This window comes from Pseudomonas sp. PDM04 (assembly GCF_014851765.1).
Taxonomy (GTDB): Bacteria; Pseudomonadota; Gammaproteobacteria; order Pseudomonadales; family Pseudomonadaceae; genus Aquipseudomonas.
In genome coordinates this window covers 286,116-400,986 of record NZ_JACVAI010000006.1, presented here as the reverse complement: position 1 = coordinate 400,986, position 114,871 = coordinate 286,116, and the positions used below count along the sequence as shown (strand labels likewise).

100 protein-coding genes, 1 tRNA gene, 1 pseudogene and 2 riboswitches (2 of these 104 only partly in view) are annotated in these 114,871 nt (G+C 62.5%); of the genes and pseudogenes, 58 read left to right on the top strand and 44 right to left on the bottom strand.

The genetic code is table 11. The annotated features are described in order from the left end of the window. The 3 genes and pseudogenes from IB249_RS30025 to IB249_RS30270 form a co-directional block, all read right to left on the bottom strand. A protein-coding gene (locus tag IB249_RS30025; RefSeq protein WP_192308188.1) for an amino acid ABC transporter permease/ATP-binding protein crosses the window boundary here: on the bottom strand, window positions 1-1,058 show its 5' portion. The gene continues 451 nt to the left of window position 1, outside the view; the window shows 1,058 of its 1,509 coding nt (coding positions 1-1,058); the start codon lies at window positions 1,056-1,058; its stop codon lies off the left edge, out of view. A gap of 83 nt (window positions 1,059-1,141) precedes the next feature. Next, the gene (locus tag IB249_RS23820; protein ID WP_192308187.1) at window positions 1,142-1,990 is read right to left on the bottom strand and encodes an ABC transporter substrate-binding protein; all 849 of its coding nucleotides are present in this window, start codon (window positions 1,988-1,990) and stop codon (window positions 1,142-1,144) included. Window positions 1,991-2,129: 139 nt separating this feature from the next. After that, a pseudogene (locus IB249_RS30270) lies at window positions 2,130-2,331 on the bottom strand (DUF3077 domain-containing protein); the annotation flags it as partial. A gap of 49 nt (window positions 2,332-2,380) precedes the next feature. On the opposite strand from IB249_RS30270, the gene IB249_RS23815 reads away from it, so the two are divergent. After that, complete coding sequence (locus IB249_RS23815; RefSeq protein WP_192308186.1) at window positions 2,381-2,842, top strand: anti-virulence regulator CigR family protein; 462 nt, start codon at window positions 2,381-2,383, stop codon at window positions 2,840-2,842. Here the strand turns inward: IB249_RS23815 and IB249_RS23810 are convergent. Together IB249_RS23810 and IB249_RS23805 are read right to left on the bottom strand one after the other, a co-directional pair. Further along, complete coding sequence (locus IB249_RS23810; protein WP_225607182.1) at window positions 2,839-3,012, bottom strand: Atu4866 domain-containing protein; 174 nt, start codon at window positions 3,010-3,012, stop codon at window positions 2,839-2,841. The two genes, IB249_RS23815 and IB249_RS23810, sit on opposite strands and share 4 nt — an antisense overlap. Further along, a complete protein-coding gene (locus tag IB249_RS23805) occupies window positions 3,009-3,773 on the bottom strand; it encodes an SDR family NAD(P)-dependent oxidoreductase (RefSeq protein ID WP_192308184.1) in 765 nt (254 codons plus the stop codon). The genes IB249_RS23810 and IB249_RS23805 overlap by 4 nt, the downstream gene beginning before the upstream one ends. A 293-nt stretch (window positions 3,774-4,066) precedes the next feature. Between IB249_RS23805 and IB249_RS23800 the strand changes: the two genes are divergently transcribed. Beyond that, entirely contained in the window at window positions 4,067-5,020 is a 954-nt protein-coding gene (locus tag IB249_RS23800) for a helix-turn-helix domain-containing protein (RefSeq protein WP_225607160.1), read from the top strand. Window positions 5,021-5,065: 45 nt separating this feature from the next. On the opposite strand, the gene IB249_RS23795 is transcribed toward IB249_RS23800, so the two are convergent. Then, window positions 5,066-5,392 (bottom strand): DUF2388 domain-containing protein, encoded by a 327-nt coding sequence (locus IB249_RS23795; RefSeq protein ID WP_192308183.1) that lies wholly within the window; start codon window positions 5,390-5,392, stop codon window positions 5,066-5,068. Window positions 5,393-5,542: 150 nt separating this feature from the next. Then, window positions 5,543-5,630, bottom strand: a tRNA-Ser gene (locus IB249_RS23790). Between the two features lie 123 nt (window positions 5,631-5,753). Here IB249_RS23790 and IB249_RS23785 point away from each other — a divergent pair. After that, window positions 5,754-6,425, top strand: a complete 672-nt coding sequence (locus IB249_RS23785; protein ID WP_192308182.1) for a Bax inhibitor-1/YccA family protein — start codon at window positions 5,754-5,756, stop codon at window positions 6,423-6,425. A 64-nt stretch (window positions 6,426-6,489) separates the two neighbouring features. Here IB249_RS23785 and IB249_RS23780 read toward each other — a convergent pair whose 3' ends face one another. Continuing rightward, a complete protein-coding gene (locus IB249_RS23780; RefSeq protein WP_192308181.1) occupies window positions 6,490-6,927 on the bottom strand; it encodes an Lrp/AsnC family transcriptional regulator in 438 nt (145 codons plus the stop codon). A gap of 135 nt (window positions 6,928-7,062) precedes the next feature. Between IB249_RS23780 and IB249_RS23775 the strand changes: the two genes are divergently transcribed. Then, window positions 7,063-7,956 carry a DMT family transporter gene (locus tag IB249_RS23775; RefSeq protein ID WP_192308180.1) on the top strand — a complete coding sequence of 298 codons (894 nt, stop codon included), beginning with the start codon at window positions 7,063-7,065 and terminating at the stop codon, window positions 7,954-7,956. Here the strand turns inward: IB249_RS23775 and IB249_RS23770 are convergent, their stop codons facing one another. Continuing rightward, a complete protein-coding gene (locus IB249_RS23770) occupies window positions 7,957-8,976 on the bottom strand; it encodes an FUSC family protein (RefSeq protein WP_192308314.1) in 1,020 nt (339 codons plus the stop codon). Between the two features lie 68 nt (window positions 8,977-9,044). After that, a complete protein-coding gene (locus IB249_RS23765; protein ID WP_192308179.1) occupies window positions 9,045-10,670 on the bottom strand; it encodes an NADP-dependent glyceraldehyde-3-phosphate dehydrogenase in 1,626 nt (541 codons plus the stop codon). Between the two features lie 185 nt (window positions 10,671-10,855). On the opposite strand from IB249_RS23765, the gene IB249_RS23760 reads away from it, so the two are divergent. From IB249_RS23760 to IB249_RS23690, 15 genes are all read left to right on the top strand, one after another. Beyond that, window positions 10,856-11,743 (top strand): Dyp-type peroxidase, encoded by an 888-nt coding sequence (locus IB249_RS23760; RefSeq protein WP_192308178.1) that lies wholly within the window; start codon window positions 10,856-10,858, stop codon window positions 11,741-11,743. A 205-nt stretch (window positions 11,744-11,948) separates the two neighbouring features. Further along, window positions 11,949-12,701, top strand: a complete 753-nt coding sequence (locus tag IB249_RS23755) for a GntR family transcriptional regulator (RefSeq protein WP_192308177.1) — start codon at window positions 11,949-11,951, stop codon at window positions 12,699-12,701. Continuing rightward, window positions 12,698-14,425, top strand: coding sequence for a fumarate reductase/succinate dehydrogenase flavoprotein subunit (locus IB249_RS23750; RefSeq protein ID WP_192308176.1), 1,728 nt, complete (start codon window positions 12,698-12,700; stop codon window positions 14,423-14,425). Before IB249_RS23755 ends, IB249_RS23750 begins: the two co-directional genes overlap by 4 nt. A gap of 24 nt (window positions 14,426-14,449) precedes the next feature. Further along, window positions 14,450-14,695, top strand: a complete 246-nt coding sequence (locus IB249_RS23745) for a ferredoxin family protein (protein WP_008060065.1) — start codon at window positions 14,450-14,452, stop codon at window positions 14,693-14,695. A gap of 163 nt (window positions 14,696-14,858) precedes the next feature. Further along, window positions 14,859-16,265, top strand: coding sequence for an ABC transporter substrate-binding protein (locus IB249_RS23740; RefSeq protein ID WP_192308175.1), 1,407 nt, complete (start codon window positions 14,859-14,861; stop codon window positions 16,263-16,265). A gap of 138 nt (window positions 16,266-16,403) precedes the next feature. Next, entirely contained in the window at window positions 16,404-17,186 is a 783-nt protein-coding gene (locus IB249_RS23735; RefSeq protein WP_192308174.1) for an ABC transporter permease, read from the top strand. After that, window positions 17,186-18,034: an ABC transporter ATP-binding protein gene (locus IB249_RS23730; RefSeq protein WP_192308173.1), complete on the top strand. Its 849-nt coding sequence runs from the start codon at window positions 17,186-17,188 to the stop codon at window positions 18,032-18,034. The genes IB249_RS23735 and IB249_RS23730 overlap by 1 nt, the downstream gene beginning before the upstream one ends. Beyond that, a complete protein-coding gene (locus tag IB249_RS23725) occupies window positions 18,031-18,993 on the top strand; it encodes a HEAT repeat domain-containing protein (RefSeq protein WP_192308172.1) in 963 nt (320 codons plus the stop codon). The genes IB249_RS23730 and IB249_RS23725 overlap by 4 nt, the downstream gene beginning before the upstream one ends. Then, entirely contained in the window at window positions 18,990-19,277 is a 288-nt protein-coding gene (locus IB249_RS23720) for a DUF971 domain-containing protein (RefSeq protein WP_192308171.1), read from the top strand. The genes IB249_RS23725 and IB249_RS23720 overlap by 4 nt, the downstream gene beginning before the upstream one ends. A gap of 220 nt (window positions 19,278-19,497) precedes the next feature. Next, window positions 19,498-20,115 (top strand): transcriptional repressor LexA, encoded by a 618-nt coding sequence (lexA, locus tag IB249_RS23715; RefSeq protein ID WP_192308170.1) that lies wholly within the window; start codon window positions 19,498-19,500, stop codon window positions 20,113-20,115. Next, a complete protein-coding gene (gene imuA, locus IB249_RS23710) occupies window positions 20,115-20,732 on the top strand; it encodes a translesion DNA synthesis-associated protein ImuA (protein ID WP_192308169.1) in 618 nt (205 codons plus the stop codon). The genes lexA and imuA overlap by 1 nt, the downstream gene beginning before the upstream one ends. Before the next feature lie 7 nt (window positions 20,733-20,739). Further along, the gene (locus IB249_RS23705; RefSeq protein WP_192308168.1) at window positions 20,740-22,155 is read left to right on the top strand and encodes a Y-family DNA polymerase; all 1,416 of its coding nucleotides are present in this window, start codon (window positions 20,740-20,742) and stop codon (window positions 22,153-22,155) included. Continuing rightward, the gene (locus IB249_RS23700) at window positions 22,131-25,229 is read left to right on the top strand and encodes an error-prone DNA polymerase (protein WP_318653510.1); all 3,099 of its coding nucleotides are present in this window, start codon (window positions 22,131-22,133) and stop codon (window positions 25,227-25,229) included. The genes IB249_RS23705 and IB249_RS23700 overlap by 25 nt, the downstream gene beginning before the upstream one ends. Before the next feature lie 235 nt (window positions 25,230-25,464). After that, the gene (locus IB249_RS23695; protein ID WP_192308166.1) at window positions 25,465-27,576 is read left to right on the top strand and encodes a PAS domain-containing sensor histidine kinase; all 2,112 of its coding nucleotides are present in this window, start codon (window positions 25,465-25,467) and stop codon (window positions 27,574-27,576) included. A gap of 62 nt (window positions 27,577-27,638) precedes the next feature. Further along, window positions 27,639-30,269, top strand: coding sequence for an excinuclease ABC subunit UvrA (locus IB249_RS23690; RefSeq protein ID WP_192308165.1), 2,631 nt, complete (start codon window positions 27,639-27,641; stop codon window positions 30,267-30,269). A gap of 93 nt (window positions 30,270-30,362) precedes the next feature. Here the strand turns inward: IB249_RS23690 and IB249_RS23685 are convergent, their stop codons facing one another. From IB249_RS23685 to IB249_RS23660, 6 genes are read right to left on the bottom strand one after another with little or no spacing between them, the layout of a single operon-like run. Then, complete coding sequence (locus IB249_RS23685; protein ID WP_192308164.1) at window positions 30,363-32,309, bottom strand: response regulator; 1,947 nt, start codon at window positions 32,307-32,309, stop codon at window positions 30,363-30,365. Continuing rightward, window positions 32,299-33,174 carry a sensor histidine kinase gene (locus tag IB249_RS23680; protein ID WP_192308163.1) on the bottom strand — a complete coding sequence of 292 codons (876 nt, stop codon included), beginning with the start codon at window positions 33,172-33,174 and terminating at the stop codon, window positions 32,299-32,301. The genes IB249_RS23685 and IB249_RS23680 overlap by 11 nt, the downstream gene beginning before the upstream one ends. Beyond that, window positions 33,167-34,171 (bottom strand): ATP-binding protein, encoded by a 1,005-nt coding sequence (locus tag IB249_RS23675; protein ID WP_192308313.1) that lies wholly within the window; start codon window positions 34,169-34,171, stop codon window positions 33,167-33,169. Before IB249_RS23675 ends, IB249_RS23680 begins: the two co-directional genes overlap by 8 nt. Continuing rightward, window positions 34,168-34,572, bottom strand: coding sequence for an ATP-binding protein (locus IB249_RS23670; RefSeq protein WP_192308162.1), 405 nt, complete (start codon window positions 34,570-34,572; stop codon window positions 34,168-34,170). The genes IB249_RS23675 and IB249_RS23670 overlap by 4 nt, the downstream gene beginning before the upstream one ends. Continuing rightward, window positions 34,569-34,931, bottom strand: a complete 363-nt coding sequence (locus IB249_RS23665; protein ID WP_192308161.1) for an STAS domain-containing protein — start codon at window positions 34,929-34,931, stop codon at window positions 34,569-34,571. Before IB249_RS23665 ends, IB249_RS23670 begins: the two co-directional genes overlap by 4 nt. A gap of 4 nt (window positions 34,932-34,935) precedes the next feature. After that, window positions 34,936-35,787 (bottom strand): STAS domain-containing protein, encoded by an 852-nt coding sequence (locus IB249_RS23660; protein ID WP_192308160.1) that lies wholly within the window; start codon window positions 35,785-35,787, stop codon window positions 34,936-34,938. 247 nt (window positions 35,788-36,034) lie between these two features. Between IB249_RS23660 and IB249_RS23655 the strand changes: the two genes are divergently transcribed. After that, on the top strand, window positions 36,035-36,223 hold the full coding sequence (locus tag IB249_RS23655) for a hypothetical protein (protein ID WP_192308159.1): 189 nt from the start codon (window positions 36,035-36,037) through the stop codon (window positions 36,221-36,223). Between the two features lie 84 nt (window positions 36,224-36,307). On the opposite strand, the gene IB249_RS23650 is transcribed toward IB249_RS23655, so the two are convergent. Further along, the gene (locus tag IB249_RS23650) at window positions 36,308-36,829 is read right to left on the bottom strand and encodes a DUF4142 domain-containing protein (RefSeq protein WP_192308158.1); all 522 of its coding nucleotides are present in this window, start codon (window positions 36,827-36,829) and stop codon (window positions 36,308-36,310) included. Between the two features lie 215 nt (window positions 36,830-37,044). On the opposite strand from IB249_RS23650, the gene IB249_RS23645 reads away from it, so the two are divergent. Next, on the top strand, window positions 37,045-37,287 hold the full coding sequence (locus IB249_RS23645; protein WP_192308157.1) for a YdcH family protein: 243 nt from the start codon (window positions 37,045-37,047) through the stop codon (window positions 37,285-37,287). 108 nt (window positions 37,288-37,395) lie between these two features. Then, window positions 37,396-37,638: a hypothetical protein gene (locus IB249_RS23640; protein WP_192308156.1), complete on the top strand. Its 243-nt coding sequence runs from the start codon at window positions 37,396-37,398 to the stop codon at window positions 37,636-37,638. Between the two features lie 58 nt (window positions 37,639-37,696). Here the strand turns inward: IB249_RS23640 and IB249_RS23635 are convergent, their stop codons facing one another. The 5 genes from IB249_RS23635 to IB249_RS23615 all read right to left on the bottom strand — a co-directional run bounded on the left by IB249_RS23635 (window position 37,697) and on the right by IB249_RS23615 (window position 42,235). Then, entirely contained in the window at window positions 37,697-38,788 is a 1,092-nt protein-coding gene (locus IB249_RS23635; protein ID WP_192308155.1) for an SMP-30/gluconolactonase/LRE family protein, read from the bottom strand. Continuing rightward, window positions 38,785-39,930, bottom strand: coding sequence for a sterol desaturase/SRPBCC family protein (locus IB249_RS23630; RefSeq protein ID WP_192308154.1), 1,146 nt, complete (start codon window positions 39,928-39,930; stop codon window positions 38,785-38,787). Before IB249_RS23630 ends, IB249_RS23635 begins: the two co-directional genes overlap by 4 nt. 105 nt (window positions 39,931-40,035) lie before the next feature. Beyond that, window positions 40,036-40,899 (bottom strand): LysR family transcriptional regulator, encoded by an 864-nt coding sequence (locus IB249_RS23625; protein WP_192308153.1) that lies wholly within the window; start codon window positions 40,897-40,899, stop codon window positions 40,036-40,038. 260 nt (window positions 40,900-41,159) lie between these two features. Then, window positions 41,160-41,474, bottom strand: coding sequence for an SCP2 sterol-binding domain-containing protein (locus tag IB249_RS23620; protein ID WP_192308152.1), 315 nt, complete (start codon window positions 41,472-41,474; stop codon window positions 41,160-41,162). A 50-nt stretch (window positions 41,475-41,524) separates the two neighbouring features. Continuing rightward, window positions 41,525-42,235 carry a histidine phosphatase family protein gene (locus tag IB249_RS23615; RefSeq protein WP_192308151.1) on the bottom strand — a complete coding sequence of 237 codons (711 nt, stop codon included), beginning with the start codon at window positions 42,233-42,235 and terminating at the stop codon, window positions 41,525-41,527. A gap of 201 nt (window positions 42,236-42,436) precedes the next feature. Here IB249_RS23615 and sohB point away from each other — a divergent pair, with 201 nt between their 5' ends. After that, complete coding sequence (gene sohB, locus IB249_RS23610) at window positions 42,437-43,459, top strand: protease SohB (RefSeq protein WP_192308150.1); 1,023 nt, start codon at window positions 42,437-42,439, stop codon at window positions 43,457-43,459. Between the two features lie 198 nt (window positions 43,460-43,657). Beyond that, on the top strand, window positions 43,658-47,608 hold the full coding sequence (locus IB249_RS23605) for a dermonecrotic toxin domain-containing protein (RefSeq protein WP_192308149.1): 3,951 nt from the start codon (window positions 43,658-43,660) through the stop codon (window positions 47,606-47,608). A gap of 59 nt (window positions 47,609-47,667) precedes the next feature. On the opposite strand, the gene IB249_RS23600 is transcribed toward IB249_RS23605, so the two are convergent. Together IB249_RS23600 and IB249_RS23595 are read right to left on the bottom strand one after the other, a co-directional pair. Continuing rightward, window positions 47,668-48,162 (bottom strand): DUF934 domain-containing protein, encoded by a 495-nt coding sequence (locus IB249_RS23600; protein ID WP_192308148.1) that lies wholly within the window; start codon window positions 48,160-48,162, stop codon window positions 47,668-47,670. After that, entirely contained in the window at window positions 48,146-49,804 is a 1,659-nt protein-coding gene (locus tag IB249_RS23595) for a nitrite/sulfite reductase (RefSeq protein WP_192308147.1), read from the bottom strand. Before IB249_RS23595 ends, IB249_RS23600 begins: the two co-directional genes overlap by 17 nt. Window positions 49,805-50,327: 523 nt before the next feature. Between IB249_RS23595 and IB249_RS23590 the strand changes: the two genes are divergently transcribed. Then, window positions 50,328-51,401 carry an ABC transporter substrate-binding protein gene (locus IB249_RS23590; protein WP_192308146.1) on the top strand — a complete coding sequence of 358 codons (1,074 nt, stop codon included), beginning with the start codon at window positions 50,328-50,330 and terminating at the stop codon, window positions 51,399-51,401. Here the strand turns inward: IB249_RS23590 and IB249_RS23585 are convergent. Continuing rightward, window positions 51,398-51,616 carry a DUF2970 domain-containing protein gene (locus tag IB249_RS23585; protein ID WP_192308145.1) on the bottom strand — a complete coding sequence of 73 codons (219 nt, stop codon included), beginning with the start codon at window positions 51,614-51,616 and terminating at the stop codon, window positions 51,398-51,400. The two genes, IB249_RS23590 and IB249_RS23585, sit on opposite strands and share 4 nt — an antisense overlap. 235 nt (window positions 51,617-51,851) lie before the next feature. Further along, a complete protein-coding gene (gene metH, locus IB249_RS23580; RefSeq protein ID WP_192308144.1) occupies window positions 51,852-55,562 on the bottom strand; it encodes a methionine synthase in 3,711 nt (1,236 codons plus the stop codon). Between the two features lie 156 nt (window positions 55,563-55,718). On the opposite strand from metH, the gene IB249_RS23575 reads away from it, so the two are divergent. The 3 genes from IB249_RS23575 to nfuA all read left to right on the top strand — a co-directional run bounded on the left by IB249_RS23575 (window position 55,719) and on the right by nfuA (window position 59,860). Then, a complete protein-coding gene (locus tag IB249_RS23575) occupies window positions 55,719-58,016 on the top strand; it encodes a fatty acid cis/trans isomerase (RefSeq protein WP_192308143.1) in 2,298 nt (765 codons plus the stop codon). A gap of 167 nt (window positions 58,017-58,183) precedes the next feature. Further along, entirely contained in the window at window positions 58,184-59,218 is a 1,035-nt protein-coding gene (locus IB249_RS23570; protein WP_192308142.1) for an acyltransferase family protein, read from the top strand. Window positions 59,219-59,275: 57 nt separating this feature from the next. Continuing rightward, window positions 59,276-59,860: a Fe-S biogenesis protein NfuA gene (nfuA, locus tag IB249_RS23565; RefSeq protein WP_003225494.1), complete on the top strand. Its 585-nt coding sequence runs from the start codon at window positions 59,276-59,278 to the stop codon at window positions 59,858-59,860. Window positions 59,861-59,938: 78 nt separating this feature from the next. Here nfuA and cobM read toward each other — a convergent pair whose 3' ends face one another. The 4 genes from cobM to IB249_RS23545 all read right to left on the bottom strand — a co-directional run bounded on the left by cobM (window position 59,939) and on the right by IB249_RS23545 (window position 62,089). Next, a complete protein-coding gene (gene cobM, locus IB249_RS23560; protein ID WP_192308141.1) occupies window positions 59,939-60,685 on the bottom strand; it encodes a precorrin-4 C(11)-methyltransferase in 747 nt (248 codons plus the stop codon). Window positions 60,686-60,765: 80 nt separating this feature from the next. Next, on the bottom strand, window positions 60,766-61,179 hold the full coding sequence (locus IB249_RS23555; protein ID WP_192308140.1) for a cobalamin biosynthesis protein: 414 nt from the start codon (window positions 61,177-61,179) through the stop codon (window positions 60,766-60,768). Continuing rightward, window positions 61,176-61,880: a CbtA family protein gene (locus tag IB249_RS23550; protein WP_192308139.1), complete on the bottom strand. Its 705-nt coding sequence runs from the start codon at window positions 61,878-61,880 to the stop codon at window positions 61,176-61,178. The genes IB249_RS23555 and IB249_RS23550 overlap by 4 nt, the downstream gene beginning before the upstream one ends. An 11-nt stretch (window positions 61,881-61,891) precedes the next feature. After that, window positions 61,892-62,089, bottom strand: coding sequence for a CbtB domain-containing protein (locus IB249_RS23545; protein WP_192308138.1), 198 nt, complete (start codon window positions 62,087-62,089; stop codon window positions 61,892-61,894). A gap of 119 nt (window positions 62,090-62,208) precedes the next feature. Beyond that, window positions 62,209-62,437: riboswitch (cobalamin riboswitch) on the bottom strand. 183 nt (window positions 62,438-62,620) lie between these two features. Further along, a riboswitch (cobalamin riboswitch) is annotated at window positions 62,621-62,834 on the top strand. Window positions 62,835-62,932: 98 nt separating this feature from the next. Between IB249_RS23545 and cobW the strand changes: the two genes are divergently transcribed. The 4 genes from cobW to IB249_RS23525 all read left to right on the top strand — a co-directional run bounded on the left by cobW (window position 62,933) and on the right by IB249_RS23525 (window position 69,572). Then, complete coding sequence (gene cobW / locus IB249_RS23540; protein ID WP_192308137.1) at window positions 62,933-63,994, top strand: cobalamin biosynthesis protein CobW; 1,062 nt, start codon at window positions 62,933-62,935, stop codon at window positions 63,992-63,994. Window positions 63,995-63,997: 3 nt separating this feature from the next. Then, window positions 63,998-67,843, top strand: coding sequence for a cobaltochelatase subunit CobN (gene cobN / locus IB249_RS23535; protein ID WP_192308136.1), 3,846 nt, complete (start codon window positions 63,998-64,000; stop codon window positions 67,841-67,843). Window positions 67,844-67,905: 62 nt separating this feature from the next. Beyond that, the gene (locus IB249_RS23530; protein ID WP_192308135.1) at window positions 67,906-68,907 is read left to right on the top strand and encodes an ATP-binding protein; all 1,002 of its coding nucleotides are present in this window, start codon (window positions 67,906-67,908) and stop codon (window positions 68,905-68,907) included. Between the two features lie 53 nt (window positions 68,908-68,960). After that, on the top strand, window positions 68,961-69,572 hold the full coding sequence (locus tag IB249_RS23525) for a VWA domain-containing protein (protein ID WP_192308312.1): 612 nt from the start codon (window positions 68,961-68,963) through the stop codon (window positions 69,570-69,572). 70 nt (window positions 69,573-69,642) lie between these two features. On the opposite strand, the gene poxB is transcribed toward IB249_RS23525, so the two are convergent. Both poxB and IB249_RS23515 read right to left on the bottom strand, forming a co-directional pair. Beyond that, a complete protein-coding gene (gene poxB / locus IB249_RS23520; protein WP_192308134.1) occupies window positions 69,643-71,367 on the bottom strand; it encodes a ubiquinone-dependent pyruvate dehydrogenase in 1,725 nt (574 codons plus the stop codon). Window positions 71,368-71,471: 104 nt separating this feature from the next. Further along, window positions 71,472-73,028 (bottom strand): MFS transporter, encoded by a 1,557-nt coding sequence (locus IB249_RS23515; protein ID WP_192308133.1) that lies wholly within the window; start codon window positions 73,026-73,028, stop codon window positions 71,472-71,474. Window positions 73,029-73,193: 165 nt separating this feature from the next. Here IB249_RS23515 and IB249_RS23510 point away from each other — a divergent pair, with 165 nt between their 5' ends. From IB249_RS23510 to IB249_RS23465, 10 genes are all read left to right on the top strand, one after another. Then, window positions 73,194-74,060, top strand: coding sequence for a LysR family transcriptional regulator (locus IB249_RS23510; RefSeq protein ID WP_192308132.1), 867 nt, complete (start codon window positions 73,194-73,196; stop codon window positions 74,058-74,060). A 333-nt stretch (window positions 74,061-74,393) separates the two neighbouring features. After that, window positions 74,394-75,953, top strand: coding sequence for a TerC family protein (locus IB249_RS23505; RefSeq protein ID WP_192308131.1), 1,560 nt, complete (start codon window positions 74,394-74,396; stop codon window positions 75,951-75,953). 373 nt (window positions 75,954-76,326) lie between these two features. Continuing rightward, window positions 76,327-77,175, top strand: a complete 849-nt coding sequence (locus tag IB249_RS23500) for a transporter substrate-binding domain-containing protein (protein ID WP_192308130.1) — start codon at window positions 76,327-76,329, stop codon at window positions 77,173-77,175. Window positions 77,176-77,373: 198 nt separating this feature from the next. Further along, window positions 77,374-78,036: an amino acid ABC transporter permease gene (locus tag IB249_RS23495; protein WP_192308129.1), complete on the top strand. Its 663-nt coding sequence runs from the start codon at window positions 77,374-77,376 to the stop codon at window positions 78,034-78,036. Window positions 78,037-78,044: 8 nt separating this feature from the next. Continuing rightward, window positions 78,045-78,707 carry an amino acid ABC transporter permease gene (locus IB249_RS23490; RefSeq protein WP_192308128.1) on the top strand — a complete coding sequence of 221 codons (663 nt, stop codon included), beginning with the start codon at window positions 78,045-78,047 and terminating at the stop codon, window positions 78,705-78,707. Then, on the top strand, window positions 78,704-79,498 hold the full coding sequence (locus IB249_RS23485) for an amino acid ABC transporter ATP-binding protein (RefSeq protein ID WP_192308127.1): 795 nt from the start codon (window positions 78,704-78,706) through the stop codon (window positions 79,496-79,498). The genes IB249_RS23490 and IB249_RS23485 overlap by 4 nt, the downstream gene beginning before the upstream one ends. A gap of 40 nt (window positions 79,499-79,538) precedes the next feature. Next, a complete protein-coding gene (locus IB249_RS23480; protein WP_192308126.1) occupies window positions 79,539-79,928 on the top strand; it encodes a RidA family protein in 390 nt (129 codons plus the stop codon). An 87-nt stretch (window positions 79,929-80,015) separates the two neighbouring features. Continuing rightward, window positions 80,016-80,780 (top strand): IclR family transcriptional regulator, encoded by a 765-nt coding sequence (locus IB249_RS23475; RefSeq protein ID WP_192308125.1) that lies wholly within the window; start codon window positions 80,016-80,018, stop codon window positions 80,778-80,780. Between the two features lie 39 nt (window positions 80,781-80,819). Continuing rightward, window positions 80,820-82,037 carry an amino acid deaminase gene (locus tag IB249_RS23470; protein ID WP_192308124.1) on the top strand — a complete coding sequence of 406 codons (1,218 nt, stop codon included), beginning with the start codon at window positions 80,820-80,822 and terminating at the stop codon, window positions 82,035-82,037. 143 nt (window positions 82,038-82,180) lie between these two features. Then, window positions 82,181-83,137: a sugar kinase gene (locus IB249_RS23465; RefSeq protein ID WP_192308123.1), complete on the top strand. Its 957-nt coding sequence runs from the start codon at window positions 82,181-82,183 to the stop codon at window positions 83,135-83,137. Here the strand turns inward: IB249_RS23465 and IB249_RS23460 are convergent. Both IB249_RS23460 and IB249_RS23455 read right to left on the bottom strand, forming a co-directional pair. Beyond that, complete coding sequence (locus IB249_RS23460) at window positions 83,125-83,400, bottom strand: peptidylprolyl isomerase (RefSeq protein WP_192308122.1); 276 nt, start codon at window positions 83,398-83,400, stop codon at window positions 83,125-83,127. The genes IB249_RS23465 and IB249_RS23460 overlap by 13 nt on opposite strands. Before the next feature lie 74 nt (window positions 83,401-83,474). Then, the gene (locus IB249_RS23455; RefSeq protein ID WP_192308121.1) at window positions 83,475-86,003 is read right to left on the bottom strand and encodes a PAS domain-containing protein; all 2,529 of its coding nucleotides are present in this window, start codon (window positions 86,001-86,003) and stop codon (window positions 83,475-83,477) included. Between the two features lie 119 nt (window positions 86,004-86,122). Between IB249_RS23455 and IB249_RS23450 the strand changes: the two genes are divergently transcribed. From IB249_RS23450 to IB249_RS23435, 4 genes are all read left to right on the top strand, one after another. After that, window positions 86,123-87,232 (top strand): PilT/PilU family type 4a pilus ATPase, encoded by a 1,110-nt coding sequence (locus tag IB249_RS23450; RefSeq protein WP_192308120.1) that lies wholly within the window; start codon window positions 86,123-86,125, stop codon window positions 87,230-87,232. Between the two features lie 183 nt (window positions 87,233-87,415). Further along, window positions 87,416-89,551 carry an FUSC family protein gene (locus IB249_RS23445; RefSeq protein ID WP_192308119.1) on the top strand — a complete coding sequence of 712 codons (2,136 nt, stop codon included), beginning with the start codon at window positions 87,416-87,418 and terminating at the stop codon, window positions 89,549-89,551. Next, window positions 89,541-89,741, top strand: coding sequence for a DUF1656 domain-containing protein (locus tag IB249_RS23440; RefSeq protein WP_192308118.1), 201 nt, complete (start codon window positions 89,541-89,543; stop codon window positions 89,739-89,741). The genes IB249_RS23445 and IB249_RS23440 overlap by 11 nt, the downstream gene beginning before the upstream one ends. Before the next feature lie 4 nt (window positions 89,742-89,745). Next, complete coding sequence (locus IB249_RS23435; protein WP_192308117.1) at window positions 89,746-90,705, top strand: HlyD family secretion protein; 960 nt, start codon at window positions 89,746-89,748, stop codon at window positions 90,703-90,705. A gap of 215 nt (window positions 90,706-90,920) precedes the next feature. On the opposite strand, the gene IB249_RS23430 is transcribed toward IB249_RS23435, so the two are convergent. The 3 genes from IB249_RS23430 to mexE are packed head-to-tail and all read right to left on the bottom strand — an operon-like array spanning window position 90,921 to window position 96,787. After that, complete coding sequence (locus tag IB249_RS23430) at window positions 90,921-92,342, bottom strand: efflux transporter outer membrane subunit (RefSeq protein WP_192308116.1); 1,422 nt, start codon at window positions 92,340-92,342, stop codon at window positions 90,921-90,923. Next, a complete protein-coding gene (locus IB249_RS23425; RefSeq protein ID WP_192308115.1) occupies window positions 92,339-95,518 on the bottom strand; it encodes an efflux RND transporter permease subunit in 3,180 nt (1,059 codons plus the stop codon). Before IB249_RS23425 ends, IB249_RS23430 begins: the two co-directional genes overlap by 4 nt. A gap of 15 nt (window positions 95,519-95,533) precedes the next feature. After that, window positions 95,534-96,787 carry a multidrug efflux RND transporter periplasmic adaptor subunit MexE gene (gene mexE, locus IB249_RS23420; RefSeq protein ID WP_192308114.1) on the bottom strand — a complete coding sequence of 418 codons (1,254 nt, stop codon included), beginning with the start codon at window positions 96,785-96,787 and terminating at the stop codon, window positions 95,534-95,536. A 398-nt stretch (window positions 96,788-97,185) separates the two neighbouring features. On the opposite strand from mexE, the gene IB249_RS23415 reads away from it, so the two are divergent. Next, window positions 97,186-98,172, top strand: coding sequence for a hypothetical protein (locus IB249_RS23415; protein ID WP_192308113.1), 987 nt, complete (start codon window positions 97,186-97,188; stop codon window positions 98,170-98,172). A 122-nt stretch (window positions 98,173-98,294) separates the two neighbouring features. Here IB249_RS23415 and IB249_RS23410 read toward each other — a convergent pair whose 3' ends face one another. Then, entirely contained in the window at window positions 98,295-99,791 is a 1,497-nt protein-coding gene (locus IB249_RS23410; protein WP_192308112.1) for a PLP-dependent aminotransferase family protein, read from the bottom strand. A 118-nt stretch (window positions 99,792-99,909) separates the two neighbouring features. On the opposite strand from IB249_RS23410, the gene IB249_RS23405 reads away from it, so the two are divergent. The 3 genes from IB249_RS23405 to IB249_RS23395 all read left to right on the top strand — a co-directional run bounded on the left by IB249_RS23405 (window position 99,910) and on the right by IB249_RS23395 (window position 102,024). Next, window positions 99,910-100,365: a GNAT family N-acetyltransferase gene (locus IB249_RS23405; protein WP_192308111.1), complete on the top strand. Its 456-nt coding sequence runs from the start codon at window positions 99,910-99,912 to the stop codon at window positions 100,363-100,365. Further along, window positions 100,362-100,982, top strand: coding sequence for an FMN-dependent NADH-azoreductase (locus IB249_RS23400; protein WP_192308110.1), 621 nt, complete (start codon window positions 100,362-100,364; stop codon window positions 100,980-100,982). Before IB249_RS23405 ends, IB249_RS23400 begins: the two co-directional genes overlap by 4 nt. Before the next feature lie 109 nt (window positions 100,983-101,091). Next, window positions 101,092-102,024, top strand: a complete 933-nt coding sequence (locus IB249_RS23395; protein WP_192308109.1) for a S66 peptidase family protein — start codon at window positions 101,092-101,094, stop codon at window positions 102,022-102,024. On the opposite strand, the gene IB249_RS23390 is transcribed toward IB249_RS23395, so the two are convergent. Both IB249_RS23390 and IB249_RS23385 read right to left on the bottom strand, forming a co-directional pair. Further along, on the bottom strand, window positions 102,021-103,595 hold the full coding sequence (locus IB249_RS23390; protein WP_192308108.1) for a sensor domain-containing diguanylate cyclase: 1,575 nt from the start codon (window positions 103,593-103,595) through the stop codon (window positions 102,021-102,023). The genes IB249_RS23395 and IB249_RS23390 overlap by 4 nt on opposite strands. A gap of 215 nt (window positions 103,596-103,810) precedes the next feature. After that, window positions 103,811-104,716, bottom strand: coding sequence for a LysR substrate-binding domain-containing protein (locus IB249_RS23385; RefSeq protein ID WP_192308107.1), 906 nt, complete (start codon window positions 104,714-104,716; stop codon window positions 103,811-103,813). A gap of 167 nt (window positions 104,717-104,883) precedes the next feature. Between IB249_RS23385 and IB249_RS23380 the strand changes: the two genes are divergently transcribed. The 6 genes from IB249_RS23380 to IB249_RS23355 all read left to right on the top strand — a co-directional run bounded on the left by IB249_RS23380 (window position 104,884) and on the right by IB249_RS23355 (window position 109,514). Beyond that, window positions 104,884-106,008 carry an NAD(P)/FAD-dependent oxidoreductase gene (locus tag IB249_RS23380; RefSeq protein ID WP_192308106.1) on the top strand — a complete coding sequence of 375 codons (1,125 nt, stop codon included), beginning with the start codon at window positions 104,884-104,886 and terminating at the stop codon, window positions 106,006-106,008. Next, complete coding sequence (locus IB249_RS23375) at window positions 105,998-106,330, top strand: (2Fe-2S)-binding protein (RefSeq protein WP_192308105.1); 333 nt, start codon at window positions 105,998-106,000, stop codon at window positions 106,328-106,330. The genes IB249_RS23380 and IB249_RS23375 overlap by 11 nt, the downstream gene beginning before the upstream one ends. Further along, window positions 106,323-107,723 (top strand): FAD/NAD(P)-binding oxidoreductase, encoded by a 1,401-nt coding sequence (locus IB249_RS23370; RefSeq protein ID WP_263864730.1) that lies wholly within the window; start codon window positions 106,323-106,325, stop codon window positions 107,721-107,723. The genes IB249_RS23375 and IB249_RS23370 overlap by 8 nt, the downstream gene beginning before the upstream one ends. Next, entirely contained in the window at window positions 107,720-108,073 is a 354-nt protein-coding gene (locus IB249_RS23365; protein WP_192308103.1) for a RidA family protein, read from the top strand. The genes IB249_RS23370 and IB249_RS23365 overlap by 4 nt, the downstream gene beginning before the upstream one ends. A 158-nt stretch (window positions 108,074-108,231) precedes the next feature. Beyond that, the gene (locus IB249_RS23360; protein ID WP_192308102.1) at window positions 108,232-109,014 is read left to right on the top strand and encodes an ABC transporter substrate-binding protein; all 783 of its coding nucleotides are present in this window, start codon (window positions 108,232-108,234) and stop codon (window positions 109,012-109,014) included. A 65-nt stretch (window positions 109,015-109,079) separates the two neighbouring features. Continuing rightward, window positions 109,080-109,514: a heme-binding protein gene (locus tag IB249_RS23355; protein ID WP_192308101.1), complete on the top strand. Its 435-nt coding sequence runs from the start codon at window positions 109,080-109,082 to the stop codon at window positions 109,512-109,514. Between the two features lie 22 nt (window positions 109,515-109,536). Here IB249_RS23355 and IB249_RS23350 read toward each other — a convergent pair whose 3' ends face one another. Further along, window positions 109,537-110,511, bottom strand: a complete 975-nt coding sequence (locus IB249_RS23350; protein WP_192308100.1) for a GlxA family transcriptional regulator — start codon at window positions 110,509-110,511, stop codon at window positions 109,537-109,539. A gap of 105 nt (window positions 110,512-110,616) precedes the next feature. Here IB249_RS23350 and IB249_RS23345 point away from each other — a divergent pair, with 105 nt between their 5' ends. Next, window positions 110,617-111,462, top strand: a complete 846-nt coding sequence (locus IB249_RS23345) for an alpha/beta fold hydrolase (RefSeq protein WP_192308099.1) — start codon at window positions 110,617-110,619, stop codon at window positions 111,460-111,462. A 41-nt stretch (window positions 111,463-111,503) separates the two neighbouring features. After that, on the top strand, window positions 111,504-112,517 hold the full coding sequence (locus IB249_RS23340; protein ID WP_192308098.1) for a zinc-binding alcohol dehydrogenase family protein: 1,014 nt from the start codon (window positions 111,504-111,506) through the stop codon (window positions 112,515-112,517). A 76-nt stretch (window positions 112,518-112,593) separates the two neighbouring features. Here IB249_RS23340 and IB249_RS23335 read toward each other — a convergent pair whose 3' ends face one another. The 3 genes from IB249_RS23335 to IB249_RS23325 form a co-directional block, all read right to left on the bottom strand. Then, window positions 112,594-113,229, bottom strand: coding sequence for a LysE family translocator (locus IB249_RS23335; RefSeq protein ID WP_192308097.1), 636 nt, complete (start codon window positions 113,227-113,229; stop codon window positions 112,594-112,596). Between the two features lie 535 nt (window positions 113,230-113,764). Next, entirely contained in the window at window positions 113,765-114,802 is a 1,038-nt protein-coding gene (locus tag IB249_RS23330; RefSeq protein WP_192308096.1) for an AraC family transcriptional regulator, read from the bottom strand. A gap of 9 nt (window positions 114,803-114,811) precedes the next feature. Beyond that, window positions 114,812-114,871: the 3' portion of a GGDEF domain-containing protein gene (locus IB249_RS23325; protein ID WP_192308095.1), read on the bottom strand. The gene runs 855 nt beyond the window's last position; 60 of the gene's 915 nt are visible here — the last part of the coding sequence; its start codon lies beyond the right edge, outside the window; its stop codon occupies window positions 114,812-114,814.

Here is a 114,871-nt window from a genome sequence, read left to right as displayed (position 1 = left end):
TTGTGCGGGAACAGATTGAAGCCCTGGAAGACCATCCCGACGTGCACGATGCCCTGCATATGCACCTTGTTGCCCAACGCACCCTCTGGCGATTTCGTGCCGCGCAGGAACGGTTGGCCTTGCAGGGTGATTTCGCCGTGATCCAGGCTTTCCAGGCCATTCATGGTGCGGATCAGCGTGGTTTTGCCCGAGCCCGATGGACCGATGATCGACACAACTTCGCCCCAGCGGACATTCAGCTCGACACCCTTGAGCACTTCCAGCTCGCCGTAGGCCTTGCGCACGCCCCGCGCCTGCAGGGCAAACTCGCCCGGCTCGGATTGGCCGGCGGCACGACGGGTCGCTACCTGTCCGAGTTCGACCGGGGCGACGCGCTTCGGTTGGCGCCGGGTCACGTCCAGGTGGTTTTCCAGCAGGCGCAACAGGCGGCTGAACACGGTGACGATAAACACATAATAGAAGGCCACCGCGAACATGGTCTCCATGACCAGGAAGTTCTGGGTGTAGAGCTGCTGGCCGACCAGGAGGATTTCCGACAGCGAGATCACCGAGACCAGCGAGGTCAGTTTGACGATGGTGATGTACTCGTTGGCCAGCGTCGGCAGGGCCACCCGCAGCGCCTGGGGCACCACGATCAACCGCTGCGCGCCGCGATAGCGGATGCCCAGGGCCTTGCCCGCTTCCAGTTGACCCTTGGCCACCGCCAGCAGGCCGCCGCGATGAATCTCGGCGATGTACGCCGCTTCACTGAGCACCAGGGCAATCAGGCCGGCCGAATAGGGATTGGACAGCAGCGTACTGGTCGACGGAAACACCTGGGGCAGGTTGTAGACGAAGATCAGCAGCACCAGCAGCGGCAGGCTACGGAAAAACCAGATATAGAGGCCGGCCGCATCCCGCAGCAAACGCCGCTGCGACTGTCGCGCCAGGGCCAGGAAAAAGCCCAGGACGATGCCCAGCAGCCAGGTTTCCAGGCTCAGTTCGACCACGGTTGCCACGGCCCGCCAGAAATCGCCGTTCCACAACAGGCCCAGGGTGTAATACCAATCGAATTGCATGTACTTACTCCGCGTTGCTGTGATTTTTCCGCACGCCGGAAAGAATCGGTAAATCCGCTACTGGATGCGCTCGGCGCCGGTATTCAGGGGGTGGTGGTGCCCAGCGCCGCATTGATTTCCCCGGCATTGGGCTCGTCCAGGTTGTAGCGGGCCAGCAGTTCGCCATAGCTGCCGTCCTGTTTGATCTGCGCAAGCGCCGAGTTCAGTTCATCCAGCAGCGCCTGGTTGCCCTTGCGCACCGCCAGCCCGATGACCACCGGGTAGATCAACTCGCTGGAGCTGATCACGGTTTTGCCCTGCAGTTTTTCCACGATGATCTTGGCGACGGCGGGGTCTTCCATCTGCACATCCACGGCCTTGGCCAGCAGCGCTTGAGCGGCCTCGGGGGAAGTCGGGAACTCGCGGGACTGGATCGCCGGCTTGCCGGAGGCAACGCAATACTCGGCGGAAACCTTGTTGAGCTTGGGCACCCAGGAAGCGCCCTTGATCGAGCCCACGCGCTTGCCGCAAAGGTCTTCCGGGCGCTGCGGGCGGAAGTCGCTGGCGCTGAGCACCATCAGCGAGGAGCCGGTCTTCAGGTAACTGATGAAATCCACCTGCTTGGCGCGCTCCGGGGTGACATACAGCGCCGAGGCGACCACGTCGAAGCGCTGGGCATTGACGCCCAGGATCAGGTTGGCAAAGCGGGTGTCGAGGAAGCGCGGCTCCAGCCCCAATTGCTTGCCCATCAACTGCATGAACTCGGGATCAAAGCCGCTGGGCTGCTTTTGCTCCAGATAGGTGTAGGGCGGATAGGTCAGGTCGGAACCGATCGACAGCTCTCCGGGCTTGAGCGTGCCCTTGCTCTCTGCCGCCGACAGCAGCGGCGCCACGCAAGACAGGGCGATTGCCAATGCGAAACGGGTATTTTTGCCCATCAGACCTTTTTGCATGTTCGTATCCTCGGTTTCTCAACGCAGTTGAAGTGAGCATGATTGTTCAACAATCCTGTATTTGTAGTTAACCTAAAATCGTGCCAACTATTGGTTTTGGCGCTCGATTGATGGTTTTTTGTTGTGGTAATGCGGTTTTTCAGGCGTCGAGTGCACTGAAGGGGCGCGATTCGTTACCGAATGCCACAGGGTGGGGCGCAGGGGCGGCTTTTGTTAGGGCCGGTGATGGCTCCAATACCTTCACGACGTCATCAACCAGGGGCTTTGCTCAATTGCGTCAGTTAGTGCGCGGCCCAGGCGTGTCGGTCGAAGTCTCGGGCGTAGGCCGCACCCTGGGTCAGCAATAACGTCTACATTGCAGGAAGCACTCCCTTTTCAAGAGGACGTTCAATGTCTAGCGCTCGCTTTCTCGTAGTCTCTGTTACCTGTCTGGCAGTCGCCTTGGGCTTTGTGACGGCATGGGCCGATCCGGGCAATGGCAAAGGGCAAGGAAACGGCAAGGGCGGTGCCCAGAACAGTCAGGCGCACGGCAATCAGGGTGGCAAAGGCAAGGGCGCCAACGCGGGCGATTGGGACCGTGCGCCGGTCATCGATCGGGGTGGCGTCCTGGGTGTGCTCAATGGCTATAAGGATTACTGGAGCCCCGGTCCTTCGCTGCCACCCGGAATACAGAAGAACCTTGCCCGAGGAAAGCCGCTGCCGCCGGGGATTGCCAAGAAGCTGGATGGCCGGTTGCTGGGCAGGCTTCCTCATTACGACGGCTACGAATGGCAGCAAGCGGGCACCGATTTGATCCTGGTCGCAATTGCTACCGGCCTCATTTACGAAGTGCTCAACGGTGCCTTTGATTAAGGCGCGAATGCTTCAGTGAGCTTGTCACGCCGGTCGGCATTCGGAATCATGCCGGCGCGATAGAGCGCATCGTCATGAAAGTGCCCATCGGCGGTGAAGCTGCTGTCGCCCCAGTACTGGATGTAGTTGCCCATCCGTTCATAGCGGGCAGATCTGCCTGTGCTGCTCAGCCCGCCGTGACGGTCATGCCGCCGTCGGCCATGACGACTGAACCCACCAGGAAACTGGCCCGATCCGAGGCGATGAAGGCGACCACTTCGGCGATTTCCTCCGGTTGCGCTGCGCGGCCGATAGGCGCGGCTTCGCCGTGTTTGGCCAGAAATGCAGGGCCATCATCGACCACGTCATTGAGGATGTTGGTGACCACATCCCCCACGCCGACGGCATTGACACGAATGCCATGGGCGATGACTTCGAGCGCCAGGGTGCGCGTCAGTTGGGCAAGCGCACCCTTGGAGGCGGTGTAGGCTGCGATGGTAGGAAAGGCGAAGTAGGAGGCGTAGGACGCGATGTTGACGATCGAGCCGGATTTGTTCGGCATCATCGCCTTGATCGCTTCGCGGCTGTGCAGGAAAGCCGCCGTGGCATTGACCGCTTGTATGCGCTCCCAGTCCTCGCGGATCATGTCGATGACCAGCTTGTTAATGATGATGCCGGCGTTATTGACCAGGATGTCCAGTCGACCGAACTGCTCCACGGCCAACGCGACCGCGCGCTCCGCGGCACCGTCCTGGGTGATGTCGGCGACCAGTGGCACCAGGCCTGGGCGAGCCAGTTCCTCGACCGCAGGGTTCAGATCTTCGGCGACGACCTTGGCGCCGCGGGCGTGCAGCAAAAGCGCGATCGCCCTGCCAATGCCACTGGCTGCGCCCGTGACCAGGGCGACTTTACCGGCGACTTCGTTTGGCGTGCTGTTCTTGATATCGGTCATGATGTTCTCCAGTGTTGGATCCCGTCAGGGATAGGCCGGCCGGCGCCCGCAAGGCGCTGTTGCCGGCGACAGGTTGACTGTCTCGCAACACGGGGGAGGTGGCTTTCGGAGGCTTGCCTGAACTGTCGGAGTTTTGCGTCGCATGTGGCAGGAGGAGTGTTTGACGCTTCGTTCAACGACGAGAAAAGCCCGATATCATCCATCCAACCATTTCGCACAAGCGTCGCCCGGGCGCCTGGAGACGTTGAAGCCTGTCTGGCTTTGCACAACCGAATACGGAAAAGGATACGTTCATGGCAAGTAACAGGTTCAAGCCTTTGGAGCGAGTTTCGACCTCCTGTGCAGGCTTGCGCATCACCGCCGAGTCGATGGGTGAGTACCTGCCAGGCGAGCCGCAGGCTGTACCGCCGCATCCGGAACTCAAGGACATCGTGATTCAGCTGTTTACCCATCGCAGCGTCATTGATCCGATCCTGGTACCTGCAGTGGTGGAGCCGCTGCTCGTACTGGTCCTGGCAGGGGCGGCGAAAGTCGAGGAGCGCGCTCTGGGTGGGGAATGGGAAGCGGCAGATGTCATGGCAGGCGACTTCTTCCTGACCAGTACCGATGAGCCCTATGAAATGCGCTGGCAGACTCAGGGGGGCGAGACCTTCGACGTCATGCACCTTTACCTGGGCTTGCCACTGATCGAGCAGGCGTCGAGGGAACTGCTGGGGCATCACGCCGGGGCAGTGCATTTGCGCGATGTCTCAGGTGCTCGGGATGAGCGAGTCGCGTTTGTCATGGAGCAGTTGCGCGTGGAATGGGTTGAAGAACGCTCACCCAGCAGCCTTTTCGCCCGATCGCTGGCACAGGCGCTGGCCGTGCATCTCGTGCGCACCTATCTGGCGGACATTCAAGCAGGGCGCCGGGTCAACGCGTTACAGGCGTACAAGCTGCGCAAGGTCATCGATGCAATGAGCGCGGAGCTGGGCGATGAGTTCAGCCTGGCCAGGCTGGCAGGGCTTGCCGAACTCAGCGAGTACCATTTCAGCCGTATGTTCAAGCGCGCGACGGGGCTGTCGCCGTCCCAGTATTTCATCCGCCTGCGCATGGCGCGCGCACGGCAACTGTTGCTCGAAACCGGCCGCAGCGTCATCGAAGTCGGGTTGGAGGTCGGCTATTCGAGTCCCAGTCATTTCTCCCAGGTGTTTCGTCGCGAAGTGGGCGTAACACCCAGCGAGTTTCGCGGCGCTCGAAGTCGGTGACGTCCCGAGCGGCAAGCTGCCGTGGCAGAGTAAAGGCCCGAAGGCTCAGCGCGAAGTGGCGATCGCCAGGGCCAGTTGATGATCTGACATCAGGGGCGGGCGATAGGTCGCGCGGTAGTACCGGGAGGCCTGCTCGAACTCCGCTCCACGGATCTCGCCCTCTGAGCCGATGAATGCCAGGGCATCGCTTTTGGCGGACTTGAGTTTGTCTGGAATTTCCGAGGTGAGCGCCGTGGCACCCGATACGATCACCGACGGTACAATGGTGGTGATCATCAACGCGGCCTCGAAAGGGTTGTTATTTTCGGCTGCCACGGCCTGATGGGTTATCGATGCCAGAAGGGCCATCACTAGCGAGTTCCGCACTTCCATTTTCTTTGCTTCCTTGCGCCTGAATGGTCGCCACCCTAGCAGAGCAACACAGAACGGCACGAGTGGAATGCCATGCATTGAGCGGGTCGACACACTCCAAACCCCAGAAACGACAAAGCCCTGAATAATCAGGGCTTTGTCGTATAAAGATGGCGGAGGCGATGGGATTCGAACTCATGGACCTGTTACAGTCGACGGTTTTCAAGACCGTTGCCTTAAACCACTCGGCCACACCTCCGTTTGCGTTGCGGGCGCCATAATACCTGAATGAAACACACTGTCAAACTCTCCCCATAGCTTGTTACAGAGCGTCTGTTATGATCTTTGCGACTGAACGTTTCAAACCAACAGGAGTGTCGCCATGCGCGAACAGGATTACGCAGTGAATAACAGCGTGCAGGCTGAGCAGCTAGAGGTTAGCCGCGTCCTGCGCAACACGTACGGCCTACTGGCGCTGACCCTCGCATTCAGCGGCGTGATGGCGTTTGTCGCCCAGCAGATGCGTGTCGGCTACCCGAACATTTTCGTGGTGCTGATCGGTTTCTACGGCCTTTTCTTCCTGACCAACAAACTCCGTGATTCCGCGTGGGGCCTGGTGTCGGCGTTTGCCCTGACCGGCTTCATGGGTTTCATTCTCGGCCCGATCCTCAACCGTTACCTGGGCATGCAGGGCGGTGCTGAAGTCGTCAGTTCGGCGTTCGCGATGACGGCGCTGGTGTTCGGTGGCCTGTCGGCCTACGTGCTGATCAGCCGCAAGGACATGAGTTTCCTCAGTGGCTTCATCACTGCAGGCTTCTTCGTGTTGCTGGCTGCGGTGGTGGCGGGCTTCTTCTTCCAGATCAGCGGCCTGCAACTGGCGATCAGCGCAGGTTTCGTGCTGTTCTCCTCGGCCTGCATCCTGTTCCAGACCAGCGCCATCATTCACGGCGGCGAACGTAACTACATCATGGCGACCATCAGCCTGTATGTATCGATCTACAACCTGTTCATCAGCCTGTTGCAGATCTTCGGCATCATGGGCCGCGACGACTGATCTCAGCCTTCAATGAAAAACCCGCTTCGGCGGGTTTTTTATTGCCCGGGATTTGTGCAAGGGCTCAGGCCATGGGGGGCAGGCGACGTTTGACCGGGGTTTTCTTGACGATGGCGGTGTTGGTTTCGGCGTGGCTGTTGAGGCGGTCGAGCAGGGTGTCCAGCTGTTCCATTGAGCGCACATGCAGGCGGGCGATGAAGCAGTCATCGCCGGTGACCTTGTCGCATTCGGTGAACTCGGGAATCGCCTGGATCTGCCGCTCCACTTCATGCAACTGCCCCGGCAGCGGGCGGATCCGCACGATGGCCTGGAGTTGATAGCCAAAGCACTTGGGGTCGATTTCGACGGTGTAGCCCTTGAGCACGCCACGCTCTTCGAGGCGGCGCAAACGCTCGGCGACGCTGGGTGAAGAAAGGCCACTGAGGTTCGCCAGGGCCTTGAGCGAGCGTCGTGAGTCCTCCATCAGCGCGGTAATCAGCACTTGGTCGATATCGTCGGTCATGGCGGAACCCCCGTTAGGCAATTTGGCGAAACTGCCTTGATAAAAAAGGCAGATGCCAATTTTAGCCTGCTTTTTGCGCTGGAGAAGCCCTGGCACGGATTGTCATAATTTGCGCTCAAACACAGGAGTCTGATGATGGACAAAACCCTACGTCGCGGATCATTTGAAATGACCGCCGCCATGCTGATTTCCGGGACCATCGGCTGGTTCGTGCTGGTGTCCGGTCAACCGGTGCTGGATGTGGTGTTCTGGCGCTGCGTGTTCGGCGCCGGCACGTTGTTGCTGATCTGCGCGGCGTTCGGTTTCCTGCGCCCGGGCATTCTGACCCGCACCACCTTCCTGCTGGCAGTGCTCAGCGGCGTGGCGATTGTCGGTAACTGGGTGCTGTTGTTCGCCTCCTACTCGCGCGCCTCGATTGCCATCGGCACGGCGGTGTACAACGTCCAGCCGTTCATGCTGGTCGGCTTGGCGGCGCTGTTTCTCAACGAAAAAATCACCCTGCAGAAACTGTTCTGGTTGGGCATTTCGTTTCTCGGGATGCTGGCGATCGTCAGTGCCCACGGCGAGCAGGGCGAAGCCGGCAATGACTATCTGCTGGGCATCTTGCTGGCGCTGGGCGCGGCGTTCCTGTATGCGATTGCGGCGCTGATCATCAAACGGCTGACCGGCACGCCGCCGCACCTGATCGCGCTGATCCAGGTCAGCACCGGCGTGTTGCTGCTCGCACCCTTTGCGCATTTTTCAACGTTGCCGCAAGCGCCGGGTGCCTGGGCCAGCCTGGTGACCCTGGGCATCGTTCACACCGGTGTGATGTATGTGTTGCTGTACGGCGCGATTCAGAAATTGCCGACCGCGCTGACCGGTGCGTTGTCGTTCATCTACCCGATTGCGGCGATTTTCGTCGACTGGTTTGCCTTCGGCCATCGCCTGGAGGTGCTGCAATGGGTGGGGGTCGCGGCGATTCTGCTGGCCGCCGCCGGCATGCAGCAAGGTTGGAGCCTGAAGTTCCGGCGGACCGTCGCACCCTGATCAAATGCTCCAGCGCGGCGCAGTCTTGGCCAGGCGCTGGCGCATCTCGCCGATGTTATTGGCCAACTGCCGGATCAATAATCGATAGCCGTCGAGCGGGTGATAGACCGGTTCATCCAGGCTCGATTCCACGGGCGGTTCAATGGACCGGGTCAGGCGCTGGAACGCCCCGGACTTCAGCGCCCGCGCCATGCCCACCAGTTGCACGCGGATCAACCGGTGCTCGGCTTTCAAGGCCGATTGCAGGTGAGCCATGGCGTCGGGATCGTTGGCATCGGGTCGGGTGTTGGCAAGGATCTCCAGGGTGCTCACGCACATGCGCAAATGACGCTGGATCGCGTCGAGTTCGGTCATGGAGATCTTCACTTCCTTGGACACCGAGGGCATCAGCGAGCGCAATTGCACCATCACCACGTTCAGGCGATTGATCAGCTTCACGTGCTCGTCGTCGGTGACCGGTTGGCCACTGATGATCCGCCCGTAAATGGCCGCGCAATCACGCAGCGCATCGGCCAGGTTGTAACGCCAGGAATAAACCGCATACAGGGGCAGGGCGAAGGAGAAAGCCAACGCCAGCCCAATCCCGATCAGGATGTCCACACCGCGCCACAACCCGTCCGAGACCGGGTTGTCACCGTGCCCGGCGACGATGAAGACAGTGATGCCGGCCAGCAGTGCGGTGTATCCGCCTTTGCCTATGGCGTGGTAGGAGAAGAACCCGCAGATCACGGCCATCGCGAAATAGGTCAGCCACGGCAGGCCGAGCCAGGCCTGTTGCACCACCAGCAGCAGACCGATCGAAGCGCCGAGCAAGGTGCCGATGGCGCGCTCGGCGGCTTTCTTGCCGATGTTGCCGTGATGTTGCAAACCGCCGATCACCACCAGCATCGTCACCGACGCCCACTCGCCGTGGGGCAGGTTGATGCCGGTGGTCAGCAGGATGGTCGCCAGCAACCCCAGCGACACGCGCACCGCGTGGATCAATTTGGCATGACGGTAGCGTCGGTACGGGTCCAGCAAGGGACGCAGTACGCGACGCACCAGGGATGGCAGTCGTTGGCTTTTGAACGTACTCAGACGGGTGCTCCTCAGAAAATGTAATCGGTGGTCAGGAAGCTCGAGTTGCGCCCGCTGATGATCTCGCTGATCAGTTCCTTGTTGTTCTCCTGGAACTTGGTCGCGACCAGCGTACGGATCGAAAACACCCGCAGCGCATCATGCACCGACAACGTACCTTCGGCCGAGTTCTTGCGGCCGTTGAACGGGTAGGTGTCCGGCCCGCGCTGGCACTGGGCGTTGAGGTTGATCCGCCCGACCTGATTGGCGAAGGTGTCCACCAGCCGGCCGACCGCCACCGGGTTGGTGCCGAAGATACTCAATTGCTGGCCGAAGTCCGATTCCAGGACGTAGTCGATCACCGTGTCCAGATGCTTGTACGGCACGATCGGCACCACCGGGCCGAACTGCTCCTCCTGGTAGACGCGCATTTGCGGGGTCACCGGGTACAGCACCGCCGGATAGAAGAACGAAGCGCGGGCTTCACCGCCGTTGGGGTTTACCACGCGGGCGCCTTTGGCGACGGCATCGGCGACCAGCGAATGCAGGTAGTCGACCTTGCCCGACTCCGGCAACGGTGTCAGGGCCACGCCGTTTTCCCAGGGCATGCCGGGCTTGAGGGTCGCGAGCTTGGCGTTGAACTTGTCGATGAAGGCTTCGACCACGTCCTCGTGAACGAAGAGGATTTTCAGCGCGGTGCAGCGTTGGCCATTGAACGACAACGAACCGGTGACGGCCTCGTTCACCGCATTGTCCAGGTCCACCTCGGGCAGAACGATGCCGGGATTCTTCGCATCCAGCCCCAGCGCGGCGCGCAGGCGGTGCGGCTTGGGGTGGAGTTTTTTCAGGTCGCTGGCGGCCTTGTTGGTGCCGATGAACGCGAAGATGTCGATCTTGCCGCTGGCCATCAGTGCACTGACGGTCTCGCGGCCGCTGCCGTAGATCACGTTGATCACCCCGGCCGGGAAGCTGTCGCGGAACGCTTCCAGCAGCGGGCGAATCAGCAGTACGCCCAGCTTGGCCGGTTTGAACACCACCGTGTTGCCCATGATCAGCGCCGGAATGAGTGTGGTGAAGGTTTCGTTCAGCGGGTAATTGTAGGGGCCCATGCACAACGCCACGCCCAGCGGCACGCGACGGATCTGGCCCAGCGTGTCCTGCTCCAGTTCGAAGCGGCTGGAGCGGCGATCGAGCTCCTTGAGCGCGTTGATGGTGTCGACGATGTAATCGCAGGTACGGTCGAATTCCTTTTCCGAGTCCTTGAGGTTCTTGCCGATTTCCCACATCAGCAACTTGACCACGGCCTCACGCTGTTCACGCATGCGGGCGAGGAAGCTCTCGACATGCTGGATGCGCTCGGCCACGCGCATGGTCGGCCACAGGCCCTGGCCACGGTCATAGGCGCGCACGGCGGCGTCGAGGGCGGTCAGTGCGGTGTCGGCATCGAGCAGCGGGGTGCTGCCGAGAATCACTTGTTCATCGCCGTTTTCGCCCGTCAGGTACACCGGGCTGCGGACCTGGGCGAGGGCGCCCGACCAGGTTTTCAACTGGCCATCGACCAGGTATTCGCGCTGCTCGGTCGGGCCATCGAGGCGATACTTTTCCGGGATGTCGCTGGAGTCTGGAAACAGAGTGCCAAGGATATGTGCTGTGGTCATGTTGCTACTCCATGTGAGCCCAGTCATGTGCTGGCGGCTTGCCGTTCAAATTCACTTCAGAGGTTATACGCCTTATTGGTCCGACTTTTTAAGCGCCGATTTCATGTTCCCTCGATCTTTTGCCTTGATCGCCCACAACCGCCAACGCTGCGGGTAAACTTCGCGCTCTTTCTTAAGGAGTTGATATGAGCTACTACCAGCCGGGCATTCTCGCCACCCCCGTGCCACTTCAGGCCCGTCACATGTTCTTTGCGCTGGCGTCGGTCGATGCACTGCCGGCCGCGCTCGACAGGCTGATGGGACTGGTGGACGGCAAGTCGGCAGTGGTCGGTTTCGGTGAGTCCCTGGTCAAGGCGCTGAGCGGGCAGATCGAAGGCCTGCGGCCTTTTCCGGCGCTGACCGGCGTTGGCGTCGACAACCCCTCGACCCAGCATGCGCTGTGGTGCTGGTTGCACGGTGTCGACCGTGGCGAGCTGCTCAACCGCAGCAGCGCCATCGAAGCCGCGCTGGCGCCCGCGCTGCGCCTGGTGCAGATGAACGAAACCTTCCGCCACCTGACCGGCCACGACCTGACCGGCTACGAAGATGGCACTGAAAACCCCCACGACGAAGCGGCGGTGGCTGCGGCGCTGGCGAATGAGGGCGGTGAAGGTCTGGTCGGTGGCAGCTTTGCCGCCATCCAGCAGTGGCAGCACGACCTCAAGGGCTTCCATGCCCTGGCGGCCAATGAAAAGGACGACATCATGGGCCGTCGCCTGATCGATAACGAAGAGATTGACGACGCGCCAATTTCCGCCCACGTCAAGCGCACCGCCCAGGAAAGCTTCGCCCCCGAAGCCTTTATCGTACGCCGCTCGATGCCATGGATCGAAGGCGATCGTGCGGGCCTGATGTTCCTGGCGTTCGGCTTTTCCCTCGATGCCTTCGAAGCGCAACTGCGGCGCATGAGCGGCCTGGAAGACGGCATCACCGACGGCTTGTATCGCATCAGCCGGCCGATCACCGGTGGCTACTACTGGTGCCCGCCGCTCAAGGACGGTCACCTCGACCTGCGTGCGTTGCGCATCAATTGATGCACGGCCAGCACCTGTAGGCGCGAGCCTGCTCGCGATGACGCGGAGCGCCTGACACCCATCGGCGCTCGTATGTCCATCGCGAGCAGGCTCGCGCCCGCAGGATGTGCGCGGCGGCTCTAACCTTATTCTCAAACAGTATTTCTCAACGCTTCGGTTAGAACTCTAAGATCACGTCATAACTCGTTATAACAAGTGATCAGCCATGTCCGATAACGTTCTATCCCTGAGCAGCGTCCCGCTGCACACCCAACTGCGGGACGTGCTGCGCGCACGCATCCTCGATGGCGAATACCCGCAGGACAGCCAGATGCCGTCCGAAAGCGAGCTTGGCGCCTTGTTCAAGGTCAGCCGCATCACCGTGCGCCAGGCGTTGGGTGACCTGCAAAAAGAAGGGCTGATCTTCAAGATCCACGGCAAGGGCACGTTCGTCGCCAAGCCGAAAACCTTCCAGAACGTCAGCACCCTGCAAGGCCTCGCCGAGTCCATGACCGGTCGTGGCTACGAGGTGATCAACCGCCTGCGCAGTTTCAAGTTCATCGCCGCCGACAAGCTGGTGGCCGAGCGCCTGCAGGTGGCCGAAGGCGAGACCGTGGCGCAGATCAAGCGGGTGCGGTTGATCAACCGTGAGCCGATCTCGCTGGAAATCACCTACCTGCCCAAAGCCATTGGCGAGCGGCTGGAGAAGGCCGACCTGGTCACCCGCGACATCTTCCTGATTCTGGAAAACGACTGCGGCCTGGCCCTCGGTCATGCCGACCTGGCAATCGATGCCGTGCTGGCCGACAGCGACCTGACCCAGGCGCTAAGCGTCGAGGCGGGCTCGCCGATCATGCGCATCGAGCGTCTGACCCATGACGCCAGCGGCCAGCCCCTGGACTTCGAACACCTTTACTACCGTGGCGATGCGTTCCAGTACCGCCTGCGCATCGACCGACAGAAAGGGGATCAGGCATGAGACAAAACCTGGAACAGGAATACGACATCGTTGTGATCGGCGGTGGCACCGCCGGCCCCATGGCGGCGATCAAGGCCAAGGAGCGCAACCGCGATTTGCGCGTGCTGTTGATCGACAAGGCCAACGTCAAGCGCAGCGGCGCGATCAGCATGGGCATGGACGGCCTGAACAACGCGATCATTCCCGGCCACTCGACGCCTGAGCAGTACACCAAGGAAATCACCATCGCCAACGACGGCATCGTCAATCAGGCAGCGGTGTACGCCTATGCGAGCCACAGTTTCGAGACGATCGAGCAACTGGACCGCTGGGGGGTGAAGTTCGAGAAGGACGAGACCGGCGACTACGCCGTGAAGAAGGTCCACCACATGGGCGCCTATGTGTTGCCGATGCCGGAGGGGCACGACATCAAGAAAGTCCTGTACCGCCAGTTGAAACGGGCGCGGGTCAGTATCACCAACCGCGTGGTCTGCACCCGTCTGCTCAAGGACGAGGAGGGCACGGTCAATGGCGTGATGGGCTTCGATTGCCGCACCGCCGATTTCCACGTGATCAAAGCCAAGGCGGTGATTCTCGCCTGTGGCGCCGCCGGGCGCCTGGGCCTGCCGTCCTCGGGCTACCTGATGGGCACCTACGAAAACCCGACCAACGCCGGCGACGGCTACGCCATGGCCTATCACGCCGGAGCGGAACTGGCGAACCTGGAATGCTTCCAGATCAACCCGCTGATCAAGGATTACAACGGCCCGGCCTGCGCCTACGTCACCGGTCCGCTGGGTGGCTACACGGCCAACAACAAGGGTGAGCGTTTCATCGAATGTGACTACTGGAGCGGCCAGATGATGTGGGAGTTCCACCAGGAACTCGAAAGCGGCAACGGCCCGGTGTTCCTCAAGCTCGATCACCTGGCCGAGGAAACCATCCAGAACATCGAGGAGATCCTGCACAGCAACGAACGCCCGAGTCGCGGCCAGTTCCACGCCAATCGCGGCACCGATTACCGCACGCAGATGGTCGAGATGCACATTTCCGAAATCGGCTTTTGCAGCGGGCATTCGGCGTCCGGGGTGTGGGTCAACGAGAAGGCGGAAACCTCGGTCAAGGGGTTGTACTCGGCGGGGGACATGGCCGCCGTGCCGCACAACTACATGCTGGGGGCGTTCACCTACGGCTGGTTTGCCGGCAGCAACGCTGCGGACTTCGTGGCCGGGCGTGAGTTTTCTGCGGTGGATGCCGGGCAGGTCGAGGCGGAAAAGCAAAGGGTCTATGCCCCGCTGGATCGTGAGCATGGCTTGCCGCCGGCCCAGGTCGAATACAAGTTGCGCCGCTTCGTGAACGACTATCTGCAACCGCCGAAAGTGACCAAAAAGATGCAGATCGGCCTGCAACGCTTCAGCGATATCCAGCGCGACCTCGACCAGATCAAGGCGCACAACCCCCACGAACTGATGCGCGCCATGGAAGTCAGCATGATCCGCGACTGCGCGGAAATGGCTGCCCGCGCCTCGTTGTTCCGCGCTGAGAGTCGCTGGGGGCTTTACCACTATCGGGTCGATCACCCGCAGCGCAACGACAGCGACTGGTTCTGTCATTGCCATCTGAAAAAGGATGAAAACGGCCAGATGAGCAGTTTCAAGAAAGCCGTCGAGCCCTACATCATTCCGCTGGATGCCGAGGAAATGCAGGCCTATGACCGGCTGCGCGTCGGTGCCTTTGCGGCCTGAGCCCCTAACAAGAGAGACCGTACAATGGCCTATCAACCGCAGGAAATCTTCTTTCGCTCCAACGCGCCGGTGACGGTCGATGAAGACCTGTGCATCGCCCACAAGGGCTGCACGGTGTGCGTCGACGTCTGCCCGATGGATCTTCTGGCGATCAATCCGGCCACGCAGAAGGCCTACATGGCGTTCGATGAGTGCTGGTATTGCATGCCGTGTGAAAAGGACTGCCCGACGGGGGCGGTGAAAGTCGACATTCCTTATTTACTGCGGTGACCGTACCGGCTTTATCGCGAGCAGGCTCGCTCCGAGTACCGCACAAACACCCCAAAACGCCATCCGGTCACCCCGGACGCTTGCTTCAAGACACCCCTCGTTTCCCACCACGCCCTGATCGTGGCGGAGACGAACACCTAAAATGATTCGAGGGGACACACCCATGTTATTGCGTGCAGCATTCGCCGGTCTGGTACTGGCTTCGTTCACCCTGTCGGCTTCGGCCGAAACCATCCGCATTGCCATCGGCACCCAGGACACGACGATCAACTGCGCCGCCGGCGGTCTGTTGATCCGCGAACTCGGCCTGCTGGACAAATACCTGCCCCATGACGGCCAGTACAAGGACGCCAAGTACGAGGTGGAGTGGAAGAACTTCACCAGTGGTGCGCCGCTGACCAACGAGATGGTCGCCGGCAAACTCGACTTTGGTGCCATGGCCGACTTCCCCGGCTCCTTCAATGGCGTCGCCTTCGAGACGGCGGGCAAGCACAGCCTGTTCATCAACGTGCTGTCGGGCAGTATCAAGGGCAGTGGCAACGGTATCGTGGTGCCGGGCGCTTCGAGCGTGCAGTCCCTGGCCGAGTTGAAAGGCAAGACCATTTCCGTGCCGTTCGCCTCGACGGCCCACGGCATGTTGTTGCGCGCCGTGGCCGACCAGGGCTGGGACCCGCTCAAGGACGTGAACATCATTGCCCAGGCGCCGGAAGTCGCCGGTTCGGCGTTGCAGGCCGGCAAGATCGACGCCCACGCCGATTTCGTCCCCTTCGCCGAACTCTTCACCAGCCGTGGTTTTGCCCGCAAGATCTTCGACGGTTCCCAGGCCAACGCGCCGACGTTCCATGGTGCGCTGGTGGATCAGGCGTACGCGAAAAAGTACCCGGAAATCGTCGTCGCCTACCTGCGTGCCAGCATCGAAGCCAACCAGCTGCTGGCCGATGAACCGGAGAAATACAGCGAGTTGATCGCCAAGGTCACCGGCGTCGATGCCGAGGTCAACTACCTGTTCCACGGCCCGCTCGGCGTGCAGACCCGCGACCTGAGCTGGAAGCCGGAATACCGCCAGGCGGTCGGCACCGCGATCGACACCCTGAAGCTGTTGAAGAAGGCCGACCGGGGCCTGGACCTGAATACCTTCATCGACGACCAATATATCCGCGCCGCGTTCAAGGCTTCGAACCTCGATTACACCGCGCAATTGGCCAACTACGCCCAGACCCCGCTCAAGGCAGTGGATGCCGCAAGCGGCCAACCCATCACCGACTTCAAGCATGTGGCCGAAATCTGGGTGCGTGGCGAGCCGAAAGTCCGTCAGTACGCGTCGGCGGAATCGGCGTTCAACGCCTTGGCCAGCCTCAAGCAGGAAGGCAGGAACATCCGTGCGGTGTATGCCCAGGCCAGCGACAGCGGGATCAAGCTGCTGGCGGATCAGGCGTGGTTTGCCAGTGATGCGAAAGGGCGCTTGAGCGCGTTCCTGCTCAAGGGCCAGGCCCAGCAGTACGCCACGGCCCAGGGCGGCAAGGTGTTCGACTTCACCGATGCCACCACCCAGGCGGTGGCTGTTCGCTAACTGCCAAACGCCACGGCCACCCACCTCTGTGGGAGTGTGCCTGCTCGCGATGGAGTGTCAGCCAGACAGGTGTCGCCTGACCCACCATCGCGAGCAGGATCGCTCCCACAGGATGTGGCTACGTTGAGAGGAACAATCGTGTCCCGATCCTGTTTACGCTGGCTCCCCCGAGCCGCCTCACTGTTGCTGTGCGTACTGTTCTGGCAGCTCGCCGCCAGTCACCATTGGAACCTCGGCCTGGTCACCTTTGCCAATGTGCCCACGCCCGGGTCGGTCATCGAGGCGGCGCTGGGCCTGGGCGACTCGGGCAAACTGGTCCAGCACCTGGGCAGCAGCCTCAGCCGGGTGTTCGCCGGTTACCTCGCGGCGCTGGTCATTGGCATCGGCCTGGGCCTGGCCATCGGCCGTTCGAAATGGGCGGAGGACCTGTTGCTGCCACCGCTCGAAGTGTTGCGTCCGATCCCGGCCGTGGCCTGGATTCCGCTGGCGATCCTGATGTTCCCCTCGTCGGAACTGTCGATGGTGTTCATCACCTTCACCGGCGCCTTGTTCCCGATCCTGCTCAACACCGTGCACGGCGTCGAAGGCGTCGACCCGCGCCTGATCGCTTCGGCCAAAAGCCTCGGGGCAGGGCGCCGGGCGATGTTGCTGGAGGTGATCGTGCCGGGCGCTGCGCCGAGCATCATCACCGGGCTGGCCATCGGCATGGGCACGTCGTGGTTCTGCCTGGTGACGGCGGAAATGATCTCCGGCCAGTTCGGCATCGGTTATTACACCTGGGAGTCCTACACCATTCAGAACTACCCCGACATCGTGGTCGGCATGTTGCTGATCGGCGTACTGGGGATGGGCAGCAGTCTGCTGATCAAACGCCTTGGTGGGCTGTTCACGCCTTGGCATCGACCACGAGGAAAAGCCTGATGAGCATCTTTCAACCACCTGAGGGGCGTATCGACATTCGCGGTCTGTCGATCAGCCTGGGCGAAGGGCCTGCGGCATTCGAAGCGCTGCAGGGCCTTGATTGCCAGATCGAACCGGGGCAGTTCGTGTGCATCCTCGGGCCGTCCGGCTGCGGCAAATCCACCTTGCTCGGCGCGTTGGCCGGTCACCTGCAACCCCGTGCCGGCAGCCTCAAGGTCGATGGCGCCGACGTGTCGACCCCTTCACCGCAGCGCGGCATGGTGTTCCAGCAGCACACGTTGTTTCCCTGGCGCACGGTGCGTGACAACGTGGCGTTCGGCCTGAAGATGCGCGGCATCGGCAAGGCCGAGCGGCACCGGGCGGCGGATGAAATCCTCGCGCTGGTCGGCCTTGAAGGCTTCGCCGAGCGCTGGCCGGATCAGCTTTCCGGTGGCATGCAGCAACGGGTGGAGATTGCCCGGGTGCTGATCAACCGGCCGCGCCTGCTCCTGATGGATGAGCCCTTTGGTGCCCTCGATGCCCTGACCCGATTGAACATGCAGGCGTTGCTGCTGGACATCTGGACGCGGATTCGCACCACCGTGGTCTTCGTCACCCACGACATCGACGAGGCGCTGTTTCTCGCCGACCGGCTGCTGGTGATGAGTTCGCGCCCCGGTCGGATCATCGAGGACCTGCGCCTGGACTTTCCCCGGCCGCGCACCACCGAACTGGTGACCAGCCACGCGTTTTCCCGCTTGAAGCGCCATTGCCTCGAGTTGCTGCATCACCAGGAGGGTCGGCAATTACCGCGCCTGAACCCTCTCGGACTTCCCCCTGAAACCAGACTGCCGCGATTTGCCCTATGACCTCTCTATTCGATGTAACCGATAACGACGACATCCTTGCCCTGCAACCGCGCCTGACCGATGAAGACCCCGGTGTGCGGCGCATTGCCCTGATCGAACTGGCCGACCTCGAAGAGCCGGATGGCTTGCTGTGGCTGGTCGATCGACTGACCGAGGACCCGACCGAAGAAGTGCGCGCCGAAGCGGCGCGTTTGCTGGAAGCCTGGGAGGATGAGCCGGTCGTTGCGGCGCTGTGCCAGGCCCTGACCGATCCAGCGCTGGCGGTGCAGGCCGCTGCCGCGCAGAGCTTGAGCCTGCTCAAGAGTGAAGCGGCGGGGCGGGTGATCCTGCCGTGGACCGGGCATGCCGATATCAGCGTGCGCATCGCTGCGTTCCGCGCCTTGCGTGAATTGCGCTTTGCCGAGGCGGCGCCGGCGGCACTGCGGGCCTTGAACGACCAGGACGCCAATGTCCGGCGTGAAGCGGTCGGTGTGCTGGGCTGGCTCAAGCAGCTCGACGCATTGCCGGCGTTGGCGCGACTGGCCAGCGATGATCCGGACACCGAAGTGCGGCGCGCCGCCACCGGGGCGCTGGGCCTGGCCTCGGATGCCCAGGTCCTGCCGGCGCTGCGCCAAGCCTTGCAGGACCAGGCCTGGCAGGTGCGTGAGGAAGCCGCAACCACCCTGGGCAAGGTCGGACACAGCGATGCCGGCCCGGCCTTGATTGCCGCCTTGGCCGACGATTACTGGCAAGTGCGCCTGCGCGCGACCCGCAGCCTTGGCCGCTTGCGCTACGCCCCGGCGCTGGAGCCGTTGATCGAAACCCTCGCCCATCGCATCAGCAACCTGCGCAAGGAAGCCGCGCTGGCTCTGGGTGAACTCAACGAAAAAGGGGCCATCGCCGCCTTGCTGGCCGCGCAGGACGACGGCGACCCGGAAGTGCGCAAGGCCGTGCGCATTGCCTTGAGTCAGTTGCAATGAACCCGCTGGCGATCGGCAATTCGCGCAGCCGGCAGCAACTGCGCCTGAACTGGCCGGACGGGCGTGAGCAGGTGTTGACCCACGCCGATTTGCGCCGCCAGTGCCCATGCTCGCAATGCCGGGCATTTCGGTTGCAGGGAATGACGGTGAAGGTCGATCCGCGTATCCGCGTGGTCGAACTCAACGCCCAGGGCTATGGCCTGCAACTGGTCTTCAGCGACGGCCATGAACGTGGCATCTACCCATGGAGCTACCTGGAAAACCTGACGTCGGCAACGTCTTGATTCATCTGGGGAACGGTTGTGCCGGACTGAAACACCGCCATCGCGAGCAGGCTCGCTCCCAGCATCGACGGATGTAAACACAGGCTTTGTGTCCACTGCCGATCCTCTGTGGGAGCGAGCCTGCTCGCGATGGACGTCAACGATGATGTTGGCCACCTGAACACCGGCGTCCTACATCTCGTCTGTAAATCCTTGTCAGAAAAATCCCATAAGAGTACAAATGTACTCCATGACCAATCTGACTCCCCGCCGTACCGCCATCCTGACCTTCATCCGCGAGCGCATCGCCGAGCACGGTCAGTCCCCGAGCCTCGCTGAAATCAGCGAGGCCTTTGGTTTCGCCTCGCGCAGCGTGGCGCGCAAGCATGTGCTGGCGCTGACCGAAGCCGGTTTTATCGAGGTCAACCCGCATCAGGCCCGGGGCATTCGCCTGCTCGGGCAGCCAGCGCGCCCCGAACTGCTGGACATTCCGGTTCTGGGCCGGGTGGCCGCCGGTGCGCCGATGGGTGCCGATGCCGATGTCCATGGGCGGTTGCTGCTCGACCCATCGATTTTCTCCAAGACCCCGGACTATATGTTGCGGGTTCGCGGCGACTCGATGATCGAGGACGGCATTCTCGATGGCGATCTGGTGGGCGTGCACCGCAGCCCCGAGGCGATCAACGGCCAGATCGTCGTCGCGCGCCTGGAAGGCGAAGTGACCATCAAGCGTTTCGAGCGGGTGGGCGACAGGGTACGCCTGTTGCCGCGCAACCCGGCTTATCAGCCGATCATCGTTGAAGCCGGTCAGGACCTCGCGATCGAAGGGGTATTCTGCGGTCTGGTGAGGCAAGGCTGATGGGTGCCGTCGTTGCGTTGGACACGCTGTTCAATGGCGGCCAGGTCTGGAAGGGCCGACCGGCGCCGCCGAGCGTCAGCCCGCAACCCACCGGGCATGCCGCGCTGGACGCAGCGTTGCCCAGCGGCGGCTGGCCGGAAGCGGCGCTGAGCGAAATCCTCCTGGCCGGGCAGGGCATCGGCGAGTTGCAACTGGTGTGGCCGACACTGGCCCGGCTGTCGGCGGCGGGCGAGCGCATCGTGCTGGTGGCGCCGCCTTTCGTGCCGTACCCCCAGGCCTGGGAAAACGCCGGGATCGACCTGCGCCAGCTGTCGATCATCCAGGCCAGCGAGCGCGATGCCCTGTGGGCGGCGGAACAATGCCTGCGCTCGGGCAGTTGCGGCGCGGTGCTGTGCTGGCCGCTCAAGGCCGATGACCGGGCGTTGCGCCGCTTGCAGGTGGCGGCGGAAACCGGTTCGACCCTGGCGTTTGCCTACCGCTCGATCCAGGAAGCGATCAACCCTTCGCCTGCGGCCCTGCGCATCGCCATCGATGCCCGGCCTGCGCAATTGCGCGTGCTCAAGTGCCGGGGCGGGCTGGCCCGGTCGGCACCGATTGCCTTTACCGTGGGGCATTGAGGTTGCCATGCGTTGGGTGTGCATTGTTTTCCCGCAATTGGCGCTGGACGCGGTACTGCGCCAGCGTACCGACCCTGATGAGCCGCTGGCGCTGCTGACCGGTCCGGCGCAGCGTCGGGTATTGCAGGCGGTCAATGCGTCGGCACGAGCCCTGGGCCTGCGCCCGGGCCAGTCGATGACCGCCGCCCAGGCGTTGAGCAAAGGTTTCGTCACGGCGGAATACGACGTCGCCGGGATCGAACACTGGCAACAGTTCCTGGCCGCCTGGGCCTATCGCTTCAGCGCCCAGGTCAGTGTGCATTACCCGCGGGCAGTGGTGTTTGAAATCGAGTCCAGCCTGGGCTTGTTCGGCAACTGGGCGCAACTGGAAGCGCGCTTGCGCGGCGAACTCGACGAACTGGGGTTTCGCCATCGAATCGTCGCCGCGCCCAACCCGGTGGCGGCGCGGATTCTGGCCAACGCCCATGACGGCCTGGTGGTACCCGACGATCAAGCCCTGCAGCATCACCTGGGGCCATTGCCCGTCGACCGCATCGGGCTCGAGGCCAGCGTCGCCACGGCGTTGTCGCGCATGGGGCTGCGTACCTTGAGCCAGGTGCAGGCGTTGCCCCGGCAGACCCTGGCCCGGCGTTTCGAGGCCCAGGTGCTCAAGCATCTGGACGCCTTGTTCGGCAGGCGGCGACTGGCGCTGGCGTTCTACTTGCCACCGGACCGTTTCGATGTGCGCATCGAACTCAACTTCGACGTGCAATCCCATCAGGCGCTACTGTTTCCGCTGCGCCGTCTGACCAGTGACCTGTCAGCGTTCCTCTGCGGGCGTGACAGTGGCGTGCAGCGGTTCGACCTGCATCTGGAGCACGCCGGCTTGCCGGACAGTGTGATCAAGGTGGGCCTGCTCAGCGCCGAGCGCGATCCGGCGATGCTCTTTGAACTGGCCCGTGGACGACTGGAACAGGTACAGGTCGAGGCCCCGGTGCGCGGTTTCCGTCTGCGCGCCGAAGACTTGCCGGCCTTCGTGCCGCAGGCTCAGGCGCTGTTCGACGACCGCCCACAGCAATCGTTGCCCTGGGAGCAATTGCGCGAACGCCTGCGCGCCCGACTGGGCGACGACGCGGTGCATGGCTTGCGGTTCCAGGCCGATCACCGGCCGGAGTGTGCGTGGCAGGCCCGTGACGATAACCAACGTTGCCCGGGCCTGCCGGGTGTGCAGCGTCCGGGCTGGCTGCTGACTGAACCGCAGGCGGTCCATGAAGCTTCGACGCGCATCCTCATGGGGCCCGAACGCATCGAGTCCGGCTGGTGGGACGGCGACGACGTGCGCCGCGATTACTACCTGATCGAGACCCGCACCGGCCAACATGGCTGGGCCTATCGCGCGGTCGGTGAGGACGGCCCGTTGTGGTTGCAGGGCTGGTTCGCATGAGCCTCGACTATGCCGAACTGCATTGCCTGTCGAACTTCAGTTTCCAGCGCGGTGCTTCCAGCGCCCTGGAACTGTTCCAGCGGGCGAAAAAACACGGTTATCAAGCCCTGGCGATCACCGACGAATGCACGCTGGCGGGGATTGTCCGCGCCTGGCAAGCGGCCAGATCGGTGGAGCTGCCGCTGATCATCGGCAGCGAAGTGCGGATCGAGGACGGTCCGAAGCTGGTGCTGCTGGTGGAGAACCTTGAAGGCTATCAGCACCTGTGCCGGCTGATCACCCGGGCGCGAAGGCGGACGCAGAAAGGCCAGTATCAGGTATTGCGTGAGGATTTCAGCGAACCGTTGCCGGGGTTGCTGGTGTTGTGGGTGCCGGATTCGGTCGATGACCTGGAACAGGGCCGCTGGCTCAGGCAGCTGTTTGCCGAGCGCCTGTGGCTGGCGGTGCAGTTGCATCGCGGCCAGGACGACCAGCGACGGCTGAATCAGTTGCTGGCGTTGGCAGGGGCGCTGGACATCCCCGCCGTGGCCAGCGGCGATGTGCACATGCACTGCCGTGGTCGGCGAGCCCTGCAGGACACCATGACCGCGATCCGTCATCACCTGCCGGTGGCCGACGCCGGGTTGCGCCTGCACCCCAACGGCGAACGGCATCTGCGCAGCCCCGAGCTGTTGCGCGAGCTGTACCCGGCCGCGTTGTTACAGGCGTCGGTGAACCTGGCCCGGCGCTGCACGTTTGACCTGGGGCAGTTGCGTTATCAATACCCCAGGGAGCTGGTGCCCGAGGGATACACCGCCAGTGCGTGGCTGCGGCAACTGACCAGGCAGGGGATCGCCTGGCGCTGGAAAAAAGGTGCCCCGATCAAAGTGCTGAGGCAAATCAACAAGGAACTGAAGCTGATTGCCGAGCTTGGCTATGAGAGCTATTTCCTCACCGTCCACGACGTGGTGCGTTTCGCCCGTGAGCAGCACATCCTCTGTCAGGGGCGCGGTTCGGCGGCCAACTCGGCGGTCTGCTACGCCCTGGGCATCACCGAGATCGACCCGGATCGCACCACGCTGCTGTTCGAGCGTTTCATGTCCAAAGAGCGCAACGAGCCGCCAGACATCGACGTGGATTTCGAACACGAGCGCCGCGAGGAAGTCCTGCAATACGTCTTCCGTCGTTATGGCCGGGGTCGCGCCGCGTTGACGGCCGTTGTCAGCACCTACCATGCCGCCGGTGCGGTGCGCGATGTGGCCAAGGCCCTGGGCCTGCCGCCGGATCAGATCAATGCGCTGGCTGACTGTTGTGGCCACTGGAGCGATGAAACCCCTCCGCTGGAACGCTTGCTCGAAGGCGGCTTCGACCCTGAAAGCCCGGTGCTGCGCCGCGTATTGAGCCTGACCGGGCAACTGATCGGCTTTCCCCGGCACCTGTCGCAGCATCCCGGCGGCTTCGTGATTTCCGAACAGCCACTGGACACCCTGGTGCCGGTGGAAAACGCCGCCATGGCGGACCGTACGATCATTCAGTGGGACAAGGACGACCTCGACGCGGTCGGTCTGCTCAAGGTCGACATCCTCGCGTTGGGCATGCTCAGTGCGATCCGCCGCTGTTTCGACCTGCTGCGCCGGCATCGCGACCTGGACCTGAGCCTGGCCACGATCCCGCCCGAAGACCGGCCGACCTATGAAATGATCAGTCGTGCCGACACCATTGGCGTGTTCCAGATCGAGTCTCGGGCGCAGATGTCGATGCTGCCCCGGCTCAAGCCGAAAACCTTCTACGATCTGGTGATCGAAGTGGCCATCGTCCGGCCGGGGCCGATTCAGGGCGGCATGGTGCACCCGTACCTGCGGCGGCGTAACAAGGAAGAGCCCGAGACGTACCCGTCGCCAGCGCTGGAGGTCGTGCTCAAGCGCACCCTCGGCGTACCGCTGTTCCAGGAGCAGGTGATGCAGATCGCCATTGTCGCCGCCGACTACGGCCCCGGCGAGGCCGACCAGCTGCGCCGCTCCATGGCCGCGTGGAAACGTCACGGCGGGCTCGAACCGCACAAGGAGCGCCTGGCTGCCGGCATGAAGAAAAACGGCTACACCGCCGAGTTCGCCGCGCAGATCTTCGAACAGATCAAAGGTTTCGGCAGCTACGGTTTTCCCGAGTCCCACGCCGCCAGTTTTGCCTTGCTGACCTACGCCAGTTGCTGGTTGAAATGCCATGAACCGGCGGCCTTCGCCTGTGCGCTGATCAACAGCTGGCCCATGGGGTTCTACAGCCCGGACCAGATTCTGCAGGATGCGCGCCGGCATCACCTGCAGGTTCGTCCGGTGGATGTGCGCGCCAGTGACTGGGATTGCAGCCTCGAGCCGGTCAGCGGCGCACAACCGGCGATTCGCCTGGGCCTGCGCATGATCAAGGGGTTTCGCGAGGACGATGCCCGTCGTATCGAAGCCGCGAGGTCGAAGGGGGCGTTTATCGACATCGCCGACCTGGGCGAGCGGGCGCGCCTGGAGGCCCGGGCGCAGGAACAACTGGCCGATGCCGGCGCCTTGCGCGGTTTGGCGGGCGATCGTCATCGAGCGCGCTGGGAAGTGGCGGGTGTGCAGAAGCAATTGGGGTTGTTCGCCGGTTTACCGAGCCAGGAAGAACCAGTGGTGTCACTGCCAAAACCCACGGTGGGCGAGAACCTGCTGGCCGACTACAACAGCCTCGGTACCACACTGGGCCCACACCCGCTGGCCCTGTTGCGCGGCGAATTGAAAGCCCGGCGCTGCCGCAGTTCCAGGGAGTTGCTGGCGCTCGAACATGGCCGCCCGGTCAGCGTCGCCGGGCTGGTGACCGGGCGACAGCGCCCGGGCACCGCCAGTGGCGTGACGTTCGTGACGCTGGAGGACGAGTTCGGCAACGTCAACGTGGTGGTCTGGCGCGACCTTGCCGAACGCCAGCGCAAGGTTCTGGTCGGGTCGCAGTTGCTCAAGGTCGATGGCCGCTGGGAGAGGGAAGGCGAAGTGCGCCACCTGATTGCCGGACGCTTGAGCGACCTGAGCCCGTTGCTGGACGGCATCAGCGTGCGCAGCCGGGATTTCCACTGATCCGCAGAGCCCATGTGGGAGCGAGCCTGCTCGCGATGGTCGTAAAAACGCCAAGGAGTGTCAGTTTTTCAGCGTCATCATTGACGACCATCGCGAGCAGGCTCGCTCCCACAGGGAAACGCGAGCATATCCGGAAATTCGCAAGCCGCTTAAATCAGCTATATCTCTATGAAACCATTGGCGTGCACGATGCTCGAAACAAACGGGCGTCAATTACAGGACTCAAAACCAGTCGATGCAATTTCTAGACGATAGCCACGGGTGTGCCGGATGGCGCGGCGAAATGGCCGGTCGAATCCGTACGTTCGACTGGAGTCATACCGAGTTGGGGGCGCTCGACACCTGGCCCGCCAGCCTGTGCAGCGCGGTGCAGATGTTGCTGGCTTCGCCGGTGCCGATCGTGATGCTGTGGGGGCGCCTGGGGTACATGATCTACAACGACGCCTATTCGGTATTTGCCGGTGGCCGTCATCCTTACCTGCTGGGGGCGCCGGTCGAGCTGGGCTGGCCGGAAGTCGCCGAGTTCAACCGCAACGTGCTCGACACCTGCCTGGCCGGCGGCACCTTGTCCTATCACAACAAGGCGCTGGTGCTGTTGCGCGATGGCGTTCCCGAAGACGTGTGGATGGACCTCTATTACAGCCCGGTGGCCGATGACCAGGGAACACCCGCCGGGGTCATGGCGATCGTGGTCGAGACCACTGATCATGTGATTTCCGAGCGCCGGCGCCAGGAAGCCGAGGCCGCCTACCGCGCCGACAATGAACGGGTACGCCTGGCGTTGAACGCCGGCGCCTTGCTCGGCTCGTTCGTCTGGGACCTCAAGGCTGACCGGCTCTCGGGCGATGAACGTTTTGCCCGGACCTTTTCCTATCCGCTCGGCCAGAACCTCGGTGACTTGCCGACGGACCATGCCGAATCACGGATTCATCCCGACGACGTTGGTTGGGTCAATGAACAGGTCAATCGCAGTGTCGCCACGGGTGAGCCTTTCAACGCCGAATACCGGGTCATGCGTGCCGACGACAGTTATCTGTGGGTACAAGCCAGCGGTTGTTGCGAGTTTGACGAACAGGGCAAGCCGTTTCGCTTTCCCGGCGTGTTGATCGACATCCACGAGCGCAAGACCGCCGAAGAGTCGCTGTTGAAATTCACCCGAAACCTCGAACAGCGTGTCGCCGACGAAGTGGGGGCGCGGCTGGCAGCGGAAGAGCAGTTGCGCCAATCGCAGAAACTCGAAGCCATCGGTGGCCTGACGGGCGGCGTGGCCCATGACTTCAACAACCTGCTGCAAGTGATTGCCGGCAACCTGCACTTGCTGGCGCGGCATGAACCGGAAAACGCCAATGTGCAGCGCCGGGTCACCGCGTCGATCGCTGCGGTCGAGCGCGGCGCGAAGCTGTCGTCGCAACTGCTTGCATTTGCCCGTCGCCAGCCGCTGTCGCCAACGGTCTGTGACCCCCGGCAGGTTTTCGAGGGGCTGGGCGAATTGCTGCAACGGACGCTGGGCGAAACCATTCGGATCGATGTCCGGCTGCCGCAGGCCTCCTGGTTCATTCACGTCGACCGCAATCAACTGGAAAACGCCATCCTCAACCTGGCGATCAATGCCCGCGACGCCATGCGCGGCGATGGGGTGATCGAACTGCATGCGCAAAACGTCACGCTCGACCGGCGCTTCTGCGCGGGCAAGGGCATCGTCGAGGGCGATTATGTGCGAGTTGGCCTGAGCGATACCGGCGTCGGCATGTCCCCGCAGGTGTTGGCCCAGGCCTTCGAGCCGTTTTTCACCACCAAGGCCGATGGCAAGGGCACGGGGCTGGGCCTGAGCATGGTCTTCGGCTTCGTCAAGCAGAGCGGTGGTCACATCGAGATGGCGAGTGTCGAAGGCGAGGGCACCCGGGTGCACCTGTACTTCCCGCGAAGCCGGCGGACCTTGCCCAGTGAGACGGACGCCCATGACACCCAGCATCACGGTGGTCATGAAACGATCCTGGTGGTCGAGGACAATGAGGCCGTGCGCACGTCGGTGGTGGAACTGCTGACCGAGGAAGGCTACCAGGTCCTGACGGCCGCCAACGCCGATGCTGCCATGCAGATGCTGCTGGAGGGTGTGGCGGTCCAGCTGATTTTCACCGACGTGGTCATGCCCGGCCTGATCAAGAGCACGGACCTGGCCGCCTGGGCCAAGGTCCAGACGCCTCCGGTGGCGGTGCTGTTCACCTCCGGCCACACCCGTGACATGATCTCGCGCAACCATCAACTGAGTCCCGACACGTTCCTGCTGAGCAAACCCTACCGCCCCGAAGCACTCACCCGGATGGTCCGGACCGTGCTCAATGGCTGAACACAACTGAAAATGGGGGAGCGGGGTATCAGAGTTTTCTTCAATTCAATCAAGGCCGCACAATGACCTCCAAACGCACCTCCAATCCTCCCTCAGGCATGGTCAGAGTGCGCGGGGCCCGTGAGCACAACCTCAAGAACGTCGACGTCGACATCCCCCGCGATGCCCTGGTGGTGTTTACCGGCGTGTCCGGTTCGGGCAAGTCGTCACTGGCGTTTTCGACCCTGTATGCCGAAGCGCAGCGACGCTATTTCGAATCCGTGGCCCCGTATGCGCGGCGCCTGATCGATCAGGTCGGGGTGCCGGACGTCGATTCCATCGAAGGCCTGCCACCGGCAGTGGCTTTGCAACAGCAGCGTGGCACGCCCAGCACGCGGTCCTCAGTGGGCAGCGTGACCACCTTGTCGAGCCTGATCCGCATGCTGTATTCCCGCGCCGGCAGTTATCCGGCGGGTCAGCCGATGCTGTACGCCGAGGACTTTTCGCCAAACACGCCCCAGGGCGCGTGCCCTGAATGCCATGGATTGGGGCGGGTGTATGAAGTCACCGAAGCGCTCATGGTCCCGGACCCGAGCCTGACCATCCGCCAGCGCGCCGTCGCCTCCTGGCCCATGGCGTGGCAGGGCCAGAACCTGCGCGACATCCTCGTGACTCTGGGTTATGACGTCGATAAACCCTGGCGCGACCTGCCGAAGAAGCAGCGCGACTGGATCCTCTTCACCGAGGAAACCCCGACCGTTCCGGTGTACGCCGGGCTCACCCCCGAAGAAACCCGCGTCGCCCTCAAGCGCAAGATGGAGCCGAGTTACCAGGGCACCTTCACCGGCGCCCGGCGCTACATTCTGCACACGTTCAGCCATTCCCAAAGTGCGTTGATGAAGAAACGCGTCTCGCAATTCATGATCGGCAGCCCGTGCCCGCTGTGCGCCGGCAAACGACTCAAGCGCGAGGCGCTGTCGGTGACGTTCGCCGGCTACGACATCGGCGAGTTGTCGCAGATGCCGTTGCTGCAAGTGGCCGAAGTCCTGAAGCCGGTCGCCGCGCACAGCTACCTCGAACAGGCCGATGAAGCCGGCGCCGTCATGACCCATGAACAGACTCGCCAAGCCCGGGAGGACCGCGCGGCCCATGGCGCCAGCGCCCACGCCAATGCCCCGGACGTGCGCCACACGCCGAACCTGTCGGTGGAAAAACGCCTGGCCGCGCAACGCATCGCCCAGGATCTTTTGGAACGGGTCAGCATCCTGACCGACCTGGGGCTCGGTTACCTGGCGCTGGAGCGCAGCACGCCGACCCTGTCATCCGGCGAGTTGCAGCGCCTGCGCCTGGCGACGCAACTGGGGTCGCAGTTGTTCGGGGTGATCTACGTGCTCGATGAGCCCTCGGCCGGCCTGCACCCGGCAGATGGCGAAGCGCTGTTCGACGCCCTGCAAGGTTTGAAAGCCGCGGGCAACACGGTGTTCGTGGTCGAACACGACCTGGAAACCATGCGCCGGGCCGATTGGCTGATCGATGTCGGCCCGGCCGCCGGCGAGCACGGCGGGCAAGTGCTGTACAGCGGGCCGCCCCAGGGCCTGGCTGGCGTGGAGAATTCGCAGACACGAGCCTACCTGTTCGCCGATCAGGTCAGTCAAACGTCCACCCGGCGCAAGCCGACGGACTGGCTGCGACTGGAGGGCATCACCCGCAACAACCTGGATAACCTGAGCGTCGAGTTCCCGTTGGGTTGCTTCACTGCCGTCACCGGTGTCTCGGGCTCCGGAAAGTCCAGCCTGGTCAGTCAGGCGCTGCTGGAGTTGGTGGGCGCGCATTTCGGGCGCGGGGTGGCGGAGGGCGAAGCGACCGAGTTGAGCCTGGAGGATGATGCGCCGCAGGCCAGTGGTGGCCAGGTCAGCGCCGGGCTGGAGTCGATCAAGCGCCTGGTGCAGGTTGACCAGAAACCCATCGGCCGTACGCCACGCTCGAACCTGGCGACCTACACCGGGCTGTTCGACAACGTGCGCAAGCTCTACGCGGCCACGGCCGAGGCGCAGGCCGCGGGTTACGACGCCGGCCAGTTCTCCTTCAACGTGGCCAAGGGCCGTTGCGCGACCTGCGAAGGCGAAGGCTTTGTCAGCGTCGAGTTGCTGTTCATGCCCAGCGTCTACGCACCTTGCCCGACGTGCCACGGCGCACGCTACAACCCCGAGACCCTGGCGATTACCCGGCAGGGCCTGAACATCGCCCAGGTGTTGCAGTTGACCGTGGACCAGGCGGTCGAGGTGTTCAGCGAGCAAGCCGGCATCCGGCGTTCGCTGGAAGTGCTGCGCGACATCGGCCTGGGGTATCTGCGGCTTGGCCAACCGGCGACCGAACTCTCCGGCGGTGAAGCCCAGCGCATCAAGCTGGCCACCGAACTGCAGCGCAATCAACGCGGGGCCACGCTGTATGTGCTCGACGAGCCCACCACCGGGCTGCATCCGCGGGATGTGGACCGCTTGCTGGAGCAACTGAACCATCTGGTGGCGGCGGGGCACACAGTGATTGTGGTCGAGCACGAAATGCGCGTGGTAGCGCAGAGTGACTGGGTGATCGACATCGGACCGGGAGCCGGAGACCGGGGCGGGAAGATCGTGGTGGCCGGGACGCCGCAGAAGGTGGCGGGCAGCAGGAAGAGTCGGACGGCGCCGTTTTTGGCCAGGGTTTTGGGTTGAAGCGTCTGGCTTCATCGCGAGCAGGATCGCTCCCACAGGTGATGCGGCGTACACAAAACACTGTGGGAGCGGGCCTGCTGGCGATTCACTGATCTATCCGGCGCCATCCAGACTGCGGCGAACCTTGTCCAGCAGCTCGCTGATCTGAAACGGCTTGATCAGCATGTCCATGCCATCGCCGAGAAACACCTGACGATTGAGGGCGTTTTCCGCGTAGCCGGTCATGAACAGGATCGGCAAGCCATCGCGCCAGCCCCGGGCGACGTCCGCCAGTTCCCGGCCGTTCATGCGCGGCAATCCCACGTCCGTCAGCATCAGGTCGATCGACGCGTCGTTCTGCAAGCGCTCGAGCGCGCCTTCGACATCTTCCACCTGGGTGCAGCGATAGCCGGCATCCACCAGCACCTCGGCGACGAACATGCGCACCGATGGCATGTCCTCGACAATCAGCACGTGCTCGCCAGTGCCTTGCGCGTCCACCACCGGCACTTGCTCCTGCTCGGTGGTCGGCTCGGTGCTGGCGGGTAGCATGATGGTCACTTCGGTGCCGCGTCGGGCCACGCTGCGAATGTGCGCGTCGCCCCCGGATTGCCGGGCGAAGCCGTAGATGCTCGACAGGCCCAGGCCCGTGCCCTGGCCCAGCGGCTTGGTGGTGAAAAACGGGTCGAAGACCTTGTCGATCACGCTGTGCTCGATGCCGGTGCCGTCGTCGCGTACCGCCAGTGCAACGTAGGCCCCGTCCACCAGTTTCGGGTCGCCGTGGGAGTACGCCGCATACGTGCTGACCCAGATATTGCCGCCCAGGGGCAAGGCATCGCGGGCGTTGATCACCAGGTTCAGCACGGCACTTTCCAGTTGAATCGGATCGACCAGGGCAATGGCTGCCTTGGACGTCAGTTCGAGTCTCAGGGTGATGTGCTCGCCGATGGTGCGCACCAGCAGCTCTTCCAGTGAGCGGACGTGTTCGTTGATGTCCACCGGCCGGGTATTGAGCGGTTGCTGACGAGCGAAGGCCAGCAAACGATGAGTCAGCGAAGCCGCGCTCATTGCCGAGTTCAAGGCCGCTTCGGCATAGAACCGGACCTTGTCGGGACGCGAATCGGCCATGCGCTTCTGGATCAGCTCCAGGCTGGTGATGATGCCGGTCAGCAGGTTGTTGAAGTCATGGGCGATACCGCCGGTCAACTTGCCCAGTGCATCCATTTTCTGCACCTGCAGCAACTGGGCTTCGGTGCGCACCCGCGAGGCGATTTCATGTTCCAGCTGCGAGGTGGCGTCATCCAGCCTGGCCAGGTGCGAACGCTCGCGGTGCCGATGCTCGGTGACGTCTTCGACGAACACCAGGCTCAACTCCGGCGTGCGGTAAGGCGAGATCTGCCACTCGGTTTCGCGCAGCTGATCCTCCACCCGCATGGTCAGCGTGCCTTTCCAGCGCTCGCCGACGCTCAGGCGCAGGCTCAGTTCATCGAGAATGGCGTCCTGTTCGTCGGCGAAGCATTCGCGCAGGGCGTTGGGGCCGTGATTGTTCTGGATCAGCCGGGAGAAGGCATGGTTGCATTCGTGCACCTTGAGCTGTGCATCGAGTACTGCAATGGGCGCCGACACGTTGACGAAAATCTCGCGGAAGCGAGCCTCGCTTTCACGCAGGGCTTTCTCAGTATCGCGCACCCGCAACAGGGTGCGCAGGGTCGCCAGCAACACATCGGCGTCCACCGGATGGATCAGGTAGGCATCGGCGCCGGCGTCCAGGCCGGTGATGATATCGCCGGACTGGATCGACGCCGCTGACACATGGATCACCGGGAGCAGGGCGGTGTCGGCTTCCGAGCGCAGTTTGCGCACGATGTCGAAGCCGCTCATGTCCGGCAGGTTGACGTCCAGAATCAGCGCGTCGAAGGTTTCACTGGCGATCAGTGCGAGCCCTTCACCCCCGGTGCCGGCTTCGAGCACCACGTAGCCGTGCCGTTCCAGGCGGCGCCGCAGGGCATAACGCGTGGCGACGTTGTCATCGACGATCAGCAGGCGGATATCACGTTTCATCGGCGGGCTCCGTGGCAATCGCCAGCGGGATGATCACGAAAAAGGTCGAACCGACCCCCGGCGTACTCTCGACCCCGACTTCACCGCCCAGCAAGGCGGCGAAGCGTTTGCACAGTGAGAGTCCCAGGCCCGTACCGCGCAAGCGTTTTTGCAAGGGCGAGTCGACCTGGGAGAAGTCTTCGAACAATGCACCAAGAAGCTCAGGAGCGATACCGATTCCGGTGTCCGTGACGGCAAAACGCACCCGGTCGCTGCCCTCCAGGCTGGCCGAGACGCGGACTTCGCCGCGCGTGGTGAATTTCAACGAGTTGGAGATGAAGTTGCGCAGAATCTGCCCGAGCTTCTTGTCATCGGTGTACAGCCTGGGCAGGCCGACCGGTTCCTCGAAGATCAGGTCCACCGCGCTGGCATCGACAATTGGCCGGAACATGCCGCGCAGGGCGGCGAACAGGTCGAACATATCGAACCAGGCGGGCGATATGCTGATGCGCCCGGCTTCGATCTTCGCCAGGTCGAGCAAGTCGTCGACCATGTCGCTCAATTCCCGCGCGGCGTTGCTGACGAAGCTCACCTGCTTGTGCTGTTCGGGACTCAGTGGCCCGTCGAGCTCGTCAGACAGCAGGCTGGTGATGCTCAGGATCGAGCCCAGTGGCGTGCGGAACTCATGGCTCATGTAGGACAGAAAGCGGCTTTTGAGGTCCGAGGCCTGGCGCAGTTGCTCGGCCTGCGTGTCCAGCTCGGCGTACAGCGCCAGTACACCCTGGTTGGTTTCGTCCAGTTCCTCGCGCAGGGCGTCGGCTTCGCCTTGCAACCGGGCCACCAGGGCGGTGTGTTCGTCCATTGGACTGAGGGGCGTATCAGTCATGGGCCGTCTCCAGAGCGATGACCAACACCGTGACGTCGTCCCGTCCACGGCAGAAATCACGGTGCAGGACAGCCGCGATCACGGCAGGGTGGCGATGCACCAGGCCGGGGTAATCTTGCAGGTTCCAACGCGATTGCAGGCCGTCGCTGTACATGATCAACAGATGTCCGTTCACGTGAGCATAGTCAAAGGGTTGGGCTTTGCGGTATTGCCCCCCGACGATGCCGGGGTGAGAGGCCAGGCCACGGGATGTATCCGGCGCGATCAGGCAGGCACCGATATTGCCGATGCCCACGAATCGCAGCCCCTCGCCATCGAATTGAGCGATGGCGAGTGCGCCGCCACGGGTGCCGGTCATGGCGACATGGATGTCGTCGAGCAACAGCAGAGGGGACGCGAAGGGCGACTGGGCAAAGGTTGTTTCGCCAGCGCGGGCAGCCCGCTCTGCCTCTATACCGTGCCCGAGACCGTCGATCACCAACGCGCTGATGCGCGGCCCGTCGAACGCCAGGTGCCAGACGTCGCCGCAGGCCGGATCGTTATGCAACGAGTGCTGGCTGACGCCGATCCGCCGGTCCGGGGCCTTGTCGTTGCGCGGGTACATGCGCGTCAACAGCACCGCCCCGCGGGCATCGGCGTAGACGTCGAACACCTCGGTCTGGCGCGACACGGCGCCCAAGCCGATACCCTGGGTGCCTCGGGTAGAAAATCCGTCGGTCAGGCACGCCTGCAAGTCGAAGCCCTGGGCGCGGTCGATGGCGAGGATTTCGATTCCCGCACCGCAAGCCCGTGGCAACAGCCTCAGGTGCAGTTCACCGTGGGTGGCGTGCTTGAGAATATTGCTGGCCAGCTCGGTAGCCACCAGCGCCACGCGTCCGGCGTCCGTGGCGTCAAAACCGTTGTTTTCCGCGAGCTGTTGAGCGATGCGACGTGCGTGACCGATCTGGCTGCTGTCTTCGATCGGCAGCACCTGGGTCATTGACCCGTTGATATTCATGTCCATCGGGTGATCGTTATGCGAGTGCCCTTGCCAGGCTCTGTATCGAGCTCGAATTCCTCCACCAGGCGCTTGGCCCCGGTCAGGCCCAGGCCCAGGCCGCTGCCGGAGGTCCAACCGTCGGTCATGGCCAGTTTGAGGTCGGGAATGCCCGGGCCTTCATCGCGAAACACCAGGCGCACACCGGTGCGTCCGTTTTCCTCGAGGATCTGCCAGTCCATGTTGCCGCCACCGCCATACACCATGGTGTTGCGCGCCAGCTCGCTGACGGCCGTCACCAGTTTGGTCAGGTCGATCAGGCGCATGCCGCATTCGGTGGCCAGCTTGCGCGTCAGTTGCCGGGCCAGCACCACGTCCTGCTCGATATTGATCGGTTGAGTGCCGCTGTCGCGCACGGTCATTGGTCGCGTACTCGATCCTGAAGCAGTTTCATGCCGCGCTCGACGTTCAGCGCGGTACTCACACCGGGCAGGGTCAGGCCGAGCTCGACCAAAGTGATTGCCACCGCGGGTTGCATGCCGACCAGCACGGTTTCGGCATCCATGATTTTCGACAGGCCGGAGATGGTGCCGATCATGCGCCCGATGAATGAATCGACCATGTCCAGCGCCGAGATGTCGATCAACACGCCGCGCGCCGATGTCTGGCTGATCCGTTCGGACAAGTCGTCCTGCAAGGTCAGGGCGAGCTGGTCGTGCATGTCGACCTGAATGGTCACCAGCAGGAAATCGCCCATTTTCAAGATAGGAATGCGTTCCATCGGCTTACACCGACTTGCTGACGGTAACGCCCAATCGCGTCAGCGCCAGCTTCAAGGCATCCGCGAGGTTGGCTTTGGTCACGACGCCTTGCAGGTCCAGGCCCAGGTGCACGATGGTCTGGGCGATCTGCGGCCGCACGCCGCTGATGATGCAGTCGGCACCCATCAGGCGAATGGCGGTGACGGTCTTGAGCAGGTGCTGTGCCACCAGGGTGTCGACGGTCGGCACGCCGGTGATGTCGATGATGGCGATTTCCGAGCCGGTATCGACGATGCGTTGCAACAGCGACTCCATCACCACCTGGGTACGTTGCGAATCGAGCGTGCCGATCATGGGCAGCGCCAGCACGCCATCCCACAGCTTGACCACCGGAGTCGACAGTTCGAGCAGCTCTTCCTGCTGGCGCTTGATCACTTCCTCACGGGATTTCTGGAACGTGCGGATGGTGTGCATGCCCAGGGTGTCGAGCAATTCCGAGACTTCCAAGAGCTGTTCGGCCAGCAGCGCCGGATTATCCTGAAGGTGGTTTTGCAGCACGGCGAACAATGGACCCTTCAACGCGAAGATGAAGCTGGCGGTCTGTTGCGAGTCCTGGCCGAGCAGGGCGCGGCTGCGGGACAGTTTTTCCAGGTACAGGCGAATCTCGTCCCAACCGGCCGAGGCCAGGTTCTGCCCATTGCCGGCTTCAAGACCGGCGATGATCAACTGCAGAAATTCCGCCGTCTGCTGTTTGACCTCCTGATCCTTGAGGTTGCGCGTGGCACCGCTGGTTTCAAGGCCTCCGAGCCAGTCGGCAATCAATTTGGTCTGGTTGTTCTTAATTGCTTCGAGTGTGCTGGTTTGCAGTGCAGCCATTGTGTGTCGACTCCTTGTAGGGTGCGCCGACTCCCCTGAATATGACCGGCGCACTTCAGTGACATTTGCCTACTGAAATAGTTGTTCGCCCCGCGAGGTTTATTTGCGTGGCGCAGGACTACTTTAGTCGGCACCGGCTGAAACTGCCGTCTTTTGCCCGCATTCAGTCATTGGATGGAACCCTGAACGGAGGGTGGCTTCGAAACTACAGGGCTGCCGTGTCAAGGCAGTGACGAACGAGGTAGGTATGAAAGAGCCATCGAAGACCCAGGACCAGGGACAGACAGCAGAGCCGGAGATCGCCGACCCGGCGGTCGACCAGAAGAACCGGCACACAGACAATGACAACGAATTCAGCCCCGGCTTCAAACCGAATCCAGACCGTCCGAAACCCAGTGATAACACCGATGCCGATATCGATACGGATGGGGGTTAGCGGTTGACGTTGAAAAAAGGTCCGCCTTCTTTGATTGAAGGCGGACCTTTTTTATCGGTAGCAGATGACGAGGGCGCGAGCTGATTACTTGCTCGGATGCGCCGCCTGCAGTTTCTTCGCCATTTCCAGGTGTTTCTCCAAGCCTGGCAGCATTTTCTGCGCGAAGCCTTTCAGCTCGGTCGCCCCTTTGACCTTGTCATCGGTCACGGTATTGGCTTGCTTTTTGAACAGTTCGATGGTGTCTTCGTGGGCCTTGACCTGATTGTTGGCATAGGCCGCATCGAACGACTCGTCACGCATGTCGAGGATCTTTTCCTTGGCCTGTTTGACCAGGGTCGTGGTGTCCGGCACCTCGATATCGTTTTTCTTGGCAATCGCGGCCAGTTCGTCGTTCGCCTTCGAGTGATCGGTGATCATCATATTGGCGAATGCCTTGATGTCCGCTGACTGGCTTTTTTCCAGGGCGAGCCGGCTGGTTTCGATTTCGGCGATGCCGCCCTCGGCGGCCGTGTCGACGAAGTCGTTGGAAGTGGCCGCGTAAGCCACGCCCATGCTGGTGCTCAGGGCAACGGCCAGAGCGAGGTTGCGAAAAGTAAATCCGTCCATTGGTCATTCTCCACGCTGGGTTTCAGGCGATCAGGCGATCGTTACTCAGTGGAGGCTGACGAGCGGTCAAAGGTTTACTCGGGTTTGCCAAAGGGCGACGAACGGACGCCGCTGGTCTGATAGGCGGTCGACAGAACCCGTCGACCGAGGCCATTCTGATCATTGGCGAGCGCAATTGACCGCGTTTGTCACTGATCAACTAACGGAGGTGTTCCATGCCGGTGCCACACAATCTTTATCAGGACTTGCATTGTTCAAAGGAAGATATCCAGCAAAGACGCACCAAGGATCCGTTACTGGATTCACTGCTCAACAAGTATCAGCAAGTGGACGCCGATGTGGTGAAGGCTGAAACGGCCCAATCGGATGCGCCCAGTGATGAAGCGCTGAAGAAGCTCAAGGAGAAGCGGCTGCAGGTCAAGGACAAGATCGTCCAGCAACTCCAGGCACCCTCCTGAAAGGGCCTTTCAGCCACCGACGAGCGGTGACTGAACATTTGGAACGGCGGTAAATCCCGGCACCTCGAATGGTAAGAGTCCGATTTCCGGCTCCATGCGAGGTGCCCCATGAACGACCCCAAATTCCCGAGCGAAGAGCAGGGCGGCTACGACCCCATCCCCACCGATCCCCAGCCCCTGAGCCCGGGGCGCACCACCGTCCATCCCGAAGACGAACCGGGCATCGACGAACTGCCGAACAACGAAGGTGCGATTCCCCTCAGGCAGGACGACGGCACCGACCTTGACCCGGAACGGGTGCGGGAGGAAACCGACAATGCCGAGCGCGATGGGCAGGACGATCCCCGCTGAACCCGGCGCGGGCAGCACAATGTGAGAGCGGGCTTGCTCGCTCCCACAGGGGACAGTGTCAATCCTGCAACGCCGTGCTCAACGGCAACCGCGCCAGGTGCTTTTCCTTCAACGAGCCGACATACAACCACTCCCCATACTCACGCACCGTGGTGATCGGCGAATAATTGCCGCTGGTGCCATCCTGCAGGTTGGCGATCACCTTGCCCTCGAGGTCCAGGCCCAGCGCAAAACCGCGTTTCTCCACCGGTTTGGGAAGTACGGTCAGCGCCCGTGTGATCATCTTGCGCACGAAGGGGTGTGGCGCCGTGGCGTCGAGCAAGGCATTGCGCGGCGCGTACAGCGCCACCCAAAAGCGGTCCCGGCCATTGAACGACAGGTTGTCGGGCAGCCCCGGCAAATTGTCGATGAACAGGTCGTGGGTGCCGGCCTTTGGTCCGCTGAGCCAATAACGGCTGATGCGGTAGGCGCCGGTTTCGTTGACCAGGACAAAAGCCTCGTCCGGCCCCAGGCTCACGCCGTTGGCAAACTCCAGCTTGTCCAGCAGGAGGGCGGTTTTACCGGTCTGGAAGTCATAGCGCAGCAGGCGGCCATCACCGCTGTGTTCGATGATCGCCTCGCCGTCGTGGCCGTAGCCGAAGCGGCTGGAGGCATCGGTGAAATAGGCGTAGTGGCCGGACTTGTCGATGACCACGTCGTCGGTGAAACCGAAGGGCACGCCATTGGCCGCCGTGGACAGTGCAATCAGGCGACCCTGGGCGTCCAGTGACAGCAGGCCCTTGACCGCATCGGCGATCACCAGCAACCCGTTGGGGTGACGCGCCAAGCCCAAGGGACGGCCACCGGTATCGGCCAGCACCTTGGTGGTCTTGCCATCGAGACTGCTGCGGATCAGCCGGCCGTCATGCAAGCCGGTGATGAGCACGTCGTTCTCCAGCAGCAAGGCTTCCGGACCGTCGATATCGTCAGGTCCGACGCGTTCCAGGCTTTTCAGGCGCTGGTTGTCGGCATAGGGGCTGCTGGCCAGTGAAGGCGCCGGCAGCGGCGTCCAGGCCACCGGTTGCACCCTGGTCGGCATGAGCAACAGGAAGGCGGCCATGGCGACGATGACAGACAGGACCAGATGATGAAACCTGACGCTTCGCCTCACGCGGTGACTCCTGTGCCCGCCAGGTTCCGTTCGGCCCTCTCACGCAAGGCCCGCATCGAGGCGGCCGACTCCCGATCGATGCGGCGCTTGAGCAGCAGGCGATTGGCGATACGCATGGCCAGGCCACTGAATTGATACTCGAGGGTGCGGATAAACCGCGTGCCGTCGTCTTCGGCAGAGCATTCGTAAGTGAGCACCAGCGACAGGCCATTGTCACCATAAGCCTGGGCGCTCCAGCGCCGGCCGGGCAGAAACTCGGTGACCACCCAGCGCAGGTGTCCGTCGCGTCCACCCGCCCGGATGTCCTCCTCGAAGCGTGCACCAGCATGCAGTGCACCGCCCTGGCCCTCGATCCTGAGCGACGAGGGGTGCCACTCCGGCCAACGGGTGACGGTGCTGGCGTAGGCGAGCACATCAATCGGATTGCCGGCAATCTTGATCTGATGCTGCATGCGGGTCATGGGCGTTCTCGTCATGTCCAGGCGGGTGGGCTCGGGCTCCCAGTAGAGGGTGCCGAACAGGTAGTCCATCAGAGGGAAAACGATGTTGAAATTGCGTTCCTGCATCAGTTCACGTCGGTGATGCAGCTCATGCAGACGGCGCATCTGCCGAATCCACGGCCAACGTGTCAGGGGATGGGTGTGGGGCAGGTGTTCGCAGGCATGAAACACCTCATAAGCCAGGTAACCCAGGACCAGAAAGCCACCGACCAGGCCGGCGACGTTGGTGTCGAACCGTTGCAACAGCCACCAGATCGGCAGGGCGACGAGCAGCGTGTGCACGACGATCAGCCAGGCCGGGAACAGGATGACGCGCCAGTCGCGCGGCTCATCCCAGGACATGCTGCCGGGCGCGAAAAAGCTGTGGTGGTCACCGGCATGGCGCGCGTAGAACATTCGCGCAAAGCGTTTCTTGTGATGCCCCAGGTGGCGATGCACCCCGTATACGCCCAGGTTGAACAGCAGCAGGGTCACGGGCACTGCCAGCCATTGCAGTGGCAGCACCTGATGCACCGTGCTCCAGAATGCCACGATGGCCAGCAGGCCGAACAGCAGGACAAAGGCGCCATGCAGCCAAGGGTTGTAGCGGGGATGAATGGCCGCCCGGTAGCGGCGGCGAAAAGCTTCGGTGGTCTGCCTCACTGCATGCACCCGCGTTTTATCGTTATCCCAGCAGATTAGCCGATCTCGCCGCCTGCGCAGCTCGAACCAGGGGACACAAACGCCATGTTCCGGTGAAAAGCGGACTCAGGTCAGCGGGTTCCAGCGCTGCGACCAGTCATCGTCGGAGCGGATCACTTCACGCAGCAGGTCGAACGCCCGTTGCAGGGTCGCCGAATCGCGGTCACGGGAGTAGACAAGGTAGGTCGGGTAGCTGAATTCCGGTGACTTGGGCACCTGCTCCAGCATGCCGCTTTGCAGGTAGCTCTGCACGACGCGGGTACGGAAGTAACCGCTGCCGCCATTTTCCAGGATGTACTGCAACGCCAGGGGGCCAAGGTTGAAGCTCAGCGCCGCCTTGGCTTTTTCCGGCAGGGCGGCATCGTGCTGGCGCCGGAAATCCTGACCCCAGTCGATGTACACGTAGGGCGTCTCGCGACCGGGTTGGCGCACCAGAATGAGCTTTTCCTCCAGAATCTGCTCGACCTGCAAGCGCGGCCAGTATTCCGGCTGATAGACCAGGGCTGCATCCAGTACCCCCAGCTCCAGTTGTCGCAGCAGGTTTTCGCCGTCACGGATTTCCATGCGCAGCGCGTGGCTGGGAATTTTCTCCCGCAACTCACCCGCCCAACTGAGCATCAACGGGTTGCACAGGCTGACCTCGCCACCGATGTGCAGGACGTCGTGATAACCCTCCGGCAGCGGAAGATCCCGACGCGCCGCTTCCCAGGTCTCGACCAGTTGATTGGCATACACCACGAAGGCTTCGCCGTTGGGCGTGAGGCGGGCTCCGGCGCGATTGCGCACAAACAGGGTGCTGCCCAGTTGGCTCTCGAGTTTCTGCACCCGTGCGGTAATCGCGGTCTGGGTAACGTGGAGCTTTTCTGCGGCCGCGGCGAGGCTGCCGTGGCGAACGATTTCCAGAAAGGTGCGGGCGAGATCGATGTCCATGGGATAGCCGGTGCGGGAAGTGGTGGCATTGTAAGAGCACTGTGGCGAGATGTCACAGCCGCGACAGGTGGCGTCGCTTACGATAAATCCGTAGCAACGGACGTGCTGTGGGCGGCGCTCCGGCCAAGGCCATCACCGCCAGCATCAATGACACCTGACGCGCCGCACCCGCGACAGGCTTGTTCCCACAATGGGCGACACCGGCCCTGAAACGACGAAACCCGCCACAAGGGCGGGTTTCGTGTGCAGTCGAGGCCGTCTTACGCCGGGAACAGCTCGGACAGTTTCATCGCCAGCATCATGTCGCCTTCAGCACGCAGTTTTCCGCCCATGAAGGCCTGCATGCCGTCGGTCTCACCGCTGACGATGCCTTCCAGGGTCTCGCCGTCCATCACCAGGGTGACCTGGGCGTCAGGGTTTTCGCCTTCTTTCAGCTCGCAGGTGCTGTCCTTGACGATCAGCGAGAAGTGCTTGGTGTCGTCGATGCGAAAACCGAAGACCAGGTCCAGACCGGCAGCAGCGGCTGGGTTGAACTTGGCTTGCATTGCTTGTACGGCATCAGCTACGGAGGTCATGGTTCGATCCTTTTTGGGTGGGTTACAGCCAGGGTCACAACAGTCCGGACTCAGCGAAACGTGATGAGTTCCGGGGCTTTCAACAGCTGCAGGTGCGCATGACTGTTGAAAGAAGCCAGTGCCACCTCGCGACCACGAAACTTCAGTTGGTTGAGCGAGGTGTTGACGATTTGCCAATTCAGTTCAAACGCCTGGCGGGCAGGCATTTGCGTAATCAGGTGGAGCAGGGCGGTGATGGTGCCGCCGGAGGTGAACACGGCGATTTTCTGGGTGTTGTCGGCGCTCTCCAGGATCCGCTGCAAGCCGGCCTGAACCCGTTCGACAAAGCCCAGCCAGCTTTCCAGGCCCGGGGTGTCATAGGTCCCGGCCAGCCAGCGCTCGATGATCAGGGCGAAGATGCGCTGGAACTCGCTGCGGTTTTGCGCGGCGTTGCGCAGGATATCCAGCGCTTCGGGCTCGTCATCGAGCATGGCCGGCAACAGGGCGCGGATCACCGCGTCGGCATCGAACTCGTTGAACGCGGAATCGGTTTCGATGATCGGCACCGGCAGCCCCACGGCGGCGAACTGTTCCAGTGCGCTGCTGGCGGTATGTTGCTGGCGACGCAGGTCGCCTGCCAGGCAACGATCAAAGCTCAGGCCCAGCCCGGCGAGGTGCTGGCCGAGGACTTGCGCCTGGCGAATGCCGGTCGGCGACAGGACGTCATAATCGTCTGCACCAAAGGAGGCCTGGCCATGTCGAATCAGATAGATACTGCCCACGTCCGCGTCTTCCCGGTACGTTGAAGGTTCGGCGAGGTTATGAGGATGAGGGTGAGCTGTCAATGAAAAAACATACGCTTGTTTGAAATGCCCGTTACAGGCCTGTTGCCAAAGGTTTCCGGCTGGCCGCAGGGCCGGCGCATGGGTATGCTGGTGCCATCCCGCGCGCGTTGTGCAGCGCATCGTATTGAAGGAGTCCCTGTGGATTTTTTGACCGATTACGCCATTTTCCTGGCTAAAACCGTGACACTGGTGATCGCCATCCTGGTGGTCCTGGCCAGTTTCGCGGCCTTGCGCAGCAAAGGGCGTCGCAAATCGAGCGGCCAGTTGCAAGTCAGCAAACTCAACGATTTCTACAAGGGACTGCGTGAACGCCTGGAGCAGACCCTGCTGGACAAGGACCAGCTCAAGGCCCTGCGCAAGGTCGAGGCCAAGAGCGATAAGAAGCAAAAGAAGAAACCGGAAGCCAAACCCCGGGTGTTCGTGCTGGATTTCGACGGCGACATCAAGGCCTCGGCCACTGAAAGCCTGCGCCACGAAATCACGGCGCTGCTGACCCTGGCCACGCCCAAGGATGAAGTGGTGCTGCGCCTGGAAAGCGGTGGCGGCATGGTCCACAGCTACGGCCTGGCGTCTTCGCAACTGGCGCGTATCCGCGATGCCGGTGTACCGCTGACCGTCTGCATCGACAAGGTCGCGGCCAGCGGCGGCTACATGATGGCGTGCATCGGCGAGAAGATCATCAGCGCACCGTTCGCCATTCTCGGCTCGATTGGCGTGGTGGCGCAGTTGCCCAACGTCAACCGCCTGCTGAAAAAGCATGACATCGACTTTGAAGTGCTGACCGCCGGCGAGTACAAGCGTACGCTCACCGTGTTTGGTGAAAACACCGAGAAAGGTCGCGAGAAATTCCAGGAGGACCTGGACATCACCCACCAGTTGTTCAAGAACTTCGTGTCGCGCTATCGCCCGCAATTGGCCATCGACGAAGTCGCCACCGGGGAAATCTGGCTCGGTGTCGCCGCGCTGGACAAGCAGTTGGTGGACGAGCTGAAAACCAGCGATGAATACCTGGCCGAACGGGCGAAGAAGTCCGAGCTTTTTCACCTGCACTACGCCGAGCGCAAAAGCCTGCAGGAACGTATCGGCATGGCGGCCAGCGGTTCGGTAGATCGCGTACTGCTGAGCTGGTGGAGCCGTCTGACCCAGCAACGCTTCTGGTAAGCCCAGGGCAGGGTCCCGTGACCTGAATCAGCCTCAGGACCCTGCTGCATACCGAGCCCGAACGGCTGCGGTACATATCTGTTTTTACTACCCTGATTCCGGGTGTTTTAACGCCAATACCCATCGGGCAATTGCGCTTTTTTCATGAAAAGTTCGATTCTAAGCTGAGGACTTCTCTCCGCTTCAAGGTCGTTCAACATGGATGTGAACACGCACCACGCAACACCGCCCACCCTGACGCCCGCTCGACAAAGCGTTATTTTCGATCGATCAGCACAGCCAGCGCTCTCCTTGCCGGTCGCGCCTGACTCGTCACCGGCACCGCGCCTGCGTGACGAGCTGCGGGCAGCGGTCGATGTTGCGCTGCCACAAACCCCGGCCCGCTTCGCCGAACAGAAGATCCGTGAAAAGTGGGGCTTGGATCTCGACCCGCAGACTGCGCAACTGGTGACATTGCATTACGACTATTGGTTACGTGCCGGACTCGAAGGTCGCCATGAAGGGCGCGTCGCGAGTTCGCAGTCCCTGGTGCATGTGCTGTTGTCCAACTACCAGACCGTGGGGGACGGTCGGTTTGGCGAGACCGGCTTCGGGTTGTACACACCGCCGGATGTCGGTCCGGCAGTGCGCATCGTCGAGGGGCCCGAACCGACCGATGACCACCGCACCTATGAAGGCATCTACCGGCATACGGCGCCGCAAACCTTTGGACCGCAGACGCAGATCAACCTGCGGCCGGCAGATTTCAAACAATGGGTTTGGACACTGTTTTTCGACGAGTTGTATCAGGCCTATGTCGATCAGGCCTGGCCCGTTGATGAAGTGATTCTCGGGCGCAAGCCCTATCCCCTGAGAACGTCGACCAAAGCTGCGTTTGTCATGACGGCTTGGCTGCAACATCACGAAAATGGCCTGACGGACAAGGGCCTGGAACTGGCAATGCAGGCGGCGGGGCTGGCGCCGGACCAGACATGGGGCGCCCTGACGATGGCGCAATTGCAAGCGCCGACACGGCTGTCGTCGCAGGTCGAAGCCAGCCGGCTGAGGCTCTATCGCTACACCGCCACGGATATCTGGTGCTATCGGCACCGCACCAGCGGCCGGATGCTGATGTACGTGCCCGGCAACTCTTCGCCCCTGCACGAGTTTTCCGACCCCGGCCATTTACGACAATGGGTTGTGCACCAGGCAAAAAACGCTGCAACCCGACAGGCGCTGGCGGCGCACTTCGCCGAAGACGATCGTCGCGACGGCACCTTCCACGCCGGTGTCATCACCGCACTGGACGGCATGGCGCTGTATCCGTCACGGCACCGGTTGAGCAAGGAGGCCGGTTTCTTCAACAACGATGGTTACTGGGACCCTGCTGACTACATCGGATTCGACTGTCCACCTTCGGCTACCGATCCCTTTGCGCAACTGGTGCTGACCATGAAGCAAGCTGCCCAGGACAGCGTCACAACCATCCGCAACGATGCTCAGGTCAACCGTGACAACCTGACAGCGTACGTTGAACCGATCGTGCAATGGGTCAACCGCTTCGGCCCTTTGGCGTTGTTTGTTCCGGGCGGTGAGGGCGTGATGGCTTTGGCGGGTCTCATCGACGCCGGTTATGGGCTGGATCAGGCGCTCAACGGCGAGACGGCCAGCCAGCGCGCGCAGGGTGCCAGCCGCACGGTGTTCGGCTTGCTCAATGCGTTGCCGCTAGCCGCCGACGCAGCCTCGATCGCTCGTGATGGCGTCGAAACGGGCGTGCTGAGCCGAGAAGTCGGCGAGGGCGAATTGACCCCTGGACCGATTGCCGATGTGGCGCTGAGCGCCCCCCCAAAACTGCCAATGCCCACGCGTGTGGAGCTTTTGCGCGGCATCGGCGCGCCCGCCGGGACGTTCAGTGACGAGGTGCTGGCGCAGATTGGCAGGGTCAGCGCCATCGACGATGACATGCTGCGCCTGATGCAGGCCGGGCGACCGCCGACGCCCCTGCTGGCGGACACTGTCGAGCGCTTTCGGATTGACCAGGAGGTCGCCGGGCTGGCCGATTCGCGCGCCGAACGCAGCGCGTTGTTCAGCAGCCGCTACCAGAGCCTGCAGCAATCGGGGCACGAATGGGTTCGATTGTTCCAACGGCAATACCCCGGTGTGCCCAAGGCCGCCGTTGAGCAAATGCTCGACCGCTACGGCATCGACTTCACCGCAGTACCGGACGCCGAGCAAGCCAGGCACCTGTTCCGACAGCTGGACAGCAAGGCACGCCAGTACCAGCAGCATGTGCGCCTGAATCGGGCTTATGAAGGCCTCTATCTTCGTTCTGTGTCCAGCCCCGAGTCGGACACCCTGGCCTTGCACTCGCTGAAAAAACTGCCCGGATGGCCACAAGGCGTACGGATCGAAGTGTTCGACGATGCCAGCGGCGGTCGCCTGCTGGATCACTGCGGCCCACTGGATACGCCCGATTGCCGGCGCCTGATCAAGTCCGCAAGCGGCTATCGGGCTTACGGTTTTTCAACCGGCGCCAGCGATTTTCATGAGGCCATCGTCGGGCTGCTTTCCGAGGAGGAACGCGCGGCGTTGCAATTGCCAGCGGTGCATCCCGGGGCAGCGCTGAGGCTCAGGCTCGGCGAGCGGCCGATCTCCCGCTCGGAACTGGCCCTGGGACTGGGCAGGATGGACTCGCGCTTGCCGTTCGAGGCTCAGGGTTTGCGTGGCGGGGTTTTTCCGCAAACCCCTCAGGGCGCCGACTTGACGCGCGCGATGATGAGGTTGCAGGTCAGGGAGGCCTACCCGGAGTTTTCCAATGACGACGCCGAGGCCTTGTTGCAAGCGCTCGGGGACGGGGCTCAGGCGCATTTCGACAGGGCCAGACAGCAACTGCACCAGCTGTGCGTGGGCCTCGACGAATGGATTGCACAGGTCGCGCAGGATATCGAAATGATGGACATCCCCCTGCTGCAGATGGGCGACCCGGGCACCGAGACGCTCGACCTGGTTCAGCTTGGACAATTGAATGCCCAGCGGGTCCAGGCAGCGATGGCGTCCGAGGTCGAGGCCCGCGTCGAAGTGGGTGATGAGCTGATTGCCATCCTGCGCAAACAGGCGCCCCAGGAGGGCAGCCTGTATTCCGGGGATCATGTCGCTGGCTATACGGTGGACATGAGCCGCGAAGAATTTCATCGACTGCCGGTGCTCAATGTCCGCTTCAACGACGTGGTCGGGTTGAACCTGGAAAAAATCCATGTGTTTGAACGCGCGACGCTGAACGGTTTTCTGGAACACTTTGCGAACTTGCGCACCCTGAATCTCGAAGACACCGACCTGCGACTGCCCGATATCAATGGGCAACTGGAAGGGGCCTTGCCATCGACGATTACCCAGTTGCAGCACCTGACCTCGTTGAACTTGCGTTCGACCCAGTTGACGTTTCGGGAAAATACCGCCGCTCAATTGAGCTCGCTGGCCCATCTGCACGATCTGGACTTGAGTCACAACCCGCTGGGGGTGCCTCCCGTGGTGGTGGGGATGGACCAGCTGCGGGTGCTGAAACTCAACGACACCGGCATCCGCGCGTGTCCGGTGGGGATCATGGAGCACCCGTACATGACCACACTGGACCTACGCAACAACCAGATCCGCCGTGTCCCGCAGGCCATCCTCAATCAGGCCATCGCCAGGGACCGCGTACTGCTGTGGAACAACCCGCTGACCGATGAGGACACCCTGCAGCGATTGGTCCGGCATCGGGAGCGAACCGGTCTCAACCTGTGGCTGCGTGCGCAGGACGCGCAGTATTCGGACCCGGCCGCCTGGTTGAACGTCATTGCGCCGGGGCAGCGCGAAGCGCATTTGCAGGTCTGGCATCGGCTCGCACTCAAGCCGCGTGGCGGACGGTTTCTAGGGTCGATCAACACGTTGACGCTCACTGCGGATTTTCAGGTCAATTACCTGGATCTGCAGGCGCGGGTCTGGCGATTGTTGAACGAGGCCGATGCCTCCCAGGCATTGTGGGAGCGGCTGATCGAGAGCGGGCCTGTGCCGTCAGGGGCGCTGGATAACCCCATTGCGGTTCTCACGGTACTGGAAGGGCGTGCAAGGGTTTACAACGACTGGGTTGCCCTTGGCCGACCGTTCCCGGTGGAACAGGGCCAGCCCTGAAACGACAAGGCCCTGATCCCGTTGGGGATCAGGGCCTCGCCTGGTCAGCGCGGTGCGGCTCAGCGACGACGGAACAGCGGCAGCGGTTCATCGGTGGCGGCCTGATAGGTCACCGAGAAGTCCTTGAGGCTTTCAAGGGCTTCGTACGGGTCTTTGTCAGCGCGCAATGCAAAGGCGTCGAACCCGCAGCGATGCAGGTAAAACAGCTGGTCGCGCAGCACATCGCCAATCGCCCGCAGCTCGCCCTTGAAACCGTAGCGGTCACGCAGCAGGCGGGCGTTGGAGTAGTTGCGACCGTCGGTGAAGGCCGGGAAGTTCAAGGCGATGACCTGGAACTGATTGGCGTCTTCACCGATTTCCTCGGCTTCTTCGTCGGCATCCAGCCACACACCCAGGCCGCCATCGCGGGCCTTGAGCATGCGGCCGTGTTCGCGCCACAGCTGCAACGGTACGATGTAGTCGTCGCAGTTGCTGATTTCGTCGATGTTGAAGTCCTTGGGCAGCAGGTGCCAGGTTTCGTCGACGACTTCGTTGTTCTTAATGATTCGCTGCATAGACGCGTTCCTTGAAGAGGTCGATGCCAATACGCTGGTAGGTGTCGATGAAACGCTCGTCTTCGGTACGTTGTTCGATGTACACGTCGATCAGTTTCGAGATCACGTCAGGCATGTCGTCCTGGGCGAAGGACGGGCCGAGGATCTTGCCCAGGCTGGCATCGCGGCTGCCGCTGCCACCCAGGGACACCTGGTAGAACTCTTCGCCTTTCTTGTCTACCCCGAGAATGCCGATGTGGCCCACGTGGTGGTGACCGCAGGCGTTCATGCAGCCGGAGATGTTCAGGTCCAGTTCACCGATGTCGAACAGGTAGTCCAGGTCGTCGAAACGGCGCTGGATCGATTCGGCGATCGGGATCGACTTGGCGTTGGCCAGGGAGCAGAAATCGCCACCAGGGCAGCAGATGATGTCGGTCAGCAGGCCGATGTTCGGCGTGGCAAAACCCTGCTCGCGCAATTCGCCCCAGAGGGTGAACAGCTGGCTTTGTTCAACGTCGGCCAGAATGATGTTCTGCTCGTGGGAGCTGCGCAGTTGACCGAAGCTGTAGCGCTCGGCCAGGTCGGCGACGGCGTCCAGCTGCTTGTCGGTGATGTCGCCCGGCGCGACGCCGGTCGGCTTCAGGGACAGGGTCACCGCCACATAACCCGGCTTCTTGTGCGCCAGGGTGTTGCGGCTGCGCCAGCGGGCAAAGCCCGGATGCTGCTGGTCGAGCTCGGCCAGTTGGGCGCTCTGGTTGTCCAGCGCCCTGTAGTCCGGGTCGACGAAGTGCTTGGCGACGCGATGCACTTCGGCCTCGGTCAACGTGGTCTGGCCACCGCGCAGGTGCTCCATTTCCGCGTCGACTTTCTGGGCGAACACTTCAGGCGTCAGGGCCTTGACCAGGATCTTGATCCGCGCCTTGTACTTGTTGTCACGACGGCCATAGCGGTTGTAGACACGCAGGATGGCGTCGAGGTAGCTCAACAGGTCTTGCCACGGCAGGAATTCATTGATGAACGCGCCGACCACCGGCGTACGTCCCAGGCCACCGCCCACCAGCACGCGGAAACCGACTTCGCCGGCCGCGTTGCGTACCGGCTCGAGGCCGATGTCGTGAACTTCGATGGCCGCACGGTCGGAGGTCGATCCGTTGATGGCGATCTTGAACTTGCGTGGCAGGTAAGCGAATTCCGGGTGGAACGTGGTCCACTGACGAACGATTTCGCACCATGGACGCGGGTCGATCAGTTCGTCGGCAGCGACACCGGCGAACTGGTCGGTGGTGACGTTGCGCAGGCAGTTGCCGCTGGTCTGGATCGCGTGCATCTGCACGGTCGCCAGCTCAGCCAGGATGTCCGGGATGTCTTCCAGCGCCGGCCAGTTGAACTGAATGTTCTGCCGGGTACTGATGTGGGCGTAGCCCTTGTCGTAGTCGCGGGCAATCTTCGCGATCATGCGCACCTGGCGCGAGGTCAACTGGCCATAAGGCACCGCCACCCGCAACATCGGGGCGAAACGCTGGATATAAAGCCCGTTCTGCAGGCGCAGGGGGCGAAACTCTTCCTCGCTCAGCTCGCCTGCCAGATAGCGTCGGGTCTGATCACGGAACTGCTTGACGCGGTCCTCGATGATCCGCTGATCGTACTCGTCGTATACGTACATATAAGTCCTGTTCTCAGGCTGGGCCGGTCGGATCCAGTTGCGTTTGTCGCTGGCTGAAGACTCCGATACTGCCTCGGCAATTCTGCGCGCACGGCCGCGCACTCCATACGGAGCCGGGGCAAGATACCAGTTTGGAGTTATGCGCAAAAGTGATGTTTGAGTATATGTAAAGAACCAAAACGACTAACGAGAATCGTTATTGCTATACCCGCATTTGTAGTATGGGCAATCGTCGTCTTTACTCTGCTCGAGTCTTCGTGCAATCACCGATAAAACCGACAAGAGGCGATGCAATGAGCAACCCTACCAAAGCTTCAAAGCCTGACAGTACGGTCGATGCCTGGGCCATTCTGTTTCTGATCATCCTGGTCGTAGGCACGGCCGTGTTCTGGGTCAGCCATCAATAATTGACCCGGTCCGGGCCCTGGTCCGACAAATTGTCGGACAATCTGTGGGATTAGCACCGTTAAACGGGATTCGCTGGCTATAATGCGCGGCGAATTTCCGGGGGCTCGGACGATCCATGCTGAAGTTTTTCTACACCTTCCTGCTGGTGCTGGGCGCAGGTTACGGTTCTGCCGCGCGTGCGGAGTCGGTGCTGTTCCTCAATCCCGGGGATGTGGACGAAGCGTTCTGGGTCAGCTACTCGCAGTTCATGCAGGCGGCCGCCCGTGATCTGGGCATCGACCTGCGCATTCTTTATTCCCGGCGCATGCCGGAGCTGACGGTGGCGCAGGCCCGCCAGGCATTGCAAGGTCCTGATCGTCCTGACTACCTGCTCTTCGCCAACGAACAGTACATCGCCCCGCAAGTGCTGCGGCTGGCGCAGGGCAGCGGTGTGAAACTGTTCATGGTCAACGCGTCGCTGACGGCCAATCAGATGAGCATGCTCGGTGAGCGTCCGGATCGCCTGGGCAGCCTGGTGCCCAATGACGAGGAGGGTGGTTACCTGATGCTCAAGGAGCTGGTTCGCCAGCATCCGCCAGTCGCGCCCGGTGATTCGATTGAATTGCTCGCGTTCTCCGGCCTGAAGATCACCCCGTCGGCGCAACTGCGCGAGAAAGGCATGATGCGGGCACTGGCCGAGCACCCCGAAGTGCGTTTGCGGCAATTGGTCTACGGTGGCTGGACGCGCAAACGGGCCTACGAACAGGCGAAACTGCTGCGCCACCGTTACCCGAATGTTTCGCTGGTGTGGTCAGCCAATGACGAAATGGCCTTTGGTGCCATGCAGGCGTATGCCGAGGCGGGTAGCGTGCCCGGAAAGGATGTGTTGTTCAGCGCGGTCAATACCTCCGCCGCGGCGTTGCAGGCAAAAGTGCAGGGCCGCCTGAGCGTGCTGGTGGGTGGGCATTTCACCCTCGGTGGCTGGGCGTTGGTGCAATTGCACGACATCGACCGGGGCGTGGACATCGGCCGTTACGGCGGGCGGGATCGACAGATCCCGTTGCTGCAATTGATCGACACGGCTACCGCGAAGCGAATGCTGGCCATGGGCGACTCACCGGACTACGAGGTGAACTTCCGTCGCCTGTCCGCAAAGGGCCGGCCGTCGTCCTATCGCTACCCGTTCAACCTGCAGACCCTGATGCGCTAGACCCCGGCCAGCAGCAGCACCAGTTGCACGATGCCGTAGAGCGACAGGGCGAACACCGCTGTGAACAGAATTCCCAGGATCACAAAATGACTGGGCTTGCCGTGGGTGAAGTCTCGGGCACGGTTCTTCCCGCTTTGCACCCCGAACGCCGCAGCCATGACACTGTGCAGCATTTGCCAGAAGGTCGGCGGCTTGTTGTCGATTGGATCGTCCATAAACCCCTCGTCTTGACGTAAGCCCATTGAGCATAGCCAATCCTGCGATCCCTGGCGGGCTCTCTGTGGGGGGCGGGGTGGGGAGGCCGGCTGTTTGCGCGGCAACTGAGCCCCTTGTGGGAGCGAGCCTGCTCGCGAAGACGGCGGCACAGCCGACGATGATGTCGACGGGACTACCGCTATCGCGAGCAAGCCCGCACCCACAGGGGCAGGGCAGGACGTGGGGCAGGCCCCGTCAGTCGTCGTAACCCAGGTTCGGCGCCAACCAGCGCTCGGTCACGCTCAATTCCTGGCCTTTGCGCGAGGTGTAGCTCTGCACTTGGTCCTTGTCGATCTTGCCCACGGCGAAGTACTGCGCCTGCGGGTGGGCGAAGTACCAGCCGCTGACCGCTGCCGCCGGGAACATGGCGTAGTGTTCGGTGAGGAACACGCCGCTGCGGCCGGCGCGCATTTCGGCGGCTTCGGGGTCGAGCAGGGCGAAGAGCGTGGCTTTCTCGGTGTGATCCGGGCAGGCCGGGTAACCCGGAGCAGGGCGGATGCCGCTGTATTGCTCCTTGATCAACGCCTCGTTGTTCAATGCTTCGTCTTTGGCGTAACCCCAGTAATCCTTGCGAACCTGCTGGTGCAGCCACTCGGCGCAGGCTTCGGCGAGGCGGTCGGCCAGGGCCTTGACCATGATCGAGTTGTAGTCGTCGCCCGCATCCTGATAGGCCTTGGCCACTTCCTCGGCACCGATGCCGGCGGTGGTGATGAAGCCGCCCACGTAGTCGGTGAGCTCGCTGTCCTTCGGTGCAACGAAGTCGGCCAGTGAGAAGTTGGGCTTGCCGTCGGTCTTGATGATCTGCTGGCGTAGGTGATGCAACTTGGCCAGCGGCTTGCCATGATCGTCGTAGAGCTCGATGTCATCGTCGCGTACCTGGTTGGCCGGCCAGAAACCGAACACCGCACGGGCACTGATCAATTTCTCGTCAATCAGTTTGGCGAGCATTTCCTGGGCATCGGCGTACAGGGCAGTCGCGGCTTCACCGACCACTTCGTCCTGCAAGATGCGCGGGAACTTGCCGGCCAGGTCCCACGAGATGAAGAACGGCGTCCAGTCGATGTACTCGGCCAGCACTTTCAGGTCGATATCGTCCAGCACCCTTGTCCCGGTGAAGGTCGGCTTGACCGGGGTGTAGGTACTCCAGTCGAATTGCGGCTTTTTCGCGATCGAGGCGGCATAGCTCAGGCGTTCGGTGCGGGCGCTGCGGTTGGCGGTGCGCTCGCGCACCTCGATGTATTCCTCGCGGGTCTTCTCGACGAAACCGGCCTTGAGTTCCTTGGACAGCAACTGCGTGGCGACGCCCACGGCGCGGGAGGCGTCCGTGACATACACCACCGCATCGTTGCTGTACTTGGGCTCGATCTTCACCGCCGTGTGCGCCTTGGAGGTGGTGGCGCCCCCGATCATCAACGGCAGGTGGAAGTCCTGGCGCTGCATCTCGCGCGCCACGTGGACCATTTCGTCCAGCGACGGCGTAATCAGGCCGGACAGGCCGATGATGTCGCACTTCTCTTCCTTGGCCACCTGCAGGATTTTTTCCGCCGGCACCATCACGCCCAGGTCGACGATGTCATAGCCGTTACAGCCCAGCACCACGCCGACGATGTTCTTGCCGATGTCGTGCACGTCGCCCTTGACCGTGGCCATCAGGATCTTGCCCTTGGCTTCCGGCTTGTCGCCTTTTTCCAGTTCGATGAACGGGATCAGGTGGGCAACGGCCTGCTTCATCACGCGGGCGGATTTCACCACTTGCGGCAGGAACATTTTGCCGGCGCCGAACAGGTCGCCGACGATGTTCATGCCGGACATCAGCGGGCCTTCGATCACTTCGATCGGGCGCGCGAACGACTGGCGCGACTCTTCGGTATCTTCGACGATGTGGGTGGTGATGCCCTTGACCAGCGCGTGTTCCAGGCGCTTGTTGACGTCCCAGTTGCGCCATTCCTCGGTCTCGGCTTCCTTGACGCTGCCATCGCCCTTGTACTTGTCGGCGATGGCGAGGAGGGCGTCGGTGCCCTCCGGCGTGCGGTTGAGGATCACGTCTTCCACGGCGTCGCGCAGTTCCGCCGGGATCTGGTCGTAGATCTCCAGCTGGCCGGCGTTGACGATACCCATGGTCAGGCCGTTGCGGATCGCATACAGCAGGAACACCGAGTGAATCGCCTCGCGCACCGGGTTGTTGCCCCGGAACGAGAACGACACGTTGGACACGCCGCCGGAGGTCAGCGCATAGGGCAGCTCGTCGCGGATGTAGGCGCAGGCGTTGATGAAATCGACGGCGTAGTTGTTGTGCTCTTCGATACCGGTGGCCACGGCGAAGATGTTCGGGTCGAAGATGATGTCTTCCGGTGGGAAGCCGACTTCGTTGACCAGGATGTCGTAGGAGCGTTTGCAGATCTCTTTCTTGCGTGCCTCGGTGTCGGCCTGTCCGGCTTCGTCGAACGCCATGACGACCACGGCCGCGCCATAGCGCTTGCACAGTTTGGCGTGATGAATGAACTGCTCGACGCCTTCCTTCATGCTGATCGAGTTGACGATGCCTTTGCCCTGGATGCACTTGAGGCCGGCTTCGATCACCTCCCATTTCGAGGAGTCGATCATGATCGGTACGCGGGAGATGTCCGGTTCGCCGGCAATCAGATTGAGGAAGGTCACCATGGCCTTCTTCGAATCGAGCATCCCTTCGTCCATGTTGATGTCGATGACCTGGGCGCCGGCCTCGACCTGCTGCAGGGCGACTTCCAGGGCTTCGGTGTAGTTGTCTTCACGGATCAGCCGGGCGAACTTGGCGGAGCCGGTGATGTTGGTGCGTTCGCCGACGTTGACGAACAGCGAGTTGCGATCGATGGTGAACGGTTCCAGGCCCGACAGGCGGCAGGCTTTGGGGATGTCCGGGATCTCGCGCGGCGCATAGCCGGCCACGGCCTTGGCGATGGCTTCGATGTGCCCAGGCGTGGTGCCGCAGCAGCCGCCAACGATATTCAGGAAGCCGCTCTGGGCGAACTCTTCGATGACCTTGGCGGTTTGCGACGGCAGTTCGTCGTACTCGCCGAATTCGTTGGGCAGGCCGGCGTTCGGGTGTGCGGAAACGTGGGTGCTGGCCTTGTTCGACAGCTCTTCCAGGTACGGGCGCAACTCGCTGGCGCCGAGGGCGCAGTTCAGGCCGACCGAGATCGGCTTGGCGTGGGCCACCGAGTTCCAGAACGCTTCGGTGGTCTGGCCGGAAAGAGTCCGGCCGGAGGCATCGGTGATGGTGCCGGAGATCATGATCGGCAGCTCGATGCCCAGCTCTTCGAACACGCCTTGCACGGCGAAGATCGCCGCCTTGGCGTTGAGGGTGTCGAAGATGGTTTCGATCAGGATCAGGTCGGCGCCGCCTTCGATCAGGCCCTTGGTCGACTCGGTGTAGTTCTCCACCAATTCGTCGAAGGTCACGTTGCGGTAGCCCGGGTTGTTCACATCCGGAGACAACGAACAGGTCCGGCTGGTCGGGCCCAGCACGCCGGCGACGAAGCGCGGCTTGTCCGGGGTCTCGAGGGTTTTCGCATCGGCGACCTTGCGTGCCAGGCGAGCGCCTTCTACGTTCAATTCGTAGGTCAGGGCTTCCATGCCGTAGTCGGCCATGGAAATCCGGGTGGCGTTGAAGGTGTTGGTTTCCAGGATGTCGGCACCGGCATCCAGGTAGGCTTTCTCGATACCCCCGATCACGTCCGGGCGTGTCAGCACCAACAGGTCGTTGTTGCCTTTGACGTCGCTCGGCCAATCGGCGAAGCGTTTGCCACGGTAATCCTGTTCCTCGAGCTTGTAGCTTTGGATCATCGTGCCCATGCCGCCATCGAGAATCAGAATGCGCTCCTTGAGGGCGTGCTTGAGAGCTTGAAGGCGAAGGCTGCGATCGGACATGTGGACTACTCGGAAAGACCATTACGAAGGGGCGGAATCATAGCAAACCTGCGTGCTTTTAGAGCATGCCGTGCTTTTGCATGAATATCGCTCATGTTGGTGGGGCCGCTGCGTCTGTACAATCGCGGCGTTTTTTCAAGGATCGGGACTGGGAACATGTCGTATCGCGTCGTCATCAGCAGTGTGTTGCTGCTTTTAAGTGGGGGCGCCGTTGCGCAAGGCCTGGCCACAGCTCCTGAGATTTCCTACACGCGCGATATCCAGCCGATCTTCACCGAAAAGTGCGTGGCCTGCCATGCCTGCTACGACTCTGCCTGTCAGCTCAACCTGGGCAGCGGCGAAGGCGCGGCGCGCGGCGCCAGCAAGTTGCCGGTGTATGACGGCGAGCGCACCCAGGCCGCGACGCCCACCCGGCTGTTCTATGACGCCAGCGGCAAGCGTGCTTGGCAGCAGAAGGGCTTTTATTCGGTGCTTGACGCCCAGGGCAGCCAGGCGGCGCTGATGGCGCGGATGCTTGAGTTCGGGCACCGCACGCCGCTGCAAGCCAATGCGAAGTTGCCGGAAGACATCGTGCTGGGCCTCAACCGCGAAAACGCCTGCGCGATGCCGGCAGAGTTCGACACCTATGCCAGCACCCATCCGAAACAGGGCATGCCCCTGGCGGTGACCGGCCTGACCGATCAGCAATACCAGACCCTGCAGCGCTGGCTTGCTTCCGGAGCGCCGATTGACGAGAGGGGCCTGGTGCCGAGCGCGCAGGAAGCGTTGCAGGTGGTGCAATGGGAAAACCTGCTCAACGCGCCGGGCGCCCGGCAAAGCCTGGTGGGACGTTGGCTGTTCGAGCATTGGTTTCTCGCGCACATTTATTTCAAGGATGGCGAGCCGGGGCATTTCTTTCAGTGGGTCCGCTCGCGCACGCCGACCGGTCAACCCATCGACGTGATCAACACCCGTCGCCCGAACGATGATCCAGGCTCCGAGTATTACTACCGCCTGTGGCCGGTGCAGGGGGTGATCGTGCACAAGACCCACATCACCTACCCGCTGAGCGCGGCGAAAATGGCGCGGATCAAAAGCCTGTTCTACAACGGCAACTGGCAGGTCCACGCCTTGCCAGGCTATGGACCGGAGCGCCGGGCGAACCCGTTTACCACGTTCGAGGCCATCCCGGCCCAGGCGCGCTATCAGTTCATGCTCGATAACGCCGAATACTTCGTGCGCACCTTCATTCGCGGCCCGGTGTGCCGTGGGCAGATTGCCACGGACGTGATCCGCGACAACTTCTGGGCATTGTTCCAGGCCCCGGAGCACGACCTGTACATCACCGACCCCAATTATCGTGGCCAGGCCACGCCATTGCTGGCGATGCCGGGGCAGAACGATGACGTCGGCAGCGTCCTCAGCCTGTGGCGCGACTACCGTGACAAGCGCAACCAATACGAAGCCTTGCGCCGTGACAGCTACGCCGACTTGCCGGCACCGAGCTGGTCGACCCTGTGGGCCGGCAACGACAACGCGTTGTTGAGCATTTTCCGTCATTTCGACAGCGCCGCCGTGACCAAGGGCCTGATTGGCGAAGTGCCGCAGACCCTGTGGCTGTTCGATTTTCCGCTGCTGGAGCGCACGTACTACCAGTTGGCGGTGAACTTCGACGTGTTCGGCAATGTGTCCCATCAGGCCCAGACACGCCTGTATTTCGACCTTATCCGCAACGGCGCCGAGCTGAATTTCCTGCGCTTGATGCCGGCCGACTCGCGAGAGGGTTACCTGGATGACTGGTATCAGGACAGCGGCAAATTCAAAATGTGGATGGACTATGAAGACATCGACGACGACAAGCCCACCGCATTGAAGCTCGACGAAAAAGACCCAAAACGCGATTTCGCCCTGCAGTTGCTGGCGCGCTACGGCGAGCTCAATGCCAAGCCGGACCCGATCAACCGCTGCGACGGTGCGTATTGCTCGCGCCCCAACATCGACCCCGACCTGCAGAGTGCCGAGCAGGTCTTGAGCCGCCTGACGTCGCGTCCTGCCGCCGGGCTGAAAGTGATCGACCAGTTGCCGGAAGCGACGATGCTGCGGATCGAGACGGCCAGTGGCAAGCGCGAGGTCTACAGCCTGTTGCGCAACCGTGCCCACAGCAATGTTGCGTTCCTGCTCGGCGAATCGCTGCGTTATCAGCCAGGGCTCGATACGCTGACGATTTTCCCCGGGGTGCTCAGCAGCTACCCGAATTTCATGTTCAACATACCCGCAGGCCAAGTGCCAGCCTTCGTCGAAGCCATGGAGAATGCCAAGGACGCCAACCGCTTCGAGAAGATCGTCGAGCGTTGGGGTATCCGACGCAGCCATCCGCAGTTCTGGTTCTACTTCCATGACCTGAGCCGGTACATCCACGAGACTGATCCGGTGGAAGAGGGCGTGCTGGACATGAACCGCTACGAGAATCTTTGATCGACCTTTGAATGGCTACCGGTGTCGGATTGTATAAGGCGCCGCCGATCCCTTCTGTGGCAGCGAGCCTGGTCGCGATGGTTTGACAGTCGACTCAACGGTGACTGGTAACCCATGCGAGCAGGCTCGCACCCGCACAGGATCAACAGCTATCCGGAGAACCGTCGATGTTGATTTCAGTACAGGCACTGCGTGCCCTCGCGGCCTGGGCGGTGGTTTGCCACCACTTCATGCAGATTTTCTTCGACTTCCAGGCCCGTGGCCCGATCGGTCAGTTGTTCATCGACAAGGGCGCTGTGGGGGTGGACGTGTTTTTTGTCATCAGTGGCCTGGTGATTTTCCTGTCCACCGAGGGCAAATCGCTGCCGCCGGGGCGCTTTCTGCTGTACCGGCTGTTTCGCATCGTGCCGGCGTATTGGCTGTATACGGTGCTGATGGCACTGATCGTGGTCTTCGCCCAGCCGGTGTTGCCGGATCAGACGGTCGACTGGTCGCACCTGTTGCTGTCCTTGCTGTTTATCCCGACGCAAAACCCCGGTGGTTACGGGATCTACCCGACGCTGAATGTCGGCTGGACCCTCAACTACGAGGTGCTCTTCTACTTGCTGTTCGCCTGGGCGCTGTTGTTCCGCCTGCAACTTCGGCTGCTGATCGTCGCGGCGCTGCTGTTTGCGGTGTGCCAGGCGTGGACCGGCTATGGCTGGATCAGCGAATTTTACCGTTCGGACATTGTTTACGAATTCCTGCTCGGCATGGCCATCGGCATGGCGTATCGACAGGGCTGGATCAAACCCGGCTTGTACCTGCCTTTGCTGGGGATTGCGGGGGCGCTGCTGGCGATTTATCTGCTGCCGCCGCAACCGCGATTCTTTGCCTGGGGCTTGCCCAGCGCGGTACTGGTGATGGCAGGCATGGCGCTGGAGCGCTTTTTCGAGAACCGGCGGCTGTTGAAGTGGCTCGGCGACTGCTCCTATTCGGTGTATCTGATGCACGTGCTGGTATTGTCGGCGGGCGGTTTCGTGGCGCAACGCTATGGCATAAACCCCTATCTGATGTTCGTCGTTTGCGTGCTGGCCATTGCTGTGGGGTCGTGGGCAAGCTACGAATGGGTGGAAAAATGCAGCTATCGGTGGCTAAAGCAACGGATTGACGGCGAACCTCCGGGCCAGGACGGCCCCGCGCTTTCCCGACAAAAATACTAGGACTTTGTGCGGCGCGTTGATTGGCGTAAACTGCGCCCAAGCCTGTGAGGAGTTTCCATGACTGCTATTACTATCACCGACGCCGCCCACGATTACCTGGCCGATCTGCTCTCCAAGCAGAACACCCCGGGCATCGGCATCCGCGTCTTCATCACCCAGCCTGGCACCCAGTACGCCGAAACCTGCATTGCCTACTGCAAGCCGGGCGAAGAAAAACCCGAAGACACCGCGCTGGGGCTCAAGAGCTTCACCGCTTACATCGATTCGTTCAGCGAAGCGTTCCTCGACGACGCGGTGGTCGACTATGCCACCGACCGTATGGGTGGCCAGCTGACCATCAAGGCGCCGAATGCCAAGGTGCCGATGGTCAACGCCGACAGCCCGGTCAACGAGCGCATCAACTACTACCTGCAAACCGAGATCAACCCGGGGCTGGCCAGCCACGGCGGCCAGGTCAGCCTGATCGACGTGGTTGAGGACGGTATCGCCGTGCTGCAATTCGGCGGCGGTTGCCAGGGCTGCGGCCAGGCCGACGTAACCTTGAAGGAAGGCATCGAGCGCACCTTGCTCGAACGCATTCCCGAACTCAAGGGCGTTCGTGATGTGACCGACCACACGCAGAAAGAAAACGCCTACTACTAAGGTGTTCGCTGCGGCATGAAAAAACGGCGCCCCGTGAGCGCCGTTTTTTTATGGAGAAAATGTGCCGAAGCAGGGTGCCTATGGCCGATACAAATGCGCGTGCCCGGCCCGGTACAGCGACGACTCGCTGAACTGATCACTGCCCAGCACCCGACCCACAAGAATCAACGCCGTGCGCCTGAACCCCTTGGCTTCGACCTTCCCGGCAATGTCTTCAATTGTCCCTACCACCCAATCCTGATCCGGCCAGGTCGCCCGGTGAATGACTGCAATAGGGCAGTCTGCACCGTAGTGCGGCAGCAACTCGGCAAGGATCTTCTGCAAGTGGTTGACCCCCAGGTGGATCGCCATGGTCGCCCCGTGCTGGGCCAGGCTGCCCAGTTCCTCGCCGGCCGGCATCGCGGTCTTGTCGGCATAGCGGGTCAGAATCACGCTCTGTGACACGTCGGGCAAGGTCAGCTCTGCACCCAGCAACGCGGCGCAGGCAGCCGTCGCCGTGACGCCGGGGACGATTTCGAACGGGATATCCAGCTCACGCAGATAGCGAATCTGCTCACCGATGGCGCCATACAGCCCGGGATCGCCGGAATGCACCCGCGCCACATCCTGGCCGTTGGCATGGGCCGTCTTGATCAGCTCGATGATCTGTTCCAGGTGCAGTTCTGCACTGTTGACCACCTGTGCGGCGCTGTGACCTTGCAGCACGGCGGCGGGCACCAGGGAGCCGGCGTAGATGATCACAGGGCAACTGCGGATCAGGCGTTGGCCTTTGACGGTGATCAGTTCCGGGTCGCCGGGACCTGCGCCAATGAAATAGACGGTCATCGTCGGTTCCTGTCAAAAAAGGGCTGGGCCAACCTTCAGATGAAGATCGCTCATGATCAAGGGTGGGATTATCGGGGATTCTACGTCGAGCGGGCCAGCGCCAAGGTCGCCTGGGCATATTTCTGACGGCTGATCAGCAAGGTGGCAGGCGCCGCGGCGAGTTGTTCGGCGAGGGCGAGGGCGGCACTTTCCGCCACGCCGTAACAACCGGTGCGTTCGAAGGCGATCTGGGAACGGTGGCTGAGGCGCGACTGATAAGCGGCCAGTTGTTCACTGCTGAAAAACGTCAGCGGCAGTGCCAGTTGCGCGGCCAGTTCGAGCAGGCCCGGCTCTTCGCGCTTCAGGTCGATGCTGGCCAGGGCGTTGATCTGGTGCAATTCGACTTGATGGGCTTGTAATGCCTGATCGAGCAAGGCTCGCAGCGTGCTGAGGGGACAGCCGCGCTGACAGCCCAGGCCGACCACCAGGGTCGGCGCTGTGCTATCCACGGTCATGCGTGGTATTGACCATCATGCTTGCGACGGAACAACCAGGCGCTGATCAGGCCCAGGGCCAGCCAGAACGCGACGTTGGTCAACTGCGAAGCGATCTTGAACTGCGCTTCCAGGGCCTCGGGGGCGAGCATGGAATGCACTTCCGGTTGCGGGGCGCCGATCACGTGAGGCACGGCGATAATCGCCACGCCCAGCAGCTTCATCAGCCAGTGACGGCTGAAGGCGATCAGGGCAATGCCGACGGCGGTGGAGGCCGCAGTGCCGATCCACCAGAGTTGCCGCTGTGCCAGGTCCGCCGCAGCGGTGCCTGGCAATTCCGGCGGCAGGCCGAGGGTCGGTGCCAGGACGAAGGTGGCGTAACCGGCCAGGCCCCAGAGCAGGCCCTGGGAAGTTTTGGTCGGGGCGCGCAAGGTGTAGAGGCCGGCAAGCATCAGGGCGAAACCGACAGCCACCACCAGATTGCCACCGGTGGTCGACACCACGCGCTGCCAGCCGTCTTCCGGCTCCCAGGCTTCGGCATCGTGGGTGTGCGCGGCGGTGCCGGCGGCATGTTCATGCACTTCAACGGCGGCCGGTTCGGCCTTTTCGTAGGTTTCCGCCTGCAGAATCAGCGGCGAAACCCAGAAGCTTTGCAGCAGGGTGAGCAGCAGGGCGGCCAGCAGCCCGGAGAAACCTGCGGTTTGCGCGATACGCTTGATCATGTCGGCAGGTCTCAATGGCACGGGAAGGCGGCGCTGTGGCGGGTATCGTGGGCGGCGTTGTGCACCGCTTCGATGTGCGAGAAACCGGCGAAGTAAACCAGGCAGGCACCCAGGATCGAGGCGCAGACAGCGGCGGTCAGGCGTTGGCTCAGGGTGGTCGTGGTGGTGGTGCTGGTGGAGCTCTGGTGGGTGCTGCTGATGATCGACATGGCGCTTCCCTCTGTTCTGTCAACGGGTGAAGGCAGCGCATGCAAGCCTCCTGCGCATCGGGCACGCAGAAGTCCAAACAGCGCCCGCCCACCGCGGGTTTGTTATTTCAGTGAACGTACCGTCACTTTGTGTTGCGGGCCGGTCTCCGGGCTCGCGAGGGGCTTGGGCGTACGCCGAAACCTGCAAGAATCGCCTTCCCATGCCGAATGGCCGGCACAGTGGCTGTGATTCTTCGCTCGCTTACCGTTGCGGGGGCAGCACCGGACTGACATGGCCTTGAGTAAAGCACATGATTCACCGGTTTCCCGTTTCACCCTGTGAAGGGCACCCGTAACAAGGTGTGTAGGAGAGCATGGGCGGGGGCAGGGCGTCAATTGGCAGCAGTTCTCAACTCGCAATCGAGCGCGGCCATCGCGAGCCAGCCCGCGCCCTCCCATAGGCGACATTTGCAAACCCGCTGTGGGAGCGAGCCTGCTCGCGATGGGGCGGGCCCTGTCGCTACAACTCATTGACCCGCCCCAGTACGATGCGTAGCCTTGTCCGTTCGAGGTTCTTCGCCATTGTCGAAGCTAAGAAGGGAACGCGGTCGATGCCGCGGCTGCCCCCGCAACTGTGAACGGTGTTGTTCGCTGCCACGCCACTGCACGCCCGCTGCACCGGGTTCGCGGGAAGGCGCAGCGGATGCCGGGCCAACCGCCCGGCACACTGTCAGCCAGGAGACCTGCCTCGAACCAGATTCTCACTACAACCGGGCGGGGTGATCCGGTGGCGAAACTCTTGCGCGCGCCTTCGTCGCAGCGCTTGTCGTCCCGTATGCCCGCCACCTTGCCAAAGGGCATCCGATGAAAACACTGGCCAAACTTCCCGTCACCATCGTTACCGGCTTTCTTGGCTCGGGCAAAACCACCTTGCTGCGCCACATGCTCGACAACGCCCAGGGCCGCCGCATCGCCGTGATCGTCAACGAGTTCGGCGAACTGGGCATCGATGGCGAAATCCTCAAGCAGTGCTCTATCGGTTGCACCGAGGAAGAGGCCGTCGGTCGCGTTTTCGAACTGGCCAACGGCTGCCTGTGCTGCACCGTCCAGGAAGAGTTCTTTCCGGTCATGCGCGAACTGGTTGCGCGCCGGGGCGACCTCGACCACATCCTCATCGAAACCTCCGGCCTGGCGCTGCCAAAACCCCTGGTGCAAGCGTTCCAGTGGCCGGAAATCCGCAGTGCCTGCACGGTTGACGCGGTGATCACCGTCGTCGACAGCCCGGCCGTTGCCGCCGGCACCTTTGCCGCGTTCCCGGACCAGGTCGATGCCCAGCGCAAACTCGACCCGAACCTGGACCACGAATCGCCCCTGCACGAACTGTTCGCCGACCAATTGGCCAGCGCTGACCTGGTGATCCTCAACAAGGCCGACCTGATCAGCCCTGAAGACCTGGCCCGCGTGCGCCTGGAAGTGGCCGAAGAACTGCCGCCAGCGGTCAAGGTCATCGAAGCGAGCAGCGGTCGCCTGCCCCTCGACGTCCTGATCGGCCTCGGTGCCGGTTCCGAGGAACACATCGACAGCCGTCACAGCCACCACGATCACCACCATGAAGGTGAGGACGATCACGACCACGATGCGTTCGACTCCATCTCCATCGAACTGCCGCCCGCCGACGAGAGCCTGCTGCTGGACGCACTGACGCAGTTGGTGGTCAAGCACGACATCCTGCGGGTCAAGGGTTTCGCGGCGATCCCGAACAAACCGATGCGCCTGCTGATCCAGGGCGTCGGGACGCGATTCGACAAACACTTCGACCGCCAGTGGGGCGCCGATGAAGCGCGCACCACGCGCCTGGTGCTGATCGGCCAGGCGCTGGACGCCGTGCAACTCGAAGCCCAACTGCGCGCCGCGCTCAGCGCCTGACCCATGCACCTGCTCAGGACCCAGCCCGGCGGTTTCGTGTCGGATGACAACATCGCCGACCTTGGACAAACCCCCGCCGAGCTGGTGATCCTGTGCAGCGGTGATTCCAGCCTGGCGTTGCTCGCCGAAGCGGCGCAGCAGTTGCCCGATGACTACCCGAGCGTGCGCCTGGCCAACCCGATGCAGGTGCAGAACCATGCCTCGGTCGACCTGTATGTCGACGAAGTACTGCGTCATGCCAGGGTGATTCTGGTCTCGCTGCATGGCGGCATCGCCTATTGGCGTTATGGCGTCGAGCAACTGATCGAGCTTTCCCGCCGTGGCGTGCAGCTGATTCTGGTGCCGGGTGACGACCGCCCGGACCCGGAGCTCAGCGACCTGAGCACGGTGACGGCCGAGGATCGTGATCGGCTCTGGCATTACCTGCGTCAAGGCGGCATGGCCAACGCCCTGGATCTGTTTCGTTGCCTTGCCAATCGCTGGCTGGATCGCGACTACCCATGGGGCGAGCCGCAAACCTTGCCGCGCACGGCGATTTATCACCCGCGCAAAAGCCCGGCACAGTTGAGCGACTGGCAAGCCGACTGGCAGGCTGACCAACCGGTGGCGGCGGTGTTGTTTTACCGCTCGCACCTGCAGGCGGCGAACACTGCGTTCATCGATGTGTTCTGTCAGCGCCTGCAAGCGGCAGGGCTCAATCCCTTGCCGGTGGCCGTGGCCAGCCTGAAAGAGCCCGGCTGTCTGACGGTGGTCGAGGACTGGCTGGACGACGTCGACGCCTCGGTGATCCTCAATACCACCGGTTTCGCCCAGTCCAGCCCGGAAGCGCCGCACCTGCGCCCGTTTCGTCGCAACATCCCGGTGATCCAGGCCATCTGCGCCCAGGACAACGAACCCGGCTGGCGCGCCAGCGAGCAGGGGCTCGGGCCACGGGATCTGGCGATGCATATTGCGCTCCCGGAACTGGACGGCCGCATCATCAGCCGCCCGATCAGTTTCAAGGACCTGGCCTGGCGCAGCGAGCGCAGTCAGTCCGATGTGGTGTGCTACCGGGCCGCGCCCGAGCGCATGGATTTCGTCGCCGAACTGGCCAGGCGCTGGGTCGAACTGGGTCGGGTGCCGAACAGCGAAAAACGCATCGCTCTGGTGCTCGCCAACTACCCGACCCGGGACGGACGCATTGGCAACGGCGTCGGCCTCGACACACCGGCTGCGGCCTTGAATATCCTGCGGGCCTTGCAGCAACAGGGGTATCCGTTGTCGGCGCAGTTGCCGGACAGCGGCACCGCGTTGATCCAGCAATTGCTCGGCGGTGTCAGCAATGACCTTGACCACCTCGACCTGCGCCCGTGCAATCAGAGCCTGGCACTGGATGACTACCAGCATCTGTTCAGCGCCTTGCCCGAGGCCAATCGCCAGGCGGTGCTGGAGCGCTGGGGCGCACCGGAAAACGACCCGATGTGCCGTGACGGGCGGATGATGATCGCCGGCCTGCGCTTTGGCCTGACCTTCGTGGGCATCCAGCCCGCGCGCGGCTACCAAGTGGACCCGAGTGCGGTGTACCACGACCCTGACCTGGTGCCGCCGCACGGTTACCTGGCGTTCTATTTCTGGCTGCGCCATGCCTACGGTGCCCACGGGGTGATCCACGTCGGCAAGCACGGCAACCTCGAATGGCTGCCGGGCAAGGGCGTCGGCCTGTCGCAAAACTGCTGGCCCGATGCGCTGCTCGGTCCGCTGCCGAACATCTATCCGTTCATCGTCAACGACCCGGGCGAGGGCGCCCAGGCCAAGCGGCGCACCCAAGCGGTGATCATCGACCACTTGATGCCGCCGCTGACCCGGGCCGAGACCTACGGTCCGCTGCGCAACCTGGAGTTGCTGGCCGACGAATATTACGAAGCGCAGTTGCTCGACCCACGCCGAGCGCGGGAGCTGCAGCGCGACATCCTGCAACTGGTGCGCGAGACCCATATCGACCGCGAATTGCAGTTGGGCGAACAGCTCGACAGCGACGCGGATGCGGCGATCTGGCTGCCGCGCCTGGACACCTACCTGTGCGACCTGAAGGAGTCGCAGATCCGCGATGGCCTGCACATCTTTGGCGAGTCGCCGGTCGGGCGCTTGCGCACTGACACCCTGCTGGCGCTGTTGCGCATTCCCCGTGGCGATGGACGCGGTGCGCAGTCGAGCCTGTTGCGGTCGCTGGCCAAGGCGTTCGCGTTGGGCTTCGATCCGCTGGACTGCGCATTGGCCGAGCCGTGGACCGGGCCGCGCCCCGAGGCGTTGCAGGCGCTGAGCGACGAGCTCTGGCGCACGGCGGGCGACACCCGCGAGCGCCTGGAGTTGTTTGCCATGCAGCTGATTGCCCAGACGCTGGATACCCCCTGTGGGAGCGAGCTTGCTGGCAATAGTGTGTCAGTCGACTCCACTGTGTCTGATACTCCATCGCGAGCAAGCTCGCTCCTACAGGAGGGGGTGCGGTGGGACGACGTCCGCACGATTCTCGACAATCTGCGCGACGTGGTCGCCCCGCGCCTGGATGCCTGCGGCCCGGCTGAAATGGGCGGGTTGCTCGACGCCCTCGGTGGCCGTTTCGTTCCGGCTGGGCCGAGCGGCGCACCGAGTCGCGGTCGCTTGGACGTGCTGCCCACCGGGCGCAACTTCTACTCGGTGGACGTTCGCAACCTGCCCACCACCACGGCGTGGCGCATCGGTTTCCAGTCGGCCACCCTGATTCTCGAACGGCACTTGCAGGATCACGGCGACCACCTGCGTCAGCTTGGCCTGTCCGTCTGGGGCACCGCGACCATGCGCACGGGCGGTGACGACATCGCCCAGGCCATGGCGCTGATGGGCGTGCGGCCGGTGTGGGCGACGGGCAGTCAGCGGGTCGACGATTTCGAGATCCTGCCGCTGAGCCTGCTCGACCGCCCTCGGGTCGACGTGACTCTGCGCGTTTCCGGGTTCTTTCGTGACGCGTTTGCCAACCTGATTCGCCTGTTCGACGCGGCCGTGCAAGCGGTGGCCGCGCTGGACGAGCCGGACGATCTCAACCCCCTGGCCGCCAAAGTCCGCGCTGAACAGGCCAGTCTGATGCAGGCAGGGCTGGATGAAGAGGCGGCTCGGCGCCAGGCCGGCTGGCGCATTTTCGGGGCCAAGCCCGGTGCCTATGGTGCCGGCGTGCAGGGCGCCATCGACGGCCGCCTGTGGCAAAGCCGCGAGGACCTGGCCGAGGTGTACCTGAACTGGGGTGGCTACGCCTACGGCGGTTCCGACGAAGGCACCGCCGCCCGCGAACCGTTCGCGCGGCGCCTGAGCCAGGTTCAGGCGGTGCTGCAAAACCAGGACAATCGCGAGCATGACTTGCTCGATTCCAATGATTATTACCAGTTCCAAGGGGGCATGCTGGCTGCCGTGGAAAGCCTCGGCGGCGCTGCAGCGGCCAGCTACCATGGCGATCACAGCCAGCCGGACCTGCCGAAGATTCGCACGCTGAAGGAAGAGCTGAACCGGGTCATCCGCGCCCGGGCGGCGAACCCGAAGTGGCTCGAGGGCGTCAAGCGCCACGGCTATAAAGGCGCGTTCGAAATGGCGGCGACGGTCGATAACCTGTTCGCGTTCGATGCGACCACGCAGTTGATCGACGATCACCAGTACGCATTGCTGGCCGATGCCTACCTGCTCGACCCGGCGACCCGTGATTTCGTCCGCGAACACAACCCGCACGCCTTGCGCGACATGACCGAACGTATGCTCGAAGCGCAGCAGCGGGGGATGTGGAAAGACCCCGGGGAGTACCGCGAGGCGCTGGAAAACCTGTTGCTGGATATCGAAGAAGATGGCTGAGCACCCTGACGCTTGCACAATGACTGGATTGGCCTGCCACCGACCATGACCGAGATTGAATAATGACCGACACCCCACATTTCCCGCTTTCCGCCGTGGTCGGCGCCGACGACTTGAAGCTGGCGTTGTACCTCACCGCGATCGACCCGAAGATCGGCGGGGTGTTGATCGAAGGTCCGCGCGGCATGGCCAAGTCGACGTTGGCCCGTGGCCTGGCGGACCTGCTGGCCAGCGGGCAGTTCGTCACCTTGCCTTTGGGCGCCACGGAAGAGCGGCTGGTCGGCACCCTCGACTTGGACGCGGCCTTGAGCGAAGGGCGTGCGCAGTTTTCCCCGGGCGTACTGGCCAAGGCGGACGGCGGCGTGCTCTATGTCGATGAAGTGAATTTGCTCCCGGACCACCTGGTGGACCTGCTGCTCGACGTCGCCGCCAGCGGCACCAACCTGATCGAGCGCGACGGCATTTCCCATCGGCACTCGGCAAAGTTCGTGCTGATCGGCACGATGAACCCGGAAGAGGGCGAGTTGCGCCCGCAATTGCTCGACCGCTTTGGTCTGAACGTCGCCCTCGGCGGCCATACCGCGCCGGAACAACGCGGCCAGATCATTCGCCGGCGCCTGGACTTCGACAGCGACCCGCAAGGCTTCTGTGCCGAGTGGGAGCACCGGCAACAATCGCTGCGCGAACGCTGTGAGCAGGCGCGCTGTGCATTGGCCAGCATCCCGCTGGACGATGCCGCCCTGGCGCAGATCACCGAGCGCTGCTTTGCCGCTGGCGTCGACGGCCTGCGGGCGGATCTGGTCTGGTTGCGCGCGGCCCGTGCCCATGCCGCCTGGCGAGGGGCAGGTGCGATTGCCGGGGAAGACATCGACGCCGTGGCCGATTTCGCTTTGCGCCATCGGCGTCGCGAGCCATCGCCACCCCGGCCGCAGCAACCCGCGCCAGCCCCGGCCGGGCAAGACGCCAGCCCCGGTGAAGGCCAGGGACAATGGGGCGAAATGCCCGCCCAGGCCTTGCCGGTCGGTGCTCGTCGTGAAGTGCCGAGCTGGCCAAAAAAGCCCTAGGCATTCGCCCTCGATCTGCTGCGGGGGCGAATGCCAAACCCCGCGCCGGATGCCTGGAGCAGGGCAGACAGGGCAAACGACGGGTCGCGCGCGATGGCTCGGTCAACTGGCCCGGCACTTTGCTCAACGGCCGGCCGCGCCAGCGCCAGGACCTGCAGTTTCAGTTGCGCACCCGTTCGCCCCATGAGCTGTGGCTGGTGATCGTCGACGCCTCGGCATCGACTCGCCGGCACCGGGCCCTGAGCGATGCCAAGGGTTTGCTGGCGCAATTGTTCGATGACGCTTACCGCCAGCGTGCGCGCCTGGCGTTGCTGACAGCCAGCGGTGCCGCGCCGAAGTGGCAGGTGCAAGGCTTGAAAGCATCCAGTTCATTGGGTCGCTGGCTCGACAGCCTCGGCGCGGGTGGCGGCAGCCCGTTACTCGCAGCCCTGAACGAAGCGGGGCGCTGGCTGGCGGTTCGGCGCAAACGCTTCCCGGCAGAACAGCAGCGCGTGCTGGTGGTGACCGACGGACGCCTGAAAGACTGGGCGTCCTTGCCTTCGCTGGACTGCCCGGGATTGCTCATCGACATCGAGCGCGGCCCGATTCGACTGGGTCGGGCAAAACAACTGGCCGCGCAGTTGCAGGCAGATTATCGGCATATCGATGAGCCGGTTGCAGGCTGAGATTGACCTGGCCGGCCAGCCCTTCGCGAGCAAGCCGGGGTAATTCCCACATCCCTGTGGGAGTGAGTCTTCAACGAAACCAGTTGGTCCGCGCCAATTCGATTACCTCATCCCCGCGCCCACTCATAACGGCTTTGAGCATGTACAAACTGAAGCCCTTGGCCTGTTCCAACTTGATGGTCGGTGGCATCGCCAGTTCCTGGGTCGCGGTGACCACATCCACCAGAACCGGCCCGTCGTGCGCCATCGCCCGGCGCAAGGCAGGTTCGAGGTCTGCCGATTCCGCGACGCGAATGCCCAATATGCCCATGGCATTGGCCATCGCCGCAAAGTCGGGATTGTGCAGGTCCGTGCCGGTATCGAGCAGCCCGCTGGATTTCATTTCCATGGCGACAAAGCCCAGGGACGCGTTGTCGTAGACGATGATTTTCACCGGCAACTTCAACTGCGCCAGGGAAATGAAGTCGCCCATCAACATGCTGAAGCCGCCGTCGCCGGACAGCGAAATAACCTGCCGCTCGGGGTAGGCGGCCTGGGCGCCGATTGCCTGGGGCATGGCGTTGGCCATCGAGCCGTGGTTGAACGAACCGAGCAGGCGCCGTTTGCCGTTCATTTTCAAATAGCGCGCCGCCCACACTGTTGGCGTGCCAACGTCGGCGGTGAAGATCGCGTCGTCATCGGCCAGTTCGCTGAGCAGGCGTGTGAGGTATTGCGGATGAATCGGCCGACCGGGCGCCGAGGGTTGCGCCAGGTCATCCAGCCCCTGACGAGCCTTTTCATAGTGCTTGAGTGAGGCGTCGAGAAAACTGCGGTCGCTCTTGTACGGCAAGCGCGGCAACAGCGCCGCGAGGGTTTCGCCGACGTCGGCAACGATACCCAGGTCCAGCGACGTACGACGTCCCAGCGCTTGCGGGTCGTGATCGATCTGAATGATGGTCGCGTCCGTGGGGTAGAACTGGCGATAGGGAAAGTCCGTGCCCAGCATCAGCAATGTGTCGCAGTTGAGCATGGCGTGGTATCCCGAACTGAAACCGATCAACCCCGTCATGCCGACGTCGAACGGGTTGTCCCACTCGACGTGTTCCTTGCCGCGCAGCGCATGCACCACCGGCGCGCCAAGGGCTTCGGCCAGCGCCACCACTTGATCATGGGCGCCCGCGCAACCGGCGCCGCACATCAGTGTCACGGCTTTGCTCTGACTCAAGCGCTCGGCCAGTCGATCCAGATCCTGGGGGGCGGGCAGGGTGCGCGGCCGGGAAAGCGCCGGCCACGATTTTTGCTGGTCGTCGACTTCCAGCAGGGCGACGTCGCCGGGAATCACCACCACTGCCACGCCACGGTTGAGGATGGCGCTGCGCATTGCGCGGTGCAGCACCTGTGGCATCTGTGCCGGACTGCTCACCAGTTCGACGAAATGGCTGCACTCCTTGAACAACTCCTGCGGATGGGTCTCCTGGAAGTAATTCAGGCCCACTTCGGAAGACGGGATCTGTGCGGCAATCGCCAGCACCGGCACATGGTTCCTGTGGCAATCGAACAGCCCGTTGATCAAGTGCAGGTTTCCCGGCCCGCAACTGCCGGCGCACACCGCCAGCTCACCCGTCAGTGCGGCATCGGCGCCGGCGGCAAATGCCGCGACTTCTTCGTGGCGCACGTGCATCCATTCGATGCTCTCCATGGTCCGCAGCGCTTCGGTCAAGCCGTTGAGGCTGTCGCCGGTCAGGCCCCAGATACGTTTGACGCCGGCCTGTTCCAGGGTGTTTGCCAGTTGCCGGGCAAGGGTGATTTTCGCCATGGGTCCTCCAGTGAGCAATGAGTTGTCCTCGGGATTAAAAGAGGACAACACAACGCTCGACATGACTCACGCCGATTTGCGCCAACTTGCCGCAGGGGCACGCGTCAGGCACGCGCCCTGCGCGTGGCAGCCACTGCCGGTGCGCTGCCGGCCAGTGGAATCGGATGGCGCATCAACGTCCCCACCACCAGCGCACCCAGCAGGCCGAGTCCACCCGCCACCGCCAGCAGCAACGTGAATCCGCCGACGAAGGCCTGGCGGGCCAGGGGCTCGATCAGCGGTTGGGCACTGTCCGGGAGCAGGCTCATGGCCGCCGCCATATCGCCGGCCACCACGCGTGAGGCAATGCCCTGGGCCTGATCGAGCCACTGCGTACCCTGTGCCGACAAACTGCCGCGCAGCAAGTGTTCGGTGTGACTGGACAGCAACGCACCGTACACGCCGATGGCCAGTACGATGGCGCTGAAGCGCATGGTGGTGCTCATGCCTGACGCCATGCCGGTCCGCTCGCGAGGCACGCAGGCCATGATGTTCTTCTGCGTGTCGCCATTGAGCAAGCCGGCTCCGGCACCGGTCACGGCGATCGCCAGGGCGAACGGCAGGTAACCGCCGCTGCCGACCGCCCAGGCGCTGAGCAGGTTGCCGCCGCCGACCAGGGCCAAGCCGCTCGCCATCATCGTCGCTGGCGCAAACCGGCTGGACAGGCGCACGCCAATGCGTGGGCAGATCAGCATGGTCAGGGCAAACGGCAACATGCCCAGGCCCGATGCAATCGCGGAGAAACCCAGGCCGTTCTGCAGGTAGAACGGCAGCAGCGTCATCATCACCTGGGCGCAACCGGCGTAGGCGAACATGCCCAGCAGCGCGCCGATGAAGCGCGGGTGACGGAACAATTGCAGGTCGACCATCGGCCGTCGTTGCAGGCGTTCGATGACCACGAACAGGCCGAGCAGCAGGGCGCCGCCGATCAGCCTGGCGTAGGTGATCGGGTTGCTCCAGCCAATCCGGTTGGCCTCGATCAGGCCCCAGATCAGGCACAGCAAGCTGCCACTGAATGCCAGGCTGCCCCATGGATCGAGGCGTGCTGACTGCGGATCGCGGGATTCCGGCACCGCCCGCCAGACCATGGCCATCAGCAACAGACCGACGGGCAGGTTGAGGTAGAAAATCCAGCGCCAGCCGATGGACTCGGTGATCAGCCCGCCGAGGGTCGGCGCGGCGGTCATCGCCACCCCCATGCAAGCGCCCCAGAACGCCCAGGCCTTGGCCCGTTCCACTTCATCGTGGAAGGTGTGACCGATGGAGGCCAGGGCCGAGGTCAGCAGCAGCGCGGCACCCACGCCTTTGATCGCCCGGGCCATGTCGAGGAACAGCGCATTGGGCGCCGCGCCGCAGCCGATGGATGCCAGGATGAACAGACTCAGGCCGCAGAGCAGGGTTTTCTGCCGGCCAAAGCGGTCGGCGATGCTGCCGGCCGGCAACAGCAGGGCGGCGAACGCCAGCATGTAGGCGCTGACCACCCATTCGATGTCGGCAAAGTTGGCGCCCAGGTCGCGGGCGATGGTCGGCAGGGTGACGGCGACGATGTTGGTGTCCAGGACGATCAACGAACAGACGCCGGAGGCGGTCAGCAAGGTCAGGCGTGGATTGACCCGGTTCATGATGTGATTGCCTTTTGGGCAAGGGCGCAGGCAATGGCCGGCTGAATGAGTTTGACGTGCATGGTATGGGCTCTCTACTGTGTTTGCAGAGGGAGCTTATCGCGGCCCGTCAGTGGCTTCGTTAGCCCGGCTTCGACACTTCATTACCTTTGAGCTAATGCAACCATGGATATCCGGCATTTCCGCTATTTTCTGGCCGTTGCGCGGCAGGGCAACTTCACCCGCGCCGCTGAGCAACTCGGTATCGCGCCGCCGACACTGACCCGGCAGATCCAGGACATGGAAAACGAACTCGGCACCCGGTTGTTCGTGCGCCAGACCCGGGAAGTCAGCCTGACCGAGGCGGGCGCGGCCCTGATGGTCGAAGCCGAGGCGACCGTGCGCCAATTCGAATACGCCCAGCAAAACGCCCAGCGCGCCGGACGCGGGGAGATCGGGCACATCGAATTGGGCTACGTGGCCTCGGCGGTGTATTCAGGATTGCTGCAAAAGCAGGTGCAGGTGTTCAGTCGCGAGTGCCCGGACGTCAGCCTCAACGTGCGCGAATATCCCATGGCGTCGTTGCCGGCGATGGTGCTCGAGGGGCGCTTCGATATCGGTTACGTCCGATCGCCCATGACCTTGCCCGAAGGCCTTGAAGCCATCCGCCTGGATGCCGAAGGCTTCGTGTTGGCGCTGCCGGGCGAGTCCTGGTTGTGCCGTTTGAGCGAGATTGGGCCGGAGCATCTGCAAGGCGAGACTTTCATCCTGCCGGAGCAGATCAGCGGCACCCTGCAAGTGGCCGCCGAGGGCGGATTTGCGCCGAAGCTGGGGGCGCAACCGGGTGGGCTGGTGGCGGTGCTGGCACTGGTGTCCCTGGGGCAAGGCGTGGCCGTGGTGCCTGAGTCGGTGGTCGGCCATGTGGGCTTGCCCGGTGTGGTGTACCGGCCGATCAAGGGGAGCGAGGCCAGTTCGTGGCTGTCGTTGATTCATCGACGGTTCGAGAAGTCAGCGGCCGTGGTGCGGTATATCCAGCGGGCCAGTAACCGCTGAAGGCATCGCGAGCAGATTCACTGCGGGAGTGAGCCTGCTCGCGATAGTCTTGTTCAAGTCGGTACTTCTACAGATTTTGTAATGATTTCCAGCTGTGGGAAAAGTCGGTTTCCCTTGTACGCTTCAAGGCCTTTTTCCTTTCAGGATCTGCATGAACACCCTCTCGGAGCCTCCCAGTTACCCTTTCCCCTCGCGCCAATGCGCGCGCGTCACGTACGTGAAACACCCGGTCTTTCGACGACTCAATACCTTTGACATGACAACTCCACGGCCCTTGCGCCGCGCCTTGCCGTGCCCGGCATTCTGAATTGACGAACGGATCGAGAAATTTTTATGGAATGGATCGCTGACCCCACCGCCTGGCTGGGCCTGTTGACTTTGATCGTGCTGGAGCTGGTGCTCGGCATCGACAACCTGGTGTTTATCGCCATCCTTGCGGACAAACTGCCCCCCGAGCAGCGCGACCGTGCGCGCATCATCGGTTTGTCCCTGGCGCTGATCATGCGGCTCGGCCTGCTGGCGAGCATTTCCTGGCTGGTGACCTTGACCCAGCCGTTGTTCGAGGTGTTCGACAAGAGCTTCTCCGGACGTGACCTGATCATGCTGTTCGGCGGCGTGTTCCTGCTGTTCAAGGCCACGATGGAATTGCACGAACGCCTCGAGGGCCATGTCGGCGAGCGCTCGGCCAGCACCACTTATGCCTTGTTCTGGCCCATCGTGGCGCAGATCGTGGTGCTCGATGCGGTGTTCTCCCTGGATGCGGTGATCACCGCCGTGGGCATGGTCGATGAGTTGTCGGTGATGATGATCGCGGTGATCATTTCCATCGGCCTGATGATCGTTGCCAGCAAACCGCTGACGCGCTTCGTCAACGCGCACCCGACGGTGATCATGTTGTGCCTGGGCTTCCTGATGATGATCGGCTTTGCGCTGACCGCCGAAGGCCTGGGTTTCCACATTCCCAAAGGCTACCTGTACGCGGCCATCGGGTTCTCGATCCTGATCGAGGTGTTCAACCAGATTGCCCGCGCCAGGCGCAAGCGCTCCATGCAAGGCCTGCGACCCCTGCGCGAACGGACTGCACATGCGGTGATGCGCTTGCTCGGCGGACGCAAACTGGCGGTGGAGGAGGTGGGCGAGGAAATCGCCGATATGCTCGACAACGGCGAAGCGCCGGGCGAAGAGCTGTTCGACCGCCGCGAACGGGTGATGATCAGTGGCGTGCTGCAATTGGCAGAGCGCCCGATCCGTACGTTGATGACCGTGCGCGCGGATGTCGATCACATTGATCTGACCGATGATGCGGAGACCATTCGTACGCGACTGATGCATTCGTCCTACTCACGGTTGCCGCTGATCCGTGAGGGCGCAGTGGATGAGCCATTGGGCTTCGTGCACAAGAAGGAGCTGCTCAAGGAGTACCTGGCGGGTAACGAACCGGACCTGGCTCATCTGGCGCGCCAGGCCATCAACCTGCTGGACAGTTATTCGATCCTCAATGCCCTGGAGCAGATGCGCAAGGCGTCGACCCACATTGCCTTCGTGGTCAATGAATTCGGCGACTTCGTCGGGGTGCTGACCATGACCGACATCCTCGAATCGATTGCCGGCGAGCTACCGGATGCCAGCGAAATCGAAGGCCCGGACGTGGTCGAAGAGCAGGGCGGTTTCGTCGTCAGCGGTGCGATGAACCTGGCCCGGGTGCGCCAGCGCACCGGTTTTGCCGCAGAACCGACCGACGACTACCAGACCCTCGCCGGGCTGGTGGTGAGCCTGCTGGACCGTCTGCCGATGATTGGCGACAGCCATGAGTGGGCCGGTTGGCGGATGACCGTGATGTCGGTGGAGGAGCGCCGGGTAACGCGGGTGTTACTGGCGCGTATCGACCCGTAATGGTGGGAGCGAGCCTGCTCGCGAAGGCGGTGGCACCTTACAACGATGCTGATTGACTGGCTCGCCGCAACCGCGAGTAGGCTCGCGCCCACAGGGGAGGCATCCCGGCTGTGGGCGCGGCGAGACCTCCAACAACCCGCTCACGAGCCATTGTGGTGCAAATACCCGCCCCACTGTGGCCAACGGTAGCGCTATGCCGCCGTGCCGTTGCGTCACGCATTGCTCGCACTTCATCTCATCTTCCTGATTCCAAACACTTTTCAAATTCCCCTCCCGGCCGGCAGCAACCTGTGGCACACTTTCTGCTGCCTATTCCGTTGTTACATACCAAGTTCCGGTATAACGGAATAGCCATCCTTCAGGAGTGCTTGCCATGCGTCGCCGACCTTCCTTGTTCAAAGCGTGTGTTTTTCTTTTTGCAGCTTCGGCTGCTGCCATGGGCGTGGCCCAGGCGGCAGACAGCAAGCTGGACAGTGTGCTGGCCCGCGGAAAACTGATCGTCGGGACGGGCAGTACCAACGCGCCGTGGCACTTCCAGGGAGCGGACGGCAAGTTGCAAGGGTTCGATATCGACATCGGTCACATGATTGCCAAGGGGCTGTTCAACGATCCGGACAAGGTTGAGTACGTAGTGCAGTCCTCCGATGCCCGGATTCCCAACCTGCTGACCGACAAGGTCGACATCAGTTGCCAGTTCATCACCGTCACCGCCAGTCGTGCCCAGCAAGTGGCATTCACCTTGCCGTACTACCGCGAAGGTGTCGGTCTGCTGCTGCCGGCCAACAGCAAGTACAAGGAAATCGAAGACCTCAAAGCCGCCGGGGACAGCGTTACCGTGGCCGTGCTGCAAAACGTCTACGCCGAGGAACTGGTGCATCAGGCGCTGCCCAAGGCCAAGGTCGACCAGTACGACAGCGTGGACCTGATGTATCAGGCCGTGAACTCCGGCCGCGCCGATGCTGCGGCGACCGATCAGTCGTCGGTCAAGTACCTGATGGTGCAGAACCCTGGCCGTTACCGCAGCCCGGCTTACGCCTGGAGCCCGCAGACCTACGCCTGTGCGGTCAAACGCGGCGACCAGGACTGGCTGAACTTCGTCAACACTGCCTTGCATGAAGCCATGACCGGCGTCGAGTTCCCGGCCTACGCGGCGTCCTTCAAGCAGTGGTTCGGTGTCGACCTGCCGACCCCGGCGATTGGCTTCCCGGTCGAATTCAAATGAAAACTGCTGCGGGCTGCGCGCGAAACACTGCGTTGAAAACAGGCTTGAAAGGCTCATTGACTGAGGTCAAGTCGGGCGCGCCCCTGGCCGTTACTCGCCCGTTTTCGCCTTGTCTTTCCTTCGCTCGCGACGTTTCCGATTGTTGAATGAAGAGCGGGAGTCGATGTTGCATCGCCCCCGCTCAAGGTACTGCTGACCATGAACTATCAGTTGAACTTTGCGGCCGTGTGGCGCGACTTCGACACCTTGCTGGTGGGGCTCGGCCTGGGCTTGCAACTGGCACTGCTGTCGATCGCCATCGGCTGCGTGATCGGCCTGATGATGGCGTTTGCCTTGTTGTCCAGGCATCGCGTGCTTCGGGTGCTGGCGTCGGTGTATGTGACGGTGATCCGCAACACGCCGATTCTGGTGTTGATCCTGTTGATCTACTTTGCCTTGCCGAGCCTGGGCATTCGCCTGGACAAGATTCCCTCGTTCATCATCACCCTGTCGCTGTATGCCGGGGCGTACCTGACCGAGGTGTTTCGCGGTGGGTTGCTGAGCATTCCCAAGGGCCAGCGCGAAGCCGGCCTGGCCATCGGCCTGGGGGAGTGGCAGGTCAAGGCTTACGTCACCGTGCCGGTGATGCTGCGCAATGTGTTGCCGGCGCTGTCGAACAACTTCATTTCGCTGTTCAAGGACACCTCGCTGGCGGCGGCGATCGCCGTGCCGGAGCTGACCTATTACGCGCGCAAGATCAATGTCGAGAGCTACCGGGTGATTGAAACCTGGCTGGTGACCACAGCGCTCTATGTTGCGGCCTGTTACCTCATTGCCATGATGCTGCGTTACCTCGAGCAGCGCCTGGCGATCCGCCGTTAGGAGGCCCCATGTACGAATCACCCAGTTGGTTGCATGAGTTATGGGTTGCCCGCGAACCGTTGTGGCAAGGCTTTCTGACCAGCGTGCAGGTCTCGGCCCTGGCGATCCTGTTGGGCACGATGGTCGGCATCGTCGCCGGCCTGGTGCTGACCTACGGCAAATTCTGGATGCGCGCGCCGTTTCGTTTCTACGTTGACCTGATTCGCGGCACGCCGGTGTTCGTGCTGGTGCTGGCCTGCTTCTACATGGCGCCGGCCCTGGGCTGGAAGATCAGCGCGTTCCAGGCGGGGGCGCTGGGGCTGACGTTGTTCTGCGGTTCCCACGTCGCCGAGATCGTGCGCGGCGCGCTGCAAGCCTTGCCCAGCGGGCAGATGGAGGCGAGCAAGGCCATCGGCCTGACGTTCTATCAGGCGCTGGGTTACGTGCTGTTGCCCCAGGCCTTGCGGCAGATCCTGCCGACCTGGGTCAACTCCTCGACCGAGATCGTCAAGGCCTCGACCCTGTTGTCGGTGATCGGCGTCGCCGAGCTGCTGCTCAGCACCCAGCAGATCATTGCCCGGACTTTCATGACCCTGGAGTTTTACCTGTTCGCCGGATTTCTGTTCTTCGTCATCAACTACGCCATCGAATTACTCGGCCGGCACATTGAAAAGCGGGTGGCCTTGCCATGACTCAATCTTCAACCAACCCTCAAAACGGCCAACCGTTGCTGGATATCCGTGGCCTGCACAAGCAGTACGGCAAGCTCGAAGTGCTCAAGGGCGTGGACCTGACCATGCAGCGCGGCAATGTCGTGACGCTGATCGGCTCCAGCGGCTCAGGCAAGACCACGTTGCTGCGCTGCGTGAACATGCTCGAAGAGTTCCAGGGCGGGCAGATCGTGCTCGATGGCGAATCCATCGGCTATGACGAGGTCAACGGCAAGCGCGTCAGGCACCCGGAAAAAGTCATCGCCCGCCATCGGGCCATGACCGGCATGGCGTTCCAGCAGTTCAACCTGTTCCCGCACCTCACCGCGCTGCAGAACGTCACGCTGGGGCTGTTGAAAGTCAAGAAGCTGCACAAGGACGAGGCCGTGGCGCTGGCGGAGAAATGGCTGGAGCGTGTCGGCCTGCTGGAGCGGCGCAATCACTTTCCCGGTCAGTTGTCGGGTGGTCAGCAACAGCGCGTGGCGATTGCCCGGGCCATTGCGATGAACCCCAGCCTGATGCTGTTCGACGAAGTCACCTCGGCCCTCGACCCGGAACTGGTCGGCGAGGTGCTGAACGTGATCAAGGGGCTGGCCGATGAAGGCATGACCATGCTGCTGGTGACCCACGAAATGCGTTTCGCGTTCGAGGTTTCGGACAAGATCGTGTTCATGAATCAGGGGCGTATCGAAGAGCAGGGCCCACCCGAGGAGCTGTTCGAACGCCCGCAATCCCCGCGTCTGGCCGAGTTTCTCAAGAACACGCGGTTTTGACCGTCAGAACCTATTCATTTTTCAATCAGGAGAAACACTCATGAGCATTACCCGTTACGGCACCGGCAGCAGCGCCGGTGGCGGCCAGCCCCGTCCATTCGCCCGCGCCGTTGAAGCCGATGGCTGGCTGCATGTGTCCGGGCAAGTGCCGGCGGTGGATGGCGAAATCATTGTGGGCGGCATTGTCGAGCAGACTCACCAGACCATGAAAAACCTGATCGCCATTCTCGAAGAGGCCGGTTATGGCCTGGAAGACGTCGTGCGTGCCGGCGTCTGGCTGGAGGACCCGCGGGACTTCTGGAGTTTCAACAAGGTGTTCTCCGAGTACTTCAAACCCGAGCACGCCCCGGCGCGGGCCTGTGTGCAGGCGAGCATGATGGTGGACTGCAAGGTCGAGATCGACTGCATCGCCTACAAGAAAAAGGCCTGAGCGTGGCCCCCATCGCCGCGATGACGGCCTAACAGTCGTCACCGCACTCTGGTTAAACTCCCGGCATTTTGAAGGGGATCCACTGACATGACCGAAGACACCATCAAACGCCGGGCCCGGGGTCTGGACCGGGCGTTCGATATTCTCGATTTCCTCAAGGAGATCGGCCAGCCGCTGCGCCCCAATGACATCGCCAGCGGCATCGGCAGCCCAAAGTCCACGGTCTACGAACTGGTGGCCTCGCTACTGGAACGGCGGATCCTCGAGCCCGTGGGCAAGGAAGGTCATGTCTACCTAGGCCGTCAGCTGTATTTTCTCGGGCAGGCGCATCTGCGTCATTTCGACCTGACCCGCGAGGCCGACCATGCCTTGCAGGAAATCGTCAGCCAGACCCGCGAAACCGCGCAGATGTGCCTGCTCAACGGGCGCAAATACACGGTGGCCCTGATGAAAGAGGGCGAGCGGCATTTCCGCATCTCTTCGGACATTGGTGAAAATGCGCCGATTCCCTGGACCGCGTCCGGTCGCCTGTTGCTGGCACACCTCAGCGACCAGGCCATCGTCGACCTGATCGACCCCGACGACTTCATCCTGCCGGACGGCGAACGCCTGCCGCTGGAGCAGTTTCTCGGTGAAATCCGCCAGGCCGGCATCGATGGCTTTTTCTCCTTCGACAGCGTCGCCGACACCTTCACCCATTGCTTTGCCGCGCCGGTCAGGGACGCCAACGGCGTCGCCATCGCGACCCTGTGCATCGTCGCGCCCCGGGCCGATGCGAAGAACAATTACAACGACTATCGCCGGGTGCTGATCGACAGCGCCAACAGCCTCGCCCGGCGTATCAACGAATAACAGCGGCTGCCTGCGGCCGCGAATGCGAGGAGCTCGACCATGCCTACTGCCCGAAACACTGCCGCCGTGGAAAAAGGCTTTGCCCACATCGGCGACCATCTGGTGCGCGACGTCAGCCTGCCGGCGCTGGTGCTGCACCGTGAAGCGCTGGAACACAACATCCACTGGATGCAGACCTTCGTCAGCAACAGCGGTGCGCAGCTTGCGCCCCACGGCAAGACCAGCATGACCCCGGCGCTGTTTCGCCGCCAACTGGACGCCGGCGCCTGGGGCATCACCCTGGCCAGCGCCACGCAAACCCGTGCGGCGTATGCCCATGGCGTGCGCCGGGTGTTGATGGCCAACCAACTGGTCGGTACCGCCAACATGGCCTTGATTGCAGACCTGCTGGCCGACCCGACCTTCGACTTCTACTGCATGGTCGATCACCCGGACAACGTCGCGGACCTGGGGGCGTATTTCGCTTCCCGTGGCGTTCGCCTGAACGTGATGATCGAGTACGGCGTGGTCGGCGGTCGTTGCGGCTGCCGCACCGAGCAGGAAGTCCTCGACCTGGCCAAGGCCATCGACGCCCAGCCATCCCTGGCCTTGACCGGGATCGAAGGCTACGAAGGGGTGATTCACGGCGATCACGCCGTCAGCGGCATTCGTCAATTCGCAGCTTCGCTGGTACGCCTGGCGGTGCAGTTGCAGGACAGCGGCGCCTTCTCCGTTGCCAAGCCGATCATCACCGCGTCGGGTTCGGCCTGGTACGACCTGATCGCCGAGTCCTTCGAAGCGCAGAACGCTGGCGGGCGATTCCTCAGCGTGTTGCGTCCCGGCAGCTACGTGGCGCACGACCATGGCATCTACAAGGAAGCGCAATGCTGCGTGCTCGACCGCCGCAGCGACCTGCACGAAGGCCTGCGCCCGGCCCTGGAAATCTGGGCGCACGTGCAATCGTTGCCGGAGCCGGGGTTTGCCGTGGTGGCCCTGGGTAAGCGCGACGTGGCCTATGACGCTGGCCTGCCGGTTCCGCTGCTGCGCTACAAGGCCGGCGTAGTGCCGGCGAAGGGCGATGACGTCAGCGCCTGCAAGGTGACGGCGGTGATGGACCAGCATGCGTTCATGAGCGTGGCGCCGGGCGTGGAATTGCGCGTGGGGGACATTGTGTCCTTCGGCACCTCGCACCCGTGCCTGACGTTCGACAAGTGGCGCATCGGCTGCCTGGTGGATGACCAACTGACCGTGATCGAGACCATGGAAACCTGTTTCTAGAAACTTGAGACCGCAGTGCGGCCATCGTCGGAACGCCGCCCGGAGCAAGCTCGCTCCCACAGGGTCGTATGGAAACCTGTGGGAGCGAGCCTGCTCGCGATAGGGCCAGACCAGACAACGCAGCAGCAGGAACATGTCCACCCATGAACACTCCAAACACCCCGCGCATCGCCCTGATCGGCGAGTGCATGATCGAACTGCAACACCGCGCCGATGGCAGCCTGCAACAGAGTTTTGGCGGCGACACGCTGAACACCGCGGTGTATCTGGCCCGCGAACTGGGCGAGCGCGGCGCGGTGGATTACGTCACCGCCCTGGGCGATGACAGTTTCAGCGACGCCATGTGCCGGAGCTGGGCCGAGGAAAACATCGGCCTGGACAGGGTGCAGCGTCTGCCGGGTCGCCTGCCGGGGCTGTACTGCATCCAGACCGATGCCAGCGGCGAGCGACGCTTTCTCTACTGGCGCAACGAAGCGGCCGTCCGCGACTGCTTCACCACGCCGTCGGCGGTGCCGATCCTGAAGGCGCTGCCGGATTACGATGTGCTGTATTTCAGCGGCATCACGCTGGCGGTGCTCGGGGCGCAAGGACGGGCGAAATTGCTGGAGGTCCTGATCGATGCGCGGCTACGGGATGCGCGGATCGTCTTCGACAACAATTACCGGCCTCGGCTGTGGGCGTCAGTTGAAGAGGCCCGGGCAGCGTATCGCAGCGTGCTGCCGTACATTGACCTGGCGTTGCTGACCGTGGATGACGAACAGGCGCTGTTCCACTTTGCCGATTGCGACGCGGTGTTCGCCGCCTATGAGCAGATCGGCACGCCCGAGGTGGTGCTCAAACGCGGCGCCGAGGCGTGCCTGATTCGCTGTGGGAGCGAGTCGTTCGAGGTGCCGGCGCAGAAGGTGGCGCGGGTGGTGGACACGACGGCGGCGGGGGATTCCTTCAGTGCGGCGTACCTGGCCAGTCGGCTGATGGGCGGAAGTCCGGTCGAGGCGGCCGAGGCAGGGCATGGGTTGGCGAGTCGGGTGATTCAGGTGCCGGGGGCACTGATCCCCAGGCCAGTGTTGAATGGACGCCCGCCCACCGATCAATCCCGATAAAACACCTGCACCAGGTGATAGCCGAACTTGCTTTTGATCGGCCCGTGCACCACCCGTAGCGGCTTTTTGAAGATCACCGCATCGATCGCCCCGACCATCTGACCTGGCCGGACTTCGCCCAGATCGCCGCCGCGCTTGCCCGACGGGCAAGTGGAGTGCTTCTTGGCCAGCACATCAAAGGCTTCGCCCTTGGCGATGCGTTGTTTGAGTTGCTCGGCTTCTTCCGAGGTTTTCACCAGGATATGGCGGGCTTGAGCTTTCATCGGCAGTACCTTGTAACGGTGATGACTCTGTGGGTGACGGCGAGGGCGGAGGATTATGCCCTAACGCCGTCGGCTTAGCCGATCATCGTGCGAATCTTGTTGGCCAGCAGGTCGATGGAAAACGGCTTGGCCACCATGTCCATGCCTTCTTCGAGGAAACCCTGGCGTTCGGCGGCCTTCTCCGCGTAACCGGTCATGAACAGCACTTTCAATTGTGGTCGGTGCTGGCGGGCGATTTCCGCCAGTTGCCGACCGTTCATGCCCGGCAGCCCGACATCGGTGACCAGCAGGTCGATGCGCAAATCGGACTCCAGCAAGGGCAGGGCGGTCTTCGCATCTTCGGCTTCGTGGGCGTGGTAACCCAGTTCCTTCAACAGGTCGAACACCAGCATGCGCACCGCCGGATCGTCCTCGACCAGCACCACGGTTTCGCCGGCAATGGCCGCCGGTGCCGCGCCACTGAACGGCTGCAGGGTGTTTTCCGCCACCGGGTCTTGCAATCGCGGCAGGTACAGCCGCACGCAAGTGCCCTGGCCCGGCAGGCTGTCGAGGCTGACGTGCCCCCCGGACTGCTGGGCGAAACCGTAGATCATCGAAAGCCCAAGGCCCGTGCCCTGGCCGATGGGTTTGGTGGTGAAGAACGGGTCGAACGCCTTGGCCCGCACGGACGGCGTCATCCCGGTGCCGTTGTCGCTGACGGCAATCATCACGTATTCACCGGCCTTGACCGACTCCAAAGGGCCGATTTCCTGGCTGTCCAGGTGAACGTTGGCGGTCTGGATCAACAGTTCGCCGCCGTCGGGCATGGCATCACGGGCGTTGATCACCAGGTTGAGCAGGGCGTTTTCCAGTTGGCTGACGTCGGTGCTGACCGGCCAGATATTGTCGGCCAGGTCCAGTTTCAATTCGATGTGATCGCCCTTGGTGCGGCTGAACAGATCTTCCAATGAAAGAATCAGTGTGTTGGCGATCAGCGGTTTGCGATCCAGCGACTGGCGCCGGGAGAAGGCAAGCAGACGATGGGTGAGGGCTGCGGCGCGGTTGGCCGAGGACACCGCCGCTTCGGTAAACCGGCCAATCTCGGCGGCGCGCCCCTCGGCGATGTAGCGCTGCATCAGGTCGAGGCTGCCGATGATCCCTGTGAGCATGTTGTTGAAGTCATGGGCGATCCCGCCGGTGAGCTGGCCGACCGCTTCCATTTTCTGCGCGTGGCGCAGGGCGTCCTCGGCGCGCTCGCGTTCGAACATTTCGTTTTGCAGGCGCTGGTTGGCCTCGGCCAGTTGCTGGGTGCGCGAAGCCACGCGTTCTTCGAGGGTTTCATTGAGATTGCGCAAGGCTTCTTCGGTCTGTTTGCGCTCGGTTTCGTCGATCACGAAAATGTAGAAACCGTTGACCGCGCCATCGGCACCGTGGCGAGGCAAGTAGTTCATCAGGGCCTGGCGCGTACTGCCGTCACCATGGGGTGTACTGATGCTGAAACAACAGGGCTTGCCCCTCAGCGCTTCGGCGATGTATTTGGCCCGCAGGGCGTAGGCCGTTTCGCCGAGCACCTCGCGAATGGTCCGTCCGTAAAGTTCCTGCGGCGTCAGGCCGTACCAGTTCAGGTACGCCGCGTTGTTCAGGCGAAAGCGTTCCTCGCTGTCGACATAACTGATCAGGATCGGCATGGCATTGATGATCAGTTGCAGTTCGGTCTGGCTCTGGCGCAGGGCCTGTTCGGTCTGCTTGCGCTCGGTGAGGTCCAGGGCAGCGCCGAGGAAACGTACCGGCCGGCCATGGTGATCCTTGTAGCAGCGACCCCGGGCGAACACCCAGCGCAACTGGCCATCGGCTAGCAGCAGGCGATACTCCACGGCGTATTCGCTGCCCTGGCTGATGCACTGTTTGATGCTGCGCGTGATCAGTGCCCGGTCTTCCGGGTGCACGCCCTCAAGGTAGGCACTGATCGGCAGTTGGCTGGCGAGCTGCGGGTCGACGCCGTGCAATTGAGCGAAGTGACTGTCGACGATGAAGCGATCTTCGCTGATGTCCCAGTCCCAGGTGCCCACTGCGTCGGTGGCGGCCAGCGCCAGTTGCAGACGCTCCTCGGTCTCGCGCTGGGCCTTGAGGCTTGCGGCCGAGCGCTGCTCCAGTTCAAGGGCGATGCGCCGGCGTTCGTTGGTTTGGATGGCGGTGACCAGGATCCCGGCGACCTCGGCGCTTTCATCCCGGATCGGGCTGTAGGTCAAGTCCAGCCAGAGATCGACATCCTTGCCGTCGCGGTGCAGGGTGAAGCGCTGTTCGCTGTAGGTCCGCACCTGGCCCTGAAGGACCGCGCTGTAAATCGGGCCGGTAAAATCCCTGAGCTCCGGCCACATCTGGTGGGTCGATTGTCCGAACGCCTGCGGATGCAGGTTGCCGGTGAGCAGGGCGAAGCCATCGTTGTAGATCTGCGTGAGCTGCGGGCCCCACAGCAACAGCATTGGCATGGGCGAGTGTATGACGATGTCCACCGCCGTGCGCAGGCTCTGTGGCCAGGTACTGGCAGCGCCCAGCGGGGTGCGCGTCCAGTCCAGTCTGGCGATCAAGGCCTGGGCATCGCTGCCGATGGGTGATGGGTTCATCAAAAATATCCTGCACGTCTGCCAGCGTGTCGCGGTCTACTATCCTAGAGCGGTACACGCTGCATGACCCGTCTTCGGGTCATTTCTGTTCATTGAATGCTTCGCGGGTGTTTTTTGCCATGGAAATCGATGCACTGTTGAAGATCCTGGCCAGCCAGGATGGATCCGATCTGTACCTGTCCACTGGCGCGCCGCCCTGCGCACGATTCGATGGCGTGCTCAAGCCTTTGACCCACCAGCCGTTCAAGCCGGGGGAAATCGCAACCATCGCTCTGTCCATCATGGACGCCGAGCAGCGGCTGGAGTTCGATCGGGAACTGGAGATGAACCTGGCGATCTCGTTGGCGGGGATCGGGCGCTTTCGGGTCAATATTTTCAAACAACGCAACGACGTGTCGATCGTCGCGCGCAACATTAAACTGGACATCCCGCGTTTTGAAGACCTCAGGTTGCCGCCGGTGCTGCTGGACATGGTCATGCTCAAGCAAGGCCTGATGCTGGTCGTCGGCGCCACCGGCTCGGGCAAGTCTACCTCACTGGCCGCATTGATCGATTATCGCAACCGGCACAGCAGCGGCCACATCATCACCATTGAAGACCCGGTGGAATTCATCCATCGCCACCGCAAATCGATCATCAACCAGCGCGAGGTTGGCGTCGATACCCGCAGTTTTCACGCGGCCCTGAAAAATACCCTGCGCCAGGCGCCGGATGTGGTGCTGATCGGCGAGATCCGCGACCGCGAAACCATGGAGCATGCACTGGCATTCGCCGATACCGGGCACCTGGTGATTTCCACCTTGCACGCCCACAACGCCCATCAGGCCCTGGATCGCATCGTCAATTTCTTTCCGGAGGAGCGGCACACGCAACTGCTGCATGACCTGGGCAACAACTTGAAGGCGTGTGTTTCCCAGCGCCTGGTGCGCACCCGCGACGGACAACGACGTGCGGCGGTGGAAGTCATGATCGGCACCCCGACCATCGGCGACCTGATCCGGCGCAATGAAATCGGTGAACTCAAGGGCATCATGGAAAAGTCTCCGGAGTCGGGCATGCAGACCTACGACGGCGCACTGTTCGACCTGGTTGCGGAGGGCGCGATCAGCGAGGAAGAGGCGCTGAAATACGCCGATTCGGTGAACAATCTGCGCCTGCGCCTCAAGCTGCACGCCGAATCGACAGCCGGGACCCAGTCGCCAGCGGGGGATTGGGGGCTGATGGACTGACCCTGCCACCCCCCTGTGGGAGCGAGCCTGCTCGCGATGGCGGCGGCACATCCTGCATCGCGTTGTCTGAACTGACGCTATCGCGAGCAGGCTCGCTCCCACAAATGTGCTGCAGCGCTGCGGCGCCTGCCAAACCCCCAACCTGTGTCTACGCTTGCTTGAGAATCCCTGAAGAGCACCCCCATGCAAGCGCTGCTGCAGTACTTCAAGGCCATCGTGCATCCGGGCCCCGGCGTTGTGCTGTTCGGTCTGAGAACCATCGCTGCCGGGCTGTTGACCCTGTACCTCGCCTTTGTGTTCGACCTGGAACAGCCCAAGTGGTCGATCATGGCCGTGGTCATCGTCAGCCAGCCGTCGGCCGGCATGACCCTGGCTCGCAGTTTTGGCCAGGTCATCGGCACCACTGTCGGCGCGGTGGTGGCGGTGATCATCATGGCGCTGTTTCCCCAGGCGCCGCTGCCGTTCCTGGTCACGCTGGCGCTGTGGCTGGCCCTGTGCACGGCGGGCGGCACCTTGTTGCGCTACACCAGTTCCGGCGCCTTCGTGCTCAGCGGCTACACGGCGGTGGTGGTCGGGCTGCTGGCGGTGCCCGATCAGGATGGCACCTTCATGCTGGCCGTGACCCGCGTCACCGAAACGCTGCTGGCGGTGGCGTGCGTGTGCGTGGTCAGCCTGCTGACGGCGCGTCCGGAAAACGTCGCCCGTGACTATTTCAACAAGATCGATCAGATCATCCGGTTGCTGGCCACCCATGCCAGCGCGGTGATTCGCACCGAAGAAAGCGAGGCCGACTTCCAGCAACGACAAATGCAGTTGCTCGGGCAGATCGGTGCGCTGGAAGGCGTGCGCCGGCACCTGTACTACGACGCGCCGCGCCTGCGCAGTGCCGACGACCTGGTGCAATTGCTCGGCAATCAATTGGTGCTGCTGACCGCGCGGCTTACCGCGTTGCGTCATCAGCGCGAGTTGCTGCTCGAGCGCTGGGAGGGCGATCTCCCGACTGAAATCCAGCAGTTGCTTGCCGAGGAAGTTCAACTGCTCGATGAGCTGGCACGACTGGGGCGGACGATGCCCACTGAACAGCGGCGTCAGTTTGCCGTGCTGCAAAAGCGTTTCGACGAGCTGGCCTACCGCGCCGAGCAACTGGTCGAGCCGCTGCAGGCGACCCTGCGCTCGCTGTCGTGGTCGTTGCGCTGGGAGCAGGCGCGGCTGGTTCAGCAGTTTGAAACGATCCTGGAATTGAGCGATGCGATCCAGAGCGGGCGCCGGGCCAGCAGCCTTTATCGCGGGCAGAAAAACACCCTGCACATGGACTACACGCTGGCGGCGATGAATGCGATCCGGGCCTTTTGTGCGCTAATGGTGGCGGGCTTGATCTGGATCGAAACCGGTTGGGACGGCGCCCGGGGCGGCATGATCGTCACCGGCATTTTGTGTTCGCTGATGGCGACGTTTCCCCGGCCGCTGCTGGCGGCCCAGGGTTTCGCCCGGGGCCTGGGGCTCGCGCTGGTGGTGTCGGCAGTCTTGCAGTTCGCCCTGGTGCCGATGGTCAGCACGTTCGAACTCCTGGCCTTGTTGCTCGCACCGGTGCTGTATGCAGTGGCGGTGGGGTTGTCGAGCCCGCCGACGACGGGCACCGGGATTGCCCTCGGGCTGATCACACTGTTGATGCTGGGGCCGCAAAACACCGGGTTGGGGCAAAACACCGCGATCCAGTGGTTCGAGTTTGCTGGCGCCTATGTCTGCGCCACCGCGCTGGCCTTGAGTGTCTACGCGCTGATCTTTCCCTTCAGGCCGGGGCTGCGTATCCAGCGCTTGCACAGGGAGAACCGCGAGCAGGTCCACGCCTTGATGAAAATCCCCGCCACCGACGAAAACCAGTTTGCCTTCGAGAGCCGCATGGTCGACCGCCTGACCGCCATGCTGGGCCTGTTGCCGGCGATCCAGGACCGATCCGCGCGCGAGCTGTTCGACGTCAGCCTGGGCTGCATGGCCGTGGGCATTGCGCTGAACCAGCTCCGACAACAGGGGCAGAACAACCCCTTGCTCGACCTGCAGACGCAGGGCCGGTTGTTCGCGACGATTCGGCAAACCGGGCGCTTGATCGCCGGCCGCCCGGACGTCGCCGTGGACGCGGTGCTCGACAGCCTGCAGGCCCTGGGCGATGAGCTGGACGCGCTGCATTGCAGCGTGCACGAACAACTGTGGTCGGTGTTCCGCCTGCGCGTCGCGCTGTTGATCGTGGTGTCGTTCCTGCAACGCCACCGTCACCACTTCGAATCGGCAACCCCACAAGGAGTGCCAGCACTTGCCCATTGATCTGGAAGTAGGCGGGGTCTACCTCCCGCCCATTGCTCAGGCGCTGTTGCTCGGCCTGCCGGTTTTCCTGTTGCTGGACTGGCTGCTGCGACGCCTCGGCGTGTTGCAGTTCGTCTGGCACGAAGCCTTGTTCGAGGGCGCGTTGTACGCCTGTGTGTGTGCCACTCTGATTCTGTTGATGGGAGCGTGATGCATTGAAGAAGATCCTTGCCCGACTCACGACGGTGGTGATGGTGATCCTGGCTTTTGTGCTCGGCTGGTTCGCCTGGGAGCATTACACCCGTGCGCCCTGGACCCGCGATGCCCGGGTGCGGGCCGACGTGGTGACCTTGTCTGCCGATGTGGCGGGGCGCATCGTCAAGCTCGCCGTGCAGGACAACCAGCATGTGCAGAAGGGCCAGCTATTGCTGGAAATCGATCCGTCGCGCTATGCCTTGGCGGTGGAACATGCCAAGCGTTCGGTGGAAGTGTCGAAGGCCTCGCTGGGTCAGTCCGAGGCCGCCATCGTCGCCAGCCAGGCATTGCTCAAACAGCGTCAAAGCGAAGAGCGCCGGCGTCGAACGCTCAAGGAACGTGCGGCGATTTCCGGCGAAGAGTGGGAAAAGTCCAGCACCGATGTCTCGGTGGCCCAGGCTGACCTGCTGCGTAACCAGGCCAACCTGAGCTTTGCCCAGGCCAACGTGCAACTGGCCATTGCCGCACTGGCCGAGGCTGAACACGACCTGGAGCGTACACGGGTGGAATCGCCGGTCAGCGGCTATGTCACCAACCTGCTGACCCGCCAGGGCGACTATGCCACGGCGGGCGGTCCGCTGGTGGCGCTGGTGGACAGCGACTCGTTCTACGTCAGCGGCTATTTTGAGGAAACCAAGTTGCCGCGGATTGTCGAGGGCGACCGGGTCGATATCCAATTGATGAGCGGCGAGCGCTTTGGTGGCACCGTGCAAAGCATCGCCTTCGCCATCGCCGATCGGGAAAACCTGCCCGGCGGACGCCTTCTGGCCAACATCAACCCCAGCTACACCTGGGTCAAACTGGCGCAACGGGTGCCGGTGCGCATTCGCATCGACGCCGACTATGCCGGCAAGGACCAACTGCGGGCCGGGACGACGGCCACCGTGAGCGTGGAGGAAAACCGCAGGGGGCACGACTGACCCGAGCCCCCGCTGTGGGAGCGAGCCTGCTTGCGAAGGTGGTACGGGCGCCGCGGGCATTCAGATAGCCCGCGTCATCGTTGGCGCTCATCGCGAGCAGGCTCGCTGCCACAGGGGGGCGTGCTTTTCGAGCGGGCAAAAAAAGCCCCGCGACCGAATGAGGCGCGGGGCAAAAATCTGGTTGGTGGTGCCAACCAAAAGAGCTCGTTGATGCGTTATTGGCTGGCGACGGTCTCCGGTTGCCAGCCACCGCCGAGGGCCTTGTAGATCGCGACGATGCCGCGATACAGGTCAATTTCCGCCTGGGCCTGGCTGTCTTCTGCTGCCAGCCGCTCGCGTTGTGCGTCGAGCAGGACGAGGAAGTCGGCCGTACCTTCGCGATAGCGAATCTGCGCCAGGTCAGCCGCCGCACGGCTGGATTCGCTTTGACGAATCAGCGATATCAGGCGTTGCTGGCGTTTGCCGTAGTCGCTGAACGCGTTCTCCGATTCTTCCAGCGCCAGCAGCACTTGCTGTTCGTAGGTCGCCAGGGCGCCTTCGGCCTCGGCATCGGCGCCACGCAAACGGGCGCGCACGCTGCCCAGGTCAAACGCGGCCCAGGTAATGCTCGGGCCCAGGGCCCAGGCATTGGCCGCCGAAGAACCGATCTGCGAACCCCGTCCGGCGGTCCAGCCGAGGAAGCCGCTGAGGCTGACCCGTGGGAACAGGTCGGCCTTGGCCACACCAATGCGCGCGGTGGCCGAGGCCAGTTGGCGTTCGGCGCTGAGGATGTCCGGGCGACGTTGCAGCAGTTCACCCGGATCGCCGATCGGCAAGGCCTTGGCAATCGCCGGCAGGTCCTTGGGGCTCAGGTCGACGGCCAGTTTGTCCGGGCGCTGACCCAGCAGGGTGGCGATACGGTTTTTCTGCCGCACCTGCTCGGCCTGCAATTGCGGCACGCTGGCTTCGACCGCTGCCAGGCGCGCATCGGCGCGCTCGACATCCAACTGATCGCCGACACCGGCGTCACGCAGGCTGATGGTGATCTTGCGCGACTCTTGCTGGTTGTTGAGGTTGGCCAGGGCGATTTTTTCACGCAGTTGCGCACCGCGCAGTTGACCGTAGGCGTCGACCAGCTCGGCAATCATGGTGACTTGCAGTTGGTACAGATCGGCTTCGGCCGCCTGCTGCTCGGCGTCGCTGGATTCCAGGTTGCGCTGGATGCGTCCGAACAGGTCCAGTTCCCAGGCCATGTCCAGCCCCAGGTCATAGCGTTCACTGTTGACCCGGCGGGTGGTCTGGCCTGGAATCTGGCCCTTGCCCAGGTCGCTGCTGGCGCGGCTGGTGATGGTCGGCATGGCGTCATTGCTGACGTCATCGCGAATCGCCCGGGCCGCTTTCCAGCGGGCGAAGGCGACGCGCAGGTCACGGTTGCCTTGCAGGGACTGGGTCACCAACTGGTTGAGGGTCGGGTCGTCGAACTGCTGCCACCAGATGCCTTCGAAACGCGAGCGGTCGAAGTTCTTCTGACCGGCAGCGCCGTCGGTGGCGGTGGTGATGTTGGCGCGCTCGGTCGCCGGAGTCTGATAGTCCGGGCCTACGGCACAGGCGCTCAGGGCCAGTACCAGCAGGCTGGGCAGGAAGGCTTTCAGGCTCATTGTTGCGCCTCCAGTTTCAGGGCCTTGGCCGCTTTGCGTTGTTCGCCGCGCTCCACGAAATTACGGATCAACACATAGAACACCGGCGTCAGCAACAGGCCGAAGAAGGTCACCCCGAGCATCCCGGAGAACACCGCCACACCCATGGCGTGACGCATTTCGGCACCGGCACCGCTGGAGAACACCAGGGGCACCACACCCATGATGAACGCGAAGGAGGTCATCAGGATCGGACGCAGACGCAGGCGGCAGGCTTCCAGCACCGCAGCCAGCGGGTTGAGGCCTTCGAGCTGTTTGTCCTTGGCGAACTCGACGATCAGGATCGCGTTCTTACAGGCCAGTCCCACCAGTACGATCAAGCCGATCTGGGTGAAGATGTTGTTGTCGCCACCCGAAGCAATCACCCCGGTGATGGCCGACAGCAGGGTCATCGGTACGATCAGGATCACCGCCAGCGGCAGGCTCCAGCTTTCGTATTGCGCGGCGAGTACCAGGAACGCCAGCAGTACGCAGAGCGGGAACACGAACAGCGCGGTGTTGCCGGACAGAATCTGCTGGTAGGTCAGGTCGGTCCACTCGTAGGTCATGCCGTTGGGCAGTTCTTCCTTGAGCAGTTTCTCGATGGCGGCTTCGGCCTGGCCGGAGCTGTAGCCAGGGGCAGCGGCGCCGTTGATTTCAGCCGTGATGAAGCCGTTGTAGTGCATCACGCGGTCCGGGCCCGAGGTGTCGCTGACCTTGATGAAGGTCGCCAGCGGGATCATCTCGCCCTTGTTGTTGCGCACTTTCAGTTGGCCGATCTGGTCGGACTCAAGGCGGAACTGTTGCTCGGCCTGAACGTTGACCTGATAGGTGCGACCGAAGCGGTTGAAGTCGTTGGCATACAGCGAACCCAGGTAGATCTGCAGGGTGTCGAAGATGTCGCTGACGGCCACGCCGTGGGTCTTGGCTTTTTCCCGGTCGATGGCGGCATCGACCTGCGGCACGTTCACGGTGTAACTGGTGAACAGGTTGGCCAGTTCCGGAACGGTGTGACTCTTGGCAATGATGTTCATGGTCTGCTTGTACAGCTCGTCGTAGCCCAGGTTGCCCCGGTCTTCGATTTGCAGGCGGAAACCACCGATGGTGCCCAGGCCTTGTACCGGCGGCGGCGGGAAGATCGCCATGTAGGCTTCCTGGATCCCGGCGTACTGGCCGTTCAGGGCACCGGCGATGGCGCCGGCGGACATGCTCGGGTCTTTACGCTCGTCGAACGGTTTGAGGGTCACGAACACGATGCCGGCGTTCGGGCTGTTGGTGAACCCGTTGATCGACAGGCCCGGGAACGCCACGGCGCTTTCCACGCCTGGCTGTTTGAGTGCCAGGTCGGACATGCGCTTGATCACGTCTTCGGTGCGGTCCAGGCTCGCGGCGTCCGGCAGTTGCGCGAAGGCCACCAGGTATTGCTTGTCCTGGCCGGGTACAAAACCGGTCGGTGTGCTGGAGAAACCGAAGAAGGTCAGCACCATCAGGCCTGCGTACAACAGCAGGGCGATGCCGCTGCTGCGGATGACGCGGCGCACGGTGCCGACATAGCCGTTGCTGGCCTTTTCGAAGAAACGGTTGAACGGACGGAACAGCCAGCCGCCGAAGAGCTTGTCGAGGAACCTGGAGAAGCGGTCTTTCGGTGCGTCGTGGGCGCGGAGCAGTACGGCGGCCAGCGCTGGCGACAGGGTCAGCGAGTTGAAGGCCGAGATCACGGTCGAGATCGCGATGGTCAGGGCGAACTGCTTGTAGAACTGTCCGGTCAGGCCGGAGATGAACGCAGCGGGTACGAACACGGCACACAGCACCAGCGCCGTGGCGATGATCGGACCGGTCACTTCACTCATGGCACGCTTGGTCGCATCAAACGGATTGAGCCCAAGTTCGATGTTGCGCTCGACGTTCTCCACCACCACGATGGCGTCGTCCACCACGATACCGATGGCCAGTACCAGGCCAAACAGCGACAGGGCGTTGAGCGAGAAGCCGAACAGGTGCATCACCGCAAACGTACCGATCAACGAGACCGGCACCGCCACCAGCGGAATGATCGAGGCGCGCCAGGTTTGCAGGAACAGGATCACCACCAGTACCACGAGGATCAGCGCTTCGAAGAGGGTGTGAACCACTGCTTCGATGGAGCCGCGCACGAAGATCGTCGGGTCATAGACGATGCTGTAGTCCATGCCCTGCGGGAAGCCTTTCTTCAGCTCATCCATCTTCGCCCGAACCTGGTTGGAGATGTCGATGGCGTTGGAGCCCGGGCGCTGGAAGATCGGGATGGCCACGGCCGGCTGGTTGTTCAGCAACGAACGCAGGGCGTATTGGCTGGAGCCGAGCTCGACCCGGGCGATGTCCCGCAGGCGTGTGATTTCACCGTCGTCGCCAGCGCGGATGATGATGTTCTCGAACTCTTCCTCAGTGACCAGTCGGCCCTGGGTGTTGATCGACAGCTGAAAGCTCTGGGCATTCGGGGCAGGGGGCGAACCCAGTTGGCCGGCGGCCACCTGACGGTTCTGCTCGCGGATCGCGGCCACCACGTCAGTGGCGGTCAGGTTGCGCGAAGCGGTCTTGTTCGGATCGAGCCAGACCCGCAGCGAGTAGTCACCCATGCCGAACAGTTGCACGTCGCCGACACCACCCAGGCGCGCCAACTCGTCCTTGATGTTGAGGAGTGCGTAGTTGGACAGGTAAAGCATGTCGTAGCGTTTGTCCGGCGAGGTCAAGTGCACCACCATGGTCAGGTCGGGCGACGCCTTGTCCACGGTGATACCGATGCGCGTCACTTCCTCTGGCAGCTTCGGCTCGGTCCGGGTCACGCGGTTCTGCACCTGCACCTGCGCGTTGTCCAGGTCGGTGCCCAGGGCGAAGGTGATGGTCAGGGTGATCTTGCCGTCAGCGGTGGATTGCGAGGACATGTACAGCATGTTCTCGACGCCGGTGATGGCTTGCTCCAGGGGAGCGGCCACGGTTTCACCGATGACTTTCGGGTTGGCGCCCGGGAAGTTGGCACGCACCACCACAGTCGGTGGCACCACTTCCGGGTATTCGCTGATGGGTAACTGGAACAGCGAGATGGAACCGGCGATCAGGATCAGCAGCGACAGCACCGCAGCGAAGATCGGCCGGGAAATGAAGAACTGGGAAAAATTCATCGGAGTCGTTATCCCTTAACCGCGTGGAGACGCAGCAGCCAGTTTCACAGCCGGACCCGGTGCAGCCTTGGAGGGCGCGACGCGGGGCAGGTTGCTGGCTTCCAGCGCTTGTCGTTGTTGAGCCAGGGCCGCGAGGGTTTGCTCGCTGGCCATCGGGATCACTTCAGGGGTGACCGGCGAGCCCGGACGGACGCGCTGCAAGCCCTTGACGATGATGGTGTCATCCTTGTTCAGGCCGCTGCGCACGATGCGCAAGCCTTCGATTTTCGGACCCAGTTCAACCGAGCGATAAACCGTCTTGTTCTCGGCGTCCATCACCAGCACGAACTTCTTGCCCAGGTCGGTGCCGACCGCTTCGTCGTTGATCAGCATGGCGTTGTAGGTGCCGCTGCCCACCAGTTTCAGGCGTGCATAGAGGCCCGGGGTGTAGTTGCCATCGCTGTTGTCGAACACCGCGCGACCACGGATGGTGCCGGTTTTCGGGTTGACCTGGTTATCGACGAAGTTCATCTGGCCCAGGTGCGGGTTGCCTTCTTCGTTGGACAAGCCGAGGTAAACCGGGGTGGTCGCCCCGCGTTTGCCCTGGCGAGCGAGCTGGGTGTACTTGAGGAACACACGCTCGTCGGCGTCGAAGTAGGCGTAGACCTTGTCGGTGGAGACCACGCTGGTCAGGGCCGTGGTATCGGCGGTCACCAGGTTGCCCGCAGTGATTTCGGCACGGCTGACGCGGCCGCTGATCGGGGCGGTGACGCGGGTGAAGCTCAGGTTCAGTTTTGCCAGGTCCAGTTGTGCCTGAAGCGCGCCGACGGCGGCACGGGCTTCCTGGGCCGCGCTGGTGCGCGAGTCGGCCAGCTCGGCGGAGATCGCGTTGCTGGTGCGCAGGCGTTCACCGCGCTGGGCTTCATTCTCGCTGCGGGTGGCGCTGGCGCGGGCTTGGGCAACCAGGGCTTCGAGGCGGCGGACCTCAGCCTGGAACGGGCGAGGGTCGATCTGGAACAGCAGGTCGCCTTTCTTGACCAGTGCGCCTTCGGTGAACGCGACGTCGTCGATCTGCCCGGAAACCCGTGGACGGATTTCTACGGTTTCCGGCGCTTCGAGGCGCCCGGTGAATTCATCCCACTCGTTGACCGGTTGTTCCAGCACCTTGGCGACGCTGACTTTCGCTGCGGGCATGCTCGCCGCAGTTTCGGGGGCCTTGCCGCAGGCGCTCATCACCAGCACGGCCAACACGGCCAGGGGGAAGCGCAAATGTTTGAGTGATTGTTCCATGGATGCATCCGCCAATGTATTGAGAATGGGCGGATGATGAGTGGCGGGGGGGCTATCGCACGAATCGAACGAAGCGAAGGTAACTATCATTCGGAATGATATAAGAATGCAGCTAGCCCCCTAGCATGCACCTCGGATCGGTAGGCATCAATGCGCTCGATGTAAATTCTGTATTGCGTGAAGTGCAAAGGTCGGCCCTGACCGCGCCGTGCAGTCCAGCGAAGTGGACCAGTGCGATATCGGCTTAATGGATCAATACTTTGGTCCAGTCAGCGGGGATCATCCGGATTCTTCCAACGTTCAAGGATTATTCGATGTCTCAATCCCCGAGAGACCTGCCAGCACACACTCTGGAGCGATCCTCAGTGAGCGCCCGCACCGATTGGTATGCGGGGCCCATGATCGCGCTTGTGTACCCTTACCTGTTGATGGGCTACGACGCCATGCGCGTCTCGATTTCCCAGGGGGGCGGCTTTTGGAGCTGGCTGGGTGCCGGGCTGATGTTGCTGATCGCCATTGTATTACCCCTGTGGGGGCTGCTGACGGCGACGCGATTGGGCAAGCTGCACCAGCCAAGCGCAGGCGATGTACTGGCTCGCCGGGTCGCCTTTGTTTCCGTGGCCGTTGCGCCCATGTTCACCCTGACGGGGGTGCTGTTTCTTTTGTTGGGCAAACCCGCCTGGGATGTCGGCTTCCTGACGTTCATGTGGGCCGCGTTGATGGTCATGATCTCATTCGCCGATCGCACGCCCTTGCCGCGTCAGCCCGAACCGCAATCGTCCCATGCCAACATGCGACGCTGGCATGGCGTGGCGGCAGCCCTGGCGGTGGTCTACCTGTGCTTCCACTTCAGCAACCATCTGGTGGGGCTGGTTGGCGCCGATGCTCATCTGGCCGTCATGAAGGTACTGCGGGTCGTTTACCGCTCTCCCTTGATCGAGCCACTGCTGATTGCCACTTTTCTGTTCCTGGTGGGTAGCGGGGCTTACATGGCCTGGCGCATGACCCGGCGGCCGGCGGACGCTATCCGGTCCTTTCAGATTGCCGGCGGCGTGTTCCTGATCTTTGCGGTGATCAGCCATGTCAATGCCGTGCTTTACCTGGCGCGCAGCTACTTCAACATCGAAACCGATTGGGGCTTCGCGGTGGGTGCGCCGGCCGGCTTGTTGCACGACGCCTGGAACATTCGACTGCTGCCGTACTACCTGCTGGCGGTGTTCTTTGTCATCGCCCATGCATTCTGCGGGTTGCGCGGGGTCATGATTGCTCACCGGGTGAATGAAACAACCGCCACTCGCGTATTGGTCGCGGGTATCGTGTTCTCGGCATTGGTGGCGGTGACGATCATCCTTGCCATGGCGGGGCTGCGCATCCATTTCGAGTGACCCACAGGACAGCGATGGCGGCAGCAAATCCGCCGTCGCCAGCAGGCGGCTCCCTCCAATGGATTGTCGCGACCGCAAATTCCTTGGTCGCCGAAGCCCACAGAGGGGTTGGGTTTCAGCGATCAATGATTCAGCCGCTGGGCAATCGCGCTCATTTGTTGGGTGATCTGGTCTTCGGTGTAGGCCGCGAACCCCATCACCAGCCCTGGCGGCACGTGTGGGCCTCGGCCGTAGCGGCTCAGTGCGAACGCGCTGACGTTGGCGGCATCGAGTACTGCGAGGGCCTGCGCTTCGGGCATGGATTTCAACCGGGCAGTGACATCCAGCCCGGCGAGAATCGGCGGGACCTCGATGAAGTCATGCAGGTGCTGCCTGGCCGCGTCCTCGAACACTCTGGCGCGGGTGGCGTAGACCTTGCGCATCCGGCGGATATGCCGACCGAAGTGCCCCTGCGCCATGAAGTCCGCCAGCACCGCCTGTGCCAGGCCGTTCGCACTGCGTGAGGTCAACGACAATGCCCGTGTAAAGGGCTCTACCAGTTGCGGCGGCAGGACCACATACGCCAGGCCCATGGCGGGGAACAGCAACTTGCTGAAAGTGCCGGTCATGATGACGTGACTGCCAGCCTGGGGCATGCCCCTGAGCGCGGGGATCGGTTTGGCGATAAACCGATACTCGCTGTCGTAGTCATCTTCAAACAGGTAAGCGCCGTGTTCCCTGGCCCAGCTCAATAACATGAGACGCCGTTCCGCCGACAGGGCAACGCCCGTGGGCGCCTGGCGGCAGGGTGTCACGTAGGCCAGCCGCGCATCTGGCGCCAGGCGCATTCCTGCGCTCACATCCATTCCTGCCGCATCGACCGCCACGTCGATGATGTCCGCACCGACGCCTTGCATGATCTGTCGGGCTCCGGGGTAACCGGGGTTTTCCATCCACACGGATTCCCCAGGGTTGATGATCAGGCGCAGGCAAATATCCAGCGCCTGCTGGACGCTGCTGACGATGACAACCGTGTCCGCCGAAGTGGCGACGCCCCGGGCAATCGCCAGGTGCTCGACGATGGCCTGGCGCAGCGCGGGCAACCCTTGTGCCGGTCGAGCCGACAGGACCGGTGGCAGCACGGATCCCAGGTGCCTCATGTGCAGGCGCCGCCAGGTGTCGACAGGAAATTGCGCAACATCACAGGTGTGGGGCGCGAAGGGCAGTTTTTTCGATGATGAAAGGGGAAACGCCGGGTCCTGTTCGATGAGTTGCGCAGCCCACCGGGTCAGCGGTATCGGGGATGCGGCAGGGGGCGTGGCAGTGTCTGGCGCAACGGGCCCGGCCTTGACCAACTGATCGTCGGGCAAGCTCAGGCTGACCTTGGTGCCGCTGCCATGAGCGGTGACCAGATAGCCCTCGCTGAGCAACTGGGCGTAGGCGGCCTGCACTGTGCCCCGGGCCAGGCCATATTGCGCGGCGAGAAAACGCGTGCTGGGAAGGACAAAGTTGCGTGCCAGGCGGCCGTCGAGAATGTCCTGCCTCAGGGTTCTGTAAAGCCAGTTCTGTAGTGTTTCGTCAGGTTTTCGGGCGGCGAGCGTCAGTGACCAGGTGACCTGAGCGGAGGACGTTTTATTCACGGTTGGCACTCGAAGGTGGATCAGTCAGATAGTGCAAGAATGGATCAATACTTTGGTCCAGTTCAAGGCAAGAATACAGCCTCTTCCACGTATCGAGGCTTGAAAGATGACACGGACCATGACGGGTTTTGATGGAATCGAGGGTGTCAGGGAGTTTTCCAACGACGCCGCAATACGGGCGGCCTTCGACTTGATCCGGCAACTGCGGCCGCGCCTGGCGGACGTCGAGCAATGGCTGAGCGCGTACAAGCGCCAGGCCGCCTGTGGATACCGCGTGCTGCTGGTCGTCAATGATGACATCCCCCGGGCCCTGGCCGGTTTTCGCCTTCAGGAAAACCTGATCCACGGCAGGTTTCTCTACGTGGACGACCTGGTGACGGATGCAACGCTGCGCAGTGCCGGGTTGGGCAAGCAATTGCTGGAGGCATTGATGGGCGTGGCGCGGGATTCGCAGTGCGACCACCTGGTGCTAGACACCGCCCTGGCCAATCACGATGCACAACGGTTCTACGCGCGTTGTGGAATGACCAACCTGGCCACACGCTTTGTCAAACCGGTAGGGGATCACTCATGAAAGCGCCCGCTTACCTGTTGCACGTCACGGCGAGCCCGCGGGCGGAGTTGTCCACCAGCACCGCCATGGGGCGCGCCCTGACTGAACAGATCACACACAAATTCAGGCATCTCTCGGTGGTCGAGCGGGACATCGCAAGCCATGCGCCACCGATGCCCAGTCCTCAGTTTGCAGCGGACAATCTGCTGCCCCTCGACTCGCGCTCGGCCAGTGCCGAGTCGGACGCCTACATCGAGGAGCTGGAGGCGGCAAAAGCGCTCGTCATCTCGACACCGATGCACAATTTCGGCGTGCCGGCCGTACTCAAGGCCTGGATCGACCAGATCCTGCGACCGCAGCGCACCTTTGCGCGATCCAGCACTGGCAAGCAGGGGCTGTTGGCGGACCGGCCGGTGTTCATCATCGTCACGAGCGGAGGACCGGTGACCGGACCCTACGCCCAGCAGGATTTCCTGACGCCTTACCTGGAATACGTGTTGCCCACCATCGGCCTGACCAATATCCAGGTCATCCGGCTGGACAGCATGTTGCGCAACCCGGAACACACCGCCTTGCAGATTGAACAATGCAAGGCGTGGATCGCCGGTCAAGTGGCCAACTTGAGCGACGTGTCCTAGGCGTGGCTGACAACTTTCGAGACACTCGGCAATGATCTGTCAATAAAGCGAGAGTGCCCTGTTTAATGGCTCTGGTAAGGTAAATTTTTTATCCATCCAGAGAAACCCTATGAGTTGTTTGAAACGGCCGAAAGCCCTTGAACGTGGAAGTAAGATAGCCATCGTATCGCCAGCGGGTTATTTGACCAATCCAGCGTTTCTGGACCACGTTATTCCAATGATCAAAGGGCAGGGCTACAGACCTGTCTTATCCAGAAATTGTCTGGAGAAGTATGACAATCATTATGCTTATGCAGGGACGCCAGCCCAAAGACTGGAAGACTTGCAATGGGCGTGCGATGAACCGGATATCGATGCGATCTGGGTGACCCGTGGCGGTTATGGAAGTGTGCAGTTGTTGGGTGGTTTGAATATGAATGCCATTCGTAATAACCCCAAGTGGCTGATCGGTTATTCCGATATCACTTACCTGCACAGTTTTTTCAATGGTCACGCTATCGCCACGATCCATGGCCCCAATGTCGTGCGGACCCTGAGCATGGGCGTTGCGCCGCCACCGTCGAGCTACGACAAGGTGTTTGATATTTTGAAGGGCGCGATGCCGCAATATTCGGTCACTTCGCATGCCTTGAATAAAAGGGGCAAGGCCAAGGGGCGATTGGTCGGCGGTAATCAAACCATTGTCGGGGCCGTTTCAGGAACGCGCTACGATTTCGATTATGAAGGCGCCATATTGTTTATCGAGGACATTGGCGAAAATGCTTACTACAGAATCGATCGACAGATGCAAACGTTGGAAACGGCAGGGGCCCTGGCAAAAATAAAGGGCGTCATAGTGGGTTCAATGCGTGATATAGGCGGGGTCAAGTCAAATTTTGACGAGACGGCTTATCGTGTGATCAGTCAGGTGTTATCAAAATATGAAATTCCCCGGATATTCGCTTTTCCTGCAGGGCATATTCCCGATCATTACCCGTTGATCATGGGCGCTGAAGTTGAAATCGACGTTCAGGCGGATCAAAGTCATGTGAGGTATTCCTAAGTCAGCAAGTGCGCGTCATCAGTGGCATACCAACGATTGCGTCCACTTTGTTTCGCTGCGTACAGGCAGGCGTCTGCCGATTTGAGCAGGCTGGCGGGCGTGACATCCTCGATGCCCGGCAACTGGGTGGCGATGCCGGCGCTGGCCGTGACCTTGCCCAATGGATGCTCGGAATGTTCGATGTTCAGGGATCGAATCGCACGCAATATGTCTTCCGCTACCTGGGTGGCACCGGCGCTGTCGGTATTGGGGAGCAGCACCGTGAATTCTTCCCCGCCGTACCTGACCGCCAGGTCACCGGGTCGTTTGACCGCCTGCTGGATGGCGCCGCCGACCGCGCTCAGGCAGTCGTCGCCGCCCGCATGTCCGTACCGGTCGTTGTAGCGCTTGAAGTAATCGACATCGATCATGATCAGCGAGAGCGGCGATCCTTGCCGTTGCGCCAGGCGTATTTCATGCGGCAGCGCATTGTCCAGGCGTCGCCGGTTGCCCAATCCCGTGAGGCTGTCGGTCAATGCCATCTCGCGCATGGACTGGTGGGCGCGACGCAGCTCCCTGGACATGACCATCCGTTGCCGCAGCTGACTCAGGACGATCAGGCCGAAAACGGTGAACACCGCCATCAGGAAAAACAGCACCAACCCGGTTTTGATCAGGTCCCGGCGCCAGGGGGCGATGATGGACTCCCTGGACAGCCCGGCCTCCACCACCAGCGGGTAGGTGGTCAATGCCCGGTAGCCGTAAAGGCGTTCGGTGTCGTCCACGACGGCCTTCACTTCGGCGATGCCTTCATCGGAATTTGGCAAATAGCGTTTGTAGATCTCGCTGTTCGCCAGGCTCTGACCCACCACTGAGGCAATGAAAGGGCGGCGTACCAGGATGGTGCCGTCGCGCGTCGCCAGAACCAGCGCGCCCTTGTCGTCGATCTTGAAGTCGCCGTAGTAGTCGACGAAGTAGCTGACCTTGATCGTGCCCAGCAGGACGCCGGCAAAAGAGCCGTCAGGGTTATTCAGCCGCCGGGATATGGGAATGATCAAGTCCTGGGTGGACCGGCTTCTGACCACATCGCCGATGCGCACGTTACGATCGGTGTGCGTGCGGTGATACTGGAAATAATCGCGGTCGGCGTTGTTCGCCGGGTCTGGCGTGACCTCCTTGTCCGTGACGATCCATTGGCCATCCGGGCCGTAAATGAACAGGCCGTGCAACTGCGGCATGATCTTCGATTGCTGGACCAGCAACTTGTGGATGCGCGCAGCATCGAGACTCTGCAGGCCGTCGCCTTCCACGCGTTCAGCCAGCGCTGTGGTCAGCACGTCGACCTGGCGTATGGCGTCCTCGGCATGCTGCGCCGTTGCTCGCGCCAGGTTGGTCACAGAGTCGCGGGCGGAGGCAAACGCCGAGCGATAGTCACGCCATGTCCGCCAGCCCTCAACGGTCAAAAACGCCAGGATGACCGCGAGCATGAAACTGACGATGAGGCGGAAAGTCGCTCCGGCGCTCACGGATTTCATCGAAGAGCCTTCAGTGAACACATCCGCCTTGGGCTCTGGTTTGCTGCGTCCGAGCATTTGGGTTTCCCTTTGCACTGACCGCACACGCCTGTGAACGGGCCATTGTTGGCAGTACTGAAGCATCGTGCGGGTGAAAAACTGATTCTAGATCACCGACCGATGCGCCTGGGCAAAACACCGTAAAGGTAAGACACGAGGGTCCGGGGATAGTGCTCTGGGGTTTTGCCCTGTACTCGATGCTTCGACTCCCATCCCTGCGTTCCCTCACACCGCTAGAAACGGTAATCCTGCGGCACCTCCCGGGCGATGAAGCCCTGCATGTGCTCCAGAAAAGCCACCTGTAGCTTCGACGCCGGTCCCTGGACGGGCAACAGCATGCTGAAATCCATTTCAATCGCCGGTTCGAACGCCCTGAACACCACGCCACTGCCCCGGTACTCGACAGCGCTGATGGCGTCGACCAGCGCCACGCCCAGGCCTTGTTCGACAAAGGCGCACATCGGTAAGGAGAGCTGGGTTTCCAGGCGCAGTTCGCGCTCCACGCCGTAAGCGGCGAAGATCGAGTCGATGTGCTGGCGCGAGCCGATGGATTGCGGGTAGGAAATGAACGCTTCGCCCTCAAGGTCTTCCGGGCGGATCGTGGTCTTTTCCCGCAGGCGATGGTTGGCCGGCAGGGCGCAGAGCATGCGTGTGGCCAGGAGTTTCTCCGCTCGCGGGCTGGGGTAGGTGTTGGGCAGGACAATGATGCCCAGGTCGCAGCGCTGGCCGACCACCAGGTCCACCACTTCGCGGGATGCCAGCACCAGCAGCGATACCTGCACCTGTTCATGTTCAGCCATGAAGGCCGCGATGGCCCGGGGCAGGAACGAAAGACCCATGGCCGGCGCGCAGGCGATGAGCAATGAGCCGCGCTTGAGGCTGCGGATTTCCTGGGCCGTTCGCGCGATGCGTTCAACGCCGAGCAGTGAGCGCTGCACTTCCTGATACAGCGTCATGGCCTCGGCGGTGGGTTGCAGCCGGCCCTTGGCGCGGACGAACAGGTTGAAGCCGATGTCCTCCTCAAGGCTGGCGATCAAGCGCGTCGCCGCCGGTTGGGAAATGTGCAGCATTTCGGCGGCGCGGGTGACGGTCTGGCCAAGAATGACGGCGCGGAAAGCCTCCAGTTGGCGAAGATTCATGGTGATGTCCTTCGGGAAAAGCCATAACAAAAAGACATGGTCTTGCCAAAATAAAGCATTTTTCAAGCACCTGTCAGCTCTTTAGCATCGACCGCATCAAGATCATCCAGGCGAAATGCCTGCGCCGTGGCGGAATGCTTGGCGTTGAAAGGGCGATAGTGGAGTTCATGCAAAAAACTGATGTCATGATCGTTGGCGGTGGCCTGGTGGGCTTGTCCATCGCGTATGGGCTGGCCTTGCAGGGTCGCCAGGTCAGCGTCCTGGACGAAGGCGACGATGCCTTGCGCGCGGCCCGTGGCAACTTCGGTCTGCTGTGGGTTCAGGGCAAGGGCTACGGCATGAGTCCCTATGCGCAATGGACACGTGAAGCGGTGGCGCTGTGGCCACGTTTCGCCGCTTCGTTGCAGGCCGACACCGGCATCGACCTTCATCTGCGTCAGCCAGGTGGTTTCCAACTGTGCCTGAGTGACGAGGAAATGGCCGAGGAAAGCCGTCGGCTGCTCTGGTTGCGCGACGCGTTGCACGGTGACTATCCCTTCGAGTTGCTGGATGGCGAACAACTGCGGGCTCGTCTGCCGGGTGTGGGGCCGACCGTCGTGGGCGGTTGCTATTCGCCCATGGACGGGCACGTCAATCCGCTCAAGCTGCTGCGTTCGCTGTACGCCGCCTGCCGGGCCCGCGGGGTCAGGATCATCAATGGTCATCGGGTCAGCGCCATCGGCCAGCATGCGTCGGGCTTCGAGCTGGAGGCTGGCGACCAACGCTGGTACGCCGCTCGGTTGGTCCTGGCCGCCGGCCTTGGCAATCGCGAGCTGGGCGCGCAGTTGGGGATCGAGGTGCCCGTGAGTCCCAATCGCGGGCAGATCCTGGTCACCGAGCGGCTCAAGCCTTTTCTGCATTACCCCACTACCTATGTACGCCAGACCGACGAGGGCACGGTGCAACTGGGGGATTCCCATGAGTCCACCGGGTTGGATGACGGCACCGGCAGTGAAGTCATGGCAACCATCGCCGCTCGCGCGGTGCGCTGTTTTCCCCGGTTGGGGCAGGTGCGGCTGGTGCGCGCCTGGGGCGCGCTGCGGGTGATGAGCGCTGACGGCTATCCCATTTATGAAGCCTCGCCAACCTGCCCCGGGGCCGTGGTGGTCAGTTGCCACAGCGGCGTGACCCTGGCGGCGATCCACGCCTTGCGCCTGGCGCCGTGGATTGACGGTGAGTTCGACGACCCGGCGGTGGCGGCTTTCAGCCTTGCGCGTTTCAACGGCAAAAACGAGGTGCGCCATGTCGGCTGACCGTTTGTTCCGGGCCTTGGGCCCTGCACAGAACACCGTGCAAATCGAATTCGAAGGCGCGTCGTTGTCAGTGCCGGCCGGTGTATCACTGGCGGCGGCATTGCTGGGCAGCGGCGTCACCCATACCCGCGAAAGCGCGGTCAACGGCCGGCCCGGCGCCCCTTTTTGCATGATGGGCGTGTGCTTCGAGTGTCTGGTCGAGGTCGATGGGCAAGCCAACTGCCAGGCCTGCCTGCTGCCGGTGCGAGCGGGCATGCGGGTTCAGCGCCAGCGCGGGGCTCGCGATGTGCTGGACGCAGATGAGGAAGTGGCTGATGAATGAGCAAACGGTCGATCTCATCGTGATCGGCGCCGGGCCGGCAGGGCTGAGTGCGGCCCTCGAAGCTGCGGAGCGCGGTCTGTCGGTGGTGGTGCTGGATGAACAGGGCAGCCCGGGTGGGCAGATCTATCGCAACATTCAGCAAGCCGACGCACGCAGCCGCCAGGTATTGGGTGGCGACTATGAAGCGGGCGCCCCTCTGGTCGCGAAGTTCCTGCAATGCGCGGCCCGATACCTGCCCGGCGCGGCGATCTGGCAAGTGACACCGCAGCGTCAGGTGCATTTCCTGATCGAGGGCCGTGCACACATTCTCCAGGGCCGGCAGGTATTGATCGCTACCGGTGCGTTCGAGCGTCCGATGCCGATTCCAGGCTGGACCTTGCCGGGCGTGATGACGGCCGGCGCCGGACAGATCCTGCTGAAAAATGCTGCACTGGTGCCGCAAGGACCGGTGGTGCTGGCCGGTTGCGGACCGTTGCTGTACCTGCTGGCGGTGCAATACCTGCGCGCCGGCGTCGCGATCGAAGCGCTGGTGGACACCAGTGGCCGCGGCGATCTGCTGCGGGCCTGGCGCACGATTCCGGGCGCCTTGCGCGGCTGGCGCGACTTGCTCAAGGGCCTGCAGCTGTTGGCCGAACTGAAGCGTGCCGGCGTCAGGCATTTTCGTGCTGCGCGGGATCTGCGGATCGAGGGGCAGGCGCGAGCCAGCGCCTTGAGTTTCGTCATGGGCGGACGGGACTGGACGGTGCCTGCATCGCTGATCCTGCTGCATCAAGGCGTGGTGCCCAACACGCAGATCAGTTGGTCGCTGCGTCTGGAGCATGACTGGAGCGAACAGCAATTGAGCTGGATCGCCCGCCGTGACCACCAGGGTGAAACCCGCCTGCCGGGCATTTACATCGCTGGTGACGGCGGGGCCATCGGCGGGGCGCAGGTGGCGCGTCTGGAAGGCCGACTGGTCGGGCTGGCAATTGCCGAGCGCTCGGGAAAACTCGACGCGCAACAGGCACAGCGACTCGCCGCACCTTTTCACCAGGCGTTGCGTCGCCAGCGCGCCGCGCGGCCACTGATCGATGCCTTGTACCGCCCGCAGCGGCAAAACCGCATTCCCGCCGACGAGGTGATTGTCTGTCGCTGCGAAGAAGTCAGCGCCGGCTCGATTCGCCAATACGTCGAGCTGGGGTGCCTGGGACCCAATCAGGCCAAGGCCTTCGGGCGCTGCGGCATGGGACCTTGCCAGGGTCGCCAGTGTGGTTTGAGCGTCACCGAAATCATCGCCGCGCAGCGCCAGGTGCCGGCCGCAGACGTCGGTTACTACCGCATTCGATCTCCCCTCAAACCCATCACCCTTGCCGAACTGTCAACCGAGACACCTTTGAACCAGGAGCCTGTATGAGCCTTATCCAACGCATCGAAAGCAACCCCCGCCTGAGCCGCAGCGTCGTGCACAACGGGGTCGCCTGGCTGAGCGGCATCGTCGCCGCCGATTGCAGCCAGGACATCCGTGGCCAGACGCGCCAGGTGCTGCAGCGGGTGGACGAACTGCTGGCGCTGTCCGGCAGTGACAAGAGCCGACTGCTCAGTGTGCAGATCTGGATGAAAGACATGAGCGCCGATTTCGCCGGCATGAATGAAACCTGGAGTGCCTGGGTCGATGCCGCGCAGACGCCGGCCCGCGCCACCGCCCAGGTGATGTTCGATGACCCGCAGATCCTCTTGGAGTTGATCGTCACCGCCGCCGTCTGATTGTGCTCGACCCCGTTGCACCGGGCCCTGCCTGGCGCAACGACGGAGCAGGGGGCCAACAGAGCCGCCATCTCCGCCTGTTCACATTGCCGCTGCCATAACGGGTGTCTTCCATTGCGGAGCGCCCGACAGAAACAACATCGCATCTGGAGCCATGAATGAACGTGAAAAATGCTGTATTGAAGGCTGGTCTCATCTCGCTGCTGGCCTTGGCCGGCAACCTGCACGCGGCAGAACAGCCGCTGCGCCTGGGCATCGAAGCGGCTTATCCGCCGTTCGCTTCGAAAACCCCCGACAACCAGATCGTCGGTTTCGACTACGACATCGGCCAGGCCTTGTGCGCGCAAATGAAAGTCCAGTGCGAGTGGAAGGAGCAAGAATTCGACGGCCTGATTCCCGCGCTCAAGGTGAAGAAAGTCGACGCGGTGATTTCTTCGATGTCCATGACCCCGGAACGCCTGAAATCGGTGGACTTCAGCAATCGCTACTACCGCATTCCGGCACGCCTGGTGTTCAAGAAGGGCAGCGGCATCAGCGACATTCCGGCGCAGCTCAAGGGCAAGCGCATTGGCGTTCAGCGCGCCACCAACTTCGATCGCTACGTTACCGAGAAATTCGCCCCGGCGGGTGCCGAAGTGGTGCGCTACGGCTCGCAGAATGAAATCTTCCTCGACCTGCTGGGCGGGCGCCTCGACGCGACCATGGCCAGTTCGGTGGTGATCGATGAAAGCCTGCTGAAGCGGCCGGAAGGCAAGGATTATGAGTTCGTCGGTCCGAACTTCACCGAAGAGCAATTCTTCGGTACCGGCATCGGCATTGCCGTGCGCAAGAACGATCCGCTGGCGAGCCGTTTCAATCAGGCCCTGGCAGCGATTCGGGCCGATGGCACCTACGACAGGATTCGCCAGAAGTACTTCGACTTCGACATCTACGGCGATTAAGCCGCGACGTTCTCTCGGCACGCCGGCTTGAGCAGGCGTGCCGTTCTTTTTGATCAGGAGGCTGGATGCACACCAAGGCTTTTCTCAGTGAACACGAGGTTTCACACCTGTTGGCGACGGCCAGGGAGCTGGCACAGGCGAACCACTGGGCTGTAGCGATTGCGGTCGTCGACGACGGCGGCCATCCGCTGGGGCTGTTGCGCCTGGACGGGGCCGCGCCGATCGCCGGCTACATCGCCAGCGAAAAGGCCCGCACCGCAGCGCTGGGGCGTCGCGACAGCAAGGCCTATGAAGACATGATCAACGCGGGGCGCCAGGCGTTTCTCAGCGCGCCGAACCTGCAAGGCATGCTTGAGGGCGGCGTGGCCATCTGGCACGAAGGCCACTGCATCGGCGCTGTCGGTGTGTCGGGTGTGAAGGCGGAGCAGGATGCGCAAGTGGCGCGACTGGCGATCGAGGCCTTGCTGCGCGCTGGCAACAACGAAGGTTCGGCGCCTTAGGCCTGCGCGTCTGCTGTTTTGCTCAAACCGGCGATTGCTCTTCAACCACAGAAGTGTCTTCACGGGCGTCCTGGCGCAATGACAGTGGCGAGACGCCGAGGGTACGAATGAAGACTTCGCGCAGATGTCGGCGATCACGAAAACCGGTTTCCCGGGCAATCACCTCCAGGGAGTGGCGGCCTCGCTCGATCATGTACCTGGCCGATTCCACGCGCAGTTGTTCAACGGCCTTGGCCGGGGACAGGCCGGTTTCGGCCAGAAAAATGCGGGTGAATTGACGGGGGCTCAAGTGCACGGTGGCGGCCAGGGCTTCCACGGTCAGGTCGCCGGTCAGGTGGGCGCGGGCAAATTCCAGGGCGGTCTGCACCCGGTCTGATTTGGGCGCCAGTGCCAGCATTTGCGAGTGCTGCGATTGGCCGCCGCTGCGCCGGTGATACATCACCAGGACCCTGGCCACCTTGTTCGCCAGCGCATGACCCAGGTCGCTTTCGACGATCCCCAGCGCCAGGTCCATGGCCGCCGTGAGGCCTGCGGAGGTCCAGACGCCTCGGTCATCGATGAAGATCCTGTCCACATCAACCCGCGCCGAGGGAAAGCGTTGGCGCATGGCTTCGGCATAGGCCCAGTGAGTGGTCACGTGCCGACCATCGAGCAGCCCGGCTTCGGCCAGCACGAACGATCCGGTACACAGGCCGACGGTGCGTCGGCTGCGCCCGGCAACGTTGCGCAGAAACTGCAACTGCGCCTCGCTGGCGCTTTGTATCAGCGGGTTGACCACCCCGGACACCATCCAGGTATCGGCGCTGGCATGCTCGTCGGCCCGCTCGGTGTCGACGATGGCGCCGACCGAGGAACGGACCTGGCCTCCCTCGATCGAGTAGTTGGTCAAGTGGTAGACCGGCTCCCTGGCCACCACGTTGGCGAACTCGAACACCGTCTGGGTGCCCAGTGCCATCACTTGGAAGCCTTCCGTCAGCAAGTAGCCTATTCGATGCATGTCCGTTTACTGCCTGATGTCTGGAATCACGACCCTATATGTCGTTTGTTTTCCGGTCAACGGGCGGCACGATGATGACCTGTCGCTAATCAGGAAATCACTGCCATGACCGATTCTTCGCTCAGCCTCGCCGCCCATACTCAATTCATCGAAAGCGCCGGCCGAACCCTGGCCTATCGCACTTTCGGCAGTGGGCGCGCGCTGCTGCTGATGGTGCGTTTTCGCGGCACCATGGACGATTGGGACCCGCTGTTTCTGGATAACTTGGCAAGTCTGGGCTTTCAGGTGACGGTGTTCGACTACAGCGGCTTGGGTCATTCGACCGGGGAACCGAGTTACAACCCGGCGTCGTTGGCCAAGGATGCCATCGATCTGATCCAGGCATTGGGCCTTGGCCGGGTCGTGATTGGCGGCTGGTCTTTGGGGGGCATGGCGGCGCAGGTGGTGTTGGCCATGGCTCCGCAACTGGTCAGTCACGCGGTCCTGTTGGCGACCACACCGCCCGGCCAGTTGGTCAAGCCGGGGGATGCCCTGTTCCATGAGCTGGCCCATCGCGAGAACGACTTTGAAGACTTCGTCAGCCTGTTCTTCGAACCTTCGCAAGCGCAAAGCCGCAGCAGTGCCGAACAGGCCGGGCTTCGGCTGGCACAACGCAAACAGGGGCGCAGCCCGCAAGTGCCTGTGCAATGGGCGGGACAGCAACTGGGGGAGAGGCCCAAAAACCCGATGTTCCCGGCAGACGCTGTCTTGCAGGTGCTCAAGAGTACGAGCATTCCAATCCTGCACCTGGGTGCCGACCACGACATCGCCTTCCCGGTGGAGAACTGGTACGCACTCAGCGGCCAGTTGCCCACCTTGCATTTGGTGACATTCCCTCGCACCGGCCATGGCCCGCATATGCAATACCCGGTGGCCGCGGCCCGGCATATCGCGGCGTTCGTAGCCGACTGAACCCGAGAATCGGCAATTCGACCCCATTCAGGAACATGTCAATGAAAGCCTACGTCTACGATCAGGCGGGCCTGCCCCTGGCAGATCCGCGAGCGCTGTATGAAGTCGAACTGGACTCGCCAGAGCCCGGGCCACGGGATCTGCTGGTCAGGATCCAGGCCATCGCGGTGAATCCGGTGGACAGCAAGTTGCGCCTCGGCGTGCAACCCGCTGGCCCACGAATCCTGGGTTGGGATGCGGTGGGGGTGGTCGAGGCAACCGGTGCCGAGGTCACGGGTTTTCAGGTCGGTGACCAAGTCTGGTACGCCGGCGACATCACGCGTCCCGGCTGCTATGCCGAATACGGCCTGGTCGACGAACGCATTGCGGCGCGGCGGCCGTTGTCGATCAGCGCTGTCGAAGCCGCCGCCTTGCCGTTGACCGCCATCACGGCCTGGGAATTGCTGTTCGACCGACTGAGGGTCGCCGAGGGCGGAGGCCTGGGCCAGTCTCTGCTGATCATCGGTGCGGGAGGAGGGGTGGGCTCGATCCTCGTGCAACTGGCGCGACGACTGACGCGACTGACCATTGTCGGCACCGCATCACGCCCGGCCACTCGCGAGTGGGTGAGCGAGCTGGGCGCGCACCATGTGATCGATCATGGCCAACCCTTGCAGGCGCAACTGAGCGGATTGGGTCTGTCCCAGGTCGATCACGTGATCAGCCTGACCCATACCGAACACTATTACCCGCAACTGATCGAAGTGCTCAAGCCCCAGGGGCAACTGGCGCTGATCGATGATCCGGTCTCGCTCGACGCCATAGCGCTCAAGCGTAAATCGATTTCGCTGCATTGGGAGTTCATGTTCACCCGCTCCATGTACCGCACCGCCGACCAATGCCTGCAACAGGCGTTGCTGACGCGGGTAGCCCTGTTGGTGGACGAAGGGGTGCTGCGCAGTACCGTGGGTGAGCACGGGGGCCAGCTGGATGCCGACAACCTGCGCCGGGCCCACGCCTTGATCGAAAGCGGGCGCGCCCGGGGCAAGATTGTGCTGGAGGGGGTTGCCGGCTGAGCGCTGGGAAAACGCGCTCGCGGGTCATGCCAGATTCGGAACGAGGGCCATGCCAGCCGCCTGTGCCGGCATGGACTCACGTGCGCGAGCACAACAGCTTTATCCCGGCAGCCCCGAAGACGAACGCCAAGGTGCCTTCGATCCAGCGGCGTGCCCGACGATACCCCCGTACCATCGGTGCGGTAGAGAAGACGATGGCATAGCCGCAGAAGATCGTCACGCTGAGGACGGCGCAGCCCGCCAGAATGATCACCACTGTTTCAGACGTCGCTTGCGGCCCCAGCCCAAGGGTCATCGTCGCGACCCAGCCCAACAGTGCCTTCGGATTGGTGAGGTGCATCAGCAAGCCACGCCGATAGAGGTCGAAGCCCGAGACGACTGACGCTGCAGCCAGTTCCTTTTTCAGGCGTTCATCAGAAACGAGGGCCGAACGGCCCGCCTTGATGGCGAGAAAAATCAGGTAGAGGCCGCCGATGATCTTGAGGGCGACGAGTGCCTGAGCGAATTCGGCCAGCACCGCGGATACCCCTGTGGCAGCCATCGATCCCCAGAAGAAAGAACCGCTGATGACACCGGCTGCCAGCATCAACGCCGGCTTTCTGCCCTGGTGCATGGCCACGCCCATGATGCGCATGTTACTGGGACCCGGACTGGCTGCACCCACGATGTAGGCGGTGAATACAAGCAGGAGGTGGTGAAGATCAAATGCCATTTGTCGTTCCTTGACGATACGTCCGGTTAACTCGGTTTGAAGACAATGCTGCAGTCCTTTGCGAAGGCTGTCAGGATCCCCGGAGAACATTCTGACTGGGCGCCAGCCAGGCTCTTCAGGTCGATGGAGCACGTTTCAGCCAGACTTTTATCCCCATTCGCACCGGGTGTGCGAGTGATCGCGAATGGCGATCTCGGACGGACTCGGTGACGGGTATTCAGTGCGCCTCCGTATATTGGATGAGCAGCCCCCTATCAGGCAATCCCGGCTCTTTCGGAAGAAGACATGGGGCGGTGAGTCGATGAAATTGACTACTGTCGTGATCGCTGTGACATCGCTCGGCCTGCTGAAGAATAGTGTTAACTGAAGTCGCCTTTCTGCTTTATTTCGAGAGTCGCTGTCTTGTCACTTTTGGATAGCCGAATCTTCCTCGGTTTCTGACACTCTCCAAGCTGGCTGTGAAAGGCGTTTTTCAAACGCTACCGGTGACGACTGATTGTTGTGCTTGGGTTGTTGCACACACAACAATCGGATTTCAGCGTGCATTGAACATCTCGCGGATCAGGTTGGGCGTGCTGCCGGTCCAGCGCTTGAACGAGCGCCGAAAGTTCGCCGCGTCGTTGAATCTCAAGTAGTCCGCCACGGCTTCGTTACTGAATCCCTTGATCTGATACAGGTAAAGCGCCACGTGCTTGCGCACCAAATCCACCTGTTGTTGGAATCCGGTGTCGTGTTTTTGCAATTTGCGCTTGAACGTGGCGGGGCTCATGGCGAAGGCCTGGGCCGCCTGTTCGAGGTTGGGGGCTTGGCGCACATGGGTTTGCAGGTAGCGGTAAACACAGTCGATGAAGCTTGAGGCAAAACCCAGTTGTTCGATTTGTCGGTGGGCTTCCTGGCGGGCGACCTGGCCAGCGGTGGCCGAGGCATCGGGCCAGGATTGGGTGAGAAATTCCCGGGGGAGGCGCATGAGGTCCAGCGGCCGTTCGAACTGTGTGTGCTCGCCCAGATGCACCCAGTATTGCTCGACGTAACGCGGTTCGGCATGGCTGAAACTGCATTCCCACGGCAGGCGCTGGCCACTCTGTGATCGGCTCATGGCCACGATCGAGGTCATGCTGGCCTCCAGCAAAAAACGCCATTGCTCGCCGGCGCCACAGCTGTCCAGCCAATAGATGTAGGCGTGTTTTTCATCCAGCACCAGACGCGGCGCGGCCAGCGGGCTGAGCAACGCCTGTTGTTGCACCAGCGTGTCGAGGGCCTGATGCAGGTTCTGCGCGTGGCGCAGGGCATGGCTGGCGGGACCGTAATGCCCCGGGAGCAGGCGCTGGCCGAACAGAAAACTGCTGTCGTCGGTATCCAGCAAGCGTCGGCTGTTGGCTATCAATCCGAGGAACTGCTGTGGGCTGAGACGAGTCTCGCCGGCCAGGATGTCGTCATGAAACAGTCCGGTTCCACGCAGCAGACGGTGGCTGTCAATGTCTCGGGAAAGGGCCAGGTCAATCAGGGTCGCGGGTTGGTAATGCCCGGGAATGAAACGGCTGTCGGTTTCGAACCAGGTGTTTTTCAGGGTCATGGACAGGCCTCAGGCAGTTTTGGCCAAGGGCTGTTTGGCCCGGGCCAGTGCCAGGTTGAGGCGTTTGAG

Excerpts from the sequence above, each read along its gene's own strand:
- IB249_RS23820 (WP_192308187.1), bottom strand. The coding sequence starts at position 1,990 with ATGCAAAAAGGTCTGATGGGCAAAAATACCCGTTTCGCATTGGCAATC.
- IB249_RS23815 (WP_192308186.1), top strand. The coding sequence starts at position 2,381 with ATGTCTAGCGCTCGCTTTCTCGTAGTCTCTGTTACCTGTCTGGCAGTC.
- IB249_RS23805 (WP_192308184.1), bottom strand. The coding sequence starts at position 3,773 with ATGACCGATATCAAGAACAGCACGCCAAACGAAGTCGCCGGTAAAGTC.
- IB249_RS23800 (WP_225607160.1), top strand. The coding sequence starts at position 4,067 with ATGGCAAGTAACAGGTTCAAGCCTTTGGAGCGAGTTTCGACCTCCTGT.
- IB249_RS23795 (WP_192308183.1), bottom strand. The coding sequence starts at position 5,392 with ATGGAAGTGCGGAACTCGCTAGTGATGGCCCTTCTGGCATCGATAACC.
- IB249_RS23785 (WP_192308182.1), top strand. The coding sequence starts at position 5,754 with ATGCGCGAACAGGATTACGCAGTGAATAACAGCGTGCAGGCTGAGCAG.
- IB249_RS23780 (WP_192308181.1), bottom strand. The coding sequence starts at position 6,927 with ATGACCGACGATATCGACCAAGTGCTGATTACCGCGCTGATGGAGGAC.
- IB249_RS23775 (WP_192308180.1), top strand. The coding sequence starts at position 7,063 with ATGGACAAAACCCTACGTCGCGGATCATTTGAAATGACCGCCGCCATG.
- IB249_RS23765 (WP_192308179.1), bottom strand. The coding sequence starts at position 10,670 with ATGACCACAGCACATATCCTTGGCACTCTGTTTCCAGACTCCAGCGAC.
- IB249_RS23760 (WP_192308178.1), top strand. The coding sequence starts at position 10,856 with ATGAGCTACTACCAGCCGGGCATTCTCGCCACCCCCGTGCCACTTCAG.
- IB249_RS23755 (WP_192308177.1), top strand. The coding sequence starts at position 11,949 with ATGTCCGATAACGTTCTATCCCTGAGCAGCGTCCCGCTGCACACCCAA.
- IB249_RS23750 (WP_192308176.1), top strand. The coding sequence starts at position 12,698 with ATGAGACAAAACCTGGAACAGGAATACGACATCGTTGTGATCGGCGGT.
- IB249_RS23745 (WP_008060065.1), top strand. The coding sequence starts at position 14,450 with ATGGCCTATCAACCGCAGGAAATCTTCTTTCGCTCCAACGCGCCGGTG.
- IB249_RS23740 (WP_192308175.1), top strand. The coding sequence starts at position 14,859 with ATGTTATTGCGTGCAGCATTCGCCGGTCTGGTACTGGCTTCGTTCACC.
- IB249_RS23730 (WP_192308173.1), top strand. The coding sequence starts at position 17,186 with ATGAGCATCTTTCAACCACCTGAGGGGCGTATCGACATTCGCGGTCTG.
- IB249_RS23725 (WP_192308172.1), top strand. The coding sequence starts at position 18,031 with ATGACCTCTCTATTCGATGTAACCGATAACGACGACATCCTTGCCCTG.
- IB249_RS23720 (WP_192308171.1), top strand. The coding sequence starts at position 18,990 with ATGAACCCGCTGGCGATCGGCAATTCGCGCAGCCGGCAGCAACTGCGC.
- lexA (WP_192308170.1), top strand. The coding sequence starts at position 19,498 with ATGTACTCCATGACCAATCTGACTCCCCGCCGTACCGCCATCCTGACC.
- imuA (WP_192308169.1), top strand. The coding sequence starts at position 20,115 with ATGGGTGCCGTCGTTGCGTTGGACACGCTGTTCAATGGCGGCCAGGTC.
- IB249_RS23705 (WP_192308168.1), top strand. The coding sequence starts at position 20,740 with ATGCGTTGGGTGTGCATTGTTTTCCCGCAATTGGCGCTGGACGCGGTA.
- IB249_RS23695 (WP_192308166.1), top strand. The coding sequence starts at position 25,465 with ATGCAATTTCTAGACGATAGCCACGGGTGTGCCGGATGGCGCGGCGAA.
- IB249_RS23690 (WP_192308165.1), top strand. The coding sequence starts at position 27,639 with ATGACCTCCAAACGCACCTCCAATCCTCCCTCAGGCATGGTCAGAGTG.
- IB249_RS23685 (WP_192308164.1), bottom strand. The coding sequence starts at position 32,309 with ATGAAACGTGATATCCGCCTGCTGATCGTCGATGACAACGTCGCCACG.
- IB249_RS23680 (WP_192308163.1), bottom strand. The coding sequence starts at position 33,174 with ATGACTGATACGCCCCTCAGTCCAATGGACGAACACACCGCCCTGGTG.
- IB249_RS23675 (WP_192308313.1), bottom strand. The coding sequence starts at position 34,171 with ATGAATATCAACGGGTCAATGACCCAGGTGCTGCCGATCGAAGACAGC.
- IB249_RS23670 (WP_192308162.1), bottom strand. The coding sequence starts at position 34,572 with ATGACCGTGCGCGACAGCGGCACTCAACCGATCAATATCGAGCAGGAC.
- IB249_RS23665 (WP_192308161.1), bottom strand. The coding sequence starts at position 34,931 with ATGGAACGCATTCCTATCTTGAAAATGGGCGATTTCCTGCTGGTGACC.
- IB249_RS23660 (WP_192308160.1), bottom strand. The coding sequence starts at position 35,787 with ATGGCTGCACTGCAAACCAGCACACTCGAAGCAATTAAGAACAACCAG.
- IB249_RS23655 (WP_192308159.1), top strand. The coding sequence starts at position 36,035 with ATGAAAGAGCCATCGAAGACCCAGGACCAGGGACAGACAGCAGAGCCG.
- IB249_RS23650 (WP_192308158.1), bottom strand. The coding sequence starts at position 36,829 with ATGGACGGATTTACTTTTCGCAACCTCGCTCTGGCCGTTGCCCTGAGC.
- IB249_RS23645 (WP_192308157.1), top strand. The coding sequence starts at position 37,045 with ATGCCGGTGCCACACAATCTTTATCAGGACTTGCATTGTTCAAAGGAA.
- IB249_RS23640 (WP_192308156.1), top strand. The coding sequence starts at position 37,396 with ATGAACGACCCCAAATTCCCGAGCGAAGAGCAGGGCGGCTACGACCCC.
- IB249_RS23625 (WP_192308153.1), bottom strand. The coding sequence starts at position 40,899 with ATGGACATCGATCTCGCCCGCACCTTTCTGGAAATCGTTCGCCACGGC.
- IB249_RS23620 (WP_192308152.1), bottom strand. The coding sequence starts at position 41,474 with ATGACCTCCGTAGCTGATGCCGTACAAGCAATGCAAGCCAAGTTCAAC.
- IB249_RS23605 (WP_192308149.1), top strand. The coding sequence starts at position 43,658 with ATGGATGTGAACACGCACCACGCAACACCGCCCACCCTGACGCCCGCT.
- IB249_RS23600 (WP_192308148.1), bottom strand. The coding sequence starts at position 48,162 with ATGCAGCGAATCATTAAGAACAACGAAGTCGTCGACGAAACCTGGCAC.
- IB249_RS23595 (WP_192308147.1), bottom strand. The coding sequence starts at position 49,804 with ATGTACGTATACGACGAGTACGATCAGCGGATCATCGAGGACCGCGTC.
- IB249_RS23590 (WP_192308146.1), top strand. The coding sequence starts at position 50,328 with ATGCTGAAGTTTTTCTACACCTTCCTGCTGGTGCTGGGCGCAGGTTAC.
- IB249_RS23585 (WP_192308145.1), bottom strand. The coding sequence starts at position 51,616 with ATGGACGATCCAATCGACAACAAGCCGCCGACCTTCTGGCAAATGCTG.
- metH (WP_192308144.1), bottom strand. The coding sequence starts at position 55,562 with ATGTCCGATCGCAGCCTTCGCCTTCAAGCTCTCAAGCACGCCCTCAAG.
- IB249_RS23575 (WP_192308143.1), top strand. The coding sequence starts at position 55,719 with ATGTCGTATCGCGTCGTCATCAGCAGTGTGTTGCTGCTTTTAAGTGGG.
- IB249_RS23570 (WP_192308142.1), top strand. The coding sequence starts at position 58,184 with ATGTTGATTTCAGTACAGGCACTGCGTGCCCTCGCGGCCTGGGCGGTG.
- nfuA (WP_003225494.1), top strand. The coding sequence starts at position 59,276 with ATGACTGCTATTACTATCACCGACGCCGCCCACGATTACCTGGCCGAT.
- cobM (WP_192308141.1), bottom strand. The coding sequence starts at position 60,685 with ATGACCGTCTATTTCATTGGCGCAGGTCCCGGCGACCCGGAACTGATC.
- IB249_RS23555 (WP_192308140.1), bottom strand. The coding sequence starts at position 61,179 with ATGACCGTGGATAGCACAGCGCCGACCCTGGTGGTCGGCCTGGGCTGT.
- IB249_RS23550 (WP_192308139.1), bottom strand. The coding sequence starts at position 61,880 with ATGATCAAGCGTATCGCGCAAACCGCAGGTTTCTCCGGGCTGCTGGCC.
- IB249_RS23545 (WP_192308138.1), bottom strand. The coding sequence starts at position 62,089 with ATGTCGATCATCAGCAGCACCCACCAGAGCTCCACCAGCACCACCACC.
- cobW (WP_192308137.1), top strand. The coding sequence starts at position 62,933 with ATGAAAACACTGGCCAAACTTCCCGTCACCATCGTTACCGGCTTTCTT.
- cobN (WP_192308136.1), top strand. The coding sequence starts at position 63,998 with ATGCACCTGCTCAGGACCCAGCCCGGCGGTTTCGTGTCGGATGACAAC.
- IB249_RS23530 (WP_192308135.1), top strand. The coding sequence starts at position 67,906 with ATGACCGACACCCCACATTTCCCGCTTTCCGCCGTGGTCGGCGCCGAC.
- poxB (WP_192308134.1), bottom strand. The coding sequence starts at position 71,367 with ATGGCGAAAATCACCCTTGCCCGGCAACTGGCAAACACCCTGGAACAG.
- IB249_RS23515 (WP_192308133.1), bottom strand. The coding sequence starts at position 73,028 with ATGAACCGGGTCAATCCACGCCTGACCTTGCTGACCGCCTCCGGCGTC.
- IB249_RS23510 (WP_192308132.1), top strand. The coding sequence starts at position 73,194 with ATGGATATCCGGCATTTCCGCTATTTTCTGGCCGTTGCGCGGCAGGGC.
- IB249_RS23505 (WP_192308131.1), top strand. The coding sequence starts at position 74,394 with ATGGAATGGATCGCTGACCCCACCGCCTGGCTGGGCCTGTTGACTTTG.
- IB249_RS23500 (WP_192308130.1), top strand. The coding sequence starts at position 76,327 with ATGCGTCGCCGACCTTCCTTGTTCAAAGCGTGTGTTTTTCTTTTTGCA.
- IB249_RS23495 (WP_192308129.1), top strand. The coding sequence starts at position 77,374 with ATGAACTATCAGTTGAACTTTGCGGCCGTGTGGCGCGACTTCGACACC.
- IB249_RS23490 (WP_192308128.1), top strand. The coding sequence starts at position 78,045 with ATGTACGAATCACCCAGTTGGTTGCATGAGTTATGGGTTGCCCGCGAA.
- IB249_RS23485 (WP_192308127.1), top strand. The coding sequence starts at position 78,704 with ATGACTCAATCTTCAACCAACCCTCAAAACGGCCAACCGTTGCTGGAT.
- IB249_RS23480 (WP_192308126.1), top strand. The coding sequence starts at position 79,539 with ATGAGCATTACCCGTTACGGCACCGGCAGCAGCGCCGGTGGCGGCCAG.
- IB249_RS23475 (WP_192308125.1), top strand. The coding sequence starts at position 80,016 with ATGACCGAAGACACCATCAAACGCCGGGCCCGGGGTCTGGACCGGGCG.
- IB249_RS23470 (WP_192308124.1), top strand. The coding sequence starts at position 80,820 with ATGCCTACTGCCCGAAACACTGCCGCCGTGGAAAAAGGCTTTGCCCAC.
- IB249_RS23465 (WP_192308123.1), top strand. The coding sequence starts at position 82,181 with ATGAACACTCCAAACACCCCGCGCATCGCCCTGATCGGCGAGTGCATG.
- IB249_RS23460 (WP_192308122.1), bottom strand. The coding sequence starts at position 83,400 with ATGAAAGCTCAAGCCCGCCATATCCTGGTGAAAACCTCGGAAGAAGCC.
- IB249_RS23455 (WP_192308121.1), bottom strand. The coding sequence starts at position 86,003 with ATGAACCCATCACCCATCGGCAGCGATGCCCAGGCCTTGATCGCCAGA.
- IB249_RS23450 (WP_192308120.1), top strand. The coding sequence starts at position 86,123 with ATGGAAATCGATGCACTGTTGAAGATCCTGGCCAGCCAGGATGGATCC.
- IB249_RS23445 (WP_192308119.1), top strand. The coding sequence starts at position 87,416 with ATGCAAGCGCTGCTGCAGTACTTCAAGGCCATCGTGCATCCGGGCCCC.
- IB249_RS23430 (WP_192308116.1), bottom strand. The coding sequence starts at position 92,342 with ATGAGCCTGAAAGCCTTCCTGCCCAGCCTGCTGGTACTGGCCCTGAGC.
- IB249_RS23425 (WP_192308115.1), bottom strand. The coding sequence starts at position 95,518 with ATGAATTTTTCCCAGTTCTTCATTTCCCGGCCGATCTTCGCTGCGGTG.
- mexE (WP_192308114.1), bottom strand. The coding sequence starts at position 96,787 with ATGGAACAATCACTCAAACATTTGCGCTTCCCCCTGGCCGTGTTGGCC.
- IB249_RS23415 (WP_192308113.1), top strand. The coding sequence starts at position 97,186 with ATGATCGCGCTTGTGTACCCTTACCTGTTGATGGGCTACGACGCCATG.
- IB249_RS23405 (WP_192308111.1), top strand. The coding sequence starts at position 99,910 with ATGACGGGTTTTGATGGAATCGAGGGTGTCAGGGAGTTTTCCAACGAC.
- IB249_RS23400 (WP_192308110.1), top strand. The coding sequence starts at position 100,362 with ATGAAAGCGCCCGCTTACCTGTTGCACGTCACGGCGAGCCCGCGGGCG.
- IB249_RS23395 (WP_192308109.1), top strand. The coding sequence starts at position 101,092 with ATGAGTTGTTTGAAACGGCCGAAAGCCCTTGAACGTGGAAGTAAGATA.
- IB249_RS23390 (WP_192308108.1), bottom strand. The coding sequence starts at position 103,595 with ATGCTCGGACGCAGCAAACCAGAGCCCAAGGCGGATGTGTTCACTGAA.
- IB249_RS23385 (WP_192308107.1), bottom strand. The coding sequence starts at position 104,716 with ATGAATCTTCGCCAACTGGAGGCTTTCCGCGCCGTCATTCTTGGCCAG.
- IB249_RS23380 (WP_192308106.1), top strand. The coding sequence starts at position 104,884 with ATGCAAAAAACTGATGTCATGATCGTTGGCGGTGGCCTGGTGGGCTTG.
- IB249_RS23375 (WP_192308105.1), top strand. The coding sequence starts at position 105,998 with ATGTCGGCTGACCGTTTGTTCCGGGCCTTGGGCCCTGCACAGAACACC.
- IB249_RS23370 (WP_263864730.1), top strand. The coding sequence starts at position 106,323 with ATGAATGAGCAAACGGTCGATCTCATCGTGATCGGCGCCGGGCCGGCA.
- IB249_RS23365 (WP_192308103.1), top strand. The coding sequence starts at position 107,720 with ATGAGCCTTATCCAACGCATCGAAAGCAACCCCCGCCTGAGCCGCAGC.
- IB249_RS23360 (WP_192308102.1), top strand. The coding sequence starts at position 108,232 with ATGAACGTGAAAAATGCTGTATTGAAGGCTGGTCTCATCTCGCTGCTG.
- IB249_RS23355 (WP_192308101.1), top strand. The coding sequence starts at position 109,080 with ATGCACACCAAGGCTTTTCTCAGTGAACACGAGGTTTCACACCTGTTG.
- IB249_RS23350 (WP_192308100.1), bottom strand. The coding sequence starts at position 110,511 with ATGCATCGAATAGGCTACTTGCTGACGGAAGGCTTCCAAGTGATGGCA.
- IB249_RS23345 (WP_192308099.1), top strand. The coding sequence starts at position 110,617 with ATGACCGATTCTTCGCTCAGCCTCGCCGCCCATACTCAATTCATCGAA.
- IB249_RS23340 (WP_192308098.1), top strand. The coding sequence starts at position 111,504 with ATGAAAGCCTACGTCTACGATCAGGCGGGCCTGCCCCTGGCAGATCCG.
- IB249_RS23335 (WP_192308097.1), bottom strand. The coding sequence starts at position 113,229 with ATGGCATTTGATCTTCACCACCTCCTGCTTGTATTCACCGCCTACATC.
- IB249_RS23330 (WP_192308096.1), bottom strand. The coding sequence starts at position 114,802 with ATGACCCTGAAAAACACCTGGTTCGAAACCGACAGCCGTTTCATTCCC.